Origin of the sequence: Streptomyces sp. NBC_01264, from assembly GCF_026340675.1 — a bacterium.
In the GTDB taxonomy this organism is placed as follows: Bacteria; Actinomycetota; Actinomycetes; order Streptomycetales; family Streptomycetaceae; genus Streptomyces.
On sequence record NZ_JAPEOX010000001.1, the window covers coordinates 5288284 to 5399191 of the forward strand.

Below are 110908 nucleotides of genomic sequence, written 5' to 3' on the forward strand. Positions count from 1 at the left end.
TTCGACAAGTGGCTCGTCGAGCAGTTCGGGCTGGAGAAGGAAGTCGACTCGGCGGAGGGCGACAAGAAGGACGGCGAGGACGGCGACAGCGAGACCAACTAGGTCTCAGGGCGCCACCCCGGACGCGAGCAGCAGGTACGGCCCGTACGCGTACGAGAGCCCGGCCAGCACCACGGTCACCACGACCGCGGTGCGCGGCCGGGCTTTCGCCATGAGGGCCGCCGCCGGCAGCAGCAGCGGGAACGCGGGCAGCAGGAAGCGCGGCTTCGATTCGAAGAAGCCGGCGCCGCCGTAGGTCATCACCAGCAGCACGCCCGTGTACACCAGCAGCGGCAGCGGGATCCTCCGGTCGGCCGCCAGCAGCCCGGCGAGCACCAGCGCGGCCACCAGGAGGACCACCGTCACGGTCGTGGCCAGCTCCACGCTCCCGGGCGAGCCCAGCGCGTGCCGTGCCGAGCGCAGCGCGCCCGCGCCGAAGTCGAAGCGCGAGCCCCAGCCGCTCTGGACGGCGAAGTAGCCGCCGAGCGGATCCCCCCGGTGCACGCCGACGAGCAGGACGTACGAGGCCCAGCCCGCGGGAGCGGCCAGCCCGGCGGCCCACACCGCCGCGGGCGCGCGGCCCCGCCGCCGGCAGATCTCGTAGGCGGCGGCAGCCGTCACGGCCGCCGCGACCGCGATCCCGGTAGGCCGGGTCAGCCCCGCGAGGACGGCGAGCCCCGCCGCCCACCCCCAGCGGCCGCGCAGCAGCGCGTACAGGGCCCAGGCGGCGAAGGCCGTCAGCAGGGGCTCGGTGTAGGCGAGGGTCACCATGAGGGCGTGCGGCAGCACGGCCCACAGCGCGACGAGCAGCACCCCGGCGCGGGCCCCGAGCAGGTGCTCCCCGACCCGGTACACCCCCGCGGCGGCGGCGCCCGCGGCGATCCAGGCGACGGCCAGCGCGGCGACGGTCAGGGAGCCGGGCAGCACGAGGGAGGCGCAGCGGATCAGGACGGGGTAGAGCGGGAAGAACGCGGAGTCGCTCTGCACGGACCCGATGCCGGGGTAGATCTGGGTCCGGCCGTAGCCGTGCTCGGCGATCCGCAGGTACCAGACGGAGTCCCAGGACTCCCCGAGCACCCGCAAGGGGCTGCGCCCGGTCCACCGGGCCGCCACGGCCACCGCCAGCACCCCGGCCCCGCGCACGGCCGCGTACACCCCGAGCGCGAGGAGGACACCCGGGACCCGCCCGGCGGCCCGGCCGGCGAACCGCCGGGGCCGCGTGCCGTTCGTCAGCGTCTGCGTCGCCATGCGTCCCGACTTTCTGGGTGGCTCCGGGTCGGAGTCGCCACGAGGAAGAAACACTACGACGCCACCGCTGCCGGGGCCGCCGAGGCCGCGGAGCCGCCGGTTTCGAGGCACACCCGGCTCAGAGCCGCCGCAGCCGCTCCACCGCCTCCTCCAGGACGTCCGTCCGCTTGCAGAAGGCCCAGCGGACGTGGGAGGCGCCGGCGGCCTTGTCGTCGTAGAAGACCTGGTTCGGGACGGCCACCACCCCGCAGCGCTCCGGCAGGGCGCGGCAGAAGGCCAGGCCGTCGTGCTCGCCGAGGGGGGTGATGTCGGTGGTGACGAAGTAGGTGCCCTGCGGGCGGAACACCTCGAAGCCCGCGGCCGCCAGGCCGTCGGAGAGGAGGTCGCGCTTGGCGGCCAGGTCCGCGCGGAAGGAGTCGTAGTACGCGTCGGGCAGGGCGAGGGCCTCGGCGATGGCGTACTGGAACGGGCCCGAGGACACGTACGTCAGGAACTGCTTCGCCGACCGGACCGCCGTGACCAGCTCGGGCGTGCCCGTCACCCAGCCGACCTTCCAGCCCGTGAAGGAGAAGCTCTTGCCGGCGGAGGAGATGGTGACCGTGCGCTCGCGCATGCCCGGCAGGCTCGCCAGCGGGGTGTGGACGCCCTCGAAGACCAGGTGCTCGTACACCTCGTCCGTGATGACCAGCAGGTCGCGGGAGACGGCCAGCTCGGCGACCGCGGCCAGTTCGGCGGGGGTCAGGACGGTGCCCGTCGGATTGTGCGGGGTGTTCAGGAGCAGGAGGCGGGTGCGGGGGGTGACCGCCGCGCGCAGCGCGTCCACGTCGAGGCGGAAGTCCGGGGCGCGCAGGGTCAGCGGCACCCGGACGGCCCCGGCCATGGCGATGCAGGCGGCGTAGGAGTCGTAGAAGGGCTCCAGGGCGATGACCTCGTCGCCCGGCTCCAGCAGGGCCAGGAGCGAGGCCGCGATGGCCTCGGTGGCTCCGGCGGTGACGAGCACCTCGGTGTCCGGGTCGTGGGTCAGGCCATAGAAGCGCTGCTGGTGGGCGGCGATCGCCGTACGCAGCTCCGGAACGCCGGGGCCCGGCGGGTACTGGTTGCCGCGGCCGTCGCGGATCGCGCGCACCGCCGCCTCGGCGATCTCGGCGGGGCCGTCGGTGTCGGGGAAACCCTGGCCGAGGTTGATCGATCCCGTGGCGGTGGCCAGGGCGGACATCTCCGCGAAGATCGTGGTGCCGAAGGCCGCCAGCCTGCGGTTGAGGAAGGGGCGGGCGGGGCCGTTGGTGCGTTCGGGAGCGCTCATGGGCGCAATCCTGCGGGGAAGCTCTGGACTTGCTCAAGTGTGCTTTGGGTCGCGTGCGGCACGGGCATCCCCCCAGCACGCGGGACGAAGGGGATCCCGCACCCCGGGGAGCCGGGGGAGCAGAGAGGGGTCGGGGGATGATCCTCGGAATAGTGATCTTCGTGGCGGTGGTCGTGGTGATCGTCGTGGTGGCGGTCAAGTCCGGAGGCGGCGGCCGGGGCCGCGGGGGCGGCAGTGCAGCCGGTGGCGGTGCGGGCTGGTGGGCCGGGAGCGGCTCCTCGGGTTCCTCCTCCTCGTGCGGCTCGTCCTCCTCCAGCTGCGGTTCCTCCTCGTCCAGCTGTGGTTCGTCCTCGTCCTGCGGGGGCGGCGGAGGATGCGGTTCCAGCTGACACGGGGCAGCATGGATCCATGGGTCCAAAGGTCCATGGATCCGACACCGGACCACTCGGTACCGGACCACCTTCCCACCGGACCACTTCGGGCCGGACCGCTTCGTACCGCATCCCGCATACGTGAGGCGCCCGCCGGGCACAACTTCCGTCGGGCGTCTTCTTGTTCGGACGTCACGCCCGCGCATTACGGCGTACGGGCGGCATGTGGTTGAACACGTGAACTGTGTAGCCCCCGAGGGGATGTAAACCCCTGCAACTTGGGTAAAAACGCTGTGAGTGCCGTGCCTTTCATGATTCCCTCGGTTGAGTAGACCAGTCCTCGGACCTCCCTGGACTTCCTGTGGACCCGTGCCGGTGTCCCCCCACCCGTTGACTACCGCTGGCGGGCCCCGGCCCATCTCCCTCGCGCGTTTGCGGAGCCGACTCATGCTCACGACCCTCCAGACCACCTATACCGACACGCGTGCCGCCGATCTCGCCTGGGCCCTGGGTCGGGAGCGGCTGCCCGCCCTGGCCGTACTGAATCTCGAACTGGGAGACGCGAAAGTGGAGTTGCGCCTGCTCGGGGCCTCCCACCAGGTGCTCCTGGAGGAGGGCGACGTGCTCTGCTCCGAGACCGTCGCCTGTATGCCCGGCAGCAGCACCCCGCTCCCGCTCGGCGTGGCCAAGCGCGTCGGCGACTGGGAGTACGAGTTCGCCGCACGGGTCGAGAACCTCTCGCGCGGCTCCTTCGCCGGGCGGGCCCAGGAGCTGCTCGCACTGGTCGCGGACCACCCGAACGGGCTCGCCGGCACCTTCCCGGGCGACCCGCACGCCTTCACCGCCATGCTCGCGCAGCGCTACGAGGGCCAGGTCCGGTGGCGGACCTGGCACGCGTATCCGCAGGAAGGGCAGTTGGTGGCCACCCGCACCCGGGTGGGCGTACGGACCGCGGCGGCTGGCGCCGGGGCCGGGGCCGGGGCCGGGGCCGGGGCCGGGGCGGTCGTGGACGCGGCAGGCGCCGTGCAGCTGGGCGCCCAGGCGCCGGTGCTGATCTAGGCCGTCCCGTTCGGGGGCGCCGGCGCCGATCCGGGGCCCCCGGGGTCGCGGAGGTCGCAGGGGTAGCGGAGTTGCCGAGCGGTTACGCCAACTGCCCGAACCAGTGCGCCACTTACACCCATGTGGGTGACCGGATGCGAGCAGGCGGTGACGTACGGTTCGCTTCATGATCGACCGTTCCGCCCCGCGCGGGGTGCTTTCGGCTCCGGAGCCGCGCGGTGTGGCCCGCGTCCCGGCCGCCCTGCCCGTACGGCCCAGGACCGGCCGACTCCTCGTCCTGGCCACCGTGTTCGTCTGCGCCGCCTGCGGGCTCGTATACGAACTGGAGCTGCTCGCCCTCGGCTCGTACCTGATCGGCGACTCCGTCACCCAGGCGTCGGTCGTGCTGTCCGTCATGGTCTTCGCCATGGGCGTCGGCTCCCTGCTGGCCAAAGCCCTGCGCGCCCGCCCCGCCTTCGGCTTCGCCCTCGTGGAAGCGGGCCTCGCCCTGCTCGGCGGGCTCTCGGCCATGGCGCTCTACGCCAGCTTCGCCTGGCTGGGGGAGTCCCGGCCCGCGCTGGTCGCCTTCTCCTTCGCCATCGGCGTCCTCATCGGCGCCGAGATCCCGCTCCTGATGGTCCTCATCCAGCGCATCCGCAGACAGGACGCGGGCGGCGCCGTCGCCGACCTGTTCGCCGCCGACTACGTCGGCGCCCTCGTCGGCGGCCTCGCCTTCCCCTTCCTGCTGCTGCCCGTCCTCGGGCAGCTCACCGGCGCCCTGCTCACCGGCACCGTCAACGTCGTCGCCGGCGGCGGCCTCGTCCTGTGGCTGTTCCGCCGGGACCTGAGCCGCCGCGCCCGCTGGCTGCTCGTCGCCGTCAACATCACCGTCCTCGCCGTCCTGGGCTGCGCCACCGTCCTCGCCGACGACTTCGAACGCGTCGCCCGCCGCGCCGTCTACGGCGGCGAGGTGCGCGTCGCCGTCCAGACCGGAGTGCAGGAACTCGTCCTCACCGGTCCCCCGAACGGCTCACCGCGCTCCCTCGACCTCTTCCTCGACGGCCGCCTGCGGGTCAGCGGCTACGACGAGTACCGCTACCACGAGGCCCTCGTGCACCCCGCCATGACCGGCCCGCACACCCGGGTCCTGGTCCTCGGCGGCGGAGACGGCCTCGCCGCCCGCGAGGTGCTGCGCTACCGCGACGTCGCCTCCGTCACCGTCGTCGAGCTCGACCCGGGAGTCGTGCGGCTCGCCCGGACCGACCCGATGCTCTCCGCGCTGAACGAGCGGGCGTACGAGGACCCGCGGCTCGGCGTCGTCACCGAGGACGCCTTCCGCTGGCTGCGCGCACCCGCCGCCCGGGCCCGCTTCGACGTCATCGTCTCCGACCTGCCCGACCCCGGGATCACGCCCAGCACGAAGCTGTACTCGCAGGAGTTCTACGGGCTGGCCGCGCGGGCCCTGCGCCCCGGCGGGCGGCTCGCCGTCCACGCGGGACCGCCCGGCACCAGGCCCCGTACCTACTGGACCGTCGAGGCCACCCTGCGCGCGGCCGGCCTGCGCACCGCCCCCTACAGCGCGGGCGGCCGCCTCTCGGGCTTCGCCGCCGGCCCCGACCGGGCGCTCGGCGCGGCCTCCGCCTCCGCCGCGAAGCTCCCGCAGGACTGGGGCTTCGTCCTGGCCGCCCGCGACGGCGTGCCCCGGCTGCGGGTGGACCGGGAGACGCCCGCCCTGCGCTCCCTGTCCACGCAGTCCCTGGCCGACGCGGCCCGGGACGCGGAGCGCACCCGGGTGGGGGGCCTCCCGCCGTCGACGCTGCCGCATCCGAGGTACTCGTAGTGCTCGTGGCCGGGGTACTCGTGGCCGGGCTGCCGCGTCGGTAGGCTCGTCCGCATGGAGCATCAGGTGTTCGTACCGGTCCCCTCCGCAGACGTCCGCGCCGTGCTGCGCGACCCGGCCCGGCTGGCGCGGTGCGTGCCGGGGCTCCAGCAGGACGCCGATACCGAGGCCGGGCCGCTGTCCGGCCGGCTGAGGGTGCGGGTCGGCGGGCACACCGTCACCTACCGCGGCGCCCTCTCCGTCACCGAGCGGGACCCGGACCGCTTCACCCTCGCGGGCGAGGGCACCGAAGTGCGGGGGAGCGGGACCGTGAAGCTCACCCTCGCGCTGCGCCTGGCCGAGGCGGACGGCGGCACCCGGCTGGAGTTCACCGCCGAGTCCGCCGCCGACGGCCGCGCCGCCGCCTTCGACCCCGACGCGGCCGCCACGGCCGCGCACCGCCTCCTGGACCGGGCCGCCGGGCACCTCGCGGCCGTCGCGGTCGACGGCGCGGCGGAGCCTGGGGACGGGGCCACGGGCGCCGATGCGGATACCGGCCCGGAGGTGGACCCGGACGGCTACGCCGACGCCGACGCCGACGCCGACGCCGACGCCGACGCCGACGCCGACGCCGACGCCGACTCGGGCACGGGCTCGGACGCCGACTCGGACGTGGACGCCGACCCGGGCCTGGGCCAGGACGTGGACCCCGGCGCGGGGTTCCCCGAGGTCACCGCGTCCGTGTTCGACACGGAGGTCCCGCCCCCGTCCCTGGACCCGTTCCTGGAGGGCACCTTCGAAGGTATGGCCGAACTCGGGGACCTGGGCGGCCCCCCGCGGCCGCCGGCCGAGGCCGCGCACGCCCGCCGCACGATGATCGGCCGCAGCGCGGAGGAGGTCGACCACGCGCCCCCGCGCGGCCGCTACGCCCCGGTCCCGGCCCCCGCCTCCGCCTCCTCGAACTCCAACCTGCGCTGGATCGCCCCGGCCGCCGCCGTGGCCGTGGCCTCGGCGGTCCTCCTGGGACGGGCCCTGCGCCGCCGCGGCTGACCCGGGGAACTGACTAAGGTCATGGCATGAGTACGCAACTGCGCGCCGGCGGCGCCGAGGTGACCATCGACCAGGAGAACGGCTGCCGGATCAGCAGTCTGCGCATCGACGGGACGGAGCTGCTGCGGCAGGGGGACCACTACGGGTCCTTCCCCATGGTCCCGTGGTGCGGCCGGACCAGGGACGGGCAGTTCCAGGACGGCGCGACCCTGCACCAGCTGCCGCTCAACCACCCGCCGCACGCCATCCACGGCTTCGGCCGCGACGCCGCCTGGCGCCCCGCCCGGACCACCGGCACCGAGGCCGTCTTCACGTACCCGCTCGCCGACCCGTGGCCGTACGAGGGCCTGGTCACCCAGATCTTCGAGCTCGGGGAGAACGCGCTGACCCTGACGATGGGCATCGAGACCTACGGGGACTCCTTCCCGGCGCAGGCCGGCTGGCACCCCTGGTTCCGCCGCAACCTCGCCGCCGGCGGGGCCGACGTGCGCATCGACTTCGAGGCCGCCTGGCAGGAGGAGCGCGGAGCCGATCACCTGCCCACCGGCAAGCGCATCGACCCCCGGCCCGGCCCCTGGGACGACTGCTTCGGCATGCCGTACGGGGTCGACGTCACCCTCACGTGGCCCGAGGCCCTGGAGCTGAAGGTCACCAGCCGCTCCGAATGGGTGGTCGTCTACGACGAGGAGCCCGAGGCGGTCTGCGTGGAGCCGCAGTCGGGTCCGCCGAACGGCCTGAACAGCCTCCCTCAGCTGGTCACTCCCGTGGACCCGCTGGAGATCTCCACGACGTGGACATGGCGGCGGCTCGGGTAGTGCCCAATTAAGCTCGGGGCCATGAGTGACGTACGCGATGCGCTTCTGCAGCAGATCAAGGACAAGGCCGTCGTGCACGGCAAGGTGATCCTCTCCTCCGGCCGCGAGGCCGACTACTACATCGACCTCCGCCGGATCACGCTGGACGGCGAAGCCGCTCCGCTGGTCGGCCAGGTCATGCTCGACCTCACGGCCGACCTGGAGTTCGACTGCGTCGGCGGCCTGACGCTGGGCGCCGACCCGGTCGCCACCTCGATGCTGCACGCCTCCGCGGCGCGCGGCGCGCGACTGGACGCCTTCGTCGTCCGCAAGGCGCAGAAGGCGCACGGCATGCAGCGCCGCATCGAGGGCACCGACGTGAAGGGCAAGCGCTGCCTGGTCGTCGAGGACACCTCGACCACCGGCGGTTCCCCGCTGACCGCCGTCGAGGCGGTCCGCGAGGCCGGCGGCGAGGTCGTCGCCGTCGCGACGATCGTCGACCGGGGCGCGGCCGACGCCATCGCGGCCGCGGGACTCCCTTACCTCACTGGCTACCAGCTGGAGGACCTCGGTTTGTCCTAATCCCCCCACCTGCGCGGACGTCGGGCCGTGCTTCCGCACAACTGGTGACTTAGGTCCCCGGAAGTCCGTAAGTAGGTCCTGACCTGCGCCTTTCCGGACGGGGGGAGTGTTTCACGTGAAACACTCCCCCCGGATCGGCCCGCGCGGCGCCGTCGCGGAGGTGGAGTGGGGGCCCGAGTCTGGAAAGATGGGGACGACGGCAACGTCGCCCCCAGGTCAGGGCCCGCAATAAGCACACTCCCCGCACATCCAAGGAGCGGACAGATGCCCATCGCAACCCCCGAGGTCTACAACGAGATGCTCGACCGGGCGAAGGCAGGCAAGTTTGCCTACCCGGCGATCAACGTGACCTCGACCCAGACCCTGCACGCTGCACTGCGCGGCTTCGCGGAGGCCGAGAGCGACGGCATCATCCAGATCTCCACCGGTGGTGCGGAGTTCCTGGGTGGCCAGTACAACAAGGACATGGTCACCGGCGCCGCCGCCCTGGCCGAGTTCGCGCACATCGTGGCCGCCAAGTACGACATCACCGTCGCGCTGCACACGGACCACTGCCCCAAGGACAAGCTGGACGGCTACGTCCGCCCGCTGCTCGAGATCTCCGCCGAGCGCGTCGCCCGCGGTCTCAACCCCCTCTTCCAGTCGCACATGTGGGACGGCTCCGCCGAGACCCTGGCCGACAACCTGGCCATCGGCCAGGAGCTGCTCGCCAAGGCCGCCGCCGCGAAGATCATCCTCGAGGTCGAGATCACCCCGACCGGTGGCGAGGAGGACGGCGTCAGCCACGAGATCAACGACGAGCTGTACACCACCGTCGACGACGCGCTGCGCACCGCCGAGGCCCTGGGCCTGGGCGAGAAGGGCCGCTACCTGCTGGCCGCCTCCTTCGGCAACGTGCACGGCGTCTACAAGCCGGGCAACGTCGTCCTGCGCCCCGAGCTCCTCAAGGACCTCCAGGCCGGCGTCGGCGAGAAGTACGGCAAGTCCTCCCCGTTCGACTTCGTCTTCCACGGCGGCTCGGGCTCCACGGCCGAGGAGATCGCCACCGCGCTGGAGAACGGCGTCGTGAAGATGAACCTCGACACCGACACCCAGTACGCCTTCACCCGTCCGGTCGTGGACCACATGTTCCGCAACTACGACGCGGTCCTGAAGGTTGACGGCGAGGTCGGCACCAAGTCGAAGTACGACCCCCGCACGTGGGGCAAGGCCGCCGAGGCCGGCATGGCCGCGCGCGTCACCGAGGCCTGCGCGAACCTGCGTTCCACGGGCACCAAGCTCAAGTAGCAGCGGCTCGCGCGGCAGCTCCGTAGCAGCGGCTTCCCGGAAGGGCCCGGCTCCACCGTCCACGGACGGCGGAGCCGGGCCCTTCCCGCGTGTCCGCATCCCCCATCCCCCAGACTGTGGGCATGTCTCTTCACCAGAACCTCCTCGGGGGCCCCGCCCCCACCCACCTCCCCGACGAGCCGGGCATCGCGGCCCTCGCCGCGGGCACCCCCGCCGTCGAGGTGGCCGCCGCGCACCCGACCTCCTCCCTGGCCTGGGCCCTCCTCGCCGACGAGGCCTTCGAGGCCGGCCGCACGGTCGAGTCGTACGCCTACGCCCGTACGGGCTACCACCGCGGCCTGGACGCCCTGCGCCGTGCCGGCTGGAAGGGCCACGGCCCGGTGCCGTGGGAGCACGAGCCGAACCGCGGCTTCCTGCGCGCCCTGAACGCCCTGGCCCGCGCGGCCGGCGCGATCGACGAGAAGGAGGAGTACGAGCGCTGCTCGACCTTCCTGCGCGACTCCTCCGAGACGGCCGCGGACGTCCTCGGCGCCTGACGCGAACGCTCCCGGACCGGGTGGGCTCCTCGCGGGTCCGCCCGGTCGCGGGAAGTGACGTGCGCCACTGACTATTGAAGCCCTGCGGCACGACGGTCTTATGATGCGGACAGGGGACCGGAGCTCCACTCACCTCACCGGAAGGAGCGGACCGCTACCCGGAAGCACGTATCGAGGAGACAGCGATGTCGCACGCCCTTGATGCCTCCGGAGACGGCGGTTCGGACACCCCGAACCTCGACTTCGCCGGCACGACCCCCTACGAGGACTACGTCCAGGCGGACGTCCTCACCCACCTCCAGCACCTGCGTTCGGACGACCCGGGCGAGATGGTCTTCCTGGTCACCACCCAGGTCATGGAGCTGTGGTTCACGGTCATCGTCCACGAGTGGGAGACCGCCGCGCAGGCGCTCCGCGAGAACCGCCTCCCCGTCGCGATGGATGCGCTGAAACGATCCCTCCGCGAGCTGGAGGCCCTCAACGCCTCCTGGCGCCCCCTGGCCCAGCTGACCCCGGGCCAGTTCAACGCGTACCGCGCCGCCCTCGGCGAGGGCTCCGGCTTCCAGTCGGCGATGTACCGCCGGATGGAGTTCCTGCTCGGCGACAAGGCCGCCTCCATGCTGGTCCCGCACCGCGGCGCCCCGCGCGTCCACGCGGAGCTGGAGAAGGCCCTCCAGGAGCCCAGCCTCTACGACGAGGTGCTGAGCCTCCTCGCCCGCCGCGGCCTCCCGGTCCCGGAGTCGGTCCTCGACCGCGACCTCTCGCAGCGCTACGAGCCCTCGCCGGAGGTCGAGGCCGTCTGGACGGCCCTGTACGCGGACCCGGACGCCCACCTGGACCTGCACCGCCTCGGTGAGGTCCTCACCGACGTGGCCGAGCTGGTCTGGCGCTGGCGCAACGACCACCTGGTCGCCACCCGGCGCGCGATGGGCGCGAAGACGGGCACGGGCGGTTCGGCCGGCGTGACCTGGCTGGAGAAGCGGGCGCAGAAGAACGTCTTCCCGGAACTGTGGACGGCGCGCAGCCATGTCTGAGTCGCACCCGGACCGGGGCCCCGACCTGGCGGCCCGTGCCGAAGCCCTGGACGCGGCCGATCCCCTCGGCAAGCTGCGCGACCGCTTCACCCTCCCCGAGGGCGTGGTCTACCTCGACGGCAACAGCCTCGGCGCGCTCCCCGCAGGGGTGGCCGCCCGCCTCGCCGAGGTCGTCACGGAGCAGTGGGGCACCCGCCTGATCCGCTCCTGGACCGAGGGCGAGGCCAACTGGTGGAACGCCCCCGAGCGGATCGGCGACCGGATAGCCCCGCTGGTCGGCGCCGCCGCCGGACAGGTCGTCGTCGGCGACTCCACCAGCGTCAACCTCTTCAAGGCCCTGGTCGGCGCCGCCCGGCTGGCCGTACCCGGCCGGACCGAACTGCTCGTGGACGCCGCGACCTTCCCCACCGACGGCTACATCGCCGAATCGGCGGCCCGGATGACGGGCCTGCGCGTCGTCCCGGTCGACCCGGCCGCCGCCGCGGAGGCGATGGGCCCCGACACGGCCGTGGTCCTGCTCAACCACGCCGACTACCGCACCGGCCGCCTGCACGACCTCCCCGCCCTCACCGCGGCCGCGCACGCCGCCGGGGCGCTCGTCGTCTGGGACCTGTGCCACACGGCCGGGGCGCTGCCCGTGGGCCTCGACGCGCACGGGGTGGACCTCGCGGTCGGCTGCACGTACAAGTACCTCAACGGCGGCCCCGGCGCCCCCGCGTACCTGTACGTCGCCGCCCGCCACCAGGCCGCCTTCGATTCCCCGCTGCCGGGCTGGAACGGCCACGCGGACCCGTTCGCGATGACCCCCTCCTACGAGGCCGCGCAGGGCGTGGCACGGGCCCGCGTCGGGACCCCGGACATCCTGTCCATGCTCGCGCTGGAGGCCGCCCTGGACGCCTGGGACGGGGTCGCGGTCGAGGAGGTCCGCGCGAAGTCCCTCGCGCTGACCGACTTCTTCCTCGACTGCGTGGCGGCGTACGTCCCCGCGGGCAAGGTCGAGCCGGTCACCCCGACCGGGCACGCGCAGCGCGCCAGCCAGGTGTCGCTGCGCACGGAGAACGCCGAGGGGGTCATGCGCGAGCTGATCTCCCGCGGTGTGATCGGGGACTTCCGCGCCCCCGACGTCCTGCGCTTCGGATTCACCCCGCTGTACGTCGGCTTCGCGGACGCGGAGCGTGCGGCGCGCACACTGGGTCACATTTTCGGGTGAACCGGTAGCGAAACGTCACATCACCGCGCGGGCGGGGCTACGGCCCCGCCCGCGCCGGTATCTCCCCGGCCCGCCACGGAAGCGACCGTTCCGGCCTGATACGGTCCCGCTCTGCCGGAACACCGGAACATCAGTCCCCCTTGTCCCACGCGTTACCGGAGGTTGAGCCGATGACGGACCCCGCAGTCGAACGGGACGCCGCGGAGGCCGCCTCGGCCTTCTCCCATCCGCCCGTGGCCCCCGATGCCACGGCCGCCTACGGTGAACACCCCGACCAGATCGTCGACTTCCACGCACCGCGCGGGGAACGGGCGCAGCCGGGCGTCGCGCGCTCCGCGCCGCTGGTCGTCGTCCTGCACGGAGGGGCGTGGCGCGCCCCGTACGACCGGCAGCACGTCACCCCCTTCGCGGATTTCCTGGCCCGGCAGGGCTTCGCCGTCGCCAACGTCGAGTACCGGCGCGGGAGTCTGGTGCCCCACCAGGACGCCGAGGGCCCGGTGGCCGGCCGGTGGCCCGAGACCTTCGACGACGTGGCCGCCGCCCTGGACGCCCTCCCGGAGCTGGCCGCCGACGCCCTGCCGGAGGCCGACCCCCGCCGCATGGTGCTGACCGGCCACTCGGCCGGAGGCCACCTCGCGCTGTGGGCCGCGGCCCGGCACGTGCTGCCGAAGGACGCCCCGGCCGGCTGGAGGCTGCCCTCGCCGCCACTGCTGCGGGGGGTGGTGGCGCTGGCCCCGATCGCGGACTTCACGGTGGCGCAGGAGCTCGGGGTGTGCGGGGGAGCCTCGGCGCAACTCCTGGGCGGGGCGGCAGCCTTCGCCGCGCGGCGCCCGTACGCCGATCCGGCGGCGCTGCTCCCGACCGGCATCGCGACGGCGGTGGTCCAGGGGCGGAGCGACATCGTGGTGTCGGAGGCGGTGTCGGAGGCGTACGTCGCGGCGGCCGCGCTGGCGGGGGAGATGGTGGGCCTCACCCTGCTGGACGGGGTGGGCCACTTCCCCCTCATCGACCCGGCGGCGGACGCGTGCGCGGTGGTCTCGGAGGAGATCTCCCAGCTGGCCTGGTAGCCCCCGCCCCGGCGGCCGCTCCCGACGGGGATCAGGCCGGTTCGCGCAGGGCCTCCAGGCGCGCTCTCAGCTCGGTGGCCTTGCCGGATTCGCCGCCCTTCGCGTAGATCCGCAGTGCCCGCTCCCAGCAGGCGGCGGCCTCCTCCAGCTGCCCCTGTTCGGCATGGGAGACACCGAGGTGTCCGAGGGCGCAGGCCTGGCCGTACTCGTCGCCGATCTGCTCCTGGATCGACAGGGCCCGGCGGAAGGCGTCGAGGGCCTCGGCCGGGCGCGCGGCCGAGTGCAGCACTTCGGCCCGGGTGGAGAGGCCCACGGCGAGGCTGAAGTGGTCCTCGGTCGCCCGCTGGATCACCTCGGCCCGGCTGAGGGCGTCGAGGGCTTCGGTGTGACGGCCGAGCTTTCCCAGGGCGTCGGCCAGGTTGTTCAAGGTCGCGGCACTCTGCTCCGGGGCCCCGGCCCTCCCGTAGTGCTCCAGGGCCTCTTCGTAGTGCTCGAGGGCCTTGGCGTCGTCGCCCGTGTCCGTGTAGACGACGCCGATGTTGCTGAGGATCGAGGCGATCTGGACCTCCCGGCCCGGCGTCCGCCGGTGGATGTCCACCGCCGCGCGGAAGTGCGGGATGGCCGATTCGGGCGGGGCGGCCGTGCGCGCGACCTGGTTGCCGAGGCCGTTGAGCATCCAGGCTTCGGCCGACTCGTCCCCGGCCTTGCGGGCGGCGTCGAGGCCTATGCGGTGCGTGGTCAGCCACTCGTCCTTCGAACCCAGCCTGTAGTACGCCCACATGGCCGCCGCCAGCTTCCACGACAGGTCGTGCAGCCCGGACTCGTGGGCCAGCCGTACGACCGCCGTGGCGTTGGCCACTTCCGTCGCGCACCACAGGCGCGCCTCCTCGTAGGAGGTGAAGGAGGACGTCCGGTCGGAGCGGTCCAACGGGATCCGGCGGGCGATCGGCGCCAGCAGGCCGGTGGCCTCGTCGGCGCGGTGCAGGTACCACATGACGAGCCGTTCGACGGCTGCGGAGCGGTCCTCCCGCGCATCGGTCTCCACGCAGAGCTCGCGCGCCAGTTCCTGCACCAGGCAGTGGAACTGGTACCGGCCGGGCTCGGGGGAGTCCAGCAGCTGGGCGTCGACGAGGTGCTCCAGCCGGTCTTCGGTGGCGTCCTCGTCGTCGCCGAGCATCGCGGCAGCCGCGGCCACGGCGAACGTCCCGCCCGGCAGCAGCCCGAGCAGCCGGAAGGCGCGGGTGTGGTTCGGGAGGTCGTGCGTCGAGCAGGACGCGCAGTCCTGTGCCAGCTGGTCGTAGCTCACCAGCAGGGCCGCCCGTACGTGCAGGTCGTCGGCGTGCAGTTCGTGCAGGGCCCGGCCGTGCACGGACAGCCGCCGGGCGAGGTCCTTCGTGGTCCAGCTCGGGCGGGCGGCGAGCCGGGCACCGGCGAGACGCAGCGCCAGGGGCATGCCGCCGCAGACGCGGATCACCTCGGCCGTGGCGGACGGGAAGGCCGCCACCCGGTCGGTGCCCGCGATCGAGGCCAGGAGCTGGTACGCCTCCTCGTCCGAGAGCGCGCCGAGGTCCACCCGGGTGCCGGGCAGGCTGTTCAGCCTGCGGCGGCTGGTCACCAGGACGGCACTGCCGCCGATTCCGGGGAGGAGCGGCCGGACCTGCGCCGCGTCTCCGGCGTCGTCCAGGAGGAGCAGCATGCGCCGGTCCGCGATGAGGCTCCGGAACAGGGCGACGCGGGCCTGGAGCCCGCTCGGTGTGTCCTGGGAGGGCAGGCCGAGATCGCGCAGGAGGTGTCCCAGGGCGATGTCCGGCGGCATCGGGGCGGCGGTGGTACCGCCGAGGTCGAGGAACACCTGCCCGTCGGGGAACCGGGTACGGACGCGGTGGGCGGCCTGGACGGTGAGCGTCGTCTTGCCCATCCCGCCGCCGCCCGCCACCCGGTGGACGACCACCGTCGCGCCGACGGCGCCGTCCGGTCCGCCTGCCGCGGTGAGCTCGTCGACGATGCGGGCCAGTTCCCGTCCACGGCCGATGAAGTCCGATATCGCGGCGGGCAGTTGGTTCGGCACCGGTGACGCCGCCGTTTCCGGCCGCCCCACGGCGGCCGTCACGGACTGTTCCGCCGGGGGCGCGGCGAGCTCCGGGTCCAGGGCCAGGATGCGCTGGTACAGGGCCACCAGCTCGGGACCGGGACCGACGCCGAGCTCCTCGCGGATCGTCCGGCGCACGGTGTCGTACGCGCGCAGTGCGTCGGCCTGGCGCCCGTCGCGGTACAGGGCGAGCATGAGCCGGCCGTGGAAGGTCTCCCGCAGCGGGTGCGCCGCTACCAGGTCGCCGAGTTCGGCGGCGATGCCGTGGTGGCGGCCCTGGTGGAGCTCGCCCTCGTAGTGCCATTCCAGGATCTGCAGGCGCATCTCCTCCAGCCGGCCGGCGGGGGAGTCCGGTTCGCCGTCCATGAGGTTCACGTCGTTCAACGGCGTGCCCCTCCAGAGGGCGAGCGCCGCGCGGGTGTGCGTCCCGACCTCCGGCCAGTCGCCCCGCAGCCGTGCGTCCCTTGCCCGCCGCATCCGGTCCTCGAAGACGGCGGAGTCCAACTCGCCCTCTTCGACGTGCAGCAGGAAGCCTTCGGGCGAGACCCGCAGGCGCGACGGCGCCCCGTCGGCCCCCTCCAGAGCGCGCCGCAGCCGTGCCACGTGGTTGTGGAGGGAGGCGTGGGCCGTGGCCGGAGGCGTCCCGCCCCACACCGCGGACTTCACGGCGTCCCAGGACACCACGGTGTTGGGGCGCAGCAGCAGGGCCGCCAGCAGCGTGCGGGTCTTGGGCGCCGACAGCGGGCGCGCAGCCCCGTCCGCGTCCTCCACCAAGAGTGTTCCGAGCAGTCCGAATCGCATGGTCAGCCACCCCCGGGACAGGCCGCCTGCACCCCCCGTGCGGCGGATCCGCGGGGCCATCGTATGCGCTGTCCGGCAGCCGGATCCGAAGTGTCCCGGAGGCGTCCCGGGATGCGGACCGGGACGGCCGTGGATCTTCCCGGGACGGCGGGTTGTGGAGGGACCCGGGCAACCGTTCCTAGATTCGAGCCAGTTGGTCCGCTCGGGGCCGGCGCACCGCTACAGGAGTGCTCATGCTCAAGTTTTCCAAGGCCGTACGGGCCGCTGCCGTCACCGCCGCGGCCCTGGCCGCGACCGCGCTGGCCGGGCCGGCCCAGGCGGCGTCCGGCGTCGGGGAGATCGCGTACGGCGACCGCGGGACCGGAGTCAAGTGCGTGCAGCTGGCCCTCAACGCGTCCAACGTGCACGCCGGCCTCCAGGTCGACGGCATCTGGGGAGCGCGTACCGAAACCGCCGTGCGTGCGTTCCAGAGCACGAACAACAGCGGGGTGAGCGAGGCGGGCGAGGTCATGTGGCTCGACGTGGACGGGATCGTCGGTCCGAACACCGGCAAGGTGATGTTCGAACTCATCGTGCACAACGCTCACAACTGGGCCAACACGTGCTGGGCGAACATGCCCACCTGAGCGGCACCGCAACGTCCCCGGACGGTGCCCCCCTCCCGGGGCCGCGCACCGTCCGGCCCCCGCCCGGCACGCGCCCACACCTCGTCCGAAAGTGAACTCCGTCATGACCGCGTTCGATCGCCCCGGACCGCATCCGCGCCGCAGGGCTGTACTCACCGGAACGCTCGCGGTGGGAGCCGCGGCACTGCTGCCGCTCGCGACACCGGGGCGGGCACGCGCCGCCACCGGCCCCGTCATCGCCGATTGCGCCACCTGGGGCGCCCGGCAGCCCAGCGGTTCCGTCAGGACGCTCCCCACCCCGCCCCAGAAGATCATCGTGCACCACACCGCGACCCCCAACGTCACGGACTACTCCCAGTCCCACGCCTTCGACCTGGCCCGGTCGATGCAGGCGTACCAGATGGACGACGAGCGCTGGATCGACACCGGTCAGCACTTCACCATCAGCCGGGGTGCCCACGTGGTGGAGGGCCGCCACGGCAGCCTCGCCGCCCTGCAGGCCGGAACGCGCCACGTCGAATCGGCCCACTGCAGCGGGCAGAACACGGTGGCCGTCGGGATCGAGAACGAGGGGACGTACTCCACGGTCGATCCCCGCAGCGCGCAGTTCTCCGCGCTCGTCGACCTGTGCGCGCACATCTGCCGCCAGTACGGGCTGGCGGCCTACCAGATCTACGGACACCGCGACTTCAACAGCACCGCCTGCCCCGGCGACCGCCTCTACGCGCTGCTGCCCCAGCTGCGCCGGGACGTGGCGGCGCGCATCGGCGGCGACCCGGCAGCGCCCGTATGGCCCGTGCTCAGGAGCGGGGACAACGGCGAACGCGTGCGTACGCTGCAGCAGTTGCTCATCGGACGCGGCGCCGGACTGACGGCGGACGGCGCCTTCGGACCGGCCACCGACGCCGCCGTGCGGGACTTCCAGGCCGCCGGCCGGGCCACCGCGGACGGCATCGCGGGCCCGCAGACCTGGAACCAGCTCGTCGCGCCCGCTCGGCGGGGCGATTCCGGCGAAGCGGTGAAGGCCGTGCAGGGCCAACTCACGGCGCACGGCATCGCGACGGCGGTGGACGGCGCCTTCGGGCCCGGGACGGAAGCGGGCGTGGTCAGGTTCCAGGGCACCCGGTCGCTGCCCGCCGACGGAATCGTGGACGCCCGCACCTGGAGCCGGCTGGTCGTATGAACCGACGGTTCACCTCCCTGCGTCCGGTCCACCCGGCCGCCGCTCCACCCCTAGCACTGGCCTCACCACTGCCTCACCTCTGGCCTCGCCTCTGGCGTTGCCACTGGTCACGACACTCGTCACGACACTCGTCAGGAGATCGCCCATGAGACGCGCCGCGTCCGTCGTCACTGCGGTATTCGCCGCCCTTCTCGCCGCCCTGCTCGTCGCACCGTCCGCGCAGGCCGCCGGCTGGCCCGTCGTCAGGAACGGCAACAGCGGAGCCGACGTGTCCACCGTGCAGTACCTGCTGACCGCCCGCGGCCACAGCACCGATGCCGACGGTGACTTCGGCGCCGGCACCGAGGGGAACGTGCGGAACTTCCAGAACGCCAACGGCGTGTCCCCGGCCGACGGCATCGTCGGACCCGCCACCTGGCCCAAGCTGATCGTCACCGTCCGCAACGGCAACAGCGGGGCGGCCGTCAAGGCCCTGCAGGTCCAGCTCAACAAGTACAACGCCGGACTCGCGGTCGACGGGGCCTTCGGCTCCGGCACCGAGTCCAAGGTGAAGGCCTTTCAGCAGTCCAAGGGCCTGAACCCGGTCGACGGGATCGTCGGACCGGCCACCTGGGAGGCGCTGCTGTCCGGGTCCGGCTCGGGCAGCGGCGGTGGCAGCGGAACCCTGACCCACGCGCAGGCGGCCGCGAAGTTCAGCGCGGCGGGCATCGGCTGGACGTCCTCCGGTGGCTGCTCGGACCGCAACAGCAGGACCTGCACCTCGTTCGACGGGCTGCGCACCTCCTCGGCCAACGGGGCCGTGTCCCTGAAGCAGGCGGTCGGCGGCTGCACGGTCACCATCACCGGGGGCACCGAGACGGGGCATTCGGCGGGCACCTACAGCCACGCCAACGGCTACAAGCTCGACTTCCAGCACGTGGCCTGCCTGACGAACTACATCACGGGCACGTTCCCGCGCACCGGTGAGCGGGCCGGCGACGGTGCGCCCCTGTACACCGCGCCTTCCGGCAACATCTACGCGGACGAGGGCAACCACTGGGACGTGACCTTCATGAACTAGCCGCCCCGACTCCGCCGCCAACCGGGCCCCACGGGCCCGGTTGGCCGCATGTTGGCCGCCCGTTGGCCGCGCGCCCCAAGGTGGGTCGTGCACCGGGGGCGGGTCCGACGGGGAAGGCCGGTGCACTCGACACGGGGGGACGAGGGCGATGGCCAAGCACATGGCGGGACCGGCTGGGGCACGGTTTTCGGGGGGAGCCGCGGAACCGCCGGCCAGGGAACGGCTGGCCGCGGAAATGCGCGGGCTGAAGACGAGGTCCCAGCTGAGCTACGGGCGCCTCGCGGAGCGGACGCACTACAGCCGTTCGTCCTGGGAGCGTTTTCTGAACGGGAAGCAGCTGCCCTCGCGGGGGGCGGTGCGGGAGTTCGCCGAGGCGACCGGGAGCAAGGATCCCGGCTTCCTGGTCGCGCTGCAGGAAGCAGCCCTGCGGGAGGCAGTCCTACGGGAAGCGGCCCCGCGGGAAGGTGCCCAGGTGGAGGCACGCGCTTTTGTCGCGCCGCCGTTCGCGGCCCCGTACGGTCCCCGCCCGCGCGGCCTGGTGGCGATGGGCGGCGCGGGAGCCGGAGCCGTGGTGGGCAGCGTGGCGACGGCCGTGCTGCTGGTCTGCGTCCACCGGGTCCGGGTCAGGTCGGGCGGGTCCTGAGCCGCTCGCCCACGGGGAAGGGGCGGTGCGCACCGTACGGTGCGCACCGCCCCTTCCGTCGTGCTCAGCCGTTCCAGCCGTTCCAGCCGTTCCAGCTGTTCCTAGAGGAACGAGTTGATCTCGATCGTCTCGGTGCGGCCGGGGCCGACGCCGATCGCGGAGATCGGGGCGCCCGACATCTCCTCGAGGGCCTTGACGTACGCCTGGGCGTTCTTCGGGAGGTCCGCGAAGGTCTTGGCCTTGGTGATGTCCTCGGACCAGCCGGGGAAGTTTTCGTAGATCGGCTTCGCGTGGTGGAAGTCCGTCTGCGAGTACGGGAGCTCCTCGACGCGCTTGCCGTCGATCTCGTACGCCACGCAGACCGGGATCTCTTCCCAGCCGGTCAGCACGTCCAGCTTGGTGAGGAAGAAGTCCGTCAGGCCGTTGACGCGGGTCGCGTAACGCGCGATCGGGGCGTCGAACCAGCCGCAGCGGCGGTCACGGCCGGTGGTCACACCGCGCTCGCCACCGATGCGGCGCAGGGCCTCGCCGTCCGCGTCGAACAGCTCGGTCGGGAACGGGCCGGCGCCGACGCGGGTCGTGTACGCCTTCAGGATGCCGATGACGCGGCTGATCTTCGTCGGGCCGACGCCCGCACCGGTGCAGGCGCCACCGGCGGTCGGGTTCGAGGAGGTGACGAAGGGGTACGTGCCGTGGTCGACGTCGAGCAGGGTGCCCTGGCCGCCCTCGAAGAGCACGACCTTGTCCTGGTCGAGCGCCTTGTTGATGATCAGGGTGGTGTCGGCGACGTACTGCTTGATCTGCTCCGCGTAGCCGAGCAGCTCTTCGACGATCTGCGCCGACTCGATCGCACGGCGGTTGTACAGCTTCGTGAGGAGCTGGTTCTTGCCCTCCAGCGCCGCTTCGACCTTCTGGGTGAGGATCGACTCGTCGTAGAGGTCCTGGACCCGGATGCCGACGCGGTTGATCTTGTCCGCGTAGGTCGGTCCGATGCCGCGGCCGGTCGTACCGATCTTGCGCTTGCCGAGGAAGCGCTCGCCGACCTTGTCGAGGGTGACGTTGTACGGCGTGATCACGTGCGCGTTGCCGCTGACCAGCAGCTTCGAGGTGTCGATGCCGCGCTCGTTGAGGCCGCGCAGCTCGGAGAGCAGGACGGCCGGGTCGATGACGACACCGTTGCCGATGACCGGGGTGCATCCGGGGGAGAGGATGCCGGAAGGGAGAAGGTGCAGTGCGTACTTCTGGTCGCCCACAACGACCGTGTGGCCGGCGTTGTTGCCGCCCTGGTAACGCACTACATAGTCAACGGATCCACCGAGCAGGTCGGTGGCCTTTCCCTTGCCCTCGTCACCCCACTGAGCTCCGAGCAGCACAAGAGCGGGCACAGGCGTACACCTCTTCCGGATGGGGCATGTCCAAGGTCAGGGGGCGTACGACGATGTACACCGCAGGCTGAGCCGTCGGACCGGTACCCCGGAATAGACGAAGGCCCTGGCGCAATAGCGCAAGGGCCTCTTGCACAAAGATGCTACCCGAGGAAGGACCGAGGTGTCGGCTCCAGAGCCCACCATGAGCCATGCGGGCGCGCCGGTAGGCGGCCTGCTCGTGCTCGTCGACCCGGTCGCCCGCCGTCTTGACGGCGAGTCCGTGCGAATCGCGAAAGATGTGTTGTCAGCGGGAGCGGCGGCGAAAATTTGCCTCCCGGACTCACGGGAGGAGTTTGCGCGGGCCCTGGCCCGCCGGGGTCATCGGCAGCCGGTGATCGTCGGCGACGACCGCGCACTCGTACGGGCCGTCGGTCTGCTGCACCGGGAGCGGGCGCTCTCCGAGGGGGCCGTTTCGCTGATTCCGGTGGGGCCGGCGGGGTCGCTCGTACTGGCCCTGCAGCTCGGCGTGCCGCTGTCGGCCGTGGCGGCCGCGCGGGCGGTCCTGGACGGGGCCGTCGGCATGCGGGACCTGCTGGTCGACGACAGCGACGGGGTGGTGCTGGGTGGGATCGGGATCCCACCGCCGCCGGTCGGGGCCGGATCCGGGTCCCGGTCCGGGGCCAGGTCCGGGCCCGGGGGCGTCCCGCGGCCGGCCGGGCCGTCGGTGTGGAACGCGTACCGCTCGCTGGTCCGTACCTTCGGCCGCCCGGCGGCGGGAGCCGCGTCCGCCACCCGGTCCGGTGGCGGCCACCGGCTGCGGGTGGAGGCCGACGGGGTGGTCCTGGCGGACGTGGACGGGCTGGTGGAGGACGTCGCGGTGTCGGCACGGGAGGGTGACGGGCTCGCGGACGTGCTGGTCCGGATGCGGGCGGCCGCGGCACCGGGCGTGGGGCAGGGGCAAGGGCAGGGCCAGGGCGTCGTCCTCGGATCCGGCTCCGGCGCCGGGGCCGGGGCCGGACGGGTGGTGCGGGTTCGGGCGTCGGCGGTGACAGTGTCCGGGGAGGATTTCCGCTACCGGTCGGACGTCGGCATCACCGGCCCGGTCCGGCGCCGTACGTGGACCTTGCACCCGGGCGCCTGGGGGCTGACACTGCCGCTGCAGCGCTGACGCTGCGGCTGACTCAGGGGAGGCTCGGTGGGCCGGATCGTGGACGTTCCCTGGTGGATCGGGGTGTTCCGGTGGGTGACGCTCGCCGGGGCCGGCTCTACGAGGTCGACGGACGCGGCCCGGCCCCGGTGTGGCTCGGCCCGCTCGGCGTGCTCGGGCTGATGACGGCGATCAGCGGACCGGTCCTGGGGATCCACCGGAACTTCGTGTGGTGAGCCGGGACGGGGATGAGGTCCGGGACGTGGACGCGGGTGTGGAGGCGGACGCGGGTGTGGACCCGGCACCGGCACCGGTCTCGGAGGCCGGGGGGCCGGGCTGCGGGCCGCCCGGGGAGGCGGCCGTGCGGGACGCGCTCGGCGACTGGCGGCAGGACGCGCTGCTGATCCTGCTGCTGCCGGTGCTGTGCTGGCCCGCGCTGATCGGGGCGCTGGTCACCCGCCCGGCGCCCTTGCAGGCGGTCCTGCTGGGGCTGCTGTGCCTGCCCGTGCTCGTCGCCCTCCGGGAGCTCTACGTCGCCCGGCGCGTGCGGCGGGCCCTGCGGGACCCGGAGCTGCGCTGGACCCCGTACGACGTCCGGGTGCTGCGGGGGTACGGGCTGCCGCCGCTGCTGGTCCTGAGCGGCGGCTCCGGGGGCCGCGGCCGGCGCGGGCCGTGGGTGCTGACCCTGGGGCCGTTGGGGCGGCGGGTGCTGCCGCCGCGCGCGTGGCCCCGTACCGACCCGGCCCTCCTGCAGTCGGCCCTGCCGCCGTCACCGGCGGAGTCGCAGGCCGCGGATCCGCCGCCGGAGCGGTACGTGTGGCTGGCGGGGGACCCGGGGCCCGGGGCGGTGGTGTGGGCGCCGCGCGCCCGGGAACTGGGCCGGGCGCGCAGGCTGTGGCGGCGGGGCGCGCTCAGCCGGAGGCGGCCGTCTCGATGAGGTCGCAGACCGGGCCGGGGAGGGAGGCGAGCGAGGCGTGGCTCGCGTCGAGCTCGACGGTCTTGCGGGGGTTCATGCGGGCGGCCATGCGGCGCTCGTTGTCGGGGTGGATCATGCGGTCGGCGGTGGACACCTGGTACCAGGACGGCTTCGCGCGCCAGGCCGGCGCGGTGACCGCGTCACCGAAGGTGGAGGCGAGGGGGGCCTTCTGGGTGACGGCCATGACCAGCGCTTCCTCGGGGGTGAGGTCCTGGGCGAAGCTTTCGTGGAACTTGTCCTGCCGGACCCACAGGTAGCCGTCGGAGTCGGGCGCGATGTTCTCGAACGCGGCGGGCGGCTTCTCCTGGCTGATCCCGCCGGGGCTCTCGCCGGCGTCGGGCGCGAACGCGGCGACGTAGACCAGTCCGGTGACGTTGGGCAGGTCGCCCGCCTCGGTGATGACGGCTCCGCCGTACGAGTGGCCGACGAGGAGCACCGGCCCGTCGATCTGCCGCACCATCTTGCGGGTCCGCTCGGCGTCGTCGGCGAGGGAGGTCAGCGGATTCTCGACGGCGTGCAGGTCGGTGTACCCGCGGCGGTGGAGCTCGCCGATGACCTTGGCCCAGTGGGCGGCGCCGCCCCAGAAGCCGTGGACGAGGACGATGGCGGGGGAGTCGGACATGGATCTGGTTCCGTTCCGTGCGGTGTCGGCGGATGCCCCCCGGGCCACGCTGAGCGGATGATCTACCGGCTGCCATACAGCCCGCGTGGATGTCCCTGACCGGAATCGGATGCCCTAGCCCGGCGGCAGGTTCAGGGTCGCGCGGTGGGCGCGCCAGCGGTCCATCAGGGCCAGGAGTTCCGTCTGCATGAACTCGAAGAACGCCGCCGTCTCTGCGACCCGCGCACCCGCGGGGGTGTCCGGACCGAGGCCGGCCGCGCCGTCGCGGAGGGTCTTCTCCCAGAGGGTCAGGATCTGGTCCCGGCGGGTGAAGGTCTCGTACCAGAGCTCGTTGTGCAGCACGTAGCGGTCGCGCCGCGAACCCGGCTCGCGCTCCCGGCTGACCATGTTGACCTGGGAGAGGTAGGAGACGGCTCCGGATACCGCCGCGGGGCTGATCCGCAGCGCCTCGCTCAGTTCGGCCGAGGTCATCGCGCCGCCGTCGCTGGCGAGCAGCCGGGCGAAGACGCGCGCCGCCATCCGCTGCATCCCCGCCTCGGTCAGCTGCGCGGCGAACCGCTCGACGAAGCGCGAGACCGCTTCCTCGTCGCGCCGGTCCCCCCGGTCCCGCCGGTCCCGGGGCCCCGCATCGGCCATCAGGTCTTCGTTCACTTCGTCCGCCACCCTCCCGACTTTACGTGATTCCCGACCTTCACAAAATTGTGAAAGAAGCGTACGTTCGGAACCATGACGAAGGCAATCAGCGCCGCCGGACTCCACAAGGCGTTCGGTCGCACCCACGCACTGGACGGTCTCGACCTCGCGGTCGCCACGGGCGAGGTGCACGGATTCCTCGGCCCCAACGGCGCCGGCAAGTCCACCGCGATACGGGTCCTGCTCGGTCTGCTCCGCGCCGACTCCGGCGCCGTCGCACTGCTCGGTGGTGATCCGTGGGCCGATGCCGTCGCACTGCACCGCCGCGTCGCCTACGTCCCCGGCGATGTCACCCTCTGGCGCAACCTCTCGGGCGGCGAGGTCATCGACCTCTACGGGCGCCTGCGCGGCGGCCGTGCCGGCCTCGACCGGGCGCGCCGGGCCGAGCTGATCGAGCGGTTCGAACTCGACCCGACCAAGAAGGGGCGCACGTACTCCAAGGGCAACCGGCAGAAGGTCGCCCTCGTCGCCGCCTTCGCCGCCGACGTCGAACTCCTCATCCTCGACGAGCCCACCTCCGGCCTCGACCCGCTGATGGAGGAGGTGTTCCGGAGCTGCGTCGGCGAGGCGCGGGCCGCCGGCCGCACCATCCTGCTCAGCTCGCACATCCTCAGCGAGGTCGAGACCCTCTGCGACCGGGTCAGCATCATCCGCAAGGGCCGTACGGTCGAGAGCGGCAGCCTCGCCGAACTACGCCACCTGACCCGGACGTCGATCAGCGCCGAACTCGCCGGACCGCCCGACGGACTCGCGCACCTGCCGGGCGTCCACGACGTGGAGGTGCGGGGCCCGAAGGTCCGGCTCCAGGCCGACACGGACAAGCTGGACGCCGTAGTGCGGTCGCTGGCCGCCTCGGGCGTGCGGTCCCTGACCGCGACCCCGCCGACCCTCGAAGAGCTCTTCCTGCGGCACTACGCCCGCGCCGAGGAGACGGGGGCACCGCGATGAAGCACCGTCAACTGGCCGGTACCGGAGCCCTGCTGCGCCTGGCCCTGCGGCGCGACCGCCTCATAATGCCGGTCTGGGTCCTGGCCGTGACCGCCCTGGTGCTCAGCCTGCCCGCCTCCCTCGAATCGGTGTACGCGACGCCCGGCGAACGGGCCCGCCTCCTCTCCACCATGAGCGCGAACGGTTCGCTCCGCGCCCTCTACGGCCCCGCCTTCGGCGATTCGATCGGCGCGCTCACCGCCTGGCGCGGCGGGGTCTTCGCCGGGCTGCTCGCCGGGGTCATGAGCCTGATCATCGTGATCCGGCACACCCGCGAGGAGGAGGAGACGGGCCGTCAGGAGCTCTTGTCGGCGGCGATGGTGGGACGCCGGGCCCCGCTGACGGCGGCCCTGCTGGAGGCCCTCGCCGCCAACACCCTGGTCGCCCTCCTCGTCACGGCCGGGCTCGCGGGACGGGGCGCGGGCGGAGCGCTCGCCCTCGGGCTCGGGATCGGCGCCACCGGGATGCTGTTCGCGTCGGCGGCCGCCGTCACGGCGCAGCTCACCGAGAGCGCACGGCCGGCCAAGGGGCTCGCCGGTGCGCTCCTCGGGGCGGCCTTCGTCCTGCGCGCCGCGGGAGACGCGGGCTCCGCGGACGGTGCGTCGGCGCTGACCTGGATCTCACCGCTGGGCTGGCAGGAGCACCTACGGGCCTTCGCGGCCGAACGCTGGTGGGTGCTCGCCCTGTTCGCGGTGGCCTTCGCGGTCCAGACGGCCGGGGCCTACGCGCTGGCCGGCCGCCGCGACCTCGGTATGAGCTTCCTGGCGGCCCGACCGGGCCCGGCCGAGGGGCGGCTCGGCAGCGCGGGCGCGCTGGCGTGGCGGCTGCAGCGGGGCGGGCTGCTCGGCTGGAGCCTCGGATTCCTGGCGGCCGGCGCGGTGTTCGGGGGGATGGCGGACGGAGCCACCGAGCTGGTCGGCGACAACGCGAAGACCCGGGAGATCATCGAACGGATGGGCGGCGCGGGCGGTCCGGCGGGACTCACCGACGCCTTCCTGGCGACGATGGCCGGGATGCTGGGACTGGTGGCCGCCCTCTTCATCGTGTCGGCGGTACTGCGCCTGGGCGCCGAGGAGTCGGGGCAGCGCGCGGAGCCCGTCCTGGCGCACTCGGTCGGTCGCCTGCGCTGGGCCGCCGGCCATCTGGCCGTCGCCTTCGGCGGCTCGGCGCTGATCCTGCTGCTCGGCGGGCTCGGCCTGGGCCTCGGCCATGGCGCGGGTCTCGCGCAGACCGTCGGGGGCGCCCTGGCGCAGCTGCCCGCGGTGTGGGTGATCGGGGCCGTCACGGCCCTCCTGTACGGCGTGGCCCCCGGCTATGCGCAGGCCGGCTGGGCGGTGGCCGGGGCTGCGCTGGCCCTCGGCTGGATCGGCCCCGCCCTGAACCTCCCCCGGGCGGTCCTCGACCTGTCCCCCTTCGCCCACCTGCCCCGGATCCCCGGTTCCGAGGCTCTGACCTGGGCTCCTCTGTTCACGCTGACCGCGCTGGCGGCGGCTCTCCTGGCCGCTGCCCTGACCGCCCTGCGCCGCCGGGACCTGGCGGCCTGAGCCCCGGAATTCCTTGATCCACGCCCGTCCGAAAAGTTGTCCACAGCTGTGGACAACTTTTCGGAGCGGCCTAAGAGGGGGTCACCAGCCGGGTCTCGTACGCGAACACCGCCGCCTGTGTGCGGTCCCGCAGTCCCAGCTTGACCAGGATCCGGCTCACGTGCGTCTTGATGGTGGACTCGGCGATGATCAGCCGATCCGCTATCTCCGCGTTGGACAGCCCCTGTGCGATCAGCACCAGTACCTCGGTCTCCCGCTCCGTCAGCTCCGTGACCGCCGCCGTGCCCACCTGTGTCCGGGTCTCCGACAACTTCGAGAACTCCGTGATCAGCCGCTTGGTCACGGAGGGCGCCAGCAGCGCCTCCCCGGCGGCCACCACCCTCACGCCATCGGCCAGTTGGCGGGCGGAGGCGTCCTTGAGGAGGAACCCGGACGCGCCGGCCCGCAGTGCCTGGTACACGTACTCGTCGAGGTCGAAGGTCGTCAGGACCAGCACCTTCGCGTCCGTGTCGGCGGCCACGATCTCCCGTGTGGCCTCCAGGCCGTTCATCTCCGGCATCCGGATGTCCATCAGCACCACATCCGGCTTCAGCGCCGCCACCTGGGCGATGGCCTCCCGGCCGTTCACCGCCTCCCCGGCCACTTCGATGCCGTCCATCGCGTTCAGCAGGACGGAGAAGCCCTCACGGACCATCATCTGGTCGTCGACGATGAGCACTCGGATCGTCATGCCGGGTCCTTCGCCGGGTCCGGTCGGGTGCCGGCCACGGGTATGAACACGGCCACCTCGAACCCTCCGGAGGCCAGCTCCCCGGCGGTCATCTCCCCTTCCAGCATGGCCACCCGCTCCCGCATCCCGGTGACTCCCTGCCCGGCCCCCGGCGAGGGCCGCACGTCCCCGGTGCCGGGCTCGTTGACGATGCGCAGGCCCAGTCCGCCCAGCACGTAGGAGACCTCGACCCCGGCCGCGGCGCCCGGGGCGTGCCGCAGGGTGTTGCTCAGGGCCTCCTGGATGATCCGGTAGGCCGACAGCTCCACACCCGGCGGCAGTTCGCGCACCGCGCCCGTCACCGTCTTGTCCACGCTCAGTCCGGCCTCCCGCACATTGGCCAACAGCCCGTCCAGCGAGGCCAGCGTCGGCTGCGGAGCGTCCGGTGCCTCGTAGTCGGCGGAGCGGACGACGCCCAGGACCCGGCGCAGCTCGGTCAGGGCCGCCACCGCGTTCTCCCGGATGGTGACGAACGCGGCCTCCAGCTCCGGCGGCGGGTTCTTCACCCGGTAGGGCGCGGCCTCCGCCTGGATGGCCACCACCGACATGTGGTGGGCGACCACGTCATGGAGCTCCCGCGCGATCGTGGTCCGCTCCTCCAGCAGGGTCCGCCGGTCCCGCTCGACGGCGGTGACCTCCTGCTGGGCGGTGACCTCCTGCTCCGCCTGCTTGCGGATGGTGCGGATGCTCACCGCCAGCAGGGCGATCGCCGAGGCGAAGGCCATCGGGCCGACGTTGAGGGTCTGGCCCCGGCCGAGCACGATGGATATCGAGCTGCCGAGCAGCACCGTCAGCAGCCACATCCAGCCGGCGGTCCGAGGGCTGGTGCGTATGGCCACCAGGGTCACCGTCGCCAGGTACGAAGCGAACGTGACCGGGATCCAGGGCCAGTTGGGATCCCATTGATTGGGGAGGGAGAAGAGCAGAGTGACCGCCATGGCCGCCCAGAACGCCGCCACCGGCCGGACCAGGGTCAGCACCACGGGGAGACCCGCCAGCAGTCCCATCACCAGCGAGACGGCCTGGGGCAGACCGCTCGTGACGGTGGCGAAGACCACGATGAAGAACGCCACCGTGCAGATGACCGCATGCGGCAGGTGCGCGGCCTCCGCCCGTATCCGTGACGGGAGCCGACGGGTCAGCGGACCGTCCGTGTGCATCGGACGCAGGGGCCGGTAGGCGAAGGCGTCGGTGATCAGAGCCTGGCGCAGGCTCTGAGCGAGGCCGGAGGCCAGCCGGAGCTCGGGTGTCCGGGGGGTCGCCCCGTGGGTCGTCTCGGTCATGCTCCCCACGGTAGGTGGGCCCTGGCCTGGTCCGCGTCGCCGCTGAAGGGGATTTCCCGGGGTCCCCCTCAAGTACTACCCGGGGTGCTTCAGTAGCCCGTCGGACGGATCAGGCCCGTCTCGTACGCGAACACCGCGGCCTGGGTGCGGTCCCGCAGGCCCAGCTTCACCAGGATCCGGCCCACGTGCGTCTTGACCGTCTGCTCGGCCAGGATCAGGTGCCCGGCGATCTCCGCGTTCGACATGCCCTGGGCGACCAGCGACAGGACCTCCGTCTCCCGCTCCGTCAGCTCGTCGATCCGTGCCTTCGAAGGCGCCCGCGGAGCCCCCATCCGGGAGAACTCGGTGATCAGCCGCTTGGTGATGTTCGGCGCGAGGAGCGCCTCCCCGGCGGCGATCACACGGACAGCCTCGGCCAGCTGATCCGCCGAGGCGTCCTTGAGGAGGAAGCCCGAGGCGCCGGCGCGCAGCGCCTCGTACACGTACTCGTCGAGGTCGAAGGTGGTCAGCACCAGCACCTTCACCGTGGAGCCCGGGGTGCCGGTGATCAGGGAGGTGGCCTCGATGCCGCCCATCCCGGGCATCCGGATGTCCATCAGGACCACGTCCGGGGACAGCTCCCCGACCTTGGCCACGGCCTCGGCGCCGTCGACGGCCTGCCCGACGACCTCGATGTCGGGCTGGGCGTCGAGGAGCACGGTGAAGCCCTGCCGGACCATCATCTGGTCGTCGGCGATCATCACCTTGATCGGGGCAGCAGTCATGAGTCCTTCTTCTTCGTCTCGGGGCCGGGTGCGGTCGTGCCGCCCGGGGACACGGGATCCATCGGGAGCACGGCGCTCACCTCGTACCCCCCGTCGGGGCGGGGGCCGGCGGCCAGCTCACCCCCCAGCATGCCCGCTCGCTCCCGCATCCCCAGCAGCCCGTGCCCCGCTCCCATGGTCGGCGGTGCCGGACGGGCGGGAGCCGTGTTGGCGACGCACAGGTGCACATCGCGGGGCCCGTAGGCGATGCCGACCTCCACCTGGGAACCCGGTGCGTGCCGCAGACAGTTGCTCAGCGCCTCCTGCACGATCCGGTACGCCGTCAGCTCCACGCCGGGCGACAGCGGCCGGCGGATGCCCGCGATCTCCACGGTGACCTCCAGCCCGGCCCCCCGCACGTTGTCCACGAGGCCGTCCAACTCGGCCAGCGTGGGCTGCGGATGGTGCAGATCGGCGGCCTCGTCCGGCTGCTCCGAACGCAGCACCCCCAGGACGCGGCGCAGCTCCGTCAGCGCCTCCACGGCATTGGCGCGGATCCCGGCCAGATTCTCCTTGAGCTCCTCCGACGGGTTCTCCACGAGGTAAGGGGCCACTTGCGCCTGGATGGAGATCACCGACATGTGGTGCGCGACGACGTCGTGCAGCTCACGGGCGATCCGGCTGCGCTCCTCCAGCAGGGTGCGCCGGGCGCGCTCCTCCTCGGTGAGGGTCTCCTGCTCGACGAGCTTCGTGCGGGCCAGTCGGGTGGCGCGCAGGGCGTAGCCGAGGAGGCCGGTGAAGGCGAACAGGAGGATGGCCCCCGGGGCGCTGGTACCGCTGTGCTCGGGTTTCAGGAAGCCTTCGGCCAGGCCGGTGCAGGCGACGACGAGGGTCACCGCCCCGACGGTCACCCGGGGCGGCACCCGCAGGGCCACCAGCAGCAGCACCGGGGCGAAGGCGAATATCCCCGCGGGCATCCACGGCCAGCTCTGGCCCTGGCCCACGTGGTCGTGGATCCGCGCGGCGCTCAGTCCCGCCGCGGTCAGGCCGAGCCAGTACCCGGCCATCGGCCACCGTAGGGCGATGACGATGGACCCGCCGACCAGGATCGCCAGCAACTGCCTGACGGAGCCGTGGACCCGGTAGTGGTTGCCGAGCTGCTCCGTGGTCAGGACGAAGAAGGCCACCGCCAGATAGAGCAGCACGATGTGAGGGAGCCAGGCCAGCCAGCGCGGCTTCGAGATCCTCGGGAGGGGATCGGCCTTCAGGTTCAGCAGGCCCCGGGCCACGCTCCCCAGCACGGCCGAAGCCCTGGCCGGGGCCGCGGTCGGCGCTGTCGCCGGGGTCGGGCTCGGGGGCTCACTCTGATCGTTCACGTCGTCCAGCCTAGGCACGGAGGGTCTCCTTGGCGGTGGCCGCCGGGCCGGTGACTGTGCTCTCCCAGGCCGGAGTTGGGGCGTTGCGGGCAGTGGGGGAGGTGTTCCCCCGGGTGGGGGTGGAGGAGGCGACGATCCGCGAGCGGGTGACCGGCGTCCCGGAGGATCCCGGCCGCCCCCGGGCCCGGGGGCGGCCGCCGGCCTGCTCGTAGGTGTGGAAGGCGGCCCAGCAGACCGCCAGCGCGGCCGCGAACACGGGCAGCCAGAGCAGCCGGACGGCTATCCACCGCGCGGAGTCGGGCACGGTGTGCAGGCCGGGCAGCTCGGTGGAGAACAGCAGCCCCAGGGCAGTGACGGCCATCATCGCGGTCTGGTGCCACAGGAAGATCGTCATGGCGGACAGATTCACCAGCGCCACCTTGGCCCAGGCCCGAGGCCGGCTCATCACCCGGGCCAGCGGCTCCCGCAGCAGCAGCGCCAGCCCACACTGTGCCAGGCCGAACGCGACGGCGGCCAGCGTCGGCGGGTTCAGGTTCGAGATCGTCGCTCCGGGGACGCCGACCATCGAAGCGGGGTACCCGCCCCAGAGGATCAATGCGGCCGTGGCGGCGATCCCGCCGCCCAGCAGCAGGGCGGCCGGGGTGCGCCGGGCGAAGGCGCCCCGGGACCAGGCGGCGCCCAGGGTGTAGGGCACCAGCCAGCCGGCGGCCACATTGACCCAGCCGACCCATGCGGGCCCGCCGAACCCGAAGCGCCAGACGTCGACCGAGGCCACCACGGCCAGCGGCCACAGCGGGCTCAACCGGGCGACCAGCGGGGTCGCTGCAGTGAGTGCGGCGAAGACGAGGAGGAACCACAGGGGGGACAGGACGAGCTTGAGCAGGGTCCGCACGGTGTCCGTCCCGACACCGCCGAGCAGCATGCCACCGGACGCGAGGCTCCAGAGGACCAGTACGGCCGCGACCGGCCGGAACAGCCTGCCGAGGCGCTGCCCGACCCACTGCCTATACGGGACTCCGCGGCCGCGCGCCGACTCGTACCCCTGGGCGGCGACGTGGCCGCCGACCAGGAAGAAGACGGCCAGGGTCTGGAACACCCAGGAGACCGGCGCGAGCGCGCTCATGTGGGCCAGCGGGCTGGTGGTGCCGAGTCCGCCGTCGGTGCTGGTGAGGCCGGTGACCAGCCAGTGGCCCAGCACCACGCCGAGGATGGCGAAGGCCCGGAGGGCGTCCACGGCCCGGTCCCGGTGGGCGGGAGTTCCGGCGTCGATGCGGTCCGCGAGAGCGGACCAGCGGGCGAGCGGTTCACGCACGCGCATGGGAGACCTCCGGGGCGGCGACGGCGGACGGGGCGGGAAGCGCGGTGACGGAAGAGCCGGAGGGGGAGGCGGAGGCGGAGACGGGCCCCGCGCCGGGCTGCGCCGCCGGGGAGTCGCCGAGCACGATCCCGGCCAGGCTGTTCAGGGACGCGGTGCCCGGCTTGAGGTAGTCGCTGTGGCCGCCGGAGCCCGCCGCGAAGGGCAGGGCTCCGAAGGCCGGGTCCACGGGATCGGTGCCGAAGCCGACCCCGAGGACGCGCAGGTGCGGGACGCCGGAGATCCAGTCGGCGTCGCCCCGCCCGGCCCAGACCCGGGCCCGGGTCGGCAGCTGTGCGGCGGAACCGGCGCCCGTGCCCGGACTGCCGAACAGCGCCATGTCGGTGACTTCGGAGCCGCTCCCGGTACGGGCGCAGACGACGGAGCCGTAGGAGTGGCAGAGCAGCGAGAGGTGGGCCTCCGGCGCGGCCAGCCGGGCCAGACGGGGCAGGAAGGCCCCCAGCTCGGCGGCGGCGTCGTCGGCGCGGCCGGTGGTCAGGACGGTCGGGCTGACCGTGCCGGGGGTGTCGTACCCGAGCCAGGCGACCACGGCGGAGCGGGGGTGCTCGTCCCGGAGGCGCTGCTGAAGGGCGACGGCTCCGGCACGGAACCTCTGGTAGGTGTCCAGGGTCGTGTCCGACCCGGGGACCAGGACCGCGACCCGGTCGGCGGTCTCCAGATCGCCGAACGCCTCTATCGCCCGGCCCTTGCCGCGCCCGTCGAAGACGAGGAAGCGGGCGCTGCCGCCCGCCTCCATGGCCCTGAGCTTCGCCGCGCGGCCGCCGCGGCCGGCGTCCTCGGCCGAACGGGCCGCCTCGTCGAGGTTGGCGAGGTTGGCGGCGTACCGGTCGGGGAGGGCGGCGCCCTCGCCGAGGACGGCGGGGGCCGGCGCGGGCACGTCCGGCGAAGCGGCGGCGGAGACGGGGAACACCACGGCCGCGGCGACGAGTCCGGCCAGCAGCGTGCGGCGCAGACGGCCGCCGGTGCGGCCGTCGGTACGTGCGGTGGGTCGGCGGCTCATGAGGGTCCGTTCCTTCGCTCGTGCCAGAGGGGCGGTGGTGCGTTGTTCTCTGGTCACGAAGTTAGGAATCGGGAGCCCTCGTCGGCGTCCCACTGGAGAGCCCACTTCCCAGGTAGCTCTCAGGTATGACAGGGGCTACTCAGGGGTCGAACAGGGGCAGTTGGGTACGGCGGGCGCGGGTTCAGTCGGCCGCCGTCAGGGATTCGGTGAGCGGCTCCACGAGCGGTTCGACGAAGCCGGCACGCCAGCGCGGGGCCGGGTCCTGGCCGGGGCTGGTCCAGTACTCGCGCGCGCCGGCGATCCGGCCGTCCCGTACGGTCCACAGGGAGACGGCGCGGTAGACGACGTGGTCCTGAGGTATCTCCACCTCGGTCACGACGAGATCGCCGTCCGCGAGGATCCGGAGCACCTCGACGGATCTCTCGTCCGCGTAGTCGTCATCGCTGATGACGGCGATGAAGTTGTCGCGACCGACGATGCGTTCGCTGCTCACGGGCCACTCGATCACCGCGTCCTCGGCGATCAGCAGAGCCACTCCGTCCCAGTCGCGTGCCTCGATCCGCTCCCACAGTTGTGCCACTACCTTCAACGGCTCCATGTGCCGCAGTGTGCGGGGGGACCGTGGAATGCAACAAGCTTTGCTTGCAGGCTTATTGACATCGAAATAATTAGCGTCTCCGGTACGTGAGCGGAGCGGCCGTGCTGCCGTCGAGCTCCCGCACCAGGTTTCCGTCCGGGAGCAGCCGCAGCGTGCTCCGGCCGCCCGGCGAACACGAGGGCGGCGTGCCGGAGATCACCGTGGAGGGGTCGAGCCCGACATCGGCGGTGGTGGCGGAGCGCAGCGGTGCGGTCCAGGCGCAGCTCAGTCCGGGGGCCTGGAGGGTCAGGGACATGACGGTGGAGCCGGTCGTGCCGGGGCTGAGGGTGAGCTGCCAGCTCTGAGCGCCGTTGACGGCCCGCCAGCTGCCGGCGTAGGCCTCCGGGAGTGTGGCCGGAGTGACGGAAGGGGACGGAGTGGTGCCGCTGCCCGTGCCGGGGCCCGTGCCGGCGTCCGTGCCCGGGGTGCTCGCGTCCGCGGTGCCCCGCGGGCCGGAGGAACCGGACGGGGAGGTCCCGGAGGCGATGCCGGTCGAACCGTCACCGGAGCCGTTCATGACGGTGTACACCGTGGCGCCCGCAGCCACGGCGACGACCACGGCGACGGCGACCAGCAGAGCCGTGGAGGCGGCGGGTGCCACCCGGGAGCGGGCACGGGCGGTGGGCTCGGAACCGGGGAAGGGACCGGAGCCCTGGCCGAAGCCCTGTCCGTACCCCTGGCCATAGGCGTAGCCGGACCCCGTCCCGGGCACGGGACTGAGCGTCGGTACGGGTACAGGTATGGGGACAGGTACGGGTGCGGGTACAGGTACGTGCGAGGCCGGGCCCGGTTCCGCCCCCGTGCGCTGGGCGGGCAGGGTCACGGGCTCGGCGCGGTACGGGCCCGAGTCCACCCGGTCCAGCAGGGCTATGGCGTGCTGCCCGAGCCGCGCGACGAGCGGCGCGGGCAGCCAGGCCCCCGAGGGGTCCTTGGCGGTGCTCCGGTCCGGGGCGAGCCGTTCGAGCAGCTCGGCGGGAGCGGGCCGGGCGGCCGGGTCCTTGCGCAGGCAGTCGCGTACGAGGTCACGCAGTTCGGCCGGTACGCCGGCCAGCTCGGGTTCCGCTTCGGTGACGCGCATCAGGAGTGCGGCGATGCCTCCGGGCTGCTCCGGGTCCCCGAAGGGCAGCCGGCCGGTGGCGGCGTAGGCGAGCACCGCGCCGAGGCCGAACACGTCGCAGGCGGCGGTGACGGGAGTGCCGGTGATCTGCTCGGGGGCGAGGAAGCCGGGGGAACCGAGGAGTTCGCCGGTCTGCGTGAGGGCGGGATCGGCGGTGGCTCCCAGGGCCCGGGCGATGCCGAAGTCGATGACGCGGGGGCCGTCGGCGGTGAGCAGGATGTTCCCGGGCTTCAGGTCCCGGTGGACGAGGCCGGCGCGGTGGATGTCCCGGAGGGCGTACGAGAGCCCCTCGCCCAGGGCCCGTACGGAGCCGGCCGGCAGCGGGCCGAAGTCGCGGCCGACGGCTTGGCGCAGGCTCGGCCCGGCGATGTAGGCGGTGGCCAGCCAGGGGATCTCCGCGTCGGGGTCGGCGTCGAGGACGGCGACGGTCCAGTCCCCGCCGACGAGACGGGCGGCGTCCGCTTCGCGGCGGAACCGGGTACGGAAGTCGGGGTGGGCGGCGAGGTGGGGGTGGATCAGCTTCACGGCGGCGGTACGGGTCCGGGTGGCCTGGCCGGTGGGGGCTCCGGTGCCGGTTCCGGTTCGGGCTCCCGTGGAGGTGCCGGTGCCCGGGGCGTGGTCCTCGGCGCGGCCGAGGTAGACCTGGCCCATGCCGCCGGTGCCGAGGCGGGCGAGCAGGCGGTACGGACCGATGTGCTCCGCGTCGCGCGAGTGCAGTTGTTCCATGACAGGTGCCCTCCCCCTGGGACTCGCCGGAGCCCGACAATAGTGCGGCCGGGCGCGATGCCGGTTGTGGGGGTGGCGTTGGCGCAGGCCGGCCGCGGGGCCGGGCCGCCGGGGTTTCGGGACGGATCCGATCCGGAGATTCCACCAGGCGTGCGGGCGGGACGCGCCGGGATCCCGCACCGACGGCGGCCTGCGCCGCGGGGCGCCGCCCGGGGCGGTGCACCGGACAAGGCGCGGGCGCCTTGGCACCGTGGTGGGCTGCCGCGGGGGAGGGGAGAGGCCACTGCCCGGCCGGGTGATCTTTCGGCGGTCTGGGTATCACGCCAAGGGCGATCGGCGAGCGAGGGGGTAATTCGCATGGGGGCGGCGGACGAGCAGGACCATGAGGACGGGGAAGGCTGGCTGACGAAGGCCGAAGTCCAGGAGATCTGGCCGCAGATCAGGCCGATCAGCATCACGGCCGTGGCGCGGGCCAACAGCGTACGTACCTCGGCCGCGCCCTCCCCGGACCTGACCCGCGAGCCGACCTACCACGCGGCCGACGTACGCCACGTGGCCGCGCGGATCGCCCGGGGTGAGGCAGCTGTCGCGCGCTGGCAGCGAGCCGACTCGGTCGCCGCACGCGACGACGCCACACCCGGCCCGCTGCTTCGGCGGCCCGTCGATTGGGGGCCCGAGAACGTGCCGGGGCTGATCCTGCTGGCCATCGTCGTGGGACTGATCCTCTGGGGCCTGACCGCTCCCGACAACCACGGCACAGTCACGAACTTCGTGCGCTGACTGCGCTGACTGCGCTGACTGCGCTGCCTGCGCAGACTGGGCTGACTGCGCTGGGAGCGCGCCAGGCACCTCACCGGCCATCGCCCCGCCGGGACTGCTCCCGGCCTAGGCGGCCGGGGGATCGGGCGGGAGGGCCGGCAGGGTGTCCAGGGCGGCCGACAGGCGTTCCAGGACGCGGACCGTTTCGGCGAAGCCCTCCTCGCCCAGGGCCTCCGCGAGCCGGGTGGCGAGGGTCGCGTGGCCCGGGCCGATCCTGGCCACCGCGGCGCGGCCGGCCTCCGTGGGACGCAGCAGCTTCGCTCGGCGGTGGGCCGGGTTCGGGACGTACTCCGCGAGGCCCTTGGCGGCCAGCAGATCGGCGATGCGCTGCACGCTCTGCCGGGTGATGCCCATGTCCCGGGCGATGCCGGCGACGGGCAGCGGCTCGCGCAGTACGGCCCCGAGCACCTGCCACCAGGCCGCGGTCAGTCCCGCCGGGCGGGCCAGCTCCTCCGATACGGAGAGGAACTGGCCGTTGAGCCGGAACACACCGAGGGCGGTGCGGCTCAACAGGTCCTGCCGGTTGCGCGGGGAACCGTCCCGCAGGCCCCGGCCGCGCGCCGCCGGAGCTGTGCCCGCGGGGGGTGCGGTATCGCGGGCCGCCGCGTCCCGGGCTGTGCCCCCGGCGGGAGCTTCGGCCTCGGTGTGAGCCGCCGCGGCATCGCCGGGCGGGGGGCCAGAGGAAGGGGCGGTCGCGGCATCCGCGCCGGAGCGGGCCGGGGGCTCGTCACGCATGGCTCGGTTCCGCTCCTGCTTCTGCCTCTGCTCCTGCTTCCGCCTCTGTTCCCGCTCCCGCTTCCGCCGCCATCAGGACCGGGTACGCGCTCGCGTCCGAGTCGTGGAACAGGCGGTACCAGGCGTCGAGCACGTGCGGCTCGTACACCCCCAGGCGGGCGAAGACCTCGCGGGCGAAGGCCACCGGTTCCGTGGGGCCCGCCGTGATCAGGTCGCCGTCGGTGACCGCGTCGGCCTCGACGTAGCGCTCGGCGCCGGCGTAGCCCGGCTGGCCGCCGAGGTAGAAGGGGGCCGCGCTGGTGTGCGTACGTCCGTCCAGGACTCCGGCGCGGGCCAGGCCGGCCGTGGCTCCGCAGATCGCGGCGACCGGAACGCCCGCCGCGAGGAACTCCTCGGCCTTCGCCGCGAAGGGAGCCAGCTCGTCGCCCGCGTCCCACAGCCCGGCGCCGGTCAGGATGAGCAGTGCGGACTCCTCGGGGCGCAGGTCCGCCAGGGCCAGGTCGGGCTGGATGCGGAGGCCGCCCATCGTGGTGACGGGCCGTCCGGCGGTGACGCCGACCGTGCGGACCTCGTAGCCGTGCTGCGTCAGGTGCGCGGTGGTGTGGCCCGTCTCCCAGTCGGCGTAGGTGTCGTACACCGCCACGTGGACCGTGGGGATCCCCGCGTCCGTCCCGGCCCCCATCTCCGTCCGCGCCTGAGTCTGCGCCTGCGTGTTCGTACGGGTCTCGCTCATCGTGCTCGCCTCCAGTGTCGCCTTCGCCGCTGCTGCCGTGCTTCTGCCTGCTGCCGTGCGTCTGCCTGCTGGTCCGGACTCGGACCCGGTCACCCGGGCCCCTCCGGTCACGTTCGCTATGACAGTATGCTGACATTATGACAGCTTGCTGTCAATCCCTCCCCAGACAGATTGCCGAGACCCGCCCCCCACCCGCATACACAGCGCCGATATCCCTCCCCACCTGCGCACTTCTACGGTTGCGGGCATGACCCCTCACGTCACCACGGGCGCCACCGTCAAGGCCGCCGACCGCGCTCACGTCTTCCACTCCTGGTCCGCCCAGGCCCTGATCGACCCGCTCGCCGTGGCCAAAGCCGAGGGGTCGCACTTCTGGGACTACGACGGCAAGCGCTACATCGACTTCGCCTCCCAGCTGGTCAACACCAACATCGGCCATCAGCACCCCAAGGTCGTCGCCGCCATCCAGGAGCAGGCGGCCACGCTCTGCACCCTGGCCCCCGGTTTCGCCGTCGACGTCCGCTCCGAGGCCGCACGCCTCATCGCACAGCGGACCCCCGGCGACCTCGACAAGATCTTCTTCACCAACGGCGGCGCCGAAGCCGTGGAGAACGCCGTCCGGATGGCCCGTCTGCACACGGGCCGCCAGAAGGTGATGTCCACCTACCGCTCGTACCACGGCGCCACCGCCGCCGCGATCAACCTGACCGGCGACCCGCGCCGCTGGCCCTCCGACACGGCCGCCGCGGGCGTCGTGCACTTCTGGGGGCCGTTCCTCTACCGCTCGCCCTTCCACGCCACCACCGAGGCCGAGGAGTGCGAGCGCGCCCTCACCCACCTCGCCGACACCATCGCCTTCGAAGGCCCGGCGACGATCGCCGCGATCATCCTCGAGTCGGTCCCCGGCACCGCCGGGATCATGACCCCGCCCCCCGGTTACCTGGCCGGCGTGCGCGAGCTCTGCGACCGCTACGGCATCGTCTTCATCCTGGACGAGGTCATGTCGGGGTTCGGCCGGACCGGCACGTGGTTCGCCGCCGAGCACTTCGACGTCACCCCCGACCTGATCACCTTCGCCAAGGGCGTCAACAGCGGCTACGTCCCGCTCGGCGGCGTCGCGATCTCCGGCGCGATCGCCGAGACCTTCGCCACGCGCCCCTACCCGGGCGGGCTGACCTACTCCGGTCACCCCCTCGCCTGCGCCGCCGCCGTCGCGACGATGGACGCGATGGAGGAGGAGGGCATCGTCGAGCACTCCGCCCACCTCGGCGAGAACGTGATCGGCCCGGCCCTCGCCGAGCTCGCGGAGCGTCACCCCTCGATCGGGGAGGTGCGGGGTCTGGGCACCTTCTGGGCCCTGGAACTCGTACGGAACAAGGAGACGCGCGAGCCGCTCGTCCCCTACAACGCCGCGGGCGCCGACAACGCGCCGATGGCCGAGTTCGCCGCGGCCTGCAAGGCGTCCGGGCTGTGGCCGTTCGTCAATATGAACCGCACCCACGTCGTCCCTCCGTGCAACATCACGGAAGCGGACGCGAAGGAGGGCCTCGCCCTGCTGGACGACGCGCTGACCGTCGCCGACCGGCATGTTTCGGCCTGACGGAGGCCGCATCGACGCCCGACCGGGCTTCACCGGGTTGCGCAGAGACTGATGGACGACCCCGGGACCGAGGCCGGGGGTGAGTCCCGTAGCGGCCGCAAAGAGGCGCGGAACAGGCTCCGAGCAGCCCATTCGACCCTGCGCGGGGTGCCCCGAGCGGGCCCCGCGCAGGGTCGAATGATCAAGAAGAAAGATGCGGGCCGTCCGGATAACGGGCGCTAAATCCATATAGCGGCCACAAACCGATCGGTTTCAGCCGTCCTGCCTGGCCTAAGGTGTCCGAAGCCCACAGATGGAGACGGACCCCTATGCCAGGCAGCGGCGCTGTCACCCGCAACACACTTCGCCAGCAGATCGCGGACGCGCTGCGTGACGAGGTGCTCGCGGGACGCCTGGCGGCCGGGAGCGAATTCACCGTCAAACAGATCGCCGAGCAGTACGAGGTCTCCGCGACCCCCGTCCGCGAGGCCCTCGTCGACCTCTCCGCGCAGGGCCTGCTCGACTCCGTCCAGCACCGCGGCTTCCGCGTCCGAGTCTTCACCGTGGACGATTTCCGGGGCATGATCGAGGCTCGTACGTTGATCGTGGAAGGCATCTTCCGCAGGCTCGTGGAACGCGGCACCGCCCCCGGCACCGGGGAACGGCTCGTCTCGGTGCGCCGCCGGGCGGAGGAGGCCCGGCGGGCGGCGCTGAACGGCTCGCTCGACGTGCTGGTCGGCTACGACCTGCGCTTCTGGAGGGAACTGAGCGGGCTTGTCGGCAACATCTACATCTCCGAGTTCCTGCACCGGATCCGGGTGCAGTGCTGGGTGTTCTCCGTGCCCTATCTGAAAGCGGATCCGGACCTGCGCTCCGAGCTGTGGTCCGGCCACAACGAACTGATGGACGCGGTCACCCGCGCGGACGCCGAGGAGGTACGACGCCTCGTGCACGCGTACAACCAGCACGGTCTCGACTGGGCCGCGGGCCTGAAGGCGGCGGGCGCGTGAGCGGGGAGAGCGCCGTGAGCGGCGACCGGGCGACCCGGGCCGCCGCCGGTACGCGCTGGCTCGGCACCGTCGGGCTGTCCGTCGTCATCCCGGCGCCCGTTCCGGAAGAAACGCTCACCGCGCTGCGCGAGCACCTTGACGCCCATCGCGGCACGGGTCCCGGCGCCTGGGAAGTCATCGTGGTCACCGACGGCGCCGACCTCACCGACGGCGCCGACCTCACCGACGGCGCCGACCTCACCGACGGCGCCGACCTCACCGACGCCGCCCACGTCACGGACGCCGCCGACCTCACGGACGGCGCCGCGGACCCCCGGATCCGGCTGATCCACCTGAGCGACACCAACAGCGCCGATGGCACCAGCAGCGACGGCGACACCACCAGCGCCGGCGGCACCAGCGGCAAGGGCGCAGCCCTCCGCGTCGGCGTCCTCGCCTCCACCGGCGACCGGGTGCTGCTCACCGATGCCGCGCTCAGCACCCCGCTCGACGAGCTGGCCCGCCTCGAGGAGGTCCTGGAGCCGGGCGCGGACGAAGACACACCCCCCGCCGTGGTCCTCGGCCGTTCCCGCGGCCGCCTGGTCCGCACCCTCGGCATCCCCGGCATACCGGGCTTCCGCGCCGACACCTGCGCCTTCGCCCTCTTCGACGGCGACCGCGCCCGCGCCGCCTTCGGCGCTTCCACCCTCGACGGACCGGCCATCGACGCCGAGGTCCTGCGCTGGGTCCGCCGCCAGGGCTGGCGGGTGGCGGAGGTCGAGCTCCCGGCCCGCCGACCCGCCGCCGCCCCGCGCACCCCGGCCCTGGCCAAGGCCCCGCGCCCCGACCGCCGCCGGGACCTCGGTGAGCTGCTGCGCCTCAACGCCGGCGGCCTCGCCGTCGCCTTCGCCTTCCTCGCGCTCTCCCTCTACGTCTTCCAGGGCCTGTGGCGGGACCTCGACGGCGCCTATCTCGCGGACGCGCTCCAGGACCAGAACCAGTGGGAGTGGTTCGTCGGCGTCACCACCGACAACATCACCCACCTCCGCAACCCGCTCTTCACCCTCTCCCAGGGCATGCCCGACGGCGTGAACCTCATGGCCAACGCCACGATGCTCGGCCTGAACATCCCGCTGATCCCGGTCACGCTGCTCTTCGGCGAGACCGTCACCTTCGCGCTGGTCCTCACGCTCGGCATGGCCGCCAGCGCCTGGACCTGGTACTGGCTGATCCGCCGCCGCTTCGTGCGCGGCCGCTGGGCCGCCGCCGCGGGCGGGGCGCTCGCCGCCTTCGCGCCGCCGATGGTCTCGCACGCCAACGGCCACCCGAACTTCGTCGTCCTCTTCATGATCCCGCTGATCATCGACCGGGCCCTGCGCCTGTGCGAAGGCAGGAACGTGACCCGTGACGGGGTACTGCTCGGGATCTTCGCGGCGTACCAGATCTTCATCGGCGAGGAGCCGCTGCTCATCGCCGCGCTCGGGATGCTGGTCTTCTGCCTTGCCTACCTCCTCGTGGCCCCCCGCCGTGCCCGCGCGGCCGCGCGGCCGCTGGGCGCCGGTCTGGTCATCGCGCTCGGGGTGTGCCTGCCGCTGGTGGCCGTACCGCTGTACTGGCAGTTCTTCGGCCCGCAGAGCTATCACTCGGTCCTGCACGGGGACAACGCCGGGAACAGCCCGCGCGCCCTGATCGAGTACGCCTCCCGCTCCCTCTTCGGCGACCCCGAGACGGCCGGCAAGCTCTCCCTGAACACCACCGAGCAGAACGCCTTCTACGGCTGGCCCCTGCTCGCCTTCGGCGCCGTCGTGTGCGTGTGGCTGTGGCGGAGCAGGGCGGTACGGGCCCTCGCGCTCACGGGCCTCGGCGCGCTCCTGCTGTCCCTCGGGCCGTGGGTGCCCGTACCCCGCACCGAGATCGTTCTGCCGGGCCCCTGGCGCCTGATGATCAAGCTGCCGCTCTTCGAGTCGGTGATCGAGGGGCGCGTGGCGATGGTGTGCGCGCCCGTCCTCGGCATCCTGCTCGCCCTGGCGCTCGACCGGATCCTGCGGCTGCCCGCGCGGGAGATGCGGACGCTGGGCCTGCTGGGGGCGGCGGCCGCGCTGATCCCGGTCCTGCCGCTGCCGCTGACCGTTCGGGACCGGGCGCCGGTCCCCGCCTTCATCACCTCCGGGGACTGGAAGGGCTACGTCAAGGACGGGGAGGCACTCGTTCCGGTACCGCTGCCGGACCCGGGCCAGGCGGACGCGCTGCACTGGCAGGTGGAGGCGGACTTCGGCTTCCGGCTGGCCGGCGGTTACTTCAACGGCCCGTGGGGCCCCGACCGGATCGGCATCTACGGGGCCACACCGCGGCACCTCTCGAACCTCCTGCGCGACGTCCGCTACGGCGGGCAGCCGCCCGAGGTCACCGACTCCTGGCGGCTGCAGGCCCGCCAGGACCTGGAGTACTGGAAGGCCGGCGCGGTCGTCCTGCCCTTCCAGGACCGGGACACCGAGCTGCGGAACCTGATCACCGGGCTGCTGGGCCGGGACCCGGAGAAGGTGCGCGACGTGTGGGTCTGGAGGGTCGGCCCGGGGGAGCCGTAGGCGCGGATCCGGCGCGGGTTCGCGCCAGATCAGCCTTTCAAGGTTCTGCTCACCCCTTCGCTGAGCGTGTCCGGCGCACTACGCTGGCCCGATCGGCGGCAACGACTGATCGGAGGCCGAGTGGCCTGTGACCTGTGGCTGGTCCCCCTTGTCGACGTGCTGTGCCACAGCCCCGACAATCCCTTCGCGGAAGAGATCGCCTCGTACGACAAGGCGCTGGGCGAGGCCGGACTGCCGTCCGTGCCGGTGTTCGCGTACATGCCGGGGCTTTCCGGGGACGTCGCCCCGGTGGCCGGTTTCGACTACGACGCCCTGCACTTCCTGCGGCGTGCGTACCTGCTCCAGATCTGCGGGCTGCCGGTGACGCCGGTGGACGAGCTGGGCGGGGACTACGAGCAACTGCTGGAGATGTTCGAGCCCACGGCCCAGCAGTCCCACCTGGTGTGGCACTACGACCACGCGGGGGCCTACGTCCCCGTGGACTTCGCGTACCCGCTGGCCAACGAGGAGCTGCTGGCCGGAGGCGGGCCGCTGGGGTCCGCGCAGGGCCTGCTGCGCGAGCTGGCGCTGGTGGCTCCCGCGATCGGGATAGACCCCCTGAACCCGCCGCTGGCGCCGGCGCCCCCGGGGCGGCCGACGTCGCTGGAGGAGCCGGCCGGGCCGATCCCGTACGACGACAGCCCTTTCGCCCGGGAGCGGCACGTATGGCTGGGCCTGCACGCGGCGGCGACCCGGAGCCTCGGCCAGGGCTCGATGATCATCTTCAGCTGACGCGGTCCGTACGGACGGGACGGGGCCGGTTCCGCACGGCGGAGCCGGCCCCCGCCCCGTTCAGCGCGGCTGCTCCGGCGGTCTCTGGCGGGGCATGTTCGGGCGGGTGCCCGGGGGGAGCGGGAAGCGGGCTGGCGGGACGTACGCGTCCGAGCGGGATCCGCCCGCGCCCAGGGACTGCATGACCAGCGGGGCGGGGCCGGAACTGAACTCGACCATCCACTCCGCGGTCTCGGACCGCACGAGCTCGGTCACGTCCTCCGAGAAGCGCCGCAGCACGGTCAGACACCGCTCCGCGGCCTCGCTGGCGGTGCCCTCGGTCGGGCCGAGGATCTCGCGCACGTTCTCCGTGGCCCAGTCGAACTGCAGGGTCTGCAGTCGCCGCTGCACGGCCTGCGCCGTCGCCACGTCCCGCATCCAGCCCGAGGTCAGGCCGAAGAACCGGTCGCAGGCCAGGCAGGCCGCGCCCAGGAGCAGGGCGAGATAGCCGTACGAGGCGGCTCCCGGCACCGATCCGGTCAGCTCCAGCAGCGGCATCGCGGCGCCCGTGACCGCGCCGACGGCGGCCCCGATCCGCAGGATCCGGGCCCCCCGGCGCTTCCACGCCCGGTCCGACAGGTACCACTCGGCGGTGCGCAGCGCGTCGGCCTCGACCCGTCGGTAGAGCTCGTCGAGCCGCTCGGCGGGCTCGCCCCAGTCCCCGAGAGGGAACGGCCGGCCGGTAAGGTCGCCGTCCTCAGCGGGATCCCGGGGTGGCCCCTCGGGCTGCATCTCCGGCTGACTCACCCGGGCACTCCCTCTGCCTGCGCTGAACGTGTGGTGGTGCGCGTGTGCGCAATGGTGCGCATGCTCTTCCTACCTTCGAATGAGACGCGATGGGCGACGATTCCCGGGTTTTCCGCCCGCAAGGGGGGCACCATCAGGTACGCGCACGCCCCGTCTCTCACTCGAAAGAGTTGGTCCTCACGGCGTAGGGCGCGGCGCCCGGGGAGCACGTAGGCTCGGATTGACCAAGCCGCCGGCGCTTGGCCCGACGCTACGGAGTGAGTGACCTGTGATTCCCGGTGGTGGCATGCCCGACATGCAGCAGCTGCTCCAGCAGGCCCAGAAGATGCAGCAGGACCTCGCCGTGGCGCAGGACGAGCTGGCGCGCACCGAGGTCGAGGGCCAGGCCGGCGGCGGCCTGGTGAAGGCGACCGTCACCGGTTCCGGTGAACTGCGCGCGCTGGTGATCGACCCGAAGGCCGTGGACCCCGAGGACACCGAGACGCTGGCGGACCTGGTGGTCGCGGCGGTCCAGGCGGCCCACGAGAATGCGCAGGCGCTCCAGCAGCAGAAGCTGGGCCCGCTGGCGCAGGGGCTGGGCGGCGGCAGCGGTATCCCCGGCCTGCCGTTCTAGTCCTCTTCCCGAGCCGGGCCCGGAGCCCGGCCCCGCATCCCTCCCGTACCGAAAGAAGGCAGTCCGTTGTACGAAGGCGTGGTCCAGGACCTGATCGACGAACTGGGCAGGCTGCCCGGCGTCGGGCCCAAGAGCGCGCAGCGGATCGCCTTCCACATCCTGCAGGCCGAGCCCACGGACGTCCGCCGCCTCGCGCACGCGCTGCTGGAGGTCAAGGACAAGGTCCGGTTCTGCTCGGTGTGCGGGAACGTGGCGCAGGAGGAGCGGTGCAACATCTGCCGCGATCCGCGCCGGGACCTGACGGTCATCTGTGTGGTCGAGGAGTCGAAGGACGTCGTCGCGATCGAGCGGACCCGCGAGTTCCGGGGGCGCTATCACGTCCTCGGCGGCGCGATCAGCCCGATCGAGGGCGTCGGACCGGACGATCTGCGCATCCGGGAGCTGCTGGCGCGGCTCGCGGACGGATCGGTCACCGAGCTGATCATCGCGACAGACCCGAACCTGGAGGGCGAGGCGACCGCCACCTACCTCGCCCGCATGATGAAGCCCATGGGCCTCAAGGTCACCCGCCTGGCCAGCGGGCTCCCCGTCGGGGGAGATCTGGAGTACGCGGACGAGGTCACGCTGGGGCGGGCCTTTGAAGGAAGGCGACTTCTCGATGTCTGACGCAACGCTGCACGCCCTGGGACTGGATCCGGACGATTTCGCGGCTTCGATCGCGGACCAGATCGAGTCCTTCATCGTCGCGGTCACCGAGGTGGCCAAGGGCGAGGACCCGGACAGCGCCGTGCCCTTCCTCCTCCTGGAGGTGTCCCAGCTGCTGCTGGCGGGCGGCCGGCTGGGCGCGTACCAGGACGTCCTGCCCGACGAGCGCTACGAGCCCGACCTGGGCCCGGAGCCGGACGTCGAGGACCTGCGCGAGCGGTTCTCGGTGATGCTGGAGCCGGTCGACGTCTACTCGGAGGTCTTCGACCCCTACGAGCCCCGCAAGGCCCCGGTCCCGCACCGGATTTCCGACGACCTGGCCGACATGGTCGCCGACCTGCGGCACGGCCTCATCCACCACCAGGCGGGCCGGATCACCGAGGCGCTGTGGTGGTGGCAGTTCTCGTACTTCACCAACTGGGGTCCCACGGCGTCGGCCACGCTGCGCGCCCTCCAGTCGCTGATCGCGCACGTCCGCCTCGACCAGCCGCTGGCCGCCCTGGACGGGCTGGACACGGACGAGGACCTGGCGGAGGACGAGCTCGCGGAGCAGGCCGGTCAGGTCATGGCGGAGGAGCTGGGCCAACTCGGCCGGCGGTGACGTCGCCTGAGTCCGGCAGAAATCCCATCGGCGGGGGAACCCGTCTTGTGATCTTTTCGTCTCATGATGTGGTACGAAGCGGTCGGATCCCGGTCGCTCGTTAGACTGCACCAGAAATGAGACGGACTGAGCGAGGAGCGCACGTGGGCCTTGTCGTGCAGAAGTACGGAGGCTCCTCCGTAGCCGATGCCGAAGGCATCAAGCGTGTCGCCAAGCGGATCGTGGATGCCAAGAAGAACGGCCACCAAGTGGTCGTCGTGGTTTCCGCGATGGGCGACACGACGGACGAGCTGATCGATCTCGCCGAGCAGGTGTCCCCGATGCCTGCCGGACGCGAATTCGACATGCTGCTGACCGCCGGAGAGCGGATCTCCATGGCCCTGCTGGCCATGGCGATCAAAAACCTGGGCCACGAGGCCCAGTCGTTCACCGGTAGCCAGGCAGGCGTCATCACCGACTCGGTCCACAACAAAGCGCGCATCATCGATGTCACGCCGGGCCGTATCCGCACCGCGCTGGACGAGGGCAACATCGCCATCGTCGCCGGCTTCCAGGGCGTGTCGGCGGACAGCAAGGACATCACCACCCTCGGCCGGGGCGGCTCGGACACGACCGCCGTCGCGCTCGCCGCGGCGCTGGACGCCGAGGTCTGCGAGATCTACACCGATGTCGACGGCGTCTTCACCGCGGACCCCCGCGTCGTGAAGAAGGCCCGGAAGATCGACTGGATCAACTCCGAGGACATGCTGGAGCTCGCGGCCTCCGGCTCCAAGGTGCTGCTGCACCGCTGCGTCGAGTACGCGCGCCGCTACAACATTCCGATCCACGTCCGCTCGTCCTTCTCGGGACTGCCGGGCACCTGGGTCAGCAACGAGAATCCGCAAGGGGACGAGCCGGTGGAGCACGCCATCATCTCCGGAGTCGCTCACGACGTCTCCGAAGCCAAGATCACGGTCGTCGGCGTCCCGGACAAGCCGGGTGAGGCCGCGGCCATCTTCCGCGCCATCGCGGACGCCGAGATCAACATCGACATGATCGTGCAGAACGTGTCCGCGGCCTCCACGGGCCTCACGGACATCTCCTTCACCCTCCCCAAGGCCGAGGGCCACAAGGCCATCGACGCCCTGGAGAAGGCGAAGGGCACCATCGGCTTCGACTCCCTGCGCTACGACGACCAGATCGGCAAGATCTCCCTGGTCGGCGCGGGCATGAAGACCAACCCGGGCGTCACCGCCTCGTTCTTCCAGGCGCTGTCCGACGCGGGCGTCAACATCGAGCTGATCTCCACCTCGGAGATCCGGATCTCGGTCGTGACCCGCCAGGACGACGTCAACGAGGCCGTCCGCGCCGTGCACACGGCCTTCGGACTCGACTCCGACAACGGCGACGAAGCCGTCGTCTACGGCGGCACGGGACGTTGAACCAGCCCGCGGCCCGGTCGGGCCCGGCTCCGGCGCTCGCCGTGGTCGGGGCGACCGGAGCCGTCGGCTCCGTCCTGCTCCAGATGCTGTCCCAGCGGGCCGACGTCTGGGGCGACGTGCGCCTGATCGCCTCCTCACGCTCGGCCGGCCGCAGGCTGACCGTGCGCGGTACGGAGACCGAGGTGCTCGCCCTCACCGAAGACGCCTTCGACGGCCTCGGGGTGGGGGACATCGCGCTCTTCCTGACCCCGGCCGAGGTCTCGGCCCGGTGGGCCCCCGTCGTCACCGCGCGGGGAACCGTCGTGGTGGACCAGTCCGCGGCCTTCCGCGAGGACCCCGACGTGCCGCTGGTGGTGCCCGAGGTGAACGGGCACGCGGCCCGGATCCGGCCGCGCGGGATCGTCGCCGGGCCCGACTGCGTGACCGCCGCGATGATCGCGGCGCTGGGCGCGCTGCACGCCGAGTACGCGCTGACCGAGCTGGCCGTCTCCACCTACCAGGCCGCCAGCGCGGCCGGCCGGGCCGGCTCGGAGGCGCTGCGCCGCCAGCTGTCCCTCGTCGCCGGCAGCTCCCTGGGGGAGCAGCCCGGGGACGTGCGCCGGGCCGTGGGCGAGGACACCGGACCCTTCGCGGGTCCGCTCGCGCTCAACGTGCTGCCGTGGTCCGGTGAGTTGCGCGAGGACGGCTGGTCCTCGCACGAGCTGGCCGTACGGGCGCAAGTGCGCCGGATCCTGGACCTGGCGGAGCTGCCGGTGTCCGTGACCTGCGTACAGGTACCCGTACTGACCGGGCACTCGCTGACCGTACGGGCCCGGTTCGAGGGCGCCGTCGAGGCGGTGCACGCCCGGGAGATCCTGGAATCGGCGCCGGGAGTCGTCCTGGTGGACGATCCGGCCGCGGGGGAGTTCCCGACCCCCTCGGACGCCGCGGGAACGGATCCGGCCTGGGTGGGGCGGGTGCGGCGCTCGCTCGACGACCCGCGCGCGCTGGAGTTCTTCGTCTGCGCGGACAACCTCCGCCAGGGTGCTGCGCTGAATGCCACACAAAATGCGGAGCTTATTGCGGCTGGATTTAGCTCCTTCAGTTTGTAGGATCATCGTTAAGACCTTGATCGAGGTGACGGCCCGACGGCTGTCGTCGTAAGACGACGCGCGTCCGGGTGTGCGGCTACGCAAGAAGACGATGAGAATCCCGCCGATGAATCTGCCGTGCGCGTACAACCCTCACGGGGGGACGCGAGTCCAACTGGCGTGGCAGAAGCATTGCTCGAACTCCCCGTCATCGCGGCGCGCACCGGGACGATCCCGATCCCGTCGCGTCTGCGGTCCCGTACGCCCGGTGGGTTCCCGGTGATCGTTCCCGTTCCGCCCGCCGACACGGCGTCCGGAGGTCCCCTGCTGCCTGGGGTGCCCGCCGCGCCCTCGCCCGGCGTCCGTACGTCCGGACCGGCCAAGGAAGGCCGCGTGCCCGGGCCGCGCGACAGCGCGGAGGACACCGGCAGCACGAAGCGGGCCGAGCCGGCCGAGCAGGTCGCGGTGGCTGAACCGGTCGCGGTGGCCGAGGTGGCCGAGGTGGTCCAGGGGACCACGGTCGATCACCTCACGGAGACCTACCAGGCGCACTACCGCTCGCTCCTGGGCCTCGCCGCGCTGCTCCTCAACGACACCGCCTCCTGCGAGGACGTCGTCCAGGAGGCCTTCATCCGCGTCCACTCGGCCCGCAGGAAGGTCCGGGACCGGGACAAGACCCTGGCCTACCTGCGCCAGACCGTCGTCAACCTCTCGCGCTCCGCCCTGCGCCGCCGCATCCTCGGCCTGAAGCTTCTGTCGAAGCCGATGCCGGACATGGCGAGCGCCGAGGAAGGCGCGTACGACCTGCTGGAACGGGACGATCTCATCAAGGCGATGCGCGGTCTCCAGCGACGCCAGCGCGAGGTGCTGTCGTTGCGCTACTTCTCTGACATGACGGAAAGCCAGGTCGCCGAGACCCTCGGCATATCGCTCGGTTCGGTCAAGGCGTACGGATCGCGGGGCATTGCCGCGCTGCGGGTGGCGATGGAGGCTGCGCAGTCATGAGTGAGGACCGCAAGACGAACGGCGGCGAAGACCGGGAGCTGTCCGGCCCGGCCGACGGATCCGCTGCGGGGGGCCCGGAGGCCCTGCGGGAACTCGTGTTCGGCAAGCCGAAGGCGGCGGCGAAGACGCCGGACACGGCGGAATCGCCGGACACGGCGGTCACCGAGCGGGGCGCCACTGAGCCCGCCCCCGCCAAGCTGTCCGTGGTCAAGCCCACCGCCTCCGAGCCCACCGCCTCCGAGCCCGTGGACGAGGAGGACGCGCTGCGCGTTCTGCTGCGCGGGGTCGTCGGTGGGATCGAGCCCTCCGGCGACGCGCTGGACCGGCTGCGGCACGCGGTCCCCGCGCGTCGGGTACGCAACCACCGGATCCTCGTCGCCGCGGCGGCGGCCGTGGTGGTGCTGGGCGGCTCGGTGCCGGTGGGCCTGTACATGACCTCCGGGGCGGGCGGGAACTCCGGCAGCGCCATCACGGCGGGACACGGCCAGACCGGCGGCACCGCGCAGGACGGGTCCGGTCTGCACCAGAACGGCTCCGCCCGCCCGAAGCCCAAGCGGTCCTCCGGCAAGGACAAGGACAAGAACAAGGACGGGGAGAACGGCGCCAGCGCCTCGCCGAGCACGCCCGGCGACTTCCCGAGCACCGGCGGGCCGGGCGTCACCCCGCCCCGCGCGACCCCCGGAAGCGGCGCCACCGGCGCCGTCGGGGGCGGCGCGCTGCCCCCGCCCGCGTCCTCGGACGTGCCCAACTGCACCCAGAGCCAGGTCGGGGTGGAGGGCAGCACCCGGGCCCCGTCGGCCGGCGGCAAGGTCTACGGCAGTTTCAGGGTCACCAACGTGTCCGCGAAGGGGTGCACCGTCCGCGGTCCGGAAAGCCTGACGGCTTCCCCGGCCAGCGATGGCGGCGCCGGGGTCGCGGTCGTCAACCACGTCACGGGCGATGCCGCGACCGGGCTGCTCCCCGACCCGTCGGTGGAGACCCTGAAGCTGGTGCTCGCGCCGAACGCCTCGTACGAGGTCCGCTTCGCGTGGGTGCCGCCGGAGGGCGGCTGCCCCGGTGCGAACGGCGAGGGGGGCAACGCGACGGAGGGGGGCACCGCGGGCGCCCCGGGCGCCGGGACCGGCACGGGTCAGGTCCAGGCGGAGGTTCCGCCGCTCGGTGCCGTGGTCTCCCACACGCCCAACACCTCGGGGCCGGACGGTCCGACGACGCAGACGACCATCGCCGAGGCGTGCGGCGGAACGGTGTACCGGACGGGCGTCATCCCGCTCAGGTAGCCCCGTACGGGGACGGGAACCCGGACCGGGCCCCGGAGACGCTACGCCTGAGCGGACCCGGACCCCGCCCCGGCCGCGGCCGGCTCCGCCGGGTCCCGCTCCGCCGGGGCTTCGGCGAGCAGGCCCGCCTCCGTGTCGCGCAGGGTCTCCACCTCGCGCCGGTACAGCCGGAACCACATGAAGAGCACGAACGCGGCGAAGACGAACCACTCGCCGGTGTAGCCCAGGTTCTGGAAGGCCTTCAGGTCGAGCCCGGTGTTGACCGGAGCCTGCGCCGGCACGGGGGTCATCCCGTCGGAGGGGCTCTGCACGGTCAGCCAGGCGTCGTACAGGCCGTACGGCACGATGTTGACGAGCGAGGCGGCCCCGATCACGCCGAGCTGCCCGGCCGGCAGTCCGCCCGAGGAGTACACGCCCTTGCTGGTGGAGTTCTCCGAGGCCTGGAGCGCCCCCGTCACCTCGACCCGGCCGGTCGGCGGGGCCGGGGCCCGGCCCGCGTCGGCGCTGCCGGGCAGCCAGCCCCGGACCACGGGTACGGCCTTGCCGGTGTCGGTCTTGAGCAGGGTCAGGACGTAGAAGCCGGACTTCCCGTCGAGCCGCCGCTCGGGGACGAGGAGCTGGTCGGCGTACTCCCCGGAGACCGAGGCGAGCCGTCCCGAGGTCCGCTTGTCCACGGGGAGCAGCGACTCCAGCGGCGCGGCCGCCTGGTCGGCGGGGCGTGCGCTGGTCGCCTCCTTGTGGGTGTCGACGCGGTCCTCGAACCGGCCGAGCTGCCAGGTCCCCATGAACAGGCAGAAGGGAACGCCGAGCGCGACGAAGACGTTGATCCCCCACCAGCGCGGGGTCAGGAGAAACCGGTGCACCCCACCACCGTACGGGGGGTGCACCGGTCCGCCGTTGCCGGGGCTAGCGCGGCAGGTGCTTCAGCGCGAAGTCGATCTCCATCCGGACCTGCTTGATCCGCTCCTCCACGACGAGCGAGCCGTGCCCGGCGTCGTAGCGGTACACCTCGTGCTCCGCCCCGCGCGCCGCCAGCCGGTCCACGTAGTTCTCGATCTGCTGGATGGGGCAGCGCGGGTCGTTGAGGCCCGCCGCGATGTGCACGGGGGCCTTCACCGCGTCCACGTACGTCAGCGGCGAGGAGGCCTCGAAGCGCGCCGGGACCTCCTCCGGGGTACCGCCGAAGAGGGTGCGGTCCAGGGACTTCAGCGCCTCCATCTCGTCGTGGTACGCCGTCACGTAGTCGGCGACCGGTACGGCCGCCAGCCCCACCGCCCAGGCGTCCGGGTGCATGCCGAGGCCCAGAAGCGTCAGGTAGCCGCCCCAGGAGCCGCCGGAGAGCACCAGGCGCGCCGGGTCGGCGAGGCCGGAGGCCACCGCCCATTCCCGTACGGCTTCGACGTCCTCCAGCTCGATCAGGCCGACCCGGTGCTTCAGGGCGTCGGTCCACTCGCGGCCGTAGCCGGTCGAACCGCGGTAGTTGACCCGGACCACGGCGAAACCGTGGTCGAGCCAGGCCGCCGGGGTCGCGGCGAAGGCGTCGCTGTCGTGCCAGGTGGGCCCGCCGTGGATCTCGAAGACGGTGGGGAAGGGGCCGTCGCCGTGGCCGGCGGGACGCTGCGCGAGGGCGTGGATCCGCCCGCCGGGGCCCTCGACCCACACGTCCTCGACCGGTACGGAGCCCGGCGGCCGGAAACCGGGCGGGTCGAGCACGACCCCGCCCGCGGTCGACCGGATGACGGAGGGCTCGGCCGCGGAGGACCACTGGTACTCCACCGACCCGTCGGGCCGCGCCGTCGCCCCCGACACCGTCCCCGGCGGGGTGTCCAGCCGCAGCAGCTCCCGCGCGGCCAGGTCGTAGCGGAACAGTTCGCTGCGCGCCTCGTAGCCGTGCTCGATCAGCAGCGCGGACCCGTCGGGGTACCACTCGGCGCCCACGTCGCCCGGCAGGTCGACGGCCAGGCCCTCCTCGGTGCCCGCGGCCACGTCCCACACCATCGGCTCCCACCGGCCGCGCCGCTGGTGGCCGACCAGCAGCCGGGTGTCGCCCGCGACGGGCGCGAAGCCGAGCACCATGAGGCCCAGCTCCTCGGTGCCGCCCTTGGAGTCGTCGAGCTCGGCGACCGTTTCGCCGTCCAGGGTGATCACACGCAGGGCCGAGTGCATCGCGTCGCCGTGCTCGGTGTGCTCGACGGCGAGCAGGGTCCCGTCCCGGGACAGGTCGCCTACGCCGGCCGACTCGCGGTGCCGGTAGACCACGGCCGGCTCCGTCCCGTCGGGCCGCACCACGTGGATCGTGGTCCCGTCCTCGTCGGTGGAGCGCCCCACGACGGCCGTCCCGTCGCGCCCGATGGCCAGCCCGGCGGGGTACGAGGCCTCCAGCCCGGGGGTGGCCGGCTCGTCGGGGCCGCCCGCGAAGGGCTGGCGGACCCAGGTGCCGAACTCGTCGCCGTCGGTGTCGGAGAACCACCACACCCACGCGCCGTCGGGGGAGAGGGTGCCGTCGGTGGTGCCGTTCGGCCGGTCGGTGGCCTGCCGCTGGGCGCCGGTGGCACGGTCCCAGGTGTAGAGCTCGTAGGTCCCGGTGGCGTTGGAGACGAAGAGCGAGCGGTCGGGCGCGTCCTCGGCCCATTCGGGCAGTCCCACGCGCGGGGCCCGGAAGCGCTTCTCCCAGTCGGGCGCGGCAGTGCCGTCGGTGGCGTTCGTGTCGGCGGTGGCGTCAGTCATGCACCCCATGTAACCGGATCGGCCGCGGCCCGTCCCCCGAGATGCCGAGGGGGCCGAACGGGCGCAGGGTGGTGTGCGTACGGATCCGCCGAGGCGAGGAGCAGCGGTCATGGCGAAGAAGGCGCGTACGGGCAAGACGTCCCACCACGACTCGGAGCGTGCGCTGGCGAAGAACACCGCGGCGGAGGCGCGCGCCAAGGCCGCCGTCCGCGACATCCAGTCGGTGTCCGCGAAGACCCGGGGCATGCAGCAGAAGGCCCAGGCCAAGCGGGGTTGACCCGGAGGCGAGCCGCCGGTGAGCCGTAGGGTGGCGCCATGCGGATGATCGTCCGGGGCGCCCGGCTGCTGCACAGCGAAGGCCTGCACGACGTCGAGGTCGCGGAGGACGGGCGGATCGCGCGCGTGCTCCCGTACGACGACCAGAAGGAGCCCCCGGCGACGGGGGTGCTGATCGAGGCGCACGGCGGGCTGCTCAGCGCGCCCTTCGTCGAGCCGCACATCCACCTCGACACGGCCCTGACCGCCGGAGATCCGCGCCCCAACGTCTCGGGGACCCTCTGGGAGGGCATCGCCTGCTGGAGCGAGCGCAAGAAGACCCTGACCCGCGAGGACGTGATCGCGCGGGCCACCGAGGTGCTGCGCTGGCAGGCGGCGCAGGGCGTCCTGCACGTGCGCACCCACTGCGACGTCACCGATCCGGAGCTGACCGCGCTCGACGCGCTGCTGGAGGTCCGGGACCGGGTCCGGGACGTCATGACCCTGCAGATCGTCGCCTTCCCGCAGGAGGGCATCGTCTCCTTCCCCGGCGGCGAGAAACTGCTGCGCGAGGCCATCCGGCGCGGGGCCGACGTGGTCGGGGCCATCCCGCACTTCGAGGACACCCGGGAGGACGGGGTGGCCTCGCTGGCCGTCGCCTTCCGGCTCGCCGAGGAGCAGGGGCTGCGCGTGGACGCGCACTGCGACGAGATCGACGACGAGCAGTCCCGCTTCGTGGAGGTACTGGCCGCCCACGCCCTGCGCTCGGGGCTGCGCGGGCACGTCACCGCCTCCCACACGACGGCGATGGGCTCCTACGGCGGCGCGTACAGCTTCAAACTCCAGCGCCTGCTGTCCCGCTCCGGGATCAACCTCGTCTCGAACCCCTTCGCCAACCTCAACCTCCAGGGCCGCTTCGACGCCTACCCCAAGCGGCGCGGCCTCACCCAGGTCAAGGAGATGCTGGGGGCGGGGGTCAATGTGGCCTTCGGCCACGACGACGTGATGGACCCCTGGAACGCGCTCGGCACCGGCAACCCGCTGCAGACCGCGCTCGTCGGGATCTACGCCGCCCAGCTCACGGGAGCGGACGAGATCCCGGTGGCCTTCGAGATGGTGACCGAGCGCGCCGCGCGCGTGCTCGGCCTCTCGCCCTCGGAGTACGGGGTTCGCCAGGGCAACCCGGCCTCCTTCGTGCTGCTGCCGGCCGAATCGCCCACCGAGGCCGTCCGCCGCCAGGTCCGCCCCCGCTACGTGGTCTCGCGCGGCACCGTCCTCGCCGAAACCCCGGCGGCTCCGGCCCGGCTGCTGGCCTGGCCGGGCGAGGAGGGCCCCTCGGAGGTGGACTTCCGCGTTCGCCTACTGTGACCGTCCATGACCTTTGCGACATGGACTCTTGACACTCCGTCGGCCCGGGCCGCGCTGGAGGTCGCCTCCGAGTACACGGACGCGGCGCTGCTCAACCACTCCGTCCGGTCGTACGCCTTCGGGGCCGAGTACGCGGACCGGCACGGGCTCTCGTACGACAGCGAGCTCTTCTACGTCAGCGCGCTGGTGCACGACCTCGGGCTGACCGCGCCCTTCGACAGCCACACCCTGCCCTTCGAGGAGGCGGGCGGCCACGTCGCGCGCGTGCTGACGGCGGGGCTGGGCTGGCCCGCGGAGCGGCGGGCGCGCGCCGAGGAGATCATCGTGCGGCACATGCGCGAGGACGTCACGGCCGCCGAGGACGTGGAGAGCCACCTGCTCCAGATCGGTACGACCGCGGACGTCTCCGGGGTCGGCGTCCTGGACGCCGACCCCGTGTTCACGGCCGCGCTGCTCACGGAGTACCCGCGCCTCGGCTTCGGCGACGCCTTCTTCGCGCTGGTCAGCGACCAGGCCGCGCGCAAGCCGCAGTGCGCGGCGGCGGCCTACGTGGCGAGCGGCGCGAAGGAGCGCATCGCGGCGAACCCGCTCGACCGGGGCCCCCTGGGGGCTTGACCGGGGCCCCTGGGGCTCAGAAGAGCCCCAGGGCGTTGTCCAGGGACCAGACCTGCCAGCCCATGGCGAAGAAGGCGACCCCCGAGATCAGGGCCATCATCAGGTTCTGCCCCTGCTCGCCCCAGTCGTGGATCATCAGGATCAGGTAGACCAGGTTGAGCAGCAGTCCGGCGAGCAGGGCTATCGGGGTCAGGAATCCCACGATGAGGCCGAGGCCCAGGGCCAGTTCGGCGTAGGCGACGAGGTAGGCCATGAAGCGCGGGTAGGGCTTCACGACGACGTCGAAGCCGCGCGTGACGAACCCCCAGCGGTGCTTCTCGGCCACGCCGGCGGCCCAGCGGATGCCGCCGCCGCCGAACCAGTCCTTCTTGTCCTTGTGCCGCCAGCTCTCCAGCCACCACAGCCCGAGCCCGATCCGCAGAACGGCGACCCATTCGGGCCCGCCGAGCCAGATGGTCTGCATCCTCGGTTCCCTTCCTCGTTCCCTCGCAATGATCTGACGATGTGTCAGTTTCGAGGGAAGGGGAGGGGTGTGGCAAGGGGTTGGCCGACAGGGTTCAGCGGCACACGACGGAGACGGCCTGCGCCTGGTTGTTGCCGAAGCCCCCGCGGTTCCACGGCTGCCCCGGCGGCTGCGTGCGCCCCGAGGCGTCGGTGGCGCGGACCAGGAGGGTGTGACGGCCTGGCGCCGCCGTCCAGTCGGCGTGCCAGCCTTGCCAGGCGTACGGGTGCCCGCCCTGCGGCAGCACCTCGGCGTCAGCCCAGCCGCCGCCCCCGTCCGTGCTCAACTCCACGCGCACGACCGGCCCGTAACCCGACCAGGCGCGCCCGGCGAGCCGCACGGGGCCGGGTCGGACGACCCGCGTGCGGGACATGAAATCGGGGAATCCGGGCGGGATCAGCAGGGCGCGCGGGGCGATCCGGGTGACGGGCTCGCCGGGCTCCTCGGCGCTCTGCCTGACCCGGTAGGCCGTGGCCTGCTGGTAGCCGCCGAACGCCGCGCCGACCAGCTCGATGTCGCGCAGCCACTTCACGTGGGCCATCCCGTACCAGCCGGGCACGACCAGCCGCAGCGGATGCCCGTGCTGGGGCGGCAGGGGCCCGCCGTTCATCGCGTGGGCGAGCAGCACGTCCTCGCCGACGGGCAGCGGCAGGCTGCGCCGGTAGTCCTGCTCGACGCCCCGCTCCACCCCGTGGTCCGCGCCCGTGAACACCGCCTCCACGGCGTCCGGCGCCACCCCGGCCTCCGTGAGCACCGCGCGCAGCGGCACCCCCGTCCAGTCGGCCGTCCCCACCGCCTCCACCAGCCAGGGCTGGCTGACCGGCCGCGGGGACAGCCGGGCCCGCCCGTTGCCGGCGCACTCCATGGTGACCCGCCGGGTCACGGAGGGCAGGGTGAGCAGATCGCGCAGCCGTAGCTCCAGGGGGGTGCGGAGGCGGCCGCGCACGGTGAGGCGCCAGTCGGCGCCGGTGCCCGTGTCCGGGATGTCGTAGTGCACGAGTACGTAGTGCAGCCCGGCCGGCGTGACCTCGTACCGCAGGGCCTCCAGCGGGAGCCCGTGGTTGCGCGCGGCGAGCGCGAGCTCGTCCTGACCGATGCCCTCGCCCGGGGCGGCGATCCGGCCAGGGGGGCTGATCCCGGTGAGCGGGCGCTCCTCCATGGCCTCATGGTCCCGCGGCGGGGGCGGACCGGCTACTCCGCCGCTACTCCGCGTGCGGATCGGTTCGGCGGGCGGTATGAATTGATCTGTCCCTTATGTGATCGGAGTGAAGCGTGGACGACTATCCACTGCTCAACCTGTTCTGGACCATGCTGTGGCTCTTCCTGTGGGTCATGTGGTTCTTCCTGCTGTTCAAGGTGATCACTGACATCTTCAGGGACCACGAGCTGCACGGCTGGGGCAAGGCCGGCTGGCTGATCCTGGTGCTCCTGCTGCCCTACATCGGCGTCCTCGTCTACCTGATCGTCCGCGGCAAGAGCATGAGCCAGCGCGACGTGAAGCAGGCGCAGGCGAACGAGAAGGCCTTCCAGGACTACGTCCAGAAGGCCGCCGGCCCCCGCAGCAGCCCGGCGGAGGAACTCGCGAAGCTGTCCTCCCTCAAGGAGCAGGGCCACCTGACCCAGGAGGAGTTCGACAAGGCCAAGCAGAAGCTCCTGACCTGAGGACGTTCAACCCCGCCGGACGGGGGCCGACCGCGCGATCGCGGTCCGGCCCCCGTCCGTGCGTTCCGGGTCAGGCCGTGGCGGGCTCCGTGTCCTCCAGCAGGTCGATCAGGGACGAGCGGGCCCGGGCCACGCGGGAGCGGACGGTGCCTATCGGACAGCCGAGCATCAGCGCCGCCTCCGCGTACGGCAGGCCCATGAGCTGGGTGAGCACGAAGACCTCGCGGCGCTCCGCGGGGATCGCCGCCAGGAGCTCCGCGAGCGCGACGCCGTCCTCGAAGCCGGGTACGCCGCGGGGCTGGCTCTGCTCGGCCGCGGTCTGCCAGTCGTCTCTGTCGGCGATCCGGGGGCGGGCCGCCTTGTGGCGCAGGCTGTCCACCACGGTGCGCCGCGCGATGGAGAGCAGCCAGGTACGGGCGGAGGAGCGGCCCTCGAAGCGGTGGAGGCTGCCGAGGGCGCGCAGGAAGGTCTCCTGCGTCAGGTCCTCGGCGGACTGCGGGTCCGCGCTGAGGTAGGCGACGTAGCGGCGTACGTCGCGCTGCAGGGCGCGTACGAACCGGTCCACCGCGACGGGGTCCCCGTCACGGGCGGCCAGCGCGAGGAGCGTGACGGCCTCGTCGGGGCCGGCGGTGCGGCGGGCGGGGGTGACGGGGGGTGTGGGGGTGGTGGTCGGGCGGGTGAGCAGGGCAGCGGTCATCGCCTGGAGTCCTTCGGGGAATCCGGCCGGATCCGATGCCGTGAGCGCGCGGGGCCGTCGGGGTCACGGGGATCGAGGGCCGCCCGGGCAGCGCCGTGCCGGCGGTGGCAGAGGTGACCCACGTGCGCCCGGAGGGCCCGGAGCGCGGGCATCGAGGGGCCGGGGAACGGGTGGTACGGCCTGCCGGACGGCATGACCGATGCCCGAGGCGCGGTACGGGTACGGGAACTGGTGCTGGTGCCCGTGGCGCGTCGGGGAGCCGGCTGTCAGACGACAGCGATCCCGTGAGGTGGACCCCGTGAGGTGAGGGCGTCGGCGAGCAGCAGCCTGCGGGGTGTCCGGACCCGGTGGTCCCGGGGACGGCGGACGCGGGGCCGGTGGGCGGGCGCGGGGAGCCGGAAGAACAGGCGCAGCGGTACGAGGAACCGGGCGGCGACGGCCCGCAGGACGCGGAAGGCGCCGCGTTCGCCGTGCGCGAGCCAGAGACCGCAGACCAGAGCGGCCAGGAGGTGTCCGGCGAGCATGCCCGCCGGTGACATGGAGCCCATGGCGTGCGCGCTCGGCACCGACAGGGCGGCCGCCAGGGACGCGGATCCGTCGGCCATGGCGTGCGACCCGTGGACCCCGTGCATGCCGTGCATGCCGCTCGAACCGGCCATCCCGGTCATCGAGGCCATCCCGTGCACGTCGGCCTGCATGACGTGCCGGGCGGCGGCGCCGGCACCCGGTGGCGGAGCTGCCTGCGGGCCGAGCATGGAGGGGGCATCGCAGAGGAGGTACTGGGCCCAGCGGCGGCCCAGGGAGGTCAGGGAGGTCGGGGAGGTCGGGGAGGTCAGGGAGGCTAAGGCGCCATCGGGTTCCCGCGGCCGCGCCGCCGCGGCCTGGGCGAGCGAGAACCCGCCGTGCAGGGCGGCCTGGACGCCGACGGTCGCGGAGACGACGGCCGCGAGGCCGCGCTCCCGCCCGGCGAGGATCCAGCCGGCCGCCGAGGTGCCGGCGAACGCCGCGGTCATCCCCCACCAGGGGACGGAGGTCCCCGACATGAGGATGTGCCCGAGGGACGAGAGCAGCACGCAGGTGGCCGCGAACATCGCGGCCCGTACGGCTCGGCAACATCGACCCGGTGTCATGGCGGGGCCATCGTTGCACCGGCCGGGCGGGGGCGACAGAGGGCATCAGGTTTTCTCATCGGCCTGAAATCGAGTCCTCCTGTGGTGTGGCGCACACCACAACAGGTCCTGGGAACTCGGACGTTCACTCATCCGACTCCTGTCCCGGACTCAGGGCCGAGGACTCGTGACCGAGGGCTGAGCCAGACAGCGAGCAGGGAGAGCGGGGTGGGCGCGCGGTGGCGGACCGGACCGGGTCGGCGAAGACGTCCGGAGCGTCCGGAGCGCCAGGTGTGACCGGGCGGGGCCCGGCCGGCGGCCTGACGGCTCTGCTCACCGGCGCCATGGCCTTCTCCATGCTGCAGCTCTTCCTCCTCGGCGCGCTCGGCCCGCGCCTGGTGGAGGAGTTGGGGGTGTCGCCCGCCGTGCTCGGCTGGACCACCACGGTCGGCTTCGGCACCGCCGCCGTACTGTCGCCGCTCGGCGGGAGGCTGGTGGACCGGATCGGGCCGCGCCGGTCCCTCGTACTCCTGCTGTCGGTGTCCGCGGCGGCGCTCGCGCTGATCGGCGCCGCGCCCGGCACCGGATTCCTGCTCGGCGCCGTCGCGTTGGGCGGACTGCCCCAGGCCCTGGCCAATCCCGCGACCAACAAGGCGATCCTCGCCGCGGTGCCTCCCGGCCGCCGGGGGCCGGTGACCGGCATGAAGCAGTCGGGCGTCCAGCTGGGCGCCTTCGCCGCCGGGCTGCCGCTCACGGCACTGGCCGGCGGGATCGGCTGGCGCGGGGCGGTGTGGACGGCCGCCGCCACCGCCGCGCTGGCGGCGCTGTGGGCCCGGCGCGCCCTGCCCGCGGACCCGCGGGCGGCCCCGGCCGGACCCCGCGCCCCGCTCGTCCCGCGGGGTGACATCGCCTGGCTGGCGGTGTTCTCCCTGTTCCTGGGCTGCGGGATCGCCTCGGTCAACACCTACGCGGCCCTCTTCGGCGCGCAGCGGCTCGGCATGGGTCCCACCGCGGCCGGCGCGCTGGTCGCGGTGCTCGGCGTCGCGGGCATCGCCGGGCGGGTCGGCTGGTCGAAGGCGGCCCGGCCGGGGCGCGCCGAGTGGCTGCCCGGAGCCCTGGCCGCCGGAGCGGTGGGGGCGGCCGCCCTGCTGGTCGCGGCCTCGACCGTACGGCCCCTGGTGTGGGTGGCCGCGGTGGCCGTCGGGGTGTTCGCGGTAGCGGCCAACGCCGTCTCGATGGTCCTGGTGATGCAGCGCTCGGCCCCCGGCCGGGCCGGGCAGGACTCCGCCCTCGTGGCCGTCGGCTTCTTCACCGGCTTCGCCGTCGGCCCCCTCCTCTTCGGCCCCCTCGCGAACGCCGGCCACTACGGGACGGGCTGGCTGCTGGTGGCGGCCGAGTTCGGCGCGGCCTGCGCCGTCGGGCTGACCTGGGCGGTGCGGGGACGGTGACCGGTGGGGGAGCGGGTGGCGTGCGGCCGGATCCGTGGGCGGAGCGGGCGTTCGCGGAGATCCTCGCGCAGGTGGCCGTCACGGCGGCCGAGGCCGGGGAAGGCCGGTTCCCGCTGTACGCGGAACCGGATACGGGGCGGTGGACGACCACCGGCCGGGGTTCCTGGGCCGGCGGGTTCTGGGCGGGGCTGCTGTGGCTGAGGGCCCGGCACACGGGGGCCGCGGCCGACCGGGCCGCCGCGTCCGCGTGCACCGCGCGGCTGGCCGGCTGGGTGGACGCCGACACCTCCACGCGCGGGCTGATCCTCTGGTACGGGACGGCCCTGGCCGTCGAGGACGCCGGGGTACGGGAGTTGCGTGCGCGGGCGGCCGGAGCCTGTCTGGCGGCGGTGGACGGGGAACTCGGGCTGCTGCCCTGGGGATCGGCCTTCGGCGGTCCCCGGCTGCTGGCCCGGGTGGACGGGCTGCCGGGCACGGTCTCCCTGCTCGCCACGGTCGGCCCGGCTGCCGCGGCTTCGCATCTCCAGCGCCACCTGTCCCTGTGCCTGCCCGGCTCCGGGACGGAGGTCTGCCGTGCGCGTGACCTCGTACCGGCCTGGTCCTACGCGGCGGAGACGGGCTGGCGGGAGTGCGCGGAGCCGGCGCCGGGGTGGAGCCGGGGACCGGCCTGGCTGCTGCTCGCGCTGGCCGACGTACTGCACCGGCCGGTCGTCGCCGCATGGCTGCCGGGGGACCCGCAGGCCCTGGCGGAGCGGCTCGCCGACGCGTGGGCGGGGCCGGGCGCACCCCTCGTACCGCCCGCCGACGCGGCACGTCCGGACGGCCCGCCGGACACCTCCGCCGCGGCGGTCACGGCCGTCGCGCTCCTGAAGCTGTCCCTGCTGCCCGGCCCCCGGGCCGCGGTGTACGCGCGGCGCGCGGCCGGGATCCTGGAGCACCTGGTCGACCACCACCTCTCCGGGGGCAGGCTGCTGAACGGCTGCTACGACGCGGAGAAGGGGATCGCCGTCCGCCACCAACTGGTGTGGGGCGACTTCTTCCTGGCGCTGGGGCTGGCCGGGCTGGCCGGAGCGGCGGACTTGCGCGCCGTGTGACGGCGCCCCGCGGGACTGCGCGCCGGTTGGCGGCGTCCCTCGGCATCCGCCCGCAGGCACCCGCCCTCGGGATCCGCCCGCAGGCATCCGCCCGCAGGCACCCGCCCTCGGGATCCGCCCGCAGGCCCCGCCCGCAGCCCGCCGCCCGGCCGGATGCGATGCTGTCCGCCGCTACGACAGCGTCCTGGACGCAACGAGGAGGGGTGGATGGCCCGCCTACGACTGACCGTCTGTTTGCCGGCCGAGGCCGCGGACGACATCGAGGGCGCCCTCGACGAGGCTCTCGCCCCCTTCTACCTGGACACGAGCGACAACCCCGTCGACCGGCAGTTGTGGGACTGGCGCACCATCACCGGCGGCTGCGACGGCAGCGGGTTCGCCGTGGCCTCCGGTCACGAGAACGACCCGGGACTCCTCCACGACGCGTCGTGGGACGACGGCACGCCCTGCCCCAATGCCCCCGGGATCTGCGCCGGAGGGCCGCGCGCCCTGCTCGACTTCTCGCGGCCGCTCGCCGCGTCCGAGCGCGCGGTCGCGGAGTCATGGGACCTGTGGCACCGGCTGTCCGCCGTGCATCCCCCGGCCCTGCCGCTCGCGGATTTCCTGGACCGCTGGTGGAACGACCCCACGGCGTACCCGGACGACCGGTGGGGCGACGGCATGTTCGCCGACTACCGCTCCCAGCCGCTGATCCACGCCTACCTCGGGCACCCCCACAGCCTCGGCATGGAGTCCCTGGGGTTCCCGAATCCGTCGGAACACCCCGTCATCGACTACGACGGCGATCGGGACGCCTACATCCGCGAGTTCACCCGTTCGTCCCCGCCGGACACGAACGTGCTCACCTTGGACGGCTGGTGGGTCGAAACGGACGGCAATGCCCTGCATGCCACCTGCGACCCGGACCTCTGCCCCCACGAAGGTCCGCTGCCCGGCGCATGGCCGGGCAGCGAGCCGTACCTCGCGTCCCTTCCGGGCGACACGATCCTGGTCCGCCTGCGCTGCCACGCCTGACGCCGCGACGACCGAGGTCGTCTCTTTCGGATCTTGCCGGGCCCGCGACGCCTGGCACCGCGCCTGGCCGCACTGCCGGGGCGACCGCGTACGTCCAGTACGCGAGCGCCCCGGCAGCACGCCCAGGCACGGCACCAGACGCCGCGGACTCGGCCGGCAAGATCCGAAAGAGACGACCTAGGTCGACCGGCCCCCCAGCACCCTCCGCGCCACCGACGTGATGTGCAGTTCGTCCGGGCCGTCCAGGATCCGGGCCGTGCGGCCCGAGCGGTAGAGGGCGGGGAGGGGGGTGTCGGGGCCCAGCCCGGCCGCGCCGTGGATCTGGATGGCGGCGTCGGTCACCTGCTGGAGCATGCGGGCTGCCGCCACCTTGGCCAGGCCCACCTCCACGTGCGCGTCCCGCCCGGCGTTGATCGCGGCGACGGCCTCGTGGACGAGCGGCCGGGTGGAGCGCAGCACCAGGAGCGACTCGAAGACGTGGCTCTGCACCAGCTGGTGGCTACCGAGCGGGCCGCGCGATCCGGTACGGGAGTTCACGCGCGCGCACATGAGGTCGAAGGCGCGCTGCGCCTGGCCCAGCCAGCGCAGGCACCGCAGGGTGCGGCCCAGTTGGAGGCGTTCCGCGGCGATGGCGAGGGCCCGGCCGCGTGCGCCGAGGAGGTGGTCGGCGGGCACGTGCACGCGGTCGAACTCGATCTCCCACTGCCCGGCCGCGCCCAGCACCGGCAGCTCCCGCACCACCCGGAAGCCCGGGGAGGAGGTGGGGACGACGAGCAGCGACAGCCCCGTACGGTCGCCCGGCCGCCCGTCGGTGCGGGCCAGTACGGTGACCAGATCGGCCTCGGCGGCGTGCGAGGTGAACCACTTGCGGCCGCTCAGGGTCCAGCTCCCGTCCGGCTCTTCCACCGCGCGCGTGGAGGTGAGGTACGGATCCGTGCCCGGGGTCTCCGGGTCCGTCATGGCGTAGCAGGCGCGCAGTTCGCCGACCGTCAGCCGGCGCGGGTACAGCGCGCGCACCCGCTCGCCGCCGTGCCGCCACAGCATCGTGGCGTCGAGCAGCGGCGCCGATCCCAGCGCCGCCGGTCCGTGGTCGCTCGCCCCCTCGGCTTCGGCGAGCCGCGCGTAGCGCGCCAGGTCGAGCCCCTGGCCGCCCAGTTCCCCGGGGAGCGGGAGGGCCCAGAGGCCCGCCTCCTTCGCGGCGGCCTGGAGCTCGCGCAGGGCCGCCGCGGCGGCGGGGCCGCCCGCGTCGAGGACGGGCTCGCGGGGCATCACCCGCTCCCGTACGAACTCCGCCACCCGGTTCCGCAACTCCGGCTCCGCGCAGTCCGGTTCGCGTGGAACGCGCGTCGCGCTGCCTTCCTCCTGCGCCACTCGGCTCTCCACCACTTTCCTCCAGCCCGCCGGGAACCCGTGGGAACGGCAGTGCGACTGCCTTCCCGTGGAACTGGTCGGGCGGGCCCGCCCCTTGGTTCCCGTACGGGACCACCTGCGGCGCCGGCCGACCGCCGGGCCGGGAGATGAGGAGAGGCATGGCGTCACCCGCCGTCACCCAGACCGCTCGGCCGCTCGACGGGCTGCGTTTCACCACCTCGGGACCGCCCGCACTCGCCGGCCCGGTGGCCGGGCACCTGAGGCTGCTGGGAGCCGTCGGCCCGGATGCCGGACAGGCCGACGGGGGCGTCCGGGGCGACACCGGGCCGGCCAGCGTCACCTTGGAGGACACCGGCTCCGGCACCGACTCCGGCCTCTCCGCCCGCGCGACCGCCACCGTCGCCTGGTCCTCGGCGGGGGCGGCGCTGCCGGCCGTCACCGACGAGGCGACCGTGCAGGCCGCGACCGGGATCATGGCCGTGCACGGCCGCCGCGACGGCCTGCCGCGGGGGCTCGCCGTGGACTACGCCACCGCCGCGACGGCCGTCCTCACCACGCAGGGCCTGCTCGCCGCCCTGCTGGCCCGGGCCAGGGGGTGCGAGGGCGCCGCCGCGCAGCCGCACACGTACGTGGACCGGGCCGGGCTGCTGGTCGTGTCCCAGTACCTCGCCGCGAGCGGCGCCGACGAGGGCGAAGCCGCCGAACTGGCCCCCGGCGGCCCGCCCTTCACCGCCGCCGACGGCACGCTCTTCGAGCTGGAGACCCTGGATCCGGGTGCCTGGGCCGGGTTCTGGCGCGCCCTGGACGCCCCCGCCGACGCGGTACGGGCGGGCTGGCGGCCCTTCCAGTTCCGGTACGCCACCGCGTGCGCGCCCTTCCCCGGAGCACTGCACGCCACCACCCGGGCCCACGGCTGGCAGCGGATCCGCGAGGCGGCGGCCGGCTCGGGGGCCGAGGTCTGCCGGCTGCGCAGTCTGGCCGAGCGGGCCGCCGAGGAGGACGGAGCCGCCCCCTGGACCCTGGCCCCGTACGGCCCCGGTGGCCGCGCCCAGCCGAAAGCGCCGCCCTCCACCCCCGGCCCCCTCGCCGGTATGACCGTCCTGGAGGCGGGCCGTCGCGTCCAGGCGCCGCTCGCCGCCCATCTGATGGGGCTGCTCGGCGCCGAGGTGATCCGGATCGAGCCGCCGGGCGGTGACCCGCTGCGCGGCATGCCGCCCGCCTGCTCGGGGATCTCGGCCCGCTGGCTGGCCCTGAACCGGGGCAAGCACGCCGTGGAGATCGACATCAAGTCGCCCGCCGACCGGCTGCGGCTGGCCGCGCTGTCGGCCGGAGCCGATGTGTTCCTGCACAACTGGGCCCCGGGTAAGGCGGCGGAGCTCGGCCTGGACGCCGCCGACCTCGCGCGGGTGAATCCCGCGCTCGTGTACGCGTACACCGGCGGCTGGGGCACGGACCGGATCGCCGATCCGCCGATGGGCACGGACTTCATGGTCCAGGCCCGCACCGGCGTCGGCGAGGCGGCCCGACCCGAGGGTGAAGCGCCCGCGCCCTCCCTGATGACCCTGCTCGACGTGCTGGGCGGGCTGCTCGGCGCCGAGGCGGTCCTCGCGGGGCTGCTGCTGCGCGAGCGCACCGGACGCGGGGTCCGCGTGGACTCCTCGCTGCTCGGCGCCGCCGACCTGCTCACCGCCCCGGCCCTGCTCCGCGCCCGGCGCGGGGAGCCCGGCCGCCGGCCGGCGGGCTTCCGTACGCCCCTGCGCACCGCCGACGGCTGGATCGCCCCGGCCGACGCGGACGCCCGCGCGGCGGCGGCCACCCCCGGGCTGGCGGAGCTGTCCACCGAGGACGCCCTACGCGCGCTGCGCTCGCGCGGCCTCGCCGCGACCGCCGTCACCACCGACCTCACCGACCTGCACCACGACCCGCGCTTCGCCGGCTCGATCAGCCGGGACGCGCACGGTGCCCCCGCCGTTCCCGACCCCTGGAGCTTCGTATGACCGTCGCCCTGCACGATCTGCTGCCCGTGGGCCTGCGCCGCTCGTGGGCGGTCGACGGAACCTGCCCCGACCTCGACCTCTACAGCCTCTTCCGGGCCCGCCAGATCTCCGACCTGCACCACACCGCGGTCATCGATTCCAAGGGCAAGCTCTGCTACACCGCGCTCGACCGCAAGGTGCGATGTCTGGCCACCGGCCTGGCATCGCTCGGCGTACGGCCCGGCGACGTGGTCGGTGTCCAACTCCCCAACGGCCGCGACGCGGTCATCGCGGACCTCGCCCTGGCCGCCCTCGGAGCGGTGGCCCTGCCCTTCCCCGTCGGCCGGGGCGCCCAGGAGGCCCGCTGCCTGCTGCGCCGCGCCGAAGCCGTGGCCGTGATCGCCGCGGTGGAGCACCGGGGCCACCGCCACGCGGCCGAACTGCGCGACCTGGCCCCCGAACTGCCCGCGCTGCGCCATGTCGTCGCCGCCGGCGGACCGGCCGGCACGGAGCCCGAGGGAACGATCCGCCTCGCGACGCTGCTGCGCTCCGACCCGGCCGCCTTCGTCCCGTCCCGGCCCGACCCCGACAGCGCCGCCCGCATCCTGGTGTCCTCGGGCTCGGAGGCGGAGCCGAAGATGATCGCCTACTCCCACAACGCCCTCGCCGGCGGCCGCGGCAACTTCCTCGCCTCGCTGATGCCCAACGGGACGCCGCCGCGCTGCCTGTTCCTCGTCCCGCTCGCCTCCGCCTTCGGCTCCAGCGGGACCGCGGTCACCCTCGCCCGGCACGGCGGAACCCTGATCGTCCTCGACCACTTCACGCCGGAGGCGGCCCTCGCGGCGGTGCGCGAACACCGGCCCACGCACGTCCTCGGGGTGCCCACGATGATCCGGATGATGCTCGACCGGCTGGAGGCGGAGGCCTCCGACGATGTCGCCGCAGATGCGCGGCCGCTTCCGTCGCCCACCGCCCTGATCCTCGGCGGCGCCCCCCTCGACGAGACCACGGCCGAGAGCGCGAGCCGCGCCTTCGGCTGTCCGGTCGTCAACCTCTACGGCTCGGCCGACGGGGTCAACTGCCACACCGGACTGGGCGCGACGGCCTCGGACCCCGAGGGCACGGGCATCGCCGCCGGCCGCCCCGACCCCCGGGTCGCCGAGATCCGGATCACCGACACCGAGACGCACGAGCGGCTCCCCGACGGGGCGATCGGGGAGATCATCGCCTGCGGCCCCATGACCCCCATGTGCTACGTCGCCTCCCCGGACCTGGACGCCCGCTACCGCACGCCCGAGGGCTGGGTCCGTACCGGCGACCTCGGCTTCATCGACGAGGACGGGGTCCTCCACGTCGTCGGCCGCCTCAAGGACATCGTCATCCGCGGCGGCGCCAACATCAGCCCCGCCGAGGTGGAACGGGAGCTCTCCTCCCACCCCCTCGTCCGTGACGTCGTCTGCGTCGGGGTCCCGGACGAGGTGATGGGCGAACGCCTCGCCGCCTGCGTCGTCCCCCGGGGCGCGCAGCCCCCCACCCTCGACTCCCTGACCGGACACCTCACGCTGCGCGGCCTCGACCGGCACAAGCACCCCGAACGCCTGCTGCTGCTGACGGAACTCCCCCTTACCCCGGCGGGCAAACCCGACCGCGCGATGCTGCGCGCCCGGGCCGGCGGAGCCGCCACGACCGCCGTCCTCACCACGGGGACGCCCGCAGGGACGCCCGCCGGGGTGGGCGCGTAGACGAAGGCGGGGCGGCCCTGAAGCGACCGCCCCGCCCTGCCCGGCTCCTGACTACGGGGCCGCCTTGCCCATGGCCTTCTTCAGCTCGGCCCCCGCGTTGCGGTAGACCGGCAGCAGGTCCAGGTCCTTCCCCGGATAGTTGACGATCCGCACCTGCTGCGCGCCGGAGTCCGGCAGCACGGTCCCGGTCGACATGTGCGCGTTGTCCAGGACCAGCGCGGGCTTCTTCGCCGACAGCTCGGCCAGCTGCGCCGGGGTCACCGCCTCGGGGCCATAGGTGCCCACCGTGGTGGCGCCCGCCAGCTTCGCCGCCCAGGCGGTGAACACCTGGCTCACGACGGCCGGGCTCTTGCCGCCGGGCCAGGCGGCCTGGACGTCCTTGGCGACCCGCCCGTACTCGACGTCGAAGTCCGCCGCCCACTTCGCGGCGGTGTCCGGCGTGCCGAACATCGCGCCCAGTCGGGCGACTTCGGCCTTGACCTTGTCGGCGTCGTTGTCGAGGTTCACCTCCACCAGCTTCGCCTTCGACCCGGCGGCCTCCTTGATCTTCGCGGCGTACGGCTCGAACGGCGCGTACAGCACGAAGTCGGCCCCGGCGACGGCGGCGAGGTCGGAGGGCTTGGGGTCGTAGTCGGGAGCGTGGTGCACGGACTGCGGCACGATCACCTTGACGTCCTGCGCACCCGCGGACTTGGCGAAGGCGCCCTCCCAGGTGGTCGTCACGACGACGACCGGTCGGCGGCCCTTGGCGGTGTCCTCACCACCCCCGCTGTTCTCGGTGTCGCTGTCGCCGCAGCCGGTCACCAGGGCCAGTGCCAGGCCCAGTGCCGTGCTCAGTGCGAGGAGGGAAGTGCTGCGGACGCGGGTTCGCGGCGCCATGAGCTGATTCTCCGTTCGGGTACGAGGTGCACCGCGAGGACGAGCGCCCCCGCGGTCAGGACGAGGACGGGCCCGGGGGGCCAGTCCAGCCGGAGGGCGACGAGGAAGCCGGTCAGGTTCACGAAGACGCCGATCCCCACCGCCCACCCGGTGATCGATTTCAGCGAGGTGCCCAGCCGGCGCGCGGCCAGGGCGGGCAGCAGGGTCAGCGCGTCGACCATTAGGGCGCCGGTGAGCTTGATGGCTCCGGCGACCGCGACCGCGACGAGCACCAGCAGGACCGTGGTCAGCGCCCGCACCGGCACGCCCGAACACTGCGCGAGCTCGCGGTCGTACAGCAGCAGCGCCACCTCGCGCCGCCGCCACCAGAACAGGCCGGGCACGAGGACGGCCAGCACGCCGAGCACCACGAGATCGGCGCCGCCGACGGACAGGATCGAGCCCCACAGCAGCGCGAACGCGCCCGAGGCGTTCACCCCGGAGACCGCGAGGAGCAGCAGCGCGGCGGCGATCGCCAGGCTCATCAGCAGCCCCATCGCCCCGGACAGCCCGTCCGGGGTCCGGGCCAGCGGGGCGACCCCGGCTCCGGCCAGGGCGCAGGCCACCAGCGCGCACAGCATGGGATCCAGCCCGGTGAGCAGTCCGACGGCGATGCCCAGCAGCGCCACGTGCATCATCGCGAAGCGCACCGGCATGATGTCCAGCCCGACGATGACCACACCGATCACGGGCAGCCCGACGGCGGCCAGCAGCAGGGCGAAGCCCGCCCGCTGCACGGGGGCCAGTTGCAGCAGGGTGCCGAGGTCGGCGCCCGCGGCCAGGACGGCGCTCACCGGACCTCCCGCAGCCGCCCGGCGGCCATCTCCAGGACCCGGTCGCAGCGTTCCGCGAGCGCGCGGTCGTGCGTGACGACGACGAGCGTCACGGGCAGCGCCGCCAGGACGTCGGCGGCCTCGTCCTGCCCGGCGAAGTCCAGGGCGGCGGTCGGCTCGTCGGCGAGCAGTACGCCGGCCCCCGCGGCCACGCAGCCGATCGCCCGGGCCAGGTACATCCGCTGCAACTGCCCGCCCGACAGGGTGTGCAGGGGCCGCCCGGTCAGCGGCCCCACCCCCAGCCGGTCGGCGGCCTCGGCGGCCCCGCGCGGGTCCCCGCTGCTGGCGAGGAGCTCGCCGCCCAGCAGCGGGAAGCGTCCGGCGGCGGGCTTCTGCGGGATCCACGCGCACGCCCGCCGCCGCCAGGCCGGGTCGCCCTCGCGGCCGCCGACCAGGATCTTCCCGCTGACCTGCGGGTGCAGCCCGAGCACGGCGCGCAGCAGGGTGGTCTTGCCCGATCCGTTGGTGCCGGTCAGTGCGACGCGCTCGCCCGCGGCGATCTCCAGGTCGACGCCGGACACGGCCTCGACCCGCCCGTGCCGGCAGCCCACCCCCTCCATCCGCACGTCCAGCCCGCCCATCCCACGCCCCTCCGCTGTCACCGGTCGCCCTTCCGCGTGGAGTTGGTCGTGCGGAGGGGGCCCGCGGTTCCGGCCGGGTGCAGGCGGGTTCGCGCCGTCCAGCCGGGCGGGACCGGCCATTCCGCTCGGGCGTTCCTTTTTCTACAAGCGCCCGGGCCCGCCGGGAGCCATGATCACGCCGCCACCTCCCGTGGTGATCAACACGCCTGGTGATCAACATGCCTTTGGTCAAAGGGAGTCGAGCCATGTCCGAGACCGTCCGCACCCCTCGCCGCACCTTGCGGAGCGCGGCCCGCCGCAGCGTCACCCGCAGCAGCGCACTCCAGTACCGCGCGCTGGCGGCCGCCGTCGTCCTGGCCGCGACCGGAACCCTCCTCGCCGCCGCCCCGCAGCCGGCCCACGCCGCGCTGCCGGCGCAGTCGATAGCCGACCCCGTGCACTACTGGAACGACGTGCTGCAGAACGTCTTCCGCCGGGTCGGCGGCGGGCCCGTCCCGATGGCCAGATCGGCCGCGATGATGAACGCCGCGATCTACGACGCGGAGTCCTCGTACCAGCTGAAGTGGAAGGGAAAGATCACCTCGGAGCCGTACCTCCAGGCGGTGAGCTACGTCGGCTGGATCGAGGGCCCGGACGAGGAGGAACGCGTCATCGGCCGGACGGCGTACAACATCCTCCTGGGCCTCTACGGCAACAAGCAGAGCCGCTACGCGGACCAGACGCAGTACCTCGACGCACGCTTCCGCGAGCGGTTCGGCACCGAGCCCACCGCCGGCGACTTCCTCGACCTCTCCGTGGTCGGCACGATGGTCAAGCAGATGACCGACGCCCGCACCGGCGACGGCTCCGACAACCCCCAGGTCTACGTGGGGGACAACAAGCCGGGCGCCTGGCGGCCGACGAGCTACCCCGACATGCCCGACGCCTCCTGCGACGAGGACAGCGACGCGGTCAGCCCGTTCTACGGCCAGGTCAAGCCGTTCTCGCTGGGCTCCGGCTCCCAGTTCCGCCCCACCACCCTGACCCAGTACGGCTCGTACGAGGCCCTGGTGGCGAGCGACGCGTACAAGCAGCAGGTCGAGGCGGTCCGCACGGCCGGCGCCGGCAAGCCCACCGCGGCCACCCCGGTGATCAACCGGACCCCGGACCAGCTCGCCGCGGCCTGGTTCTGGGCCAACGACAACAACGGCACCTACAAGCCGCCGGGCCACATGCTCCAGGCCACCCGCGAGGTCGCCAAGGCCCGCGGCCTCGGGGTCTACGCCAACGCCCGCCTCTTCGCCCTCGTCTCCCTCGCGATGGCCGACACCGGGATCGCGGTCCGCGACGCCAAGTTCGCCACGCCCATCGACCTGTGGCGGCCCGTCTCGGCGATCCGCGAGGGCGGCCTCGACCCCCAGTGGAAGCCGCTGCTGAAGAGCCCGACGGGTGTCAACGTCAGCCCCTGCTTCCCCGCGTACGTCTCCGGCCACGCCTCCTTCGGCGGCGCCTGGGCCGGGGTCATGAAGCGCTACTTCGGCAGCGACACCATCTCCTTCGACCTCACCACCGACGAACCGCAGGCCCCGGTCAAGACCCGCCACTTCACCAGCTTCAGCGCGGCCGGCAAGGAGGACGCGGACAGCCGCATCTGGCTCGGCGTCCACTACCCGTGGGACGCCACGGACGGCCTCGCCCTGGGCGAGAAGGTCGCGAACCAGGTCTTCACCACGAAGCTGCGCACCCTGTAAGCCGCCTGACCGGCCGACCCGCGGGCCCGACCTGACGGGCCCGACTTGACGGGTACGGCCCCACCCGGCCGGATGACGTAAGCCTTTCGTCATCCGGCCGGGCCTGGCCCCACCCCCCCGCCCGCGGGTTGAATTCCCCTGACGGCCGGACGGCCACCCGCGAGAAGGGCCACGACAAGTGACGCAGCACCAGCAGCAGAACCCGGCGAAGAAGCGGGGCGCCGTACGCAGGCTCCTGACGGTCCTCGCCCTCCCGGCGGCCCTCCTCCTCGCCGTCGGCCTGTACTGGTTCCAGCCATGGAAGCTCTGGCAGGACGCGACGGTCCACGAGTCCCTCCCGGCGGCGGCCCCGGCCGCGGCCGCGCCCACCACGCCCACCACGTCCACCACGTCCACCACTCCCACCACACCGCGGACCCTCGCCCAGGGCACGCTGATCAGCCACGAGCACACCACCACGGGCACCGCGAAGATCATCCGGCTCCCGGACGGCTCGCACACCCTGCGCCTGGAGAACCTCGACACCAGCAACGGCCCCGACCTGCGGGTCTGGCTCACGGACGCCCCGGTGAAGGAGGGCGTGGCGGGCTGGCGGGTCTTCGACGACGGCAAGTACGTCAGCCTGGGCAAGCTCAAGGGCAACAAGGGCGACCAGAACTACGCGCTCCCGGCCGACCTGAACCCCTCCGACTACGGCAGCGTCACCATCTGGTGCGACCGCTTCGACGTCTCCTTCGGCGCGGCGCCCCTCACGACCGTGTGACACACCGGCAAGTTCCTGAAGAGACGGCCTGGCCACCACCACCTCACGGCCTCGCCGCGCGAACATGGCCCCATGACCACTCCCGCGACCCCGATGGACACCGTCACGCTGGAGCGCCGCATCGCGGCCCGCCCGGAAACCGTCTTCGGATTCTTCACCGACCGCGACGAATGGCTGTCCTGGATGGGCGCCGACGGCACGTTCTCCTTCGAGCCCGGTGGCCCGTACCGCACCCGGGTCACCGGGGAGAACGTGGCGTCCGGCCGCTTCCTGACGCTCGACCCGCCGGCCCGGCTCGTCTTCACCTGGGGCTGGGAGGGCGGCACACCCATGGCGACCGGCTCCACCCGCGTGGAGATCACCCTCGAACCCACCCCCACAGGCACCCTGCTCCACCTGATCCACAGCGGCCTGCCCACCTCGGAGGCCTGCGAGGCACACGCGGAACTCTGGCAGCACTACATCGACCGCCTGGCCGAGCGCGCGGAGGGCGGCACCCCCACCCCGGACCCGTGGGCGCGCCCTACAGCGACTCGCTTGCCGCCCTGTCCATGAACTTCTGCAACGCGGCCAGCTGCTGCCGCACCGCACCGAGGAACTCCTGGTGGATCTTCTGGGCGTCGATGCCTTCGAGGCTTGCGGCGGCATAGGTGTCGTTGACGAGCTTGCCCGCATGAAGATAGTGGGTGCCGATCTCGTCCAGGTCCCGTTTGCCGGCCTCCGTCGTCACGAGGCGCACGGTCGTGGTGGCCCGCGCGAGGTCCATGTTGGCCGGTCCGTACTCCTCGTCGAAGAGGCGGATCCTGTCCTCGTCGGTCTTGGTGGGGTCGAGGCTGATGATCAGCAGCTCCGAGGCCTGGGTGACGAACTTGTTCGTGCTGGCGGAGAGGTCGACGTAGGCACCCCGCCGGATGTCCGCCCGCCGCTCGTCGTCTTCCACCCGCCGCGCCGCGGCCTCGTCCTGGCGGGCGTGCTTGGCCTCGGTGTAGACGAGCACACTGCCCCCGAACCCGGCGAGGGCCCCGATCAGAGCTCCTCCGAGAGCGGCAAGGATCGTCGCCCGCTGCGTACGGCGTTCGCGGGCTCCGCCGTTCGCTGTATCGCTGTTCTCCGGCATGAGGGATGAGTACCGCACCCCAGGCGATCGCCACCTACAACCACCTGTAGGTATGAACGCGGCACGACACCCACCACACAGAAAGAGCCGGTGCAATTTGCTCTGCACCGGCTCTCACCTGGTCTTACGAAGTCGGGGTGGCGGGATTTGAACCCACGACCTCTTCGTCCCGAATGAGGTCCGGGACGCGACTCGACCTGCTGCAACCGCAGTAGCAGCAGGTCAGAGCGTTGGTAAGCGTTGGCTAGAAGGGGTCCCACGAGGATACCTTCTCGCGGTTTTCTCCCAGGCTTCTCCCAGGTCATCCCGTCACGGCTGGCTGGCCGCCGTGGGCGCCGTCGACTTCTGGCTCTGATCGCCAGCCTCCCTGACCCTGCTAAGACGAGGCCGGTTCGGATCTTGGCATAGCCGGTCTGGCTGCGTATCAAGGCGGTACCTTGAGCGACACAGCAGAGAAGCGCATGGAGGGGCGTGGGGGAATGTCCAAGATTGATGATGATTTCGAGTCCAGCATCCTCATGAATATTGATGAAACTGAGGATGCTGACGACTCTGAAGATGATGCCCAGCTTCCGGAGGCCCTGCACAATGCTGTTGCCGCCATAGAGGCGGCTGGGTTTGAAAGGGGACCAGACGGTGAGACGCTTGACGGTGTTCGGCTTGTTCGATTCGTGAAAGGTGATGAGTCGAAGCCTCGGCGTGAGCTCGTCTCTGTTGCCTTGGGGGATCTTGTCGCTGTGGCGGAAGGGTTGGCCGCGTACCAGGAGAGTGAGGAGTATAGGGGGATCCTGAATCGGGATGGCTCCTATGTTGAATTTATGCTTCAGGTTCCGAATCGAGTCTTGTCGGTCGGACGGATTGTCGAGAGGATGGAATGGGAATATCGGCTGTCAGCCTGTGGGCATTCCTTTGAGCGTGAGACGATCCAAACTAGGATCCGACAGTATTCGCCTGGGTTTCATCTAGCGGCGCCGAATGGTGACGCGTGCGTCGAGCTTTCGAAGATGAGCCCGACGGCAGGGTTTTTGATGTCTGATGGGCGCCGCTTCCGGTCGGATTTCGTTGACTACACGCTTAAGGTCATGTGTTCCTCGCCCGCCAGGCTTGAGGATCGTGTTGGCCGGGCGCAGCAGGTGGCAGACAGCGTGCTCTTTGAGCTGGATGCAAAGTTCGATCTTGCGCTGAGCTTGAAGCCTAGAGAGTCGTCCAGCGTCTTGGGCGGGCGGCGGAGGCTCGGCGGGAAGGAGGCTATTTCGTTTCCCTCGACGGAGATTCCGCGCGAGGTGGCTGCGCTTTTCTCCTTCGCCTCTGAAGCGGTAGACAATCCTCCATTCTCCTTCCTCTCTTACTATCAGGTGCTTGAGTATTACATGCCTCTCACTTCGAGGAGGGATGCTCTTAAGCGGATTCGCCGCGAAATACGCGACTTCTCCTTTAATGTCGCTAGCGACGCCTCGGTGCTGAGAGTGCTGAATGCGACGGAGCGGGCGAAGGGGGTGAGTGAAGAGGATGTGCTGAAGATCCTGGTGCGTGATTGCGTGCGGGAAGATCGACTGTTGGAATTCTTTGAAGCTGACGGTTTTGTGCAGCACTTCTCGCAGAACGGTCCAATTGCTGGCGTCTCTCCGATCAGACTTAAGGGGACGAATGAGCCGGTCGCTACTCAGGTGGCGAAAAGGGTGTATGCGTTGCGGAATCGGATCGTTCACGCCAAGGATGACCCGAAATATGCGGAGAGGCCTCAGTTGTTGCCCAGGGGGAATGAGGCGAACTCCCTAGGGCCGGATATTCGGCTCGCACGGTTCATTGCGCTCGAAACCATCAGTGATACACAGGATTGATTCGATTCAGCGCCTCCCGAAGAAGGGGCAGAGTTTCATGAACGTTGCACCGCCTGCGCCGGCCCTGTGCACCAGGTGCGGTACGAAGTTGAGCCGAACCAACACGGATACTGTGTGCAGCCCCTGTCGCCGGGCCGTCGGCCCCAGAGCGGCGGGTGGCCAAGCGGCGGTTGCACCTGCCGCGGACTCGCCGCACTGGCTCGCCGGGGACACGGAGCGCAGTGCCCCTCCGGACGGATCGAATCTGGCCGACGTCCTCAAGGCGTATCGGGCACTCCACAAGCTCAAGCAGCAGGACCTTGCCGACCTGCTCGGCTACGACCAGTCGTACGTGTCGTTACTCGAACGCGGCAAGCGGACCATCCGCGACATGGTCGAGCTGCGCAGGCTCGCACACGCCTTGGCCCTGCCGGAGGACGAGCTAGGCCTGCTCCCGCCGGCCGAAGCCGTGGGAACGGTCGGAGCACCCGCAGGCGACCCGGGCGGGCGGAACCCGCTCGCCGCCATCGACGACCAACGCCGCTGGCGCATGACGCGCCGCGAACTCAATCGCCACCGGGCCGACCTCACGAAAGCCGCGGCGGCCCTGTACCCGGAGGTGGCCCGCGCAGGGAACAGCCCGGTCCTCACCCGCGAGTCGTGGATGTGGCCCGAGCCGGTCGACTTCGCGGACATCGAGCTGTCCTGGCTAACCCAGACGCTCCCGCCCGAGGTGAGCGGGCGGGAGAAGGCGTCGGAGGGCGTGCGGCCGCTCGCCGCGAACGGCGCCAAGTTCGATCGCTACACCCAGGCGATCCGCATGATCGACCGCCCCTCCCTGTTCGTGAACCGACCGAGCTTCCGCCTGCTCGACATTTCCCGGACGGAAGGCCGGCCGAAGTTGTCGTTCGGGTACACGACCTACTTCGACATGGCCGACGTCTGCGAGGGCGTGGCGCACGAGCTGGCGAGCGCCTGGCTGAAGACGGGGAGCGACCCGGCGTGGATCGGCGATCCAAGCTGGGCAGAGCTTCCCTTCCGTACGCTCGTCGGCGACCCATTCGACCTGGCTCACCGGCCGCTGCTGCCTTCGATCGACACCTTGACCATTCGGCTGGGCCCGGAAGGTGCTTCGTTCCCGCTCCACCACCGGTCGGCGAGCAACGTCGCGCTGGCCGGCGGGAACTACCACGTCATGCCAGCAGGGGTGTTCCAGCCGTCCTCGGTGATGCCGTGGGACCAGTCCAACGACTTCAACCTCTGGCGCAACGTCCTTCGCGAGTACGCGGAGGAGTTCCTCGGCGACCCTGAAGCCGACGGCAGCAGCGGTGAGCCGATCGACTACGACGGCACGGAGCCGTTCCGGACGCTCAACCAGGCACGTCGGGAAGGGAAGGTGCGTCCGTTCTGCTTCGGGATCGGTCTGGACCCGCTCACGTTGGCAGGCGAGATCCTGAGCGTGGTGGTCATCGACGCCGAGGTCTACGACTCCGTCTTCTCCGGCATGGTGTCGAGGAACTCAGAGGGCACCGTCGTGGCCAGCCGGGCCGGTGGCAGCGGCGCCGGAATTGAGTTCACCGAGCCCAACATCCGGCGCCTGCTGGACAATGAACCTCTGGCGTCCGCTGCTGCCGCGTGCCTTGATCTGGCGTGGCAGCACCGCGGGCTCATCCTGGGCTGAGAGGTAGATCAGTGCGCGTACTTGTGACCGGGGCCTATGGGTTCGTAGGGAATGCGGTCGTACGACGGCTCGCCGAGGCAGGCCACGAGGTCGTGGCGCTCACGCACCGGCCAGCAGATGCTCCCCTCCCGGAGCTGCCGGTCTCCCGGGTCTTCCGCGGGGACATCCGGGACCGGAAGGCTCTTGAGGGAGCCCTCGACGGTGTCGAGGGAGTGTGCCACCTCGCGGCTCTGACCCGCGTCCGCGAGTCCTTCGACCGGCCGGAGGAGTACCAAGCGGTGAACGCTGGAGGCACGGAGGCACTGCTCGACGCGCTGGCTGCAGTCTCCCCGGGTCTGGCCCCGAGGGTCATCTTGGGCTCCACGGCGGCGGTCTACGGTGCACCCGAGCGGCAGCCCATCGGCGAGGACACCGTGCCCGCGCCGAGCAATCCCTACGGTGTCTCGAAGCTTGCTGCGGACGATGTGCTCAGGGCCCGAGCAGAGGCGGGTGCGGTCGAGGCCGTGAGCCTGCGCTGCTTCAACATCTCGGGGGCCGTGTCGGGGGTAGGGGACGCGGATGAGAGCCGGATCATCCCGAAGGCGGTGGCAGTAGCGGCCGGCCGGTACCCGCAGCTGGAGATGAACGGCGATGGCGACGCGATCCGGGATTTCGTGCACGTCGATGACCTGGCGCGCGCGTACGTGCTGGCCCTGGAGGCCAGCACCTCAGCCTCGTACCGCGTCTACAACGTCGGCGCCACGGCGGCGAGCATGCGGGAGATCGTGGCCACGGTCGAGCGGGTGACGGGAAGGGCGGTGCCCGTAGTCCACCGCCCCCCGCAGCCCGAGCCGCCGCGGCTGGTCGCCGACATCTCCAGGATCACCACTGACCTGGGGTGGAAGCCTGAACGGTCCGGCCTTGAACAGCTGGTCGCTGACGCATGGTCGGTGGTTTCCACCAGCGGTCACTGAGGCTTGGCCAAGCGGCCCTTGACGCTCTCCGGCAGGTTGTCGAACGCCTTCCGCCAGTGCTCAAGGGCCGCTTCGCTGTTTGTCGAGCCGGTGCCGTCCTGGCCCAGTGACGCCCGTAGGGCCGCCTCGACCTCCAGGCCTGCCAGCAGTAGCGGCAGCGCCCAATCCGCAGCGCCCTGCGAGTGGTCCGCGAGTCGGGGCGGGAACTGAGCGAAGACCCCCTTGCCCTGGTGGCCGACCACGTATCCCTCCGCTCGCAGCAGCGACACGGCGTTCTTCACCACGGTGCTGGAAGCGCCGGAGCTGTTGATCAGATCCTGTGCCGAAGGCAGTGCGGCGCCATCGGGGAGGTCGCCGCTGCGAATGCGTTCCCGCAGGTCATCGGCCAGCTGAAGGTATGCCGGCTGCCCTCGAAACTCGGTCATCGGGGTGCTCCTCCGCTCGCAGGTGATGTACCTAGTACACCAGTCTCCCCGGATCCATTCCCCCCGACCTGAGCCGAGCTACTTGCCAACATGGTGCACTAGGTGCACCATGTTGTTCAGAGGGCAGCGAGCAAGCGGCAGACCTCATATGACAAGCCGTCATTCGATTCCGGAGCTCTACGCGGACAGGCTTGTCGCAAGCAACGAGGCCGCCGGAAACGGCGGTTCGGTCGCAGACAGCTGACTTGCGAGGGGCCTTCTTTGGGCTGCTCTGAGCACCAGCAGCACCTCTTGGCGTCCGGCGTGTCCCGTTCTTACGGGAGCCCTTCGGGGTTACCGCGCCCGTCGGAGAGCCACCGGCTTTTCCTTGAGAACTGAAGAGTGATCGTGCGGGGCTGACGCGAGTCGGCGGTCGCGGTAGGTGCCTAGGACGAGGGTCCGGGGGCAAACCGCCGTGATGGACGTCGACTCCCCCTATGCGCTTGGCAGGCGCCACCCGAACTTGGGTGTGGGGAGGTACAGCGTGGCCCCAACGCACGTGGCGGCAAGAGTGAGACCGCCCCCGTGACGACCGGGTGATGTCGTCGGCGGCACGCCACCCTGCACCGATTCGTGCAGGCCGCCTGCTGGCGTCAGAGCAGTGACGATGACGCACCGATCAAGGCTCGGGACCCCGCTGCAGCAACGGCGGTGGCGAAGCCTTCCCCACCCGCATCCTCCACGGAGGCAGCAGTGATCCGCTTAAGACCCTGGGCCCTGCCCGCACTGGACCGGTGCGGCCAGGATCGCCCCTCGTGTCGTTCGACCCTCCGCCGCACTAATCGTGCGGCGGCCGGTTGCCTCCTCTACCCGTCCGGCGCCCTTCGGGTGCTGTACGGGCGGGGTTGAGGGGAGCCGGAGACACCGGCCCCGGAAGGGGTTCGAGATGGACAAGAAGCTCGCGGCGGCTATCCAGCGTGACAACGACCTGGAGGACGCCGGCATGCACGGCGACCACCGCAAGACCTGCTGGACCCACCAGAGCTGGGCCGAGGAGTGCCAGGACCAGCCGCTGCACACCAACCCGAGCGTCAGCCACTACCCGCGCCCGGCCTGACCTTCCACCCCAACGACGTGCGGCCCCGGTGCTGTAACACCGGGGCCGCTTCGAGCCGTCCACCTGCTAGGGAGAACACGACTCATGAAGCACATCGCCGCACTTCAGAACCTCGTTACCCCGTGGCCCGACGACCTTGAGCCGTCGGGTGCGGAGCTGGACGCGATCGAGTTCGAGATGCCGCTGATCCTGGCGGAGGTCGACCTGCTCGACGCGGAGATCGCCGTACTGGACCGCGCGCCCTCCGAGCTGGACGAGCGGCGGATCCGCCGGGCCCGCCGCAAGGCGCTGACCGTACGGCGGACGCTGACCAACCAGGCCGCCGCCGCGAGCATGCCGGGCGGTGCCGCATGAACGCCACCCTCGCCTCGCTGGACGCACCCCTGAGGGTCCTGCGCATCTTCGCCGCCGAGTTCCCGCACCTGCCGGCCCCCTGCGTACGGCTGACCACGATCTGGCCGGACCGGCTGGAGCTCGCCTTCCACGACGACCTCGCCGCCTTCGAGTCATGGCGCGAAGCTCTCGGAATCGCCCCCGAGAGCGTGAGCCACGATGTTCAGAACGGTGGCCGTACGCACCGGCTGGAGACGGAGGTCGACCACGCCGGCGCACGCCTGAAGCTGGTCGGCTACACCAGGATCCCCACGGTCGACGAGGCGCGTTCATGGGTGGGGGCCGCATCGTGAACAGCGTTCAGATCCGTTCATCCGAGCGCGCTCTCTCGTTCGGGACGTGGCTGATCGTCGGCGGAGCGATGCTCTACTCCGTCCTCACCGTCACCCCGTTGATGGCCGCACACACCCCGCCCGAGTGGCGGTGGACGGCACCGATCCTGCCGCTCGTCGTGGATGCGGCGGTGGTCATTGTGGTCCGCCTCGACTCCGTCCTGGCCCGTCTCGGCGGGCATGGGGGCGCCTGGCCGGTGGCGCTGCGGTGGATGACCGGCACCATGACCCTCGCCCTGAACATCGGCGTATCCGCGCTGGCCGGGGACATGGTCGGGGTTGCCGTCCACTCCGTCGCACCCCTCCTCCTCATCGTCACCGCGGAGGCAGGGCTCGCCTACCGGCGGGCCCTGACCGCCGCCGTCCTCGCCGTGGAAGCCCGCAAGCGGGCGGAGCAGGATGCCCGGGACCGGGCCGCGGCGGAGCGGGAGGAGAACCGGCTGAGGGCCGCGCGTGAACAGCGCGAGCACGAAGCCGCGATCGCTCGTGAACAGCGTGAACACGAAGCCCGGTTGGTCCGCGAGGAAGCCGACCGGCAGGACCAGATCCGCCGCGAGAACCTGGCGCAGGCCGAAGCTGCCGAGCGGGTGGAGCGCGAGGCCCGTGAACGTCGTGAACACGAGCGTGAACAGCAGCGGATCGAGCGTGAACAGCTTGAACGCAAGGCCGCGCAGAAGCGCGAGGCGGAGGCCCGGGACCGGGCCGAGCGTGAACGCGGTGAACGGCTCCGTAAACAGGAGCGGGTCGAGCGTGAACGCGCCGCCCTCCTCGCTGCCGGAGCCCCGGACGAGAAGCTGAAGGAAGGCCAGGCCCTCGCCACCGTTCGGGCCGCGTTCGATGCGGGACTGCCCGTGCGGGTGGCCGCGGAGCTGACTGGCTGGTCCGTCGGCTGGGCCTCCGGCCGCTACCAGGAACTCCGCGACGCGAACAGCCCCACCGTCCCGGCTCTTGAAGGGGCCACGTCGTGAGGCCGACCCCGCTCAGTGCGGCAGCGACCCTGCCCATCTACACCTGGCGCCTGGCCCCGGACGGGCTGGCCACCCGCCGCCAGCTCCGCGCCGCCGGCCTCCGGCCCGGCGGGCAGGACGTCGTCGCGCAGGTGGAGCGGCCCCGCTACCGGCGCGAGCCGCTGGTCGCCTTCCTGTACCGGATAGAGCTCGCCCGCCCGGTCCGCCCCATGACCCCGGCCAAGGCCGCGGCTCTGGCGAAAGCCAACGCAGCCCGCCGTACCTGCCCCACCTGCCGGGCCGATGCCGGGTACGTCATCCCGGCCTCGCTCGGCACGTGCGTCCCCTGCGCCTACCCCGATGAACAGCACGCCGCCTGAACCGCCCCCGGCCTACCGGGGGCGGGCTTCACCGACCGCACCCACACAGCACTGGAAGGAGGAACCACCGTGTCCGCAATCGACTGGGACGAGGAGTTCACCCGCATGAACCCCGAGACCGCCGAGAAGCCCAGCACGTCGTCCAAGTTCTCCGTCAAGCTCGGCGGGGTCCGCCGCAACACCGCCGCGCTCGCCGTCTGCGGCACGATCGCCGTCCTCGCCGTGTGCGGAACGGTCGTCGCCGTCACCAGCATGCAGAGCGACCAGACGGCCCAGGACCGTGCGCGCGCCCAGGAGAAGGCCGCGAACGCCCTGGTCGAGGCCGAGGCCGACAAGCAGCGGGCCCAGACCGAGGAAGCCGCGGCCAAGACGCTCTACGAGCGCGAGATGACCGTCTACCTGGAGTGCATGAAGATCCGGGCGGCGGCCGTGGCCAAGGCCTCCTCCTACGACGTCTCCAGGATCGCCTCGTGCACCGCCCCGACCCTCGGCGGTACGGCCCCCAAGAAGCAGGAGACCACCACCGAGTCCAGCGGCGACATCACCTCCAGCCCCTGGCTGTGGGCCGCCCTCGTAGGCGGCGGTGGCCTCTTCGCCTACAAGAAGCTCTCCACGCCCGCCAGCTCCTCCGGTTCCAGCGCTGCAGTCTCCGCTAACAACAAGGGATTCACCTTCGAGAAGGGTGCATGAAATGACGCTCCAGTTCTTCGCTCTCGCACTGTTCTGCTGGGCCCTGTTCTTCACCTTCAAGAAGACCAAGGGAAAGCAGATGGCGATCTGCGTGATGCTGATCGTCTCCGGCATCTTCCTGCCGTACACGCCGTTCAGCGACGAGATCCGAGGCACCCTCGAATCGGTCTTCAACACGGCGAACACCACGGTCAGCAACGTCGGCACCTCACGCTAGGCGACCAGCCGCACGGTTACCGGTTACCGGTTACAGGCCCCAGACACCGCCTCGCCCCCGACCCAGGGGCCCCGAACCGGCGTCCGCAGGGGCTGTAACCGGTAACCGGTAACCGCTCAGAGCTACACAGTGTCACTGAGGGAGGCTCGTGGAACTCCTCATACTCCTCGCCATCACGTACCTCGTGGGCGTCGACAACACGCACGACAAATACGAGAAGGCGGGAATTAAGAAACCCCCGCCGAAGTCGAAATCCAAATGGGAGCCGACGAAGGCGCCGGACACCTTCCGAAACGCCTCCTACAATGCGGCAGCAAAAACCCATTACGGGCTCCTCGCGGGCGCCCACTGGGCCGGTGGACTGCGCGACGGTTGGCGCTCCGCCTACCTGAAAAAGCCGAACCGTGCTCCTTCCGGTTCGTCCTCTGGTACGGCTCCTTCGGGATCCTCCGGGCCCCTGTCGGGAGCCACCATCCCGCCGAAGCCCACCACACCCCCGACGGCTTCAGCACCGCCACCGAAGCCGACCACGGCCACCACGCCGCCGCCTGAGGCGACCATGCCCCCGGCACCGCCGAAGCCCACGACGCCCCCGACCCCGCCGCCGGCCACGGCCCCTACTGCTGAGCCGGGGCCGACGATCCCGCCGCCCGGCACCGTCCCCCCGCCGCCGACCGTCACGCTCCCCGACCACATCCGGAAGGACCCCGCGATGCAGCCCAACCCGCCCGTCCCGCACACCGCGACCGTGGACGCCAAGGGTGTCCACGTCACCACCGCCGCGGGGAAGTCCCGCACCTACAGCAGCGGCGAGGTCATCAACCTCACCCAGGTCATCGACCTCGCCGAGGGCGCGGCCACCCTGTGCCAGTCCAGCTCCGAGAAGTGCCTGGAGCTCGTGGACGAGTCCACGCAGCTCGCGGCGGACTGCGACGTGCTGATCGCCGAGATCACGGAGAAGGGAGTCGGCGCGAACCTCATCGGCAAGTGCGAGCACCTCAAGGAGCAGCTCGACCTCCAGGCCGCCGCCGCCAAGAAGTTCCACGACCAGATCCAGGGCGGCGAGGAAGCCTGCCGGACCGCCTCCCAGAACGCCGAGGTCCGCCACGGCGGCATCTTCCGCGCGGTCGCCGACTCCCCGCTGACCAAGCCCGCCGAGCGCGACTTCTACAACGCCCGATAGAGGAGAGGCCCGCATGTCTGCCACCGAATCCCTCAAGGACGCCGCCACCTACGCGCTGCTGCGTACCAAGCTCGCCTGGCTCACCCACCAGGTCCACGTCCACGGCGAGACCGTCACCAAGCTCGCCGCCGACGTCGACGAGACCGCCGAACAGATGCAGGACGCCTCCGAAACGATGAAGGCCCTCGCCGTCGACGACGCGACCACCGCCGAGTTCGCGGACGCCGCCCTGACCATGACCGGCGCCAAGGAAGCGGCCGGCGAGTACAACTCCGCAGCCGACAGCGCGGCCGCGGCCGCCGACGACGCGAAGACCACCGTCGAGTCCGACCACGGAGGCATCGCGGACGCTGTGGACACCTCCCCCGTCGAGATGGCCGAAGCGGCCTTCTACGCCCAGCAGTAAGGAGACCAGGACCATGGGGCCGACCCGAGCACAGTTCATCCAGTACGCGCCCGCCGCCCTCGCGCTGGCAGCAGCCGCCGCCGGCCCCTGGTCCGCCCTCGCCGCAGCAGCGGCCGGAGCGGGAGCCTGGGCCATCAACACCTCCGCCCCCGCCCTGCGCTCCCTGATCGCCTGCGGGTTCACCGGCACCGGCTGCGGCATCGCCGCCCACCAAGTCCTCGCCGCGGGCATGAACCCGCTGTTCGCCCTCGGGCTCGCCGTCCCGGCCGGGGCAGCCGCCCTGGCCCACCACCGCAACACCACCGGCCAGCTCCCCGCGCTCCCCGCCACGACCACCGGCTCGGCGGGGCAGAGCTCGCAGGCGCAGATCATCACCGCCTACTGGAAGGAGTTCATCTCCGGCCCCACCCAGACTGAGGGCCGCAAGCTCATCCAGGCCGGCGCCGAGCTCGCGCAGCTAGGCCTCGACGTCGGGGACGACCACGTTGCCTTCACCGGGGTCATCACGCTGCCTCAGGGGCAGCAGGTCCGCGTGAAGGCGGCCGACATCGCCTCCGTCTACGGGATTCCCACCTCCCAGGTGGAAATGGGCGATCCCAAGCACTTCGCGCCCAACGCGCTGCCGGTCCTGGTCCACCTCAAGAAGGCCGCTGTGGCGCCGCAGATCGCGGCCGGTGCCCCCACGACCCCCGAGGAGCTGTGGGCCGCGCACGTAGCCATCCCGGAAGGAGCGATGCCCGGCACCACCCTGACCCTGACCCGCTACAACGGGCCCCTGGACTGGGAGGGCATCGCCACCCGCGAACGCAAGGCGATCGGGACCGTCAACATCCAGGACCTCGCCGGGAACCTCGACCTGGAGACCATCCAGGTCGCTCTCGCTCCCACCGACAAGCCCTCGCAGATGGGGGTGCGCGTGATGCGAGAGCACTCGCTGATGCACGGCACGATGCTTTCCTCGGTCGTGGACGAGCTGTCCATGGATGCGCGCGGATACGTCCGCCTGGGTACTTACATCGACGCCAACGCGGCCCTGGTCCCCTTCGCGCAGCCCGGTTCTGGCGCCCGCCACCTGTACCTCGTCGGCGGCTCCCGCTCCGGGAAGTCCGGGATCCTGGAGCAGATCCTGCTCTCCGCGCACAGGTCGCGTATCGCGGTGATCCTGGCGTCCCCGCAGGCCGGAACCATTGCCGGAGCGGGCCTGGCCGCGTACTGCGGTGACGGCCTGGACGAGGCGATGGGCGCCCTGCGGCTGGCCTACGCGCTGATGCTCGACCGCGAGGCCCGCTACCGCTCCCCGGCCTTCCCCTTCACCGACCCGCTGGTCCTGTTCGTCATCGACGAAGCGCACATGCTGCTGTCGGTCTCCTCGCCGTACCACGCGGAGGCCAAAGCGATCGTCGAGCAGCTGACCCGCCGGTCACTCAAGCGGGGCATCGGCGTCATCCTGGCCACCCAGACCCCGCTCGCCGAAGACCTCGGCAACTCCACCGTCATCCGCTCCCAGCTCCTCATCGGCGGCGGCGCGGTCTTCCTGCGCTGCGCCCGAGGCCAGGGCTCCCTGGTCGGAGCGAACGCGGTCGAGGGCGCCGAGGGCATCGACCTGTCGAGGATCCCCTCCTCGTGGCCCGGCCAGTACGCCAAGGTCGCCGACCGGGACATGACCGGCCTTGCCACCGCGGCCGCCGCCGGCCCCGAGGACGGCACCTTCGGCCTCGGCTACCTCCTCACCCCCGGATCCCAGGCCGTCCAGTTCCGCTCCCTGCACCTGGACGTCGCCCCCGTCTCCCTCGCCGGAGACCCGACCCCCGTCGCCATCGAGGACCGCGAAGCCTGGCGTCACCGCGAGGCGATCGCACAGACCCCGCTCGTCGACCAGCGCGGCAAGAACCTCGTCGGCAGCCTCACCGACCTCCTGCACAGGGCACAGCAGGGACCGACCGCACAGCCCCAGCAGCGGCCCCAACAGGGCTCCACCGGCCCCGCGAGCCCTGCGGGCCCGGAAGGGCAGGAGCCGATCAAGCCGCGCATCCTCGCACTCCTTCGGAACGGGAACATGCCCATGACCGTGGAGACCATCGCCCGAAAGCTGGGCACGCCCGTGAACCACATCAAGCCCCGCCTGACCGAACTGAAGAAGCGGGACGAAGTCACCAACGAGAACGGACTGTGGAGGTCAGCAGCATGAACACCCGCACCGATACCGACTTCACCCACATCGACCCCGACCTGTACGCGAAGGCCTTCGAACTCCTCGACCCCGCGCCGGAACCCGCCACCCCTGCGGCCCCCGCGGTGCCGGTTCCGGTCTCCCTCATCCTGGCCGCCCCGCCGGTGCGCCTGACCGGCGCCGTCGAGAAGACCCTCACCAACGCCCTCGCCTTCCTCGACACCCAAGGCTGGGCCAAGGGCAGGCTCATCCACCCCGAAGGCGCCCGCTGCTCCATCGGCGCCCTGCGAGCAGCGGCCGGCGCCCGCAACGACGCCTACCGGGACGCGGGCAACCTCCTCCTGGACGAGGCCCGCCAGCAGCACGGGAAGGGGTGGGAGGCGATCCCCTCCTGGAACGACTCCCACACCGGAGCGCAGGTCCGCAGCGTGTGGGAGGCCGCCATCCAGCGCGCCCACCACATGAACATCTGACCGGCGGCAGCGTCCAGCAGGCCCGCCGACACCCATCTCAGCCCAGCCCCACGCCCCGCTCGGAACCCCTTCCGGGCGGGGCGCCGCACGTCCTGCCCCGCCTCAACTCCGACCATCAGGAGACCAAGACCTGTGCGCCGCTACCGGTACCGCTGTCCCGTCTGCCTGACCACGTCCCCGACGGCCTTTCACCTCGACGACCTCTATGCCGAGGCCGAAGGCCACCGCCAGGCCCTGCACGGCGGTCACTTCCCCGACGGGGAGAGCGCCGGTGAGATAGACCGGCTCGGTCGCTGGTACGCCGCCCTGGGCCCGCTCGCCACCCTGCACGCCCGCCTCAGCGACACCCTCGCCGACCTCCGCAACCCCACGGACATGGGCCGCCCCCTGTGGGCCTCCGTCACCGCAGCCCTGGTCATCGGCGGCGCCGCCGCTCTGGTCCTCACCGTCATCTCCGCCGCCCTCTGACAGGAACCTTCCGTGTCGTTCTCCTTCACCAACCCCAGACCGGACCGCGAACCCTCCTTCTCCTTCACCGGCCCGGACGAGGTCGAAGAGCAGCTCCAAGCCATTACCCACCTGGCTCACGAAATCCTCCGCCTCGTTGCCGAGGTCCGTGCGCAGATCAGCTCCTAAGCGCCCAGGTCAGCAGACACGAGGGCGGCCCCGCACAGCCACACTCCGGGCCGCCCTCATCCATGACGACCGGGGTCCTCGACCGAGCCACCGGCCCCATCAACCAGCGCTGAAAGGACCCTTCGTGGGCCAGAACCGGACCCGGCTGTCGGAACGGATCTCCGACGCGGTCGCACTCTTCACCGGCATCCGCACCGTGCGCTGCCCCAAGCCCCACTGCACCGTCAGCATCCGCTACCGCCACGTCACCCCCGACGAAGCCAAACGCCTGACCGACATGGCCACCGACCACACCCGCCACTGAGGAGGACCCGATGACTGCCTGGAGCCCCGGCAACCCTGACTGCAACCCCGACTACGACTGCGAGCTGTGCGCGCCCCTCGACGGCGGCGACCCGTACCCCTACGCGCACTGCTGCGACTGCGGAGCCGACGGCAGCAGCGAACGCCCCGATTGCAACTGCCAGTAGACGCACCGAAGGCGGCCCGCTCTCGCCAAAGTCCGGGCCGCCCTCTTCCAGAACCCATCAGAACTGGAGACCCCAAGCATGACCCAACCTGCCCCCATCCGGCGAGATGGCCGGGTACGGCTGCTGGCCGAAGCCCTTGCCATCGCCGCCCGCGGCTGGCCCGTCTTCCCCCTCCACTCCGGATCGAAGGCCCCCGCCCTACACGGCGAAGACCGCTGCCCCCGCACCGACGGCTGCGCCGACGGGCACCTGAAGTGGGAGCAGCGCGCGACCACTGACGGGGCCGCGATCGTCCGCTGCTGGACGCACAAGCCGTACAACATCGGCCTGGCCACCGGCCCCGCCGGACTCATCGTGATCGACCTCGACACCCCCAAGACCAACAGCAGTCCGGACGCGCCTGGCGGCACGGAGAACTTCAGGGCGCTCTGCGAGCGCGCCGGGCAGGCCGTCCCCACCACTTACCGCACCCGGACCCCCTCCGGCGGGGCCCACCTGTACTTCACCGCCCCGGCCGGGATCAGGCTGGGGAACACGGCGGGCAAGCTCGGCCCGCTCATCGACACGCGAGCCCAGGGCGGATACGTCGTCGCCCCCGGCAGCATCACCTCGTCAGGCATGTACGAGGTGACCGACCCTGCCCCGGTCGCAGAGTTTCCCGGCTGGCTGCTGCCCCTGCTCCAGCCGCCTGCCCCGGTCCCGGCCCGTCGGCTCGTGGCGCCGGCCGTCAGCGGCAGCAGTGCGGCCCGCGCCGCGCTGGACGCCGAGTGCAACGTGGTCCGTGCCGCCCCGGCTGGGCAGGCGAACAACACGCTCAATCGGAGCGCCTTCAAGGTGGGGCGCTTCGTCGCGTGGGGCGACCTGGCCCGGGACGAGGTGGAGGTGGCCTTCCAAGGAGCGGGGGAGGAGCGGGGGCTCACCGCTGCCGAGTGCCGCTCCACGATCCGCAGCGCCCTGGACAGCTCCGCCCGTACGGTCCGGGCCCGGGATGCGGCATGAGCACCCGCCCCCATCCTCCCTTGGAAGGCCCCACCCTGGCACCGGCCGGCCCCAGCTCCGCCGAACCGGCCCCCGCCACGGACGGCAATGGCGCGCTGAAGGTCGCCGCCGAAGGCGTCCCTTCATCTGTTCGCCCGAACCCGTCCTTCGACGACGGACGTCGCCCCGTCGCCTGGCTCCACATCAACGCCCCCGGACGAGGCGTCGCCCCCTCCGCTCGCTCGTGGTGCTCGTGCGGCAGGGACCTCTTCGCCGCCGGCCAGAGTCGCGCGCTCGCGCTGATCGACGACCATGTGCGCCACCGGACCCTCTGCCCGCAACTCGTATCCCAGGAAGGGAAGGCCGCCTGATGAGCGACCCCAAGCCCACGGTCGTTCCCATCGACGGGGCCGCACTGCTCGACGAGGTGGAGGCCTTCCACCGCCGGTTCAACATCTTCCCCAGGGAGGCCGCCTACGTGGCTGTGGTCCTGTGGGACGCCCACGCCCACCTGATCGACTGCTTCGAGACCACCCCGCGGATCGCCTTCCTGTCCCCGGAGCCCGGATCGGGGAAGTCGAGGGCGCTGGAGATCGTGGAGATCCTCACCCCGCGCCCGGTCACCACCGTCTCCGCCTCCGCCAACGGGCTCTACCGCCTGGTCGGCGCCCCCGAAGGACTGCCCACGGTCCTGTTCGACGAGGTCGACACCATTTTCGGCCCGAAGGCCGGGCCCGACGAAGCATTGCGCGGGTTCCTCAACGCGGGCTACCGGCGCAGCGGTGGCGCGCTCCGCTGTGTCGGGGACGGCTCGAACCAGACTGCGCAGATCTTCCCCTCGTACTGCGCCGTGGCCATGGCCGGTCTCGGCTCCCTGCCCGACACCGTGCTGACCCGCTCGGTCATCGTCCGTATGCGTAAGCGCGCCCCGAACGAGAAGGTCGAGCCCTACCGCCAGCGCGTCCACGAGCAGCAGGGCCACGCGCTGCGCGACCGCCTCGCGAAGTGGGCCGACCGCGTCCGCGAGCAGGTCTCCGGGGCCTGGCCCGCCATGCCGGAAGGGGTGACGGACCGGCCGGCGGACGTCTGGGAGCCGCTCCTGGCCGTCGCCGACGCAGCCGGAGGGGACTGGCCCGCCCGCGCCCGTACCGCCTGCCTCGAACTCGTCGCCGCAGCGAAGGACAACGACGAGTCCTCCACCGGCGTCCGCCTTCTCACCGACCTCCGCGACCACGTGTTCTGCGGGGCCGACCGCATGTCCACCGCCGTCATCCTCGAATGCCTCCTGCGCATGGACGAGGCACCCTGGGGCGACCTCGACGACAAGCCGCTCAACTCCCGGACCCTGGCCCGCCTCCTCGGCCAGTACGTCACCCCCGGCAACAAGCCCATCAAGCCGCGCGGGATCCGAACCGCCTCCGGCACCCCCAAGGGCTACTACGCGGAGGACCTCGCCGACGCGTGGGAGCGGTACTGCCCCCCGCCCCTTCTGAAATCCGCAACAGCCGCAACATCCGCCACACCGCAGGTCAGCGGGGGTGAACCTGTGGCGGATACCGCCACAGCCATCCGCCACACGCACGCAGAAGGCGCCACACCGCTCTTTCCCGTCGCCGGATAGCTGGCCGTCGGCGCCCAGGTGCCGCCACACCCTGCGTGTGGCGGCACCTATCCGCCACAGAACCCCGATCCGCCACAAACGCAAGCAGCTGACCAGCAATGTTGCGGCGTGGCGGATGTTGCGGATGCCTGGGGCGAGGAAGGGACAGCGGCTGGTGTGGCTGCCAGCAGTACCAAGTCATCGCAGCGGCAACCGAGAGGACTGAACGTGACCGTAAAGGCAGATGCTCTGCCGCGTCTCTACTCCCCGTCGGACATCGCCAAAGCGCTCGGCATGTCCGAGTGGTGGGTGAAGGAGCAGGCTCGGAAGCGGCGTATCCCGTTCACGCAGCCGGGGCGGGCCTACCGCTTCACGGGGGAGCAGTTCGCGGAGATCCTCCACCTCTTCGAAGCCCGACCGTCCGCCAACGCGAGGGTGCAGCAGACGAGCACCCACACCCCCGCTGTACGAGGGGCCACCGTGCCCAAGCCCGTCCGACAGGACCCGGCGCCCCAGAGGCTCCGCGCCCGGCCCCCGCGCCGGATCGCCATGCCGCCGGACCAGCAGCAGAACGCTGCGTAGCAACTCCCGTGCCCCGCCCGACTAGTCGGGCGGGGCTTCTACCTTCAGAGAGAGAACCTTGGGATTCGCAGAGAACCGTGGGGACTACTGGCGGGGCCGGTACAAGGCTGCCCCCGGCAAGTACCCCGCCGTGACGGACGACAACGGCAAGACCATCCGCTTCCGGACGAAGCGGGCCGCCGAGAAGGCGGCGGCAGTTGAGGAGGAGAAGGCACTCGCCGCCAGCCAGGCGACCCCGGTGCCGGAGGCGGAGCGCATCACCTTCGGCGAGTACGCGAGCCGGTGGTACGAGGGTCAGGACCTCGCCGCGTCCACCATGCAGAACTACCGACGGCACATCGAGGAGCACTTGCTCCCTGAGTTCGAGGATGCCGTCGTCGACGAGATCACCAAGGGGGAGATCGACGCCTGGGAGCGCGGCGAGCGCGCCCGGGGCTACGCGGCCAGCAGCATCAAGACGTGGCGCGGCACCCTCCACCTGATCCTCGCGGACGCGGTCGACGAGGAACTCCGCGACTCCAACCCCGCGACCCGCCGCCGGGGCCGCGGCAAGCGCGCCGGTCGGTCCCGCAACCGGGGGCCCGAGAAGGTGGTCACGTCCGCACTCGGCGTGCTGCAGATCGCCGAGCGGGCCGCCCTGTTGTCCGGCCGGGACGACGAGTTTGTCGCCGTCGTGCTCAAGGGCTACACCGGGATGCGGTGGGGCGAGATCGTTGGGCTGGAGACGAAGTTCGTCCGGCCGGCCTCCGTGCGTGTCGAGTCCCAGCTCTACGAGCTCGACTCCGGGGAGATGCACCTGTGCCCGCCGAAGGACGACTCCTACCGGACGATCGACACGCCGGACTGGCTCTCGCGGCTCCTTGCCGGCCAGGCCGCGCGGGCGGGGGAGAAGGAGTGCGGCTGCCACGGGCTGCGCTACCTGTTCAGCGGGCACTCCGCTGCCAACGGAGCGGCCCGCCGGCCCGGCGCCAAGCTGGTCGACGTGGCGCGCGTCGCCGGGGTCTCCACCGGCACGGTCTCGAACGTGCTGAACCGGCCCGGCGCGGTCGCCGACGGGACACGGGCCGGAGTCGAGAAGGCCATGGTCGATCTCGGCTTCGTCCGCTTCTGGTCGTCGGGGGAGAACGCCGCTCACTGGCGGCGGAACGGCTTCGCCACGTGGCTGTTCCACCCGGCGGCGACCGGGTGGTACCCGAAGAAGGCGCCGCAGGAGGCCCGGCCGGTGCCGCTGCGGGCGGAGCCCTGGCCGGGAGTACCCGCCCGCGGCCGGGGCGCCGCCGGCCGCGCCGAGGCCTCGTGGGTTCCGATCGCGCGCGGGCTCACGCCGCACGGGCTACGCCACAGCCACAAGACGATGATGGACGAGCTGCGGACGCCGCCGAAGCTGAAGGACGAGCGAATGGGGCACGAGGACGGTTCGGTCCAGGCCCGCTACTCGCACATCACCGCGGAGATGCGCCGCGAACTTCTGGCCGGTCTGACCGGCATGTGGGAGGAGGCACTCGACGCGCGCCGGCGGATGGCTCCGGGGTCGCCCGTGGCCGTCCTCGACGCGCTGCTGAGGGGCCGCCCGTAGGAGCGAGCGGGGAGCCGTTTCGGCGGAGGTTTCTCCCAGGATTCTCCCGAGGGGGTGGGGAGAAACAAGGAGAGCCGGTGCAGATTTCTCTGCACCGGCTCTCACCTGGTACTTCAGCGTCGGGGTGGCGGGATTTGAACCCACGACCTCTTCGTCCCGAACGAAGCGCGCTGCCAAGCTGCGCTACACCCCGATGTCCACCCTTGCAGCGCTGCTGCCCTGGCGACATCGATTACTTTAGCGGACCCTCGGCCGGAGACGAAATCCGGTTTTCGCGCGGCGGGCGGTAGCGGTCCGCCGTGACCAGGGCGAGGCCGAGGGCGTAGAAGGCGAGGCCCAGGACCACGGCGTTCAGCGCGACCCGGGCGTAGCCGTACTCGGCGGCGTCGATGAAGGGGTACGTGTACCGGCTCGGGACGTCGGGGGAGAGCAGGGCGCCACGGGTGAGGGCGAAGGCCACGTAGAGCAGGGGGTACGCCAGCCACCGCGCGGCGTAGCGCGGGCGCAGGGTGCGGGGGGCGGTCAGGAAGAGGAAGTCCAGGGCGGCGCCGATGGGGGTGACCGTGTGGAGGAGCTGGTTGGAGACGGCCTTCGCGCCGGACAGCTTGTCGAGGTCCTGGAGGACGTTGAAGGGGCTCGACGGGTTGGCCAGGACCAGGTGGAAGACCAGGCCGGTGACCAGGATGAAGAGGAGGACCCCGCCCCGCCAGAAGGGGGCCACGTCCGGCTCGCGCCGGTGGACGCGGTGGGCGGAGAGTCCGAAGGTGACCGCGACCAGGATGTTCGTCCAGATCGTGAAGTAGCTCAGGACGACCGGCACGCTGCCGTACGCGCACTCGATGACCAGGCCGGTGACGGCGGCCGCCGCGATCAGCGCGCGGAAGGCGACGGTCGGGAGGCGGCGGGCGTCGGGTGTGATCATCATCCTGTCAACGTACCCGCGCGCGCCCGCCCGTCCTCAGGCCTTCGGGGTCAGTGTCAGCAGTGTCGCCTCGGGCGGGCACGCGAAGCGCACCGGGGTGAAGCGGTTGGTCCCGCAGCCCGCCGATACGTGGAGGTACGCGCGCTGCCCCTGCGTCTCGTGCGTGGAGAGACCCTTCACCCGCTTGGTGTCCAGGTCGCAGTTGGTGACGAGGGCTCCGTAGAAGGGGATGCACAGCTGCCCGCCGTGCGTGTGGCCGGCCAGGATCAGCGGGTAGCGGTCGGCGGTGAAGGCTTCGAGGACGCGCAGGTACGGGGCGTGCACGACGGCCATCGAGAAGTCCGCGTCCGCCTCCGGCCCGCCCGCGACCTTCGCGTACCGGTCGCGCTTGATGTGCGGGTCGTCCAGGCCGGTGAAGGCCAGCTCCAGCCCGTCCAGCTTGAGCCGGCCCCGGGTGTTGGTGAGGTTGACCCAGCCGGCCGCGTCGAAGGCGTCCCGCATCCCCTCCCACGGGTTGTGGACGGCCCCGACGACCGGCGCGTTGCCGTTCAGCCCGTGCCGGCCCTGCGTCTTCTCCAGCAGGTAGCGGCCGGGATTGCGCAGCCGGGGGCCGTAGTAGTCGTTCGACCCGAAGACGTACACGCCGGGGAACTCCATCAGAGGGCCGAGCGCGTCGAGTACTTCCGGCACGCCCTCCGTGTCGGAGAGGTTGTCGCCCGTGTTCACCACGAAGTCGGGGCGCAGCCCGGCGAGCGACTGCAGCCAGGCGCGCTTCTTGCGCTGCCCGCCGACCATGTGGATGTCCGAGACCTGCAGGACGCGCAACGGGCGCATCCCCGGCGGGAGCACGGGGACCGTGACCCGGCGCAGGCGGAAGGACCGCGCTTCGAAACCGGCGGCATAGGCCAGACCGGCGGCCCCCGCCGCGGCGATACCGGCGGTGACCTTCAGGGGTACTCCGTAACGCGCACGCATGCCCATATGTTCGCAGACCCGGCAAGCCCACCGGGAAACCGGCGGGCGCCGGAGCCCCCGTACCTGGCAGACTCGGGACATGACCACGCTCAAGGCCAAGCTCCAGGAAGACCTCACCACCGCCATCCGCGCGCGCAACGAGCTCGCCTCGTCCACGCTGCGCCTGACCCTCTCGGCCATCACCAACCAGGAAGTCGCGGGCAAGGAAGCCCGGGTGCTCTCCGACGAGGAAGTCCTCAAGGTGATCGCCAAGGAGGCGAAGAAGCGCCGCGAGGCCGCGGAGGCCTTCGCGCAGGGTGGCCGTCCCGAGCAGGCCGCGCGGGAGACCGCCGAGGGCGAGTTCCTCGACACCTACCTCCCCAAGCAGCTCGGCGAGGCCGAGCTGGACGCGATCGTGGCGCAGGCCGTCGAGGAGGCCAAGGCGGCGGGAGCCGAGGGACCGCGGGCCATGGGCGCCGTGATGAAGATCGTGAACCCGAAGGTCGCGGGTCTGGCGGAGGGCGGGCGCGTCGCCGCCGCCGTCAAGAAGCACCTTTCCTAGTACGCGTACGTACGCGGTCCCCGGCAGGGGAACGGGGAGGGCCCCCACCGATCCGCATCCGGATCGGTGGGGGCCCTCCTGCGTTCTTCCTTCGCTACGGGTGTCCTACGGCGCCTAGTCGCGGCCGCCGATGACGCCCGGCGGGAGCGTGATCCCGCCGAGCGGGTCGGTCCCGCCCGTACCGCCCGTGTCCCCGCCGGTGGTTCCGCCGGTCTGACCGGCGGTCCGCCCGTTGCCGGGCTTCCCGTCACCGGGCTTGCCCTCGCCGCGGCCCGGCTTGCCGCTGGGCTTCCCGCTGGGCTTGCCGCTCGGCTTGCTGCCGGGGGACGGGCTCGGGGTGTCGGGGATGTTCACCGTGGTGAAGCCCGGGGCGTCGCGGCCGGAGAGCGCGCCGGTGACGGCCTGCTTCCAGATCGGGCCGGGCAGGCCACCGCCGAAGACCTTGTCGTAGTACTGGCCGCCGATGGTGATGTTCTCCATCGACACCTGCTTGGCGCCGCCGGAGCCCACCCAGGTCGCGCCGGACATGTTCGGGGTGTAGCCGACGAACCAGGCGTTGTGGCGCTCGTCGGTGGTACCCGTCTTGCCCGCGCTCTCCCGGTCCTTCAGGCCCGACTGCTGGCCCGTACCGGAGTCGACCACGCCGAGCAGCAGCGTGTTGATGGTGTCGGCGGTCTTCTCGGTCATGGCCCGGCTGCACTTGGACTTCGGCACCGTCAGCGCCTTGCCGTGCGAGTCGGTGATCGACTCGATGGTGACCGGGGTGCAGTACACGCCGCGGTTGGCGAAGGTGGCGTAGGCGTTGGCCATGGTCAGCGGGGACATGCCCTCGGTGCCGAGCGCGATGGCGGGGACCTCGGGGAGCTTGGCACCGTTGGCCGGGATGACGCCGAGCTTGGTGGTCATCTCGGTGAGGGGGCAGAGACCGATCTCGGAGATCATCTCGATGAAGTAGGTGTTGACCGACTTGGCCATCGCCTCCTTCAGCCCGTACGGGCCGACCTCGGACTCCGACTCGTTGGGCACCCGCGCGTTGTCGGTGTTGACCCAGGGCTTGTCGCCGCAGGTCTGCACCGGGCTCGGATAGTCCATCTCGAACGGGGACGCGTACATCTTCGTCGGCGGCATGCCGCGCTCGATGGCCGCGGCCGCGACGAAGGCCTTGAAGGTGGAGCCGGTCGGGAAGCCGAAGTTCGAGCCGCCCATCTTCTTGTCCACCGAGAAGTTGATCTGGGTCTCGTTCTTGCCGAAGCCGTACGGCTTGGACTGGCCCATGGCGAGGACCCGCCCGGTGCCGGGCTGGACGAGGGTGACGGCCGTCGCGACCTTGTCGTCCTGGTCCACGTGGTCCTTGATGGACTCGTTGACGGAGTCCTGCGACTGCGGGTCCAGGGTCGTGCGGACCGTCAGGCCGCCGCGGTTCCAGACCTTCGCCCGCTCCTCGCGGGTCTTCCCGAAGGCGGTGTCGTCGAGGAAGGTGTTGCGCACGAAGTCGCAGAAGAAGCCGGCGCCCTTGACGGCGGTGATGCAGCCGTTCTTCGGCTTGGTCACCTTCAGCTTGAGCGGCTTCGCCTTCGCCGCGTCCGCCTCGGCCTGCGAAATGTCTCTTATGTCCGCCATGCGCTGGAGGACGATGTTGCGGCGCTTCGTCGCCTCCTGCGAGTCGTTCACCGGGTCGTACCGGCTGGGCGACTGCACCACGCCCGCCAGCATCGCCGACTCGTCCAGGGTCAGGTCCTTGGCGGGCTTGCTGAAGTAGCGCTGGGCGGCGGATTCGATTCCGTACGCCTGCTGCCCGAAGTAGGTGATGTTGAGGTAGTTCTCGAGGATCTTGTTCTTCCCGAGCTCCTCCTCGACCTGGATCGAGTACTTCAGCTCGCGGATCTTGCGCCCGAGGCTCTTCTCCTGGGCCTCGCGCACCTTGGTCTCGTCGTCGCCGGCTTCCTCGACGAAGACGTTCTTCACGTACTGCTGCGTCAGCGTCGACGCGCCCTGAGCCGCGCCGCCCTCCTGGGCATTGCGGTTGACCGCACGCAGGATGCCCTTGAGGTCGATCGCGCCGTGCTCGTAGAAACGTGAGTCCTCGATCGCGACGATGGCCTTCTGCATGTACGGGGAGATGGCCGTGATCGGGACCACCTGCCGGTCACGCGAATAGACCGTGGCGATCAGGCCACCCTCGGAGTCCAGGATCGTGGTGCGCTGGCTCAACGGAGGTGTCTTGAGATTGGCCGGGATCTCATCGAACCCTTCGACCGTGCCCTTGGCCGCGAGCCCCAGGGCGCCGGCGCCCGGGATCGCGATGCCCGCAAGTATAACTCCGGAGAGAACGGACACACCGAGGAACTTGGCGGCCTGCTGTGGCCCCGTGAGCCCGCCGCCCGAGCGCTTCTTTCCCATGGAGGGCAGCCTACGTTCTCATTCGCCGGACACGCGCGAATGCCTTGGCCTAAGCTGTCCTCAACTGTCACAGCAGTGTGGTGGGACATCAACCCCTCGGCTTGTTTTTCACCCTTCCCGAATGGGGTGGACGCATGTCCGATTCTCGCCTCCTGTGATCAGCATGCCCCGTCGATTTCACCCAAATCGCCGGAATGGTCGGGCATGTCGCAGGATCACTCCGTCGGGTGATCTGCCGCTTACCCATAGTCCGTTCGGACCATTCAAGATTGGGCCCGTCGGGGGTGTTGCACTGTGCCCGCCTTCCGTAACGTCCTCAACTGGCAGCGGTGAATATGCCGCTACCGCCGTGGGGGAGCCTCGATTCGGGAGAGGACGGCGCCGGGATGGGCTGGGTTACCGACTGGAGTGCGCAGGCAGCCTGCCGCACTACCGATCCGGATGAACTGTTTGTTCAAGGAGCGGCACAGAACAGGGCCAAGGCGGTGTGCACCGGATGTCCGGTGCGGACCGAGTGCCTGGCCGACGCGCTCGACAATCGTGTCGAGTTCGGAGTATGGGGCGGAATGACCGAGCGGGAACGACGTGCGCTGCTGCGCCGGCGTCCCACCGTCACCTCGTGGCGGCGCCTGCTCGAGACCGCACGCACGGAGTACGAGCGCAGTACGGGCATCCTCACCATGGATGCCGAGGACGAGATCGACATTCCGTACGAGACGTATGCGGCAGCCGGGTAGGCCACCTGGGCACCATGTCGTAGGAACGCCTACGCTCCGGCCGGAACCCCGGTCGCGAGTCGCTCTCCGATGGCCCGCAGCCCGGCGAGGTCGTGTACGTCGCCGGGCAGGGCGGCCACTTGGGCCACCGCCACCTCGGGGTGCAGCGAGGTGAAGCGGTCACGCGTGCGCTGTTCGCGCGCGATGACCTGCATGCACTCCGCGTGCAGGCGGAGCAGTCCTGCCGTGATCACGTCCACGTCGGCATCCGTGCCGGCGTCCGCGCCGGTGTCTACGGGGTCGGCGCCGGTCTCTCGCTCCGTGCGGGGGTGGGTGTCGGGGTCGGTCTCCGTAGCGGTCTCGGTGGAGTCACGAAGTCCAGCTTTCCCGGACTCCTGATCCACAATGCCGCCTTCTTCAAGATTCTCCGCGGCGGCCAACGCCCGCTCCGCGGAGAGCTGTTCGGCGCCGCTGCCGTGCACCCGGTTCAGTACGAGTCCGGCCAGCGGCATCCGTTCTGCCGCCAGCCGCTCCACGAAGTACGCGGCCTCGCGCAGCGCGTCCGGTTCGGGCGCGGAGACCACGAGGAACGCCGTACCGGGCGCCTGGAGGAGCTGGAAGGTCGCGTCCGCGCGGGTGCGGAAGCCGCCGAACATCGTGTCCATGGCGGCCACGAAGGTCTGTACGTCCTTCAGCAGCGAGGCACCCATCAGCTTGCTCAGCGTGCCCGTCATCATCGACATGCCGACATTGAGGAACTTCATCCCCGCCCGGCCGCCCACCTTCGCCGGAGCCATCAGCACCCGGATGAACTTCCCGTCCAGGAAGGAACCCAGTCGCCCCGGCGCGTCCAGGAAGTCCAGCGCGGAGCGGCTCGGCGGGGTGTCCACCACGATCAGGTCCCAGTCGTCCCGGGCCCGCAGCTGCCCCAGCTTCTCCATCGCCATGTACTCCTGCGTGCCCGCGAAGCCGGCCGACAGGGACTGATAGAAGGGGTTGGCGAGGATGGCCTGCGCCCGCTCGGGGTCGGAGTGGCCCTCGACGATCTCGTCGAAGGTCCGCTTCATGTCGAGCATCATGGCGTGCAGTTCGCCGCCGTCGGCGGCCCGCACCCCCGGGACCCTGCGCGGGGTGTTGTCGAGCGAGTCGATCCCCATCGACTGGGCCAGCCTGCGGGCCGGGTCGATGGTCAGGACGACCACCTTGCGGCCGCGCTCGGCCGCCCGTACCCCGAGCGCCGCGGCGGTCGTGGTCTTGCCGACCCCGCCCGCCCCGCAGCACACGATGATCCGGGTCTGCCGGTCGTCCAGCAGCCGGTCGACGTCCAGCCGCGGGGGAGCGTCCATCGTCGCCTCCGTCGTCCCGGCCTCGCTCATTCCTGGCCCACCTGCTTCCGCAGCTCCGCGGCGAGCCCGTAGAGCCCGGCCAGATCCATCCCCGCACCGAGCAGGGGGAGTTCGTACGTCGGCACGTCCAGCTCCGCCAGGACGGCGCGCTGGGCGCGTTCCAGTTCCACCCGGCTCGCGTGCTCCGAGGCCTGCGCGAGCAGCGGGTCCACCAGCCGCTCGGCCGGCCCGCCGCGCCGGGCGCTGCCGAGGCCGGCCCGGGACAGGGCCCTGGAGACCTCGGCGCGCCGCTCGCCGGCGGCGGCGCGCAGGGCGTCCTCGTCGAGGTGGTGCGGCCGGACCATGTTGACGATGACCCGGCCCACCGGCAGGCCCGCCTGCCGCAGTTCGGCGATCCCGTCGGCGGTCTCCTGCACGGGCATCTCCTCCAGCAGGGTGACCAGGTGCACGGCCGTGTCGGGGGACTTGAGCACCTTCATGACGGCCTGCGCCTGGTTGTGGATCGGCCCGAACCGGGCCAGGCCCGCCACCTCGTCGTTGACGTTCAGGAAGCGGGTGATCCGCCCGGTCGGCGGGGCGTCCATGATCACGTGGTCGTAGACGAACCGGCCGGCCTTGTCCTTGCGCCGGACCGCCTCGCAGGCCTTGCCCGTCAGGAGCACGTCCCGCAGCCCCGGCGCGATGGTCGTCGCGAAGTCGATGGCGCCGAGCTTCTTGAGGGCGCGGCCGGCCGAGCCGAGCTTGTAGAACATCTGGAGGTAGTCCAGGAGGGCCCGCTCCGCGTCGATGGCGAGCGCGTAGACCTCCCCGCCGCCCGAGGCGACGGCGATCTTCCGGTCCTCGTAGGGGAGTGCCTCCGCCCCGAAGACCTGGGCGAGGCCCTGCCTGCCCTCGACCTCCACGAGAAGTGTCCGCCTGCCCTCGCGTGCGAGGGCGAGCGCGAGTGCCGCGGCGACCGTGGTCTTGCCGGTGCCGCCCTTGCCGCTGACCACCTGGAGCCTGCTCACAGGGCCCGAGCCTAATTCCTCCCGGGCGGCGGCGGTGGTGGCGGGGCCCCGCACGGCAGGCACTACGCTCGCTCCCATGACCAAGAAGTTCGAATACGCGACCGTCCCGCTGCTGGTCCACGCCACCAAGCAGATCCTGGACACCTGGGGCGAGGACGGCTGGGAGCTCGTCCAGGTCGTCCCCGGCCCGAACAACCCCGAGCAGCTCGTGGCCTACCTGAAGCGGGAGAAGGCGGCATGAGCGGAGTCGTCGAGGCGAAGCTGGCCGAGCTCGGCCTGACCCTGCCCGAGGTCGTCCCGCCGCTGGCCACGTACCAGCCGGCCGTGCGGTCGGGCGCCTACGTGTACACCGCGGGCCAGCTCCCGATGGTCAAGGGCAACCTTCCGGTCACCGGCAAGGTCGGCGCCGAGGTCTCGGCGGAGCAGGCCAAGGAACTGGCCGCGACCTGCGCGCTGAACGCGCTCGCCGCGGTGAAGTCCGTGGTCGGCGACCTCGACAAGATCGCGCGCGTCGTGAAGGTGGTGGGCTTCATCGCCTCCGCCCCCGACTTCACGGCCCAGCCGGGCGTGTTGAACGGCGCGAGCGAGCTGCTGGACGCCGTCCTCGGCGACAAGGGCGTGCACGCCCGCAGCGCGGTCGGCGTGGCGGTCCTCCCGCTGGACGCCCCGGTCGAGATCGAGATCCAGGTCGAGCTGGTCCCCGGAGCCTGACCTCAGCGTCTGCCCGGAGGGGCTGGATCTGCCCTGGCGCAGATCCAGCCCCTCCGGCGTTTGAGCACCGGGGTCTGGGGCGGAGCCCCAGGGGGGTCCGGGCGCAGCCCGGGGAACGGGCGAAGGGCGGGTAGGGGACTTGGCCCCGCGCAGCGGCGAGGGTCGCTGTGGGGACTCCGCCCCGCGCAGCGGCACCTCCGCAGCCGGGGAGCGCCCCCGCGCAGCGGTGTGCGGAGGCCACCCCTCGAACATCGGCCCGGATGGCCGTAGCATCCCGCCATGCCGAATGGTCAGTACGGTCAGCAAGAGACCTCCGCCGGAGGTCAGTGGTACCCGCCGGAGTGGCCCGACCGGATCCGCGCACTCGCGGCTGGCGCCCTCACCCCGACGGAACCGAGGCGCGCCGCCACCGTGATGCTGCTGCGCGACACCCCCGACGGCCCCGCCGTGCACATGCTGCGCCGCCGCGTCGAGATGGCCTTCGCCGGAGGCGCGTACGCGTATCCCGGCGGCGGGGTGGACCCCCGCGACGAGGACCACCCCATCGGCTGGGCCGGCCCGAGCCGCGCCGAGTGGGCGCAGCGCATGGGCACCGACCCCGCCACCGCCCAGGCGATCGTCTGCGGAGCCGTCCGCGAGACCTTCGAGGAGGCCGGGGTCCTGCTCGCGGGCGAGTCCGCGGACACCGTCGTCGGCGACACCACCGGCGAGGACTGGGAGGCCGCCCGCGCGGCGCTGGTCGCCCGTGAGCTGTCCTTCGCCGGGTTCCTCGACCGCCGGGGCCTGGTCCTGCGCTCCGACCTGCTCGGGGCGTGGGCCCGCTGGATCACCCCGGAGTTCGAGCCGCGCCGGTACGACACCTGGTTCTTCGTCGCGGCCCTCCCCGAGGGGCAGCGCACCCGCAACGCCTCCACCGAGGCCGACCGCACCGTCTGGATCCGCCCCGCCGACGCCGCCGCCGGCTACGACAAGGGCGAGCTGCTGATGATGCCGCCCACCATCACCACCCTGCGCTCGCTGGAGCCGTACGGGAGCCCCGCCGAGGCCCTCGCCGCGGCCGGGGCCCAGGATCTGACCCCGGTGCTCGCCAAGGCCACCCTCGCGGACGGGGAGCTCGTGCTCAGCTGGCCGGGCCACGACGAGTTCACCAAGCGCGTCCGCCTCACGGGGCCCGGCACCCCGGGACCGGGCCCCGCGGGCTCCGGCCCGCACCCCGGAGGAGCCCCCGCATGACCGATGCCGCCGCCCTGCCCGGCCAGCCCCGCGGGATGGTCGTCTCCGGGTCCGCCACCGCCCGCGCGGTGAACGTCCTGGCCCCGAACGCCTCCGCGATGACCCTCGACGGCACCAACACCTGGCTCGTCTCCGAGCCCGGCTCCGACCTGGCCGTCGTGATCGACCCCGGCCCGCTGGACGACGTACACCTGCGCGCGGTGATCGCCGCCGCCGAGAAGGAGGGCAAGCGGGTCGCGCTCACCCTCCTGACCCACGGTCACCCCGACCACGCGGAGGGCGCGGCCCGGTTCGCCGGGCTGACCCGGACGAAGGTCCGCGCCCTGGACCCGGCCCTGCGCCTGGGCGACGAGGGCCTGGCCGCCGGGGACGTCATCCGCACGGGCGGTCTGGAACTGCGCGTGGTGCCGACGCCCGGCCACACCGCGGACTCGCTCTGCTTCCACCTGCCGGCCGACCGGGCGGTCCTGACCGGCGACACGATCCTGGGGCGCGGCACCACCGTCGTCGCGCACCCCGACGGGCGCCTGGGCGACTATCTGGACTCCCTGCGCCGGCTGCGCTCGCTGACGGTCGACGACGGGGTCCACACGGTGCTCCCGGGGCACGGGCCGGTCCTGGACGACGCGCAGGGCGCGGTGGAGTTCTACCTGGCCCACCGGGCGCACCGGCTCGCGCAGATCGAGACGGCGGTCGAGAACGGCCTGACCACGCCCGAGGCGGTCGTCGCCCACGTCTACGCGGACGTGGACCGGTCGCTGTGGCCGGCCGCGGAGTGGTCCGTACGCGCGCAGCTGGAGTACCTGAAGGAGCACGGGCTGATCCCCGGCGCCCCCGACTGACCCGCCCGCCTAACGGGGCGTCTTCGTCCCGTGCCGGGCCGCGTACTCGTCCGCGAGCCACGGCCCGAGGTCCTCGACGTAGGCGCGCAGTACGGCCGGGTCCGCGACCGGGGCCAGGGCGGCGGCGGCCGCGGCGCGCATCTGGTCGGCGCGCTCGGGGTAGTACTGCGCGAACACCTCCGCCATCTCGGTGAGGTCGCTGGTCCAGCCGCCCCACCGCGGCATGACGAGGGTGAACCCGGTGCGCACGAGGTGCCGCGAGACGCCCCGGCACAGCTTCCGGTACTCCTCCGGCGTGGCCGCGGCCCGGATCCGCTCGCGCACCCCGGGCAGCAGCTCGGCGAGGTCGCCGTTGGTCTCGCGGGCGAGCAGGCTGTCCGGCCGGTAGCGGGGCAGGTGCTCGGCCAGGTCCGCGCCGAGCAGCGGGGTGCACAGGACGGCGAGGAACCAGCCCATGTCGTAACGTTCCTGCTCGCTCAGCAGCCGGTCCTTGCCGTACAGCAGGATCCCGACGCCGTCGATCTCCGCGAACTCCTCGTCGAGGCCGCGCGCCAGGGCCTCGCTGGTGTCGCGGTCCTCGTCGCCGGGCGTGTGGTGCAGGGCGATCAGCAGGTCGAGGTCGGACAGCCCGGGCCGGGCCGTCCCGCGCGGCACGGACCCGTACAGGTAGGCGCTGTGCAGCCGTCGCCCGTACGCGTCCCCGATCCGCTCCCGCGCGGCGGCGACGACCGCGCGGAACTCGGCCTGCACCTGACCGAGCGATCCTTCGCGCTCGAAGTATCCGTATGTGTCGAGTCCCCTGTGCTCCATGGGGTTACTGTGCCTCGAAAATCAGCCTCGCCGGCGATTGAGGCGCGGGGGTGCGGGGGCGGAGCCCCCGGAACGGCGCCGCAGGTACGCGAAAAGGGCCCCGCCCGACCGGGCAGGACCCCTTCAACCGGCTGGGACCAGCGTCAGCGCGAGCGCTTCGCGAGCCGCTCCACGTCCAGCAGGATCACCGCACGCGCCTCCAGGCGGAGCCATCCACGTCCCGCGAAGTCGGCCAGGGCCTTGTTCACGGTCTCGCGCGACGCGCCGACGAGCTGGGCCAGCTCCTCCTGCGTGAGGTCGTGCACGACGTGGATGCCCTCCTCCGACTGCACGCCGAAGCGGCGCGACAGGTCGAGGAGCGCGCGGGCCACGCGGCCCGGGACGTCGGAGAAGACCAGGTCGGACATCTGGTCGTTGGTCTTGCGCAGGCGCCGCGCGACGGCGCGCAGCAGCGCGGTCGCCACCTCGGGCCGGGCGTTCAGCCAGGGCTGGAGGTCTCCGTGACCCAGACCCAGCAGCTTGACCTCGGTCAGCGCGGTGGCGGTGGCGGTGCGCGGGCCCGGGTCGAACAGCGACAGCTCGCCGATCAGCTCTCCGGGGCCGAGGACGGCCAGCATGTTCTCGCGGCCGTCGGGGGAGGTGCGGTGAAGCTTCACCTTGCCCTCGGTGACGACGTAGAGCCGGTCACCGGGGTCGCCCTCGTGGAACAGGGCGTCACCACGTGCGAGGGTCACCTCGCCCATGGAGGCGCGGAGCTCCGCGGCCTGCTCGTCATCGAGCGCCGCGAAGAGCGGGGCACGCCGCAGTACGTCGTCCACGAGTCTCTCTCCTATGTCGACCGGCCAGGGGATCGCTCCCCCATTTTGCCGGACGGCTCAAACAGTGCGATCAATCACGTTCATCACAAGGATGCCGGACGTACGGGTGTGCTGTGCGGCGAGAGGCCGATCGGGGTGGTGTTACCTGAGGTCCGGGATGGTCGTGGCGGCTCCGTCCCGGACCGGCCGGGTGTCCAACAGGCCGGTGAGAGCACAGGCCAAGGGGTCCGGGGGAGTGACGACCCCCATGAATTCAGCCGTGGGCGAACATGGCCTGGTTGGGGCCCTCCCGGCGCAGTCACCCCTACTCCAGGGCAAAACTTCGGCCAAGAAACCCCTGTCGGGCGGAGGTCAAGTCCGGCCACGGGCGGAGGGCCGCGCGGCGTAGCCTTCGGGGATGGCAGAGAGCAAGGTCAAGAAGGCCGGGGCGAAGCCGGAGAGCCATCTGGCGATGGTGCGGCGGGCGCGCAGGATCAATCGCGAGCTGGCGGAGGTCTACCCGTACGCCCACCCGGAGCTCGACTTCCGCAACCCCTTCGAGCTGCTGGTCGCCACGGTCCTGTCCGCGCAGACCACCGACCTGCGCGTGAACCAGACGACCCCGGCCCTCTTCGCCGCGTACCCGACCCCCGAGGACATGGCCGGAGCCGATCCGGAGGCGCTGGAGAAGATCATCCGGCCGACCGGGTTCTTCCGGGCCAAGGCCAAGTCGCTGCTCGGCCTCTCGCAGGCGCTGCGCGACAACTTCGGCGGTGAGGTGCCGGGCCGGATCGAGGACCTGGTGACGCTCCCCGGCGTGGGCCGCAAGACGGCGAACGTGGTCCTCGGCAATGCCTTCGGCGTCCCCGGGATCACGGTCGACACGCACTTCGGCCGGCTGGTGCGGCGCTGGAAGTGGACCGAGCAGGAGGACCCGGAGAAGGTCGAGGCGGAGATCTGCGCGATCTTCCCGAAGAGCGAGTGGACGATGCTCTCGCACCGCGTCGTCTTCCACGGCCGCCGGATCTGCCATTCCCGCAAGCCCGCCTGCGGGGCCTGCCCGATCGCACCGCTCTGCCCGGCCTACGGGGAGGGCGAGACCGACCCGGAGAAGGCGGCCAAGCTCCTGAAGTACGAGAAGGGCGGCCAGCCCGGCCAGCGCCTGAGCCCGCCCCCGGACTACCCGGGCCTCCCGGCCCCGGCCCGGCCCGCCGCAGCGGACGCCTGAGCCGGATCCGGCCTCGTAGGCGCCGCACCCGCAAGGAACGAATCGCCACCCGCCCCGCGTTTTGCGGAACGTGGGGAAACGCAGATGCACGGACAGGGGTGCCTATGACAGAGGCCACGCAGAACCGCCGGGCGGGCACCGCCGGGCCCGGCGCAGCCACCGCGCACGGGGCCCCGTACAACCAGAGCGGCCAGCGCGGAAGCATCGACCTCCGCACCCACGGCCTGCCCGACTGGCTGGACCCGGTCGTCGAGGCGGCCCGGACGGTCCGGCCCACGCAGCTGAGCCGGTTCCTGCCGCCGGAGGACGGCCGCGGCCGTCAGTCCGCCGTACTGATCCTCTTCGGTGAGGGCCCCCGTGGCCCCGAGCTGCTGCTGATGGAGCGCGCCGGCACGCTGCGCTCGCACCCCGGCCAGCCCTCCTTCCCCGGCGGCGCCCTCGACCCCGAGGACGGCGACCCGCGCACCACCGGCCCGCTGCGGGCCGCCCTGCGCGAGGCCGAGGAGGAGACCGGTCTGGACCCGGCCGGGGTCCAGCTCTTCGGGGTGCTGCCCCGGCTCTACATCCCGGTCAGCGAGTTCGTCGTGACCCCGGTGCTCGGCTGGTGGCGCGCGCCCAGCCCGGTCGGCGTGGTCGACCCGGCCGAGACCGCACGCGTCTTCACGGTGCCCGTGGCCGATCTCACGGACCCCGGGCACCGGGTCACCGTCGTCCACCCCGGCGGCTTCCAGGGCCCGGCGTTCACCGTGGAATCGGCTCTGGTCTGGGGTTTCACCGCCGGGGTGATCGACCGGATCCTGCACTTCGCCGGCTGGGAGCGCCCCTGGGACCGGTCCCGGGAAGTCCCGCTCGACTGGCGCGCATGAGACGGTGAGCCCTGTGAACGTGCTGGACATCTTGTTGCTGCTCGCCGCCGTATGGTTCGCGATCGTCGGCTACCGCCAGGGGTTCGTCGTCGGCATCCTGTCGGTGATCGGCTTCCTCGGCGGTGGTCTCGTCGCCGTGTCCCTGCTGCCCCTGGTCTGGGACCGGGTCACCGACAACGGGACCCAGGTGTCCACCACGGTCGTCATCATCGCCGTGGTCGTGATCATCGTCTTCGCCTCGATCGGCCAGGCGCTGACCACCCATCTGGGCAACAAGCTCCGGCGCCACATCACTTGGTCCCCAGCCCGCGCGCTGGACGCGACGGGCGGCGCGCTGGTGAACGTGGTCGCGATGCTGCTGGTGGCCTGGCTGATCGGCTCCATGGTCGCGGGCACGTCCATTCCCACGCTGGGCAAGGAGGTCCGCAACTCCAAGGTGCTCTTCGGCGTCTCGCGGGTCCTCCCCGCGCAGGCGAACACCTGGTTCACGGACTTCAGTTCCACCCTCGCCCGCAACGGCTTCCCGCAGGTCTTCAGCCCGTTCTCCAACGAGCCGATCACCGAGGTCCAGCCCCCCGACCCGCTGCTCGCGCGCAGCCCCGTGGCCGAGTACGCCAAGCGGTCGATCGTGAAGGTCGTCGGCACGGCGCCCGCGTGCAGCAAGGTGCTGGAGGGCACCGGCTTCGTCTTCGCGCCGGGCAAGGTGATGACCAACGCGCACGTCGTCGGCGGGGTCGGCGAACCGACCGTGCAGGTGGGCGGCGAGGGCAAGCTCTACGACGGCAAGGTCGTCCTCTACGACTGGGAGCGCGACATCGCCGTCCTGGACGTGCCCAGGCTGAAGGCGCCCGCGCTGGAGTTCACCGACAAGGGTGCGGCGAGCGGCAGCGACGCCATCGTGGCGGGCTTCCCGGAGAACGGCTCGTACGACGTCCGCGCGGCGCGCGTGCGCGGCCGGATCAACGCCACCGGCCCGGACATCTACCACCGGGGAACCGTCCGACGGGACGTCTACTCCCTGTACGCGACGGTCCGTCAGGGCAACTCCGGCGGCCCGCTGCTGACGCCCGAGGGCAAGGTGTACGGGGTCGTCTTCGCGAAGTCCCTCGACGACCCCAACACCGGTTACGCCCTGACCGCGGACGAGATCCGCGAGGACATCCGGTCCGGTGCGACGGCGGACCGGCGGGTCGGTAGCCAGGGCTGCGCCCTCTGAGCGCTACGGGAGCCCTGTGGGGGCTCCCGTAGCGCTGCCGGGCCCCGTGGGGGCCTTGCCGCCTCCCGGAGCCCCTGTCGGCTTCCGGAGCCCCTGCCTGACCGTGTCTACGTACGCTGGTGCCTGAGCCGGGCGGAGACCCAGCGGGCCCGCCGGCGCAGGATGCGCGGAATCCCGAGTCGGGGGTCGTCGTGGCCTTCGCGGCCCTGCCCCCTGTGCGTGCCCGGCGTGACCGTCGAGCGGCGTTCGTGTGCGGTGTCACCGTAGTCGTGCGTCCAGCCCATACTCCGAGCTGTGCCCGGGGCCCAAGGTCGGTAATCGCGTTGGGGACGGCTAATTGGCCTATGCGCCAGGCAATTGAATGCTTGTCATGTAAGCGGCTCGGAGGCCATGGGCCCCGGCTCAGCGGTCCGGCTCGGGGTCCTTCAGCCAGTTGACCAGCTCGGCCGAGAACGCCGCCGGGTCCTCCTCGTGCGGGAAGTGCCCGAGCCCGTCGAAGAGCCGCCAGCGGTACGGGGCTTCGACGTACTGCCCGGACCCCGCCGCACTCCGCGTCCGCATCACCGGATCGAGCGAGCCGTGCAGGTGCAGGGTGGGCACCCGCACCGGCCGCTTCATGCGCCGGTTGAACTGCAGGCCGTCGGGCCGGGCCATGGACCGCATCATCCAGCGGTACGGCTCGACCGAGCAGTGCGCCGTGGAGGGGATGCACATCGCGCGCCGGTACACGGCGACGTCCTCCTCCTCGGGGAGCCGAGGGCCGGACCAGTCCCGGATCAGTTCGCCGACGAGCGCGCCGTCGTCGGCGACGAGCTGCCGCTCGGGCACGAACGGCCGCTGGAAGCCCCAGATGTGCGAGCTGGCGCGGGTCTGCCCGAAGTCGGACAGCATCGCGGACCGCCAGCGGCGCGGGTGCGGCATCGAGGACACCACCAGC

General features: G+C 72.2%; 114 protein-coding genes, 1 tRNA gene and 1 pseudogene (2 of these 116 running past the window's edge). 78 read left to right on the forward strand and 38 right to left on the reverse strand.

The window, feature by feature from the left end; genetic code table 11:
* Positions 1-102: the end of a YbjN domain-containing protein gene (locus tag OG435_RS24630; RefSeq protein WP_266879793.1), read on the forward strand. 453 nt of this gene lie to the left of the window's left edge; the window shows 102 of its 555 coding nt (coding positions 454-555); the start codon falls outside the window, past its left edge; its stop codon occupies positions 100-102.
* 3 nt (positions 103-105) lie between these two features.
* On the opposite strand, the gene OG435_RS24635 is transcribed toward OG435_RS24630, so the two are convergent.
* A complete protein-coding gene (locus OG435_RS24635; RefSeq protein ID WP_266879795.1) occupies positions 106-1287 on the reverse strand; it encodes a mannosyltransferase family protein in 1182 nt (393 codons plus the stop codon).
* A gap of 118 nt (positions 1288-1405) precedes the next feature.
* A complete protein-coding gene (locus OG435_RS24640; protein WP_266879797.1) occupies positions 1406-2590 on the reverse strand; it encodes a pyridoxal phosphate-dependent aminotransferase in 1185 nt (394 codons plus the stop codon).
* A 137-nt stretch (positions 2591-2727) separates the two neighbouring features.
* On the opposite strand from OG435_RS24640, the gene OG435_RS24645 reads away from it, so the two are divergent.
* From OG435_RS24645 to OG435_RS24695, 11 genes are all read left to right on the forward strand, one after another.
* Entirely contained in the window at positions 2728-2979 is a 252-nt protein-coding gene (locus tag OG435_RS24645; RefSeq protein ID WP_266879799.1) for a hypothetical protein, read from the forward strand.
* Between the two features lie 429 nt (positions 2980-3408).
* The gene (locus OG435_RS24650; RefSeq protein ID WP_266879801.1) at positions 3409-4020 is read left to right on the forward strand and encodes a DUF2617 family protein; all 612 of its coding nucleotides are present in this window, start codon (positions 3409-3411) and stop codon (positions 4018-4020) included.
* Positions 4021-4186: 166 nt separating this feature from the next.
* Entirely contained in the window at positions 4187-5839 is a 1653-nt protein-coding gene (locus OG435_RS24655; RefSeq protein ID WP_266879803.1) for a polyamine aminopropyltransferase, read from the forward strand.
* A 54-nt stretch (positions 5840-5893) separates the two neighbouring features.
* Positions 5894-6868 (forward strand): SRPBCC family protein, encoded by a 975-nt coding sequence (locus tag OG435_RS24660; protein ID WP_266879805.1) that lies wholly within the window; start codon positions 5894-5896, stop codon positions 6866-6868.
* Positions 6869-6894: 26 nt separating this feature from the next.
* A complete protein-coding gene (locus tag OG435_RS24665) occupies positions 6895-7683 on the forward strand; it encodes an aldose 1-epimerase (protein WP_266879806.1) in 789 nt (262 codons plus the stop codon).
* A gap of 21 nt (positions 7684-7704) precedes the next feature.
* Positions 7705-8244: an orotate phosphoribosyltransferase gene (pyrE, locus tag OG435_RS24670; RefSeq protein WP_266879808.1), complete on the forward strand. Its 540-nt coding sequence runs from the start codon at positions 7705-7707 to the stop codon at positions 8242-8244.
* A gap of 264 nt (positions 8245-8508) precedes the next feature.
* Positions 8509-9531, forward strand: coding sequence for a class II fructose-bisphosphate aldolase (gene fbaA / locus OG435_RS24675; protein WP_243330679.1), 1023 nt, complete (start codon positions 8509-8511; stop codon positions 9529-9531).
* Positions 9532-9653: 122 nt separating this feature from the next.
* The gene (locus tag OG435_RS24680) at positions 9654-10067 is read left to right on the forward strand and encodes a DUF3151 domain-containing protein (protein ID WP_266879810.1); all 414 of its coding nucleotides are present in this window, start codon (positions 9654-9656) and stop codon (positions 10065-10067) included.
* Between the two features lie 185 nt (positions 10068-10252).
* A complete protein-coding gene (locus tag OG435_RS24685; protein ID WP_266879812.1) occupies positions 10253-11101 on the forward strand; it encodes a tryptophan 2,3-dioxygenase family protein in 849 nt (282 codons plus the stop codon).
* Positions 11094-12311: a kynureninase gene (kynU, locus tag OG435_RS24690; RefSeq protein WP_266879814.1), complete on the forward strand. Its 1218-nt coding sequence runs from the start codon at positions 11094-11096 to the stop codon at positions 12309-12311. The genes OG435_RS24685 and kynU overlap by 8 nt, the downstream gene beginning before the upstream one ends.
* A 170-nt stretch (positions 12312-12481) precedes the next feature.
* Positions 12482-13378 carry an alpha/beta hydrolase gene (locus OG435_RS24695; RefSeq protein ID WP_266879816.1) on the forward strand — a complete coding sequence of 299 codons (897 nt, stop codon included), beginning with the start codon at positions 12482-12484 and terminating at the stop codon, positions 13376-13378.
* 31 nt (positions 13379-13409) lie between these two features.
* Here the strand turns inward: OG435_RS24695 and OG435_RS24700 are convergent, their stop codons facing one another.
* Complete coding sequence (locus tag OG435_RS24700) at positions 13410-16268, reverse strand: AfsR/SARP family transcriptional regulator (protein ID WP_266879818.1); 2859 nt, start codon at positions 16266-16268, stop codon at positions 13410-13412.
* 233 nt (positions 16269-16501) lie between these two features.
* Here OG435_RS24700 and OG435_RS24705 point away from each other — a divergent pair, with 233 nt between their 5' ends.
* The 5 genes and pseudogenes from OG435_RS24705 (at position 16502) to OG435_RS24725 (ending at position 19780) form a co-directional block, all read left to right on the forward strand.
* On the forward strand, positions 16502-16894 hold the full coding sequence (locus OG435_RS24705; protein ID WP_266879820.1) for a peptidoglycan-binding domain-containing protein: 393 nt from the start codon (positions 16502-16504) through the stop codon (positions 16892-16894).
* 103 nt (positions 16895-16997) lie between these two features.
* Positions 16998-18077, forward strand: coding sequence for a peptidoglycan recognition protein family protein (locus OG435_RS24710; protein ID WP_266879822.1), 1080 nt, complete (start codon positions 16998-17000; stop codon positions 18075-18077).
* 145 nt (positions 18078-18222) lie between these two features.
* Positions 18223-18489: pseudogene (locus tag OG435_RS50720) on the forward strand (peptidoglycan-binding domain-containing protein); the annotation flags it as partial.
* Positions 18490-18504: 15 nt separating this feature from the next.
* Positions 18505-19137: a peptidoglycan-binding domain-containing protein gene (locus OG435_RS50725; protein ID WP_430625774.1), complete on the forward strand. Its 633-nt coding sequence runs from the start codon at positions 18505-18507 to the stop codon at positions 19135-19137.
* A 160-nt stretch (positions 19138-19297) separates the two neighbouring features.
* Positions 19298-19780, forward strand: a complete 483-nt coding sequence (locus OG435_RS24725) for a helix-turn-helix domain-containing protein (RefSeq protein WP_266882034.1) — start codon at positions 19298-19300, stop codon at positions 19778-19780.
* Between the two features lie 101 nt (positions 19781-19881).
* On the opposite strand, the gene OG435_RS24730 is transcribed toward OG435_RS24725, so the two are convergent.
* Complete coding sequence (locus OG435_RS24730) at positions 19882-21165, reverse strand: adenylosuccinate synthase (protein WP_266879824.1); 1284 nt, start codon at positions 21163-21165, stop codon at positions 19882-19884.
* Between the two features lie 184 nt (positions 21166-21349).
* Between OG435_RS24730 and OG435_RS24735 the strand changes: the two genes are divergently transcribed.
* The 3 genes from OG435_RS24735 to OG435_RS24745 all read left to right on the forward strand — a co-directional run bounded on the left by OG435_RS24735 (position 21350) and on the right by OG435_RS24745 (position 23231).
* A complete protein-coding gene (locus OG435_RS24735) occupies positions 21350-22315 on the forward strand; it encodes a diacylglycerol kinase (RefSeq protein WP_430625775.1) in 966 nt (321 codons plus the stop codon).
* 71 nt (positions 22316-22386) lie between these two features.
* Positions 22387-22530 (forward strand): hypothetical protein, encoded by a 144-nt coding sequence (locus tag OG435_RS24740; RefSeq protein WP_266879829.1) that lies wholly within the window; start codon positions 22387-22389, stop codon positions 22528-22530.
* Entirely contained in the window at positions 22527-23231 is a 705-nt protein-coding gene (locus OG435_RS24745) for a hypothetical protein (protein ID WP_266879831.1), read from the forward strand. The genes OG435_RS24740 and OG435_RS24745 overlap by 4 nt, the downstream gene beginning before the upstream one ends.
* On the opposite strand, the gene OG435_RS24750 is transcribed toward OG435_RS24745, so the two are convergent.
* Positions 23206-23892, reverse strand: coding sequence for an alpha/beta hydrolase (locus tag OG435_RS24750; RefSeq protein WP_266879833.1), 687 nt, complete (start codon positions 23890-23892; stop codon positions 23206-23208). The genes OG435_RS24745 and OG435_RS24750 overlap by 26 nt on opposite strands.
* Positions 23893-24006: 114 nt before the next feature.
* Positions 24007-24528 carry a GbsR/MarR family transcriptional regulator gene (locus OG435_RS24755; RefSeq protein ID WP_266882036.1) on the reverse strand — a complete coding sequence of 174 codons (522 nt, stop codon included), beginning with the start codon at positions 24526-24528 and terminating at the stop codon, positions 24007-24009.
* A gap of 90 nt (positions 24529-24618) precedes the next feature.
* Between OG435_RS24755 and OG435_RS24760 the strand changes: the two genes are divergently transcribed.
* The gene (locus OG435_RS24760) at positions 24619-25533 is read left to right on the forward strand and encodes an ABC transporter ATP-binding protein (RefSeq protein ID WP_266879835.1); all 915 of its coding nucleotides are present in this window, start codon (positions 24619-24621) and stop codon (positions 25531-25533) included.
* Entirely contained in the window at positions 25530-27116 is a 1587-nt protein-coding gene (locus tag OG435_RS24765; RefSeq protein WP_266879837.1) for an ABC transporter permease, read from the forward strand. Before OG435_RS24760 ends, OG435_RS24765 begins: the two co-directional genes overlap by 4 nt.
* 70 nt (positions 27117-27186) lie before the next feature.
* Here the strand turns inward: OG435_RS24765 and OG435_RS24770 are convergent, their stop codons facing one another.
* From OG435_RS24770 to OG435_RS24805, 8 genes are all read right to left on the reverse strand, one after another.
* Complete coding sequence (locus OG435_RS24770) at positions 27187-27846, reverse strand: response regulator (protein WP_266879838.1); 660 nt, start codon at positions 27844-27846, stop codon at positions 27187-27189.
* Positions 27843-29168, reverse strand: a complete 1326-nt coding sequence (locus OG435_RS24775) for a sensor histidine kinase (RefSeq protein ID WP_266879840.1) — start codon at positions 29166-29168, stop codon at positions 27843-27845. Before OG435_RS24775 ends, OG435_RS24770 begins: the two co-directional genes overlap by 4 nt.
* A gap of 89 nt (positions 29169-29257) precedes the next feature.
* Positions 29258-29932, reverse strand: coding sequence for a response regulator (locus OG435_RS24780; RefSeq protein WP_266879842.1), 675 nt, complete (start codon positions 29930-29932; stop codon positions 29258-29260).
* The gene (locus tag OG435_RS24785) at positions 29929-31287 is read right to left on the reverse strand and encodes a sensor histidine kinase (protein WP_266879844.1); all 1359 of its coding nucleotides are present in this window, start codon (positions 31285-31287) and stop codon (positions 29929-29931) included. Before OG435_RS24785 ends, OG435_RS24780 begins: the two co-directional genes overlap by 4 nt.
* A gap of 10 nt (positions 31288-31297) precedes the next feature.
* The gene (locus OG435_RS24790; protein WP_266879846.1) at positions 31298-32605 is read right to left on the reverse strand and encodes an acyltransferase family protein; all 1308 of its coding nucleotides are present in this window, start codon (positions 32603-32605) and stop codon (positions 31298-31300) included.
* Positions 32592-33662, reverse strand: coding sequence for an alpha/beta hydrolase (locus tag OG435_RS24795; RefSeq protein WP_266879848.1), 1071 nt, complete (start codon positions 33660-33662; stop codon positions 32592-32594). Before OG435_RS24795 ends, OG435_RS24790 begins: the two co-directional genes overlap by 14 nt.
* A gap of 181 nt (positions 33663-33843) precedes the next feature.
* Positions 33844-34260 carry a nuclear transport factor 2 family protein gene (locus OG435_RS24800; protein ID WP_266879850.1) on the reverse strand — a complete coding sequence of 139 codons (417 nt, stop codon included), beginning with the start codon at positions 34258-34260 and terminating at the stop codon, positions 33844-33846.
* Positions 34261-34330: 70 nt separating this feature from the next.
* The gene (locus OG435_RS24805; protein WP_266879852.1) at positions 34331-36142 is read right to left on the reverse strand and encodes a serine/threonine-protein kinase; all 1812 of its coding nucleotides are present in this window, start codon (positions 36140-36142) and stop codon (positions 34331-34333) included.
* A gap of 357 nt (positions 36143-36499) precedes the next feature.
* Between OG435_RS24805 and OG435_RS24810 the strand changes: the two genes are divergently transcribed.
* Positions 36500-36922 (forward strand): hypothetical protein, encoded by a 423-nt coding sequence (locus tag OG435_RS24810; RefSeq protein WP_266879853.1) that lies wholly within the window; start codon positions 36500-36502, stop codon positions 36920-36922.
* 105 nt (positions 36923-37027) lie between these two features.
* Here OG435_RS24810 and OG435_RS24815 read toward each other — a convergent pair whose 3' ends face one another.
* Positions 37028-37507 (reverse strand): MarR family winged helix-turn-helix transcriptional regulator, encoded by a 480-nt coding sequence (locus OG435_RS24815; protein WP_266882038.1) that lies wholly within the window; start codon positions 37505-37507, stop codon positions 37028-37030.
* 181 nt (positions 37508-37688) lie between these two features.
* Positions 37689-38378 carry a type 1 glutamine amidotransferase family protein gene (locus OG435_RS24820; RefSeq protein WP_266882040.1) on the reverse strand — a complete coding sequence of 230 codons (690 nt, stop codon included), beginning with the start codon at positions 38376-38378 and terminating at the stop codon, positions 37689-37691.
* Between the two features lie 298 nt (positions 38379-38676).
* Between OG435_RS24820 and OG435_RS24825 the strand changes: the two genes are divergently transcribed.
* The 4 genes from OG435_RS24825 (at position 38677) to OG435_RS24840 (ending at position 44353) form a co-directional block, all read left to right on the forward strand.
* The gene (locus OG435_RS24825; protein ID WP_266879855.1) at positions 38677-40029 is read left to right on the forward strand and encodes an aspartate aminotransferase family protein; all 1353 of its coding nucleotides are present in this window, start codon (positions 38677-38679) and stop codon (positions 40027-40029) included.
* Positions 40030-40337: 308 nt separating this feature from the next.
* The gene (locus OG435_RS24830; RefSeq protein WP_266879857.1) at positions 40338-41018 is read left to right on the forward strand and encodes a GntR family transcriptional regulator; all 681 of its coding nucleotides are present in this window, start codon (positions 40338-40340) and stop codon (positions 41016-41018) included.
* Complete coding sequence (locus OG435_RS24835) at positions 41015-43582, forward strand: glycosyltransferase 87 family protein (protein WP_266879859.1); 2568 nt, start codon at positions 41015-41017, stop codon at positions 43580-43582. The genes OG435_RS24830 and OG435_RS24835 overlap by 4 nt, the downstream gene beginning before the upstream one ends.
* Positions 43583-43702: 120 nt before the next feature.
* Complete coding sequence (locus tag OG435_RS24840; RefSeq protein WP_243330640.1) at positions 43703-44353, forward strand: hypothetical protein; 651 nt, start codon at positions 43703-43705, stop codon at positions 44351-44353.
* A 60-nt stretch (positions 44354-44413) separates the two neighbouring features.
* Here OG435_RS24840 and OG435_RS24845 read toward each other — a convergent pair whose 3' ends face one another.
* The gene (locus OG435_RS24845) at positions 44414-45139 is read right to left on the reverse strand and encodes an SLATT domain-containing protein (RefSeq protein ID WP_266879862.1); all 726 of its coding nucleotides are present in this window, start codon (positions 45137-45139) and stop codon (positions 44414-44416) included.
* A 268-nt stretch (positions 45140-45407) separates the two neighbouring features.
* Here OG435_RS24845 and OG435_RS24850 point away from each other — a divergent pair, with 268 nt between their 5' ends.
* The 7 genes from OG435_RS24850 to OG435_RS24880 all read left to right on the forward strand — a co-directional run bounded on the left by OG435_RS24850 (position 45408) and on the right by OG435_RS24880 (position 51831).
* A complete protein-coding gene (locus tag OG435_RS24850) occupies positions 45408-45752 on the forward strand; it encodes a YbaB/EbfC family nucleoid-associated protein (protein ID WP_266879864.1) in 345 nt (114 codons plus the stop codon).
* Positions 45753-45818: 66 nt separating this feature from the next.
* Positions 45819-46418, forward strand: coding sequence for a recombination mediator RecR (gene recR / locus OG435_RS24855; protein ID WP_266879866.1), 600 nt, complete (start codon positions 45819-45821; stop codon positions 46416-46418).
* Positions 46411-47058, forward strand: coding sequence for a DUF5063 domain-containing protein (locus OG435_RS24860; protein ID WP_266879868.1), 648 nt, complete (start codon positions 46411-46413; stop codon positions 47056-47058). The genes recR and OG435_RS24860 overlap by 8 nt, the downstream gene beginning before the upstream one ends.
* Before the next feature lie 143 nt (positions 47059-47201).
* The gene (locus OG435_RS24865; RefSeq protein ID WP_266879870.1) at positions 47202-48479 is read left to right on the forward strand and encodes an aspartate kinase; all 1278 of its coding nucleotides are present in this window, start codon (positions 47202-47204) and stop codon (positions 48477-48479) included.
* Positions 48476-49570, forward strand: coding sequence for an aspartate-semialdehyde dehydrogenase (locus tag OG435_RS24870; RefSeq protein ID WP_266879872.1), 1095 nt, complete (start codon positions 48476-48478; stop codon positions 49568-49570). The genes OG435_RS24865 and OG435_RS24870 overlap by 4 nt, the downstream gene beginning before the upstream one ends.
* Before the next feature lie 159 nt (positions 49571-49729).
* A complete protein-coding gene (locus OG435_RS24875; RefSeq protein ID WP_430625679.1) occupies positions 49730-50554 on the forward strand; it encodes a SigE family RNA polymerase sigma factor in 825 nt (274 codons plus the stop codon).
* Positions 50551-51831, forward strand: coding sequence for a hypothetical protein (locus OG435_RS24880; protein ID WP_266879874.1), 1281 nt, complete (start codon positions 50551-50553; stop codon positions 51829-51831). Before OG435_RS24875 ends, OG435_RS24880 begins: the two co-directional genes overlap by 4 nt.
* Before the next feature lie 41 nt (positions 51832-51872).
* On the opposite strand, the gene OG435_RS24885 is transcribed toward OG435_RS24880, so the two are convergent.
* On the reverse strand, positions 51873-52694 hold the full coding sequence (locus OG435_RS24885; protein ID WP_266879875.1) for an SURF1 family protein: 822 nt from the start codon (positions 52692-52694) through the stop codon (positions 51873-51875).
* 43 nt (positions 52695-52737) lie between these two features.
* On the reverse strand, positions 52738-54558 hold the full coding sequence (locus OG435_RS24890) for a S9 family peptidase (RefSeq protein WP_266879877.1): 1821 nt from the start codon (positions 54556-54558) through the stop codon (positions 52738-52740).
* Positions 54559-54667: 109 nt separating this feature from the next.
* Here OG435_RS24890 and OG435_RS24895 point away from each other — a divergent pair, with 109 nt between their 5' ends.
* Genes OG435_RS24895 through OG435_RS24905 form a run of 3 tightly spaced genes read left to right on the forward strand, consistent with a single transcriptional unit; the run spans position 54668 to position 56796 of the window.
* Positions 54668-54835 (forward strand): hypothetical protein, encoded by a 168-nt coding sequence (locus OG435_RS24895; RefSeq protein WP_266879879.1) that lies wholly within the window; start codon positions 54668-54670, stop codon positions 54833-54835.
* Between the two features lie 38 nt (positions 54836-54873).
* Complete coding sequence (gene codA, locus OG435_RS24900) at positions 54874-56181, forward strand: cytosine deaminase (RefSeq protein WP_266879881.1); 1308 nt, start codon at positions 54874-54876, stop codon at positions 56179-56181.
* Positions 56182-56187: 6 nt separating this feature from the next.
* Positions 56188-56796 (forward strand): HD domain-containing protein, encoded by a 609-nt coding sequence (locus tag OG435_RS24905; protein WP_266879883.1) that lies wholly within the window; start codon positions 56188-56190, stop codon positions 56794-56796.
* Between the two features lie 16 nt (positions 56797-56812).
* On the opposite strand, the gene OG435_RS24910 is transcribed toward OG435_RS24905, so the two are convergent.
* Positions 56813-57259 carry a DoxX family membrane protein gene (locus tag OG435_RS24910; RefSeq protein WP_266879885.1) on the reverse strand — a complete coding sequence of 149 codons (447 nt, stop codon included), beginning with the start codon at positions 57257-57259 and terminating at the stop codon, positions 56813-56815.
* 94 nt (positions 57260-57353) lie between these two features.
* Entirely contained in the window at positions 57354-58457 is a 1104-nt protein-coding gene (locus tag OG435_RS24915; protein ID WP_266879887.1) for a sulfite oxidase, read from the reverse strand.
* Between the two features lie 113 nt (positions 58458-58570).
* Between OG435_RS24915 and OG435_RS24920 the strand changes: the two genes are divergently transcribed.
* The gene (locus OG435_RS24920) at positions 58571-58960 is read left to right on the forward strand and encodes an SHOCT domain-containing protein (protein WP_266879889.1); all 390 of its coding nucleotides are present in this window, start codon (positions 58571-58573) and stop codon (positions 58958-58960) included.
* Positions 58961-59030: 70 nt separating this feature from the next.
* On the opposite strand, the gene OG435_RS24925 is transcribed toward OG435_RS24920, so the two are convergent.
* Both OG435_RS24925 and OG435_RS24930 read right to left on the reverse strand, forming a co-directional pair.
* Positions 59031-59657, reverse strand: a complete 627-nt coding sequence (locus tag OG435_RS24925) for a sigma-70 family RNA polymerase sigma factor (RefSeq protein WP_266879891.1) — start codon at positions 59655-59657, stop codon at positions 59031-59033.
* A gap of 266 nt (positions 59658-59923) precedes the next feature.
* Entirely contained in the window at positions 59924-60787 is an 864-nt protein-coding gene (locus OG435_RS24930) for a hypothetical protein (protein WP_266879893.1), read from the reverse strand.
* 323 nt (positions 60788-61110) lie between these two features.
* On the opposite strand from OG435_RS24930, the gene OG435_RS24935 reads away from it, so the two are divergent.
* The 3 genes from OG435_RS24935 (at position 61111) to OG435_RS24945 (ending at position 64322) form a co-directional block, all read left to right on the forward strand.
* Positions 61111-62214 carry an MFS transporter gene (locus OG435_RS24935; protein WP_266882044.1) on the forward strand — a complete coding sequence of 368 codons (1104 nt, stop codon included), beginning with the start codon at positions 61111-61113 and terminating at the stop codon, positions 62212-62214.
* A 20-nt stretch (positions 62215-62234) separates the two neighbouring features.
* Positions 62235-63308, forward strand: a complete 1074-nt coding sequence (locus tag OG435_RS24940; protein WP_266879895.1) for a sugar ABC transporter permease — start codon at positions 62235-62237, stop codon at positions 63306-63308.
* 207 nt (positions 63309-63515) lie between these two features.
* Complete coding sequence (locus tag OG435_RS24945; protein ID WP_266879897.1) at positions 63516-64322, forward strand: hypothetical protein; 807 nt, start codon at positions 63516-63518, stop codon at positions 64320-64322.
* A 177-nt stretch (positions 64323-64499) separates the two neighbouring features.
* On the opposite strand, the gene OG435_RS24950 is transcribed toward OG435_RS24945, so the two are convergent.
* Positions 64500-65693, reverse strand: a complete 1194-nt coding sequence (locus tag OG435_RS24950; protein ID WP_266882046.1) for an acyl-CoA dehydrogenase family protein — start codon at positions 65691-65693, stop codon at positions 64500-64502.
* 158 nt (positions 65694-65851) lie between these two features.
* Here OG435_RS24950 and OG435_RS24955 point away from each other — a divergent pair, with 158 nt between their 5' ends.
* Both OG435_RS24955 and OG435_RS24960 read left to right on the forward strand, forming a co-directional pair.
* Positions 65852-67690, forward strand: a complete 1839-nt coding sequence (locus tag OG435_RS24955; RefSeq protein ID WP_266879899.1) for a CoA transferase — start codon at positions 65852-65854, stop codon at positions 67688-67690.
* Entirely contained in the window at positions 67687-69411 is a 1725-nt protein-coding gene (locus tag OG435_RS24960) for a class I adenylate-forming enzyme family protein (RefSeq protein WP_266879901.1), read from the forward strand. The genes OG435_RS24955 and OG435_RS24960 overlap by 4 nt, the downstream gene beginning before the upstream one ends.
* A gap of 51 nt (positions 69412-69462) precedes the next feature.
* Here OG435_RS24960 and OG435_RS24965 read toward each other — a convergent pair whose 3' ends face one another.
* From OG435_RS24965 to OG435_RS24975, 3 genes are read right to left on the reverse strand one after another with little or no spacing between them, the layout of a single operon-like run.
* The gene (locus OG435_RS24965; RefSeq protein ID WP_266879903.1) at positions 69463-70290 is read right to left on the reverse strand and encodes a metal ABC transporter solute-binding protein, Zn/Mn family; all 828 of its coding nucleotides are present in this window, start codon (positions 70288-70290) and stop codon (positions 69463-69465) included.
* The gene (locus OG435_RS24970; protein WP_266879905.1) at positions 70245-71123 is read right to left on the reverse strand and encodes a metal ABC transporter permease; all 879 of its coding nucleotides are present in this window, start codon (positions 71121-71123) and stop codon (positions 70245-70247) included. Before OG435_RS24970 ends, OG435_RS24965 begins: the two co-directional genes overlap by 46 nt.
* Positions 71120-71743, reverse strand: coding sequence for a metal ABC transporter ATP-binding protein (locus OG435_RS24975; RefSeq protein WP_266879907.1), 624 nt, complete (start codon positions 71741-71743; stop codon positions 71120-71122). The genes OG435_RS24970 and OG435_RS24975 overlap by 4 nt, the downstream gene beginning before the upstream one ends.
* A gap of 245 nt (positions 71744-71988) precedes the next feature.
* Between OG435_RS24975 and OG435_RS24980 the strand changes: the two genes are divergently transcribed.
* The 3 genes from OG435_RS24980 to OG435_RS24990 all read left to right on the forward strand — a co-directional run bounded on the left by OG435_RS24980 (position 71989) and on the right by OG435_RS24990 (position 74791).
* On the forward strand, positions 71989-73473 hold the full coding sequence (locus OG435_RS24980; RefSeq protein WP_266879909.1) for a vanadium-dependent haloperoxidase: 1485 nt from the start codon (positions 71989-71991) through the stop codon (positions 73471-73473).
* Between the two features lie 235 nt (positions 73474-73708).
* Complete coding sequence (locus tag OG435_RS24985; protein ID WP_266882048.1) at positions 73709-74236, forward strand: DM13 domain-containing protein; 528 nt, start codon at positions 73709-73711, stop codon at positions 74234-74236.
* Positions 74237-74308: 72 nt separating this feature from the next.
* The gene (locus OG435_RS24990) at positions 74309-74791 is read left to right on the forward strand and encodes an SRPBCC family protein (protein ID WP_266879911.1); all 483 of its coding nucleotides are present in this window, start codon (positions 74309-74311) and stop codon (positions 74789-74791) included.
* Here the strand turns inward: OG435_RS24990 and OG435_RS24995 are convergent.
* Positions 74760-75353 carry a hypothetical protein gene (locus tag OG435_RS24995; protein WP_266879913.1) on the reverse strand — a complete coding sequence of 198 codons (594 nt, stop codon included), beginning with the start codon at positions 75351-75353 and terminating at the stop codon, positions 74760-74762. The two genes, OG435_RS24990 and OG435_RS24995, sit on opposite strands and share 32 nt — an antisense overlap.
* Positions 75354-75790: 437 nt before the next feature.
* Here OG435_RS24995 and OG435_RS25000 point away from each other — a divergent pair, with 437 nt between their 5' ends.
* From OG435_RS25000 to OG435_RS25010, 3 genes are read left to right on the forward strand one after another with little or no spacing between them, the layout of a single operon-like run.
* Positions 75791-77194 (forward strand): hypothetical protein, encoded by a 1404-nt coding sequence (locus OG435_RS25000; RefSeq protein WP_266879915.1) that lies wholly within the window; start codon positions 75791-75793, stop codon positions 77192-77194.
* 37 nt (positions 77195-77231) lie between these two features.
* Positions 77232-78854, forward strand: a complete 1623-nt coding sequence (locus tag OG435_RS25005) for a helix-turn-helix domain-containing protein (RefSeq protein WP_266882050.1) — start codon at positions 77232-77234, stop codon at positions 78852-78854.
* Between the two features lie 11 nt (positions 78855-78865).
* Positions 78866-79807, forward strand: a complete 942-nt coding sequence (locus OG435_RS25010; RefSeq protein WP_266879917.1) for an NAD-dependent epimerase/dehydratase family protein — start codon at positions 78866-78868, stop codon at positions 79805-79807.
* On the opposite strand, the gene OG435_RS25015 is transcribed toward OG435_RS25010, so the two are convergent.
* Entirely contained in the window at positions 79801-80232 is a 432-nt protein-coding gene (locus tag OG435_RS25015; protein ID WP_266879919.1) for a winged helix-turn-helix domain-containing protein, read from the reverse strand. The two genes, OG435_RS25010 and OG435_RS25015, sit on opposite strands and share 7 nt — an antisense overlap.
* Before the next feature lie 925 nt (positions 80233-81157).
* On the opposite strand from OG435_RS25015, the gene OG435_RS25020 reads away from it, so the two are divergent.
* The 20 genes from OG435_RS25020 (at position 81158) to OG435_RS25115 (ending at position 94361) form a co-directional block, all read left to right on the forward strand.
* Positions 81158-81328 (forward strand): hypothetical protein, encoded by a 171-nt coding sequence (locus OG435_RS25020; protein ID WP_266879921.1) that lies wholly within the window; start codon positions 81158-81160, stop codon positions 81326-81328.
* An 84-nt stretch (positions 81329-81412) separates the two neighbouring features.
* On the forward strand, positions 81413-81682 hold the full coding sequence (locus OG435_RS25025; RefSeq protein WP_266879923.1) for a DUF6284 family protein: 270 nt from the start codon (positions 81413-81415) through the stop codon (positions 81680-81682).
* Positions 81679-82014 carry a hypothetical protein gene (locus OG435_RS25030; RefSeq protein WP_266879925.1) on the forward strand — a complete coding sequence of 112 codons (336 nt, stop codon included), beginning with the start codon at positions 81679-81681 and terminating at the stop codon, positions 82012-82014. The genes OG435_RS25025 and OG435_RS25030 overlap by 4 nt, the downstream gene beginning before the upstream one ends.
* Positions 82011-83021: a DUF2637 domain-containing protein gene (locus tag OG435_RS25035; RefSeq protein WP_266879927.1), complete on the forward strand. Its 1011-nt coding sequence runs from the start codon at positions 82011-82013 to the stop codon at positions 83019-83021. The genes OG435_RS25030 and OG435_RS25035 overlap by 4 nt, the downstream gene beginning before the upstream one ends.
* The gene (locus tag OG435_RS25040; RefSeq protein WP_266879929.1) at positions 83018-83380 is read left to right on the forward strand and encodes an RRQRL motif-containing zinc-binding protein; all 363 of its coding nucleotides are present in this window, start codon (positions 83018-83020) and stop codon (positions 83378-83380) included. Before OG435_RS25035 ends, OG435_RS25040 begins: the two co-directional genes overlap by 4 nt.
* A gap of 69 nt (positions 83381-83449) precedes the next feature.
* The gene (locus tag OG435_RS25045; RefSeq protein WP_266879931.1) at positions 83450-84070 is read left to right on the forward strand and encodes a hypothetical protein; all 621 of its coding nucleotides are present in this window, start codon (positions 83450-83452) and stop codon (positions 84068-84070) included.
* Position 84071: 1 nt separating this feature from the next.
* On the forward strand, positions 84072-84287 hold the full coding sequence (locus OG435_RS25050; protein ID WP_244291186.1) for a hypothetical protein: 216 nt from the start codon (positions 84072-84074) through the stop codon (positions 84285-84287).
* Positions 84288-84999: 712 nt separating this feature from the next.
* Positions 85000-85470, forward strand: a complete 471-nt coding sequence (locus OG435_RS25055; protein WP_266879934.1) for a hypothetical protein — start codon at positions 85000-85002, stop codon at positions 85468-85470.
* 13 nt (positions 85471-85483) lie between these two features.
* Positions 85484-85876 carry a hypothetical protein gene (locus tag OG435_RS25060; RefSeq protein ID WP_254382010.1) on the forward strand — a complete coding sequence of 131 codons (393 nt, stop codon included), beginning with the start codon at positions 85484-85486 and terminating at the stop codon, positions 85874-85876.
* A gap of 13 nt (positions 85877-85889) precedes the next feature.
* Entirely contained in the window at positions 85890-88064 is a 2175-nt protein-coding gene (locus OG435_RS25065; RefSeq protein ID WP_266879937.1) for a type IV secretory system conjugative DNA transfer family protein, read from the forward strand.
* Entirely contained in the window at positions 88061-88519 is a 459-nt protein-coding gene (locus tag OG435_RS25070) for a DUF6197 family protein (RefSeq protein ID WP_266879939.1), read from the forward strand. The genes OG435_RS25065 and OG435_RS25070 overlap by 4 nt, the downstream gene beginning before the upstream one ends.
* A 132-nt stretch (positions 88520-88651) precedes the next feature.
* Positions 88652-88987 (forward strand): hypothetical protein, encoded by a 336-nt coding sequence (locus OG435_RS25075; protein ID WP_266879941.1) that lies wholly within the window; start codon positions 88652-88654, stop codon positions 88985-88987.
* Between the two features lie 12 nt (positions 88988-88999).
* Positions 89000-89155 carry a hypothetical protein gene (locus OG435_RS25080; RefSeq protein ID WP_266879943.1) on the forward strand — a complete coding sequence of 52 codons (156 nt, stop codon included), beginning with the start codon at positions 89000-89002 and terminating at the stop codon, positions 89153-89155.
* A 124-nt stretch (positions 89156-89279) separates the two neighbouring features.
* On the forward strand, positions 89280-89459 hold the full coding sequence (locus OG435_RS25085; RefSeq protein WP_266879945.1) for a hypothetical protein: 180 nt from the start codon (positions 89280-89282) through the stop codon (positions 89457-89459).
* A 10-nt stretch (positions 89460-89469) separates the two neighbouring features.
* Positions 89470-89625, forward strand: a complete 156-nt coding sequence (locus tag OG435_RS25090; RefSeq protein WP_266879947.1) for a hypothetical protein — start codon at positions 89470-89472, stop codon at positions 89623-89625.
* 78 nt (positions 89626-89703) lie between these two features.
* Positions 89704-90624 carry a bifunctional DNA primase/polymerase gene (locus OG435_RS25095; protein WP_266879949.1) on the forward strand — a complete coding sequence of 307 codons (921 nt, stop codon included), beginning with the start codon at positions 89704-89706 and terminating at the stop codon, positions 90622-90624.
* On the forward strand, positions 90621-90974 hold the full coding sequence (locus tag OG435_RS25100; RefSeq protein WP_266879950.1) for a hypothetical protein: 354 nt from the start codon (positions 90621-90623) through the stop codon (positions 90972-90974). Before OG435_RS25095 ends, OG435_RS25100 begins: the two co-directional genes overlap by 4 nt.
* Entirely contained in the window at positions 90974-92224 is a 1251-nt protein-coding gene (locus tag OG435_RS25105) for a DUF3631 domain-containing protein (RefSeq protein WP_266879951.1), read from the forward strand. The genes OG435_RS25100 and OG435_RS25105 overlap by 1 nt, the downstream gene beginning before the upstream one ends.
* A 207-nt stretch (positions 92225-92431) precedes the next feature.
* Positions 92432-92785: a helix-turn-helix domain-containing protein gene (locus tag OG435_RS25110; protein ID WP_266879953.1), complete on the forward strand. Its 354-nt coding sequence runs from the start codon at positions 92432-92434 to the stop codon at positions 92783-92785.
* Positions 92786-92843: 58 nt separating this feature from the next.
* Entirely contained in the window at positions 92844-94361 is a 1518-nt protein-coding gene (locus tag OG435_RS25115; protein ID WP_266879955.1) for a tyrosine-type recombinase/integrase, read from the forward strand.
* A 119-nt stretch (positions 94362-94480) separates the two neighbouring features.
* Here the strand turns inward: OG435_RS25115 and OG435_RS25120 are convergent.
* From OG435_RS25120 to OG435_RS25130, 3 genes are all read right to left on the reverse strand, one after another.
* Positions 94481-94554, reverse strand: a tRNA-Pro gene (locus tag OG435_RS25120).
* 39 nt (positions 94555-94593) lie between these two features.
* Positions 94594-95286, reverse strand: coding sequence for a Pr6Pr family membrane protein (locus OG435_RS25125; protein WP_266879957.1), 693 nt, complete (start codon positions 95284-95286; stop codon positions 94594-94596).
* A 33-nt stretch (positions 95287-95319) separates the two neighbouring features.
* Positions 95320-96258, reverse strand: a complete 939-nt coding sequence (locus tag OG435_RS25130) for a metallophosphoesterase (RefSeq protein ID WP_266879959.1) — start codon at positions 96256-96258, stop codon at positions 95320-95322.
* A 79-nt stretch (positions 96259-96337) separates the two neighbouring features.
* Here OG435_RS25130 and OG435_RS25135 point away from each other — a divergent pair, with 79 nt between their 5' ends.
* Entirely contained in the window at positions 96338-96799 is a 462-nt protein-coding gene (locus tag OG435_RS25135) for a GatB/YqeY domain-containing protein (RefSeq protein ID WP_266879961.1), read from the forward strand.
* Positions 96800-96913: 114 nt separating this feature from the next.
* Here OG435_RS25135 and OG435_RS25140 read toward each other — a convergent pair whose 3' ends face one another.
* Entirely contained in the window at positions 96914-99199 is a 2286-nt protein-coding gene (locus tag OG435_RS25140) for a transglycosylase domain-containing protein (RefSeq protein WP_266879963.1), read from the reverse strand.
* A 386-nt stretch (positions 99200-99585) separates the two neighbouring features.
* Here OG435_RS25140 and OG435_RS25145 point away from each other — a divergent pair, with 386 nt between their 5' ends.
* On the forward strand, positions 99586-99936 hold the full coding sequence (locus OG435_RS25145) for a WhiB family transcriptional regulator (RefSeq protein WP_266879965.1): 351 nt from the start codon (positions 99586-99588) through the stop codon (positions 99934-99936).
* Between the two features lie 29 nt (positions 99937-99965).
* On the opposite strand, the gene OG435_RS25150 is transcribed toward OG435_RS25145, so the two are convergent.
* Both OG435_RS25150 and OG435_RS25155 read right to left on the reverse strand, forming a co-directional pair.
* Positions 99966-101291 (reverse strand): ArsA family ATPase, encoded by a 1326-nt coding sequence (locus OG435_RS25150; protein WP_266879967.1) that lies wholly within the window; start codon positions 101289-101291, stop codon positions 99966-99968.
* Positions 101288-102268, reverse strand: a complete 981-nt coding sequence (locus tag OG435_RS25155; protein ID WP_266879969.1) for an ArsA family ATPase — start codon at positions 102266-102268, stop codon at positions 101288-101290. Before OG435_RS25155 ends, OG435_RS25150 begins: the two co-directional genes overlap by 4 nt.
* A 76-nt stretch (positions 102269-102344) precedes the next feature.
* Here OG435_RS25155 and OG435_RS25160 point away from each other — a divergent pair, with 76 nt between their 5' ends.
* The 4 genes from OG435_RS25160 to OG435_RS25175 all read left to right on the forward strand — a co-directional run bounded on the left by OG435_RS25160 (position 102345) and on the right by OG435_RS25175 (position 105054).
* A complete protein-coding gene (locus tag OG435_RS25160; protein WP_112447450.1) occupies positions 102345-102509 on the forward strand; it encodes a DUF4177 domain-containing protein in 165 nt (54 codons plus the stop codon).
* A complete protein-coding gene (locus OG435_RS25165) occupies positions 102506-102979 on the forward strand; it encodes a RidA family protein (protein WP_266879972.1) in 474 nt (157 codons plus the stop codon). The genes OG435_RS25160 and OG435_RS25165 overlap by 4 nt, the downstream gene beginning before the upstream one ends.
* A gap of 279 nt (positions 102980-103258) precedes the next feature.
* The gene (locus OG435_RS25170) at positions 103259-104212 is read left to right on the forward strand and encodes an NUDIX hydrolase (RefSeq protein WP_266879973.1); all 954 of its coding nucleotides are present in this window, start codon (positions 103259-103261) and stop codon (positions 104210-104212) included.
* A complete protein-coding gene (locus OG435_RS25175; protein ID WP_266879975.1) occupies positions 104209-105054 on the forward strand; it encodes an MBL fold metallo-hydrolase in 846 nt (281 codons plus the stop codon). The genes OG435_RS25170 and OG435_RS25175 overlap by 4 nt, the downstream gene beginning before the upstream one ends.
* A gap of 9 nt (positions 105055-105063) precedes the next feature.
* Here the strand turns inward: OG435_RS25175 and OG435_RS25180 are convergent, their stop codons facing one another.
* Positions 105064-105864: a nucleotidyltransferase domain-containing protein gene (locus OG435_RS25180; RefSeq protein WP_266879977.1), complete on the reverse strand. Its 801-nt coding sequence runs from the start codon at positions 105862-105864 to the stop codon at positions 105064-105066.
* 143 nt (positions 105865-106007) lie between these two features.
* Complete coding sequence (locus OG435_RS25185; protein WP_003981529.1) at positions 106008-106682, reverse strand: Crp/Fnr family transcriptional regulator; 675 nt, start codon at positions 106680-106682, stop codon at positions 106008-106010.
* 397 nt (positions 106683-107079) lie between these two features.
* Between OG435_RS25185 and nth the strand changes: the two genes are divergently transcribed.
* From nth to OG435_RS25200, 3 genes are all read left to right on the forward strand, one after another.
* A complete protein-coding gene (gene nth / locus OG435_RS25190; protein ID WP_266879979.1) occupies positions 107080-107889 on the forward strand; it encodes an endonuclease III in 810 nt (269 codons plus the stop codon).
* A gap of 104 nt (positions 107890-107993) precedes the next feature.
* Positions 107994-108755, forward strand: a complete 762-nt coding sequence (locus OG435_RS25195) for an NUDIX hydrolase (RefSeq protein ID WP_266879981.1) — start codon at positions 107994-107996, stop codon at positions 108753-108755.
* Between the two features lie 13 nt (positions 108756-108768).
* Positions 108769-109971 carry a MarP family serine protease gene (locus OG435_RS25200; RefSeq protein WP_266879983.1) on the forward strand — a complete coding sequence of 401 codons (1203 nt, stop codon included), beginning with the start codon at positions 108769-108771 and terminating at the stop codon, positions 109969-109971.
* Between the two features lie 402 nt (positions 109972-110373).
* On the opposite strand, the gene OG435_RS25205 is transcribed toward OG435_RS25200, so the two are convergent.
* Positions 110374-110908, reverse strand: the 3' portion of a protein-coding gene (locus tag OG435_RS25205; RefSeq protein WP_266879985.1) for an alpha/beta fold hydrolase. Its footprint extends 434 nt past the window's final position; 535 of the gene's 969 nt are visible here — the last part of the coding sequence; its start codon lies beyond the right edge, outside the window; it ends in the stop codon at positions 110374-110376.

Excerpts from the sequence above, each read along its gene's own strand:
- OG435_RS24635 (WP_266879795.1), bottom strand. The coding sequence starts at position 1,287 with ATGGCGACGCAGACGCTGACGAACGGCACGCGGCCCCGGCGGTTCGCC.
- OG435_RS24640 (WP_266879797.1), bottom strand. The coding sequence starts at position 2,590 with ATGAGCGCTCCCGAACGCACCAACGGCCCCGCCCGCCCCTTCCTCAAC.
- OG435_RS24645 (WP_266879799.1), top strand. The coding sequence starts at position 2,728 with ATGATCCTCGGAATAGTGATCTTCGTGGCGGTGGTCGTGGTGATCGTC.
- OG435_RS24650 (WP_266879801.1), top strand. The coding sequence starts at position 3,409 with ATGCTCACGACCCTCCAGACCACCTATACCGACACGCGTGCCGCCGAT.
- OG435_RS24655 (WP_266879803.1), top strand. The coding sequence starts at position 4,187 with ATGATCGACCGTTCCGCCCCGCGCGGGGTGCTTTCGGCTCCGGAGCCG.
- OG435_RS24660 (WP_266879805.1), top strand. The coding sequence starts at position 5,894 with ATGGAGCATCAGGTGTTCGTACCGGTCCCCTCCGCAGACGTCCGCGCC.
- OG435_RS24665 (WP_266879806.1), top strand. The coding sequence starts at position 6,895 with ATGAGTACGCAACTGCGCGCCGGCGGCGCCGAGGTGACCATCGACCAG.
- pyrE (WP_266879808.1), top strand. The coding sequence starts at position 7,705 with ATGAGTGACGTACGCGATGCGCTTCTGCAGCAGATCAAGGACAAGGCC.
- fbaA (WP_243330679.1), top strand. The coding sequence starts at position 8,509 with ATGCCCATCGCAACCCCCGAGGTCTACAACGAGATGCTCGACCGGGCG.
- OG435_RS24680 (WP_266879810.1), top strand. The coding sequence starts at position 9,654 with ATGTCTCTTCACCAGAACCTCCTCGGGGGCCCCGCCCCCACCCACCTC.
- OG435_RS24685 (WP_266879812.1), top strand. The coding sequence starts at position 10,253 with ATGTCGCACGCCCTTGATGCCTCCGGAGACGGCGGTTCGGACACCCCG.
- kynU (WP_266879814.1), top strand. The coding sequence starts at position 11,094 with ATGTCTGAGTCGCACCCGGACCGGGGCCCCGACCTGGCGGCCCGTGCC.
- OG435_RS24695 (WP_266879816.1), top strand. The coding sequence starts at position 12,482 with ATGACGGACCCCGCAGTCGAACGGGACGCCGCGGAGGCCGCCTCGGCC.
- OG435_RS24700 (WP_266879818.1), bottom strand. The coding sequence starts at position 16,268 with ATGCGATTCGGACTGCTCGGAACACTCTTGGTGGAGGACGCGGACGGG.
- OG435_RS24705 (WP_266879820.1), top strand. The coding sequence starts at position 16,502 with ATGCTCAAGTTTTCCAAGGCCGTACGGGCCGCTGCCGTCACCGCCGCG.
- OG435_RS24710 (WP_266879822.1), top strand. The coding sequence starts at position 16,998 with ATGACCGCGTTCGATCGCCCCGGACCGCATCCGCGCCGCAGGGCTGTA.
- OG435_RS24725 (WP_266882034.1), top strand. The coding sequence starts at position 19,298 with ATGGCGGGACCGGCTGGGGCACGGTTTTCGGGGGGAGCCGCGGAACCG.
- OG435_RS24735 (WP_430625775.1), top strand. The coding sequence starts at position 21,350 with ATGAGCCATGCGGGCGCGCCGGTAGGCGGCCTGCTCGTGCTCGTCGAC.
- OG435_RS24750 (WP_266879833.1), bottom strand. The coding sequence starts at position 23,892 with ATGTCCGACTCCCCCGCCATCGTCCTCGTCCACGGCTTCTGGGGCGGC.
- OG435_RS24755 (WP_266882036.1), bottom strand. The coding sequence starts at position 24,528 with ATGGCCGATGCGGGGCCCCGGGACCGGCGGGACCGGGGGGACCGGCGC.
- OG435_RS24760 (WP_266879835.1), top strand. The coding sequence starts at position 24,619 with ATGACGAAGGCAATCAGCGCCGCCGGACTCCACAAGGCGTTCGGTCGC.
- OG435_RS24765 (WP_266879837.1), top strand. The coding sequence starts at position 25,530 with ATGAAGCACCGTCAACTGGCCGGTACCGGAGCCCTGCTGCGCCTGGCC.
- OG435_RS24770 (WP_266879838.1), bottom strand. The coding sequence starts at position 27,846 with ATGACGATCCGAGTGCTCATCGTCGACGACCAGATGATGGTCCGTGAG.
- OG435_RS24775 (WP_266879840.1), bottom strand. The coding sequence starts at position 29,168 with ATGACCGAGACGACCCACGGGGCGACCCCCCGGACACCCGAGCTCCGG.
- OG435_RS24780 (WP_266879842.1), bottom strand. The coding sequence starts at position 29,932 with ATGACTGCTGCCCCGATCAAGGTGATGATCGCCGACGACCAGATGATG.
- OG435_RS24790 (WP_266879846.1), bottom strand. The coding sequence starts at position 32,605 with ATGCGCGTGCGTGAACCGCTCGCCCGCTGGTCCGCTCTCGCGGACCGC.
- OG435_RS24795 (WP_266879848.1), bottom strand. The coding sequence starts at position 33,662 with ATGAGCCGCCGACCCACCGCACGTACCGACGGCCGCACCGGCGGCCGT.
- OG435_RS24800 (WP_266879850.1), bottom strand. The coding sequence starts at position 34,260 with ATGGAGCCGTTGAAGGTAGTGGCACAACTGTGGGAGCGGATCGAGGCA.
- OG435_RS24805 (WP_266879852.1), bottom strand. The coding sequence starts at position 36,142 with ATGGAACAACTGCACTCGCGCGACGCGGAGCACATCGGTCCGTACCGC.
- OG435_RS24810 (WP_266879853.1), top strand. The coding sequence starts at position 36,500 with ATGGGGGCGGCGGACGAGCAGGACCATGAGGACGGGGAAGGCTGGCTG.
- OG435_RS24820 (WP_266882040.1), bottom strand. The coding sequence starts at position 38,378 with ATGGGGGCCGGGACGGACGCGGGGATCCCCACGGTCCACGTGGCGGTG.
- OG435_RS24825 (WP_266879855.1), top strand. The coding sequence starts at position 38,677 with ATGACCCCTCACGTCACCACGGGCGCCACCGTCAAGGCCGCCGACCGC.
- OG435_RS24830 (WP_266879857.1), top strand. The coding sequence starts at position 40,338 with ATGCCAGGCAGCGGCGCTGTCACCCGCAACACACTTCGCCAGCAGATC.
- OG435_RS24860 (WP_266879868.1), top strand. The coding sequence starts at position 46,411 with ATGTCTGACGCAACGCTGCACGCCCTGGGACTGGATCCGGACGATTTC.
- OG435_RS24880 (WP_266879874.1), top strand. The coding sequence starts at position 50,551 with ATGAGTGAGGACCGCAAGACGAACGGCGGCGAAGACCGGGAGCTGTCC.
- OG435_RS24890 (WP_266879877.1), bottom strand. The coding sequence starts at position 54,558 with ATGACTGACGCCACCGCCGACACGAACGCCACCGACGGCACTGCCGCG.
- OG435_RS24895 (WP_266879879.1), top strand. The coding sequence starts at position 54,668 with ATGGCGAAGAAGGCGCGTACGGGCAAGACGTCCCACCACGACTCGGAG.
- codA (WP_266879881.1), top strand. The coding sequence starts at position 54,874 with ATGCGGATGATCGTCCGGGGCGCCCGGCTGCTGCACAGCGAAGGCCTG.
- OG435_RS24905 (WP_266879883.1), top strand. The coding sequence starts at position 56,188 with ATGACCTTTGCGACATGGACTCTTGACACTCCGTCGGCCCGGGCCGCG.
- OG435_RS24910 (WP_266879885.1), bottom strand. The coding sequence starts at position 57,259 with ATGCAGACCATCTGGCTCGGCGGGCCCGAATGGGTCGCCGTTCTGCGG.
- OG435_RS24915 (WP_266879887.1), bottom strand. The coding sequence starts at position 58,457 with ATGGAGGAGCGCCCGCTCACCGGGATCAGCCCCCCTGGCCGGATCGCC.
- OG435_RS24925 (WP_266879891.1), bottom strand. The coding sequence starts at position 59,657 with ATGACCGCTGCCCTGCTCACCCGCCCGACCACCACCCCCACACCCCCC.
- OG435_RS24930 (WP_266879893.1), bottom strand. The coding sequence starts at position 60,787 with ATGACACCGGGTCGATGTTGCCGAGCCGTACGGGCCGCGATGTTCGCG.
- OG435_RS24935 (WP_266882044.1), top strand. The coding sequence starts at position 61,111 with ATGGCCTTCTCCATGCTGCAGCTCTTCCTCCTCGGCGCGCTCGGCCCG.
- OG435_RS24945 (WP_266879897.1), top strand. The coding sequence starts at position 63,516 with ATGGCCCGCCTACGACTGACCGTCTGTTTGCCGGCCGAGGCCGCGGAC.
- OG435_RS24955 (WP_266879899.1), top strand. The coding sequence starts at position 65,852 with ATGGCGTCACCCGCCGTCACCCAGACCGCTCGGCCGCTCGACGGGCTG.
- OG435_RS24960 (WP_266879901.1), top strand. The coding sequence starts at position 67,687 with ATGACCGTCGCCCTGCACGATCTGCTGCCCGTGGGCCTGCGCCGCTCG.
- OG435_RS24965 (WP_266879903.1), bottom strand. The coding sequence starts at position 70,290 with ATGGCGCCGCGAACCCGCGTCCGCAGCACTTCCCTCCTCGCACTGAGC.
- OG435_RS24975 (WP_266879907.1), bottom strand. The coding sequence starts at position 71,743 with ATGGGCGGGCTGGACGTGCGGATGGAGGGGGTGGGCTGCCGGCACGGG.
- OG435_RS24980 (WP_266879909.1), top strand. The coding sequence starts at position 71,989 with ATGTCCGAGACCGTCCGCACCCCTCGCCGCACCTTGCGGAGCGCGGCC.
- OG435_RS24990 (WP_266879911.1), top strand. The coding sequence starts at position 74,309 with ATGACCACTCCCGCGACCCCGATGGACACCGTCACGCTGGAGCGCCGC.
- OG435_RS24995 (WP_266879913.1), bottom strand. The coding sequence starts at position 75,353 with ATGCCGGAGAACAGCGATACAGCGAACGGCGGAGCCCGCGAACGCCGT.
- OG435_RS25005 (WP_266882050.1), top strand. The coding sequence starts at position 77,232 with ATGAACGTTGCACCGCCTGCGCCGGCCCTGTGCACCAGGTGCGGTACG.
- OG435_RS25015 (WP_266879919.1), bottom strand. The coding sequence starts at position 80,232 with ATGACCGAGTTTCGAGGGCAGCCGGCATACCTTCAGCTGGCCGATGAC.
- OG435_RS25020 (WP_266879921.1), top strand. The coding sequence starts at position 81,158 with ATGGACAAGAAGCTCGCGGCGGCTATCCAGCGTGACAACGACCTGGAG.
- OG435_RS25025 (WP_266879923.1), top strand. The coding sequence starts at position 81,413 with ATGAAGCACATCGCCGCACTTCAGAACCTCGTTACCCCGTGGCCCGAC.
- OG435_RS25030 (WP_266879925.1), top strand. The coding sequence starts at position 81,679 with ATGAACGCCACCCTCGCCTCGCTGGACGCACCCCTGAGGGTCCTGCGC.
- OG435_RS25050 (WP_244291186.1), top strand. The coding sequence starts at position 84,072 with ATGACGCTCCAGTTCTTCGCTCTCGCACTGTTCTGCTGGGCCCTGTTC.
- OG435_RS25055 (WP_266879934.1), top strand. The coding sequence starts at position 85,000 with ATGCAGCCCAACCCGCCCGTCCCGCACACCGCGACCGTGGACGCCAAG.
- OG435_RS25060 (WP_254382010.1), top strand. The coding sequence starts at position 85,484 with ATGTCTGCCACCGAATCCCTCAAGGACGCCGCCACCTACGCGCTGCTG.
- OG435_RS25065 (WP_266879937.1), top strand. The coding sequence starts at position 85,890 with ATGGGGCCGACCCGAGCACAGTTCATCCAGTACGCGCCCGCCGCCCTC.
- OG435_RS25070 (WP_266879939.1), top strand. The coding sequence starts at position 88,061 with ATGAACACCCGCACCGATACCGACTTCACCCACATCGACCCCGACCTG.
- OG435_RS25090 (WP_266879947.1), top strand. The coding sequence starts at position 89,470 with ATGACTGCCTGGAGCCCCGGCAACCCTGACTGCAACCCCGACTACGAC.
- OG435_RS25095 (WP_266879949.1), top strand. The coding sequence starts at position 89,704 with ATGACCCAACCTGCCCCCATCCGGCGAGATGGCCGGGTACGGCTGCTG.
- OG435_RS25100 (WP_266879950.1), top strand. The coding sequence starts at position 90,621 with ATGAGCACCCGCCCCCATCCTCCCTTGGAAGGCCCCACCCTGGCACCG.
- OG435_RS25105 (WP_266879951.1), top strand. The coding sequence starts at position 90,974 with ATGAGCGACCCCAAGCCCACGGTCGTTCCCATCGACGGGGCCGCACTG.
- OG435_RS25125 (WP_266879957.1), bottom strand. The coding sequence starts at position 95,286 with ATGATGATCACACCCGACGCCCGCCGCCTCCCGACCGTCGCCTTCCGC.
- OG435_RS25130 (WP_266879959.1), bottom strand. The coding sequence starts at position 96,258 with ATGCGTGCGCGTTACGGAGTACCCCTGAAGGTCACCGCCGGTATCGCC.
- OG435_RS25135 (WP_266879961.1), top strand. The coding sequence starts at position 96,338 with ATGACCACGCTCAAGGCCAAGCTCCAGGAAGACCTCACCACCGCCATC.
- OG435_RS25140 (WP_266879963.1), bottom strand. The coding sequence starts at position 99,199 with ATGGGAAAGAAGCGCTCGGGCGGCGGGCTCACGGGGCCACAGCAGGCC.
- OG435_RS25145 (WP_266879965.1), top strand. The coding sequence starts at position 99,586 with ATGGGCTGGGTTACCGACTGGAGTGCGCAGGCAGCCTGCCGCACTACC.
- OG435_RS25150 (WP_266879967.1), bottom strand. The coding sequence starts at position 101,291 with ATGAGCGAGGCCGGGACGACGGAGGCGACGATGGACGCTCCCCCGCGG.
- OG435_RS25160 (WP_112447450.1), top strand. The coding sequence starts at position 102,345 with ATGACCAAGAAGTTCGAATACGCGACCGTCCCGCTGCTGGTCCACGCC.
- OG435_RS25165 (WP_266879972.1), top strand. The coding sequence starts at position 102,506 with ATGAGCGGAGTCGTCGAGGCGAAGCTGGCCGAGCTCGGCCTGACCCTG.
- OG435_RS25170 (WP_266879973.1), top strand. The coding sequence starts at position 103,259 with ATGCCGAATGGTCAGTACGGTCAGCAAGAGACCTCCGCCGGAGGTCAG.
- OG435_RS25175 (WP_266879975.1), top strand. The coding sequence starts at position 104,209 with ATGACCGATGCCGCCGCCCTGCCCGGCCAGCCCCGCGGGATGGTCGTC.
- OG435_RS25180 (WP_266879977.1), bottom strand. The coding sequence starts at position 105,864 with ATGGAGCACAGGGGACTCGACACATACGGATACTTCGAGCGCGAAGGA.
- nth (WP_266879979.1), top strand. The coding sequence starts at position 107,080 with ATGGCAGAGAGCAAGGTCAAGAAGGCCGGGGCGAAGCCGGAGAGCCAT.
- OG435_RS25195 (WP_266879981.1), top strand. The coding sequence starts at position 107,994 with ATGACAGAGGCCACGCAGAACCGCCGGGCGGGCACCGCCGGGCCCGGC.